This is a genomic window from Mycolicibacterium doricum, from assembly GCF_010728155.1.
Taxonomy (GTDB): domain Bacteria; phylum Actinomycetota; class Actinomycetes; order Mycobacteriales; family Mycobacteriaceae; genus Mycobacterium; species Mycobacterium doricum.
In genome coordinates this window covers 2052870-2167597 of the sequence record NZ_AP022605.1, presented here as the reverse complement: position 1 = coordinate 2167597, position 114728 = coordinate 2052870, and the positions used below count along the sequence as shown (strand labels likewise).

Below are 114728 nucleotides of genomic sequence, written 5' to 3'. Positions count from 1 at the left end.
GCGGGTGTTCTTCTGCAATTCCGGCACCGAGGCCAACGAGGTGGCCTTCAAGATCACCCGGTTGACGGGCCGCACCCGGATCGTGGCCGCGCAGAATGCCTTCCACGGCCGCACGATGGGATCGCTCGCGCTGACCGGCCAGCCGGCCAAGCAGGCGCCGTTCGAACCGCTGCCGGGCCACGTCACCCACGTACCGTTCGGCGACATCGACGAACTTGCGCGCGCTGTCGATTCGGAGACCGCGGCGGTGTTCCTCGAACCGATCATGGGCGAGGGCGGCGTCGTCGTCCCGCCGGCCGGCTACCTGGCCGCGGCGCGCGAGATCACCACCCGCCACGGTGCCCTGCTGGTCGTCGACGAAGTGCAGACCGGCGTCGGCCGCACCGGCGTGTTCTACGCCCACCAGCACGACGGCATCACCCCCGACGTCGTAACGCTGGCCAAGGGGCTCGGCGGCGGTCTGCCGATCGGCGCCTGCCTGGCCGTCGGGCCCGTCGGCGATCTGCTGACACCGGGCTTGCACGGCAGCACGTTCGGCGGCAACCCGGTGTGTACCGCCGCCGCGCTGGCCGTGCTCAAGACGCTGGCCGACGACGGTCTCATTACCCGCGCCGCGGTGCTGGGCAAGACCCTGCACCACGGGATCGAGGAGTGCAACCACCCCCTGGTGGACCACGTCCGGGGCCGGGGCCTGCTGATCGGGATCGCTTTGCGCGCCGCCGCCGCCAAGTCCGTGGAGACCGCCGCGCGCGGCGCGGGGTTCCTGGTCAACGCGGCCGCACCCGACGTCATCCGGCTGGCCCCGCCGTTGGTCGTCACCGAAGCCCAGGTCGACGCCTTCCTCGGTGCGCTTCCCGGCGTGCTCGACACCGCGGCCGGAGGCGGCGATTCAACCCCCGCGGCCGGAGGCGGCGATTCAACCCCCGCGGCCGGAGGCGGCGATTCAACCCCCGCGGCCGGAGGCGGCGATTCAACCCCCGCGGCCGGAGGCGGCGATTCAACCCCCGCGGCCGCCGAGGTGTCCGACAGATGAGACATTTCCTGCGTGACGACGACCTCACCCCCGACGAGCAGGCCGAGGTGCTCGCTCTGGCCGCGGACCTGAAGAAGGACCCGCTGCTGCACCGCCCGCTCGCCGGACCCCGCGGTGTCGCCGTCATCTTCGACAAGAACTCGACGCGCACGCGGTTCTCCTTCGAGATGGGCATCGCCCAACTCGGCGGGCACGCCGTCGTAGTCGACGGGCGCAGCACCCAACTCGGCCGCGAGGAGACCCTCGAGGACACCGGGAAAGTGTTGTCGCGCTACGTGGATGCGATCGTATGGCGCACCTTCGCCCAGGACCGGCTCACCGCAATGGCCGCCGGCGCGACGGTGCCGGTGATCAACGCGCTGTCCGACGACTTCCACCCGTGTCAGGTCCTCGCCGACCTGCAGACGCTGATCGAGCGCCGGGGCGCCGTGGCCGGCCTGCGGATGGCCTACTTCGGTGACGGCGCCAACAACATGGCTCACTCGCTGATGCTCGGCGGCGCCACCGCCGGCATGCACGTGACGATCGCGGCGCCGCTCGGCTTCGAACCGCACCCGATGTTCGTGGCCGCGGCGCACGAGCGCGCACAGCAGACCGGCGGATCGGTCACCGTCACCGCCGACCCGCACCAGGCCGCCGACGGGGTCGACGTCCTCGTCACGGACACGTGGACGTCGATGGGTCAGGAGAACGACGGCCTCGACCGGGAGGGGCCGTTCCGGCCGTTCCAGGTCAACACCGGTCTACTGAACCGTGCCGACACCGAAGCGGTGGTGTTGCATTGCCTTCCGGCGCACCGCGGACACGAAATCACCGATGAGGTCATCGACAGCCGGCACAGCGCGGTGTGGGACGAGGCCGAGAACCGGCTGCATGCGCAGAAAGCGCTGCTGGTATGGCTGATGGAGCGAGCGGGAGTCGGACCATGACCTCGGCGACCACGCGGGCCGGACGGCAGGCACGAATCGTGGCGATCCTGTCGTCGTACTCCGTGCGCAGCCAGGGTGAGCTGGCCGCCAAGCTCGCCGACGAAGGCATCGAGGTCACGCAGGCCACGCTCTCGCGCGACCTCGAGGAACTCGGTGCGGTCAAACTGCGCGGTGCCGACGGTGGCGTCGGTGTCTACGTCGTCCCCGAGGACGGCAGCCCCGTACGGGGTGTCTCCGGGGGAACCGAACGGCTCACCAGGCTGCTCGGTGACCTGCTGGTGTCCACGGACGCCAGCGGCAACCTCGCCGTACTGCGCACACCGCCCGGCGCGGCACACTATCTCGCCAGTGCGCTCGACAGGGCCGCGCTGCCGTACGTCGTCGGCACCATCGCCGGCGACGACACCATCATGGTGGTGGCCCGCGAGCCCATGACGGGTGTCGAGCTGGCCGCCTCCATCGAGAACCTGAAGTAAGAGGAGATTGGTCATGTCCGAACGCGTCATCCTGGCGTACTCCGGCGGTCTGGACACCTCGGTGGCGATCAGCTGGATCGGCAAGGAGACCGGGCGCGAGGTGGTGGCCGTCGCCATCGACCTCGGCCAGGGCGGCGAGGACATGGACGTCGTGCGTCAGCGCGCCGTCGACTGCGGCGCCGTCGAGGCCGTGGTCGTGGATGCCCGCGACGAGTTCGCCGAGCACTACTGTCTGCCCGCCATCCAGTCCAACGCGCTCTACATGGACCGGTATCCGCTGGTCTCCGCGCTGAGCCGGCCGCTCATCGTCAAGCACCTCGTCGATGCGGCGCGTGCGTACGGCGGCGGCATCGTCGCGCACGGCTGCACCGGTAAGGGCAATGACCAAGTCCGCTTCGAGGTCGGGTTCGCCTCTCTTGCCCCCGATCTCGAGGTGTTGGCGCCGGTGCGTGACTATGCGTGGACGCGCGAGAAGGCGATCGCGTTCGCCGAGGAGAACGCCATCCCGATCAACGTCACCAAGCGATCGCCGTTCTCGATCGACCAGAACGTGTGGGGCCGTGCGGTCGAGACCGGATTCCTCGAGCACCTGTGGAACGCGCCTACCAAGGACGTCTACGACTACACCGAGGATCCGACGCTGAACTGGAGCACCCCCGACGAGGTGATCGTGGGCTTCGACCGGGGCGTGCCGGTGTCGATCGACGGCCGCGACGTGACCGTCCTGCAGGCGATCGAGGAACTCAACCGCCGCGCCGGCGCCCAAGGGGTCGGCCGCCTCGACGTCGTCGAGGACCGGTTGGTCGGCATCAAGAGCCGCGAGATCTACGAGGCACCCGGTGCGATGGTGCTGATCACCGCGCACACCGAACTCGAGCACGTCACGCTGGAACGCGAACTCGGCCGGTTCAAGCGGAACACCGACCAGAAGTGGGGCGAACTGGTCTACGACGGGCTGTGGTTCTCGCCGCTCAAGACCGCGCTCGAGTCGTTCGTTGCCAAGACCCAGGAGCACGTCACCGGTGAGATTCGGCTGGTGTTGCACGGCGGCCACATCGCCGTCAACGGCAGGCGCAGCACGGAGTCGCTGTACGACTTCAACCTGGCGACCTACGACGAAGGTGACACCTTCGACCAGTCCGCGGCCAAGGGCTTCGTGCACGTGCACGGCCTGTCGTCAAGCATCTCCGCGCGCCGCGACCTGGGCATCAAGTGACGCCCAAACGAACACATGGGCGCGAAAGTGCGAGAAGAACCCGCCATTTCGTCGATCTCGGCGCGTCAGTGGTGTCGCCATGAGCACCAACGAGGGTTCGTTGTGGGGTGGCCGCTTCGCCGACGGGCCGGCCGAAGCGCTCGCCGCGCTCAGCAAGTCGACGCACTTCGACTGGGTGCTGGCGCCCTACGACATCGCAGCGTCGAAAGCCCATGCCCGCGTCCTGTTCTCGGCCGGACTGCTGACCGAAGAGCAGCGTGACGGCCTGCTCGCCGGTCTGGACCGCCTCGCGTCCGACGTCGCCGACGGCACCTTCGCGCCGCTGGTCACCGACGAGGACGTGCACGGCGCTCTCGAACGCGGCCTGATCGACCGGGTCGGAGCCGAGCTCGGGGGCCGGCTGCGGGCCGGACGGTCGCGTAACGACCAGGTCGCCACCCTGTTCCGGGCGTGGCTGCGCGACGCGATCCGCCGTGTCGCCGACGGGGTGCTGGACGTGGCGGGCGCCCTGGCGACCCAGGCCGCCGCCCACCCGACAGCGATCATGCCCGGCAAAACCCACCTGCAGTCGGCGCAGCCGGTGCTGCTCGCCCATCACCTGCTCGCCCATGCCCACCCGCTGCTGCGCGACGTCGAGCGGCTCGCCGATTTCGACAAGCGGGCGGCGGTGTCACCGTACGGCTCAGGGGCGCTGGCGGGTTCCTCACTGGGACTCGACCCCGATGCGATCGCGGCCGAGCTGGGTTTCGACTCGGCGGCCGACAACTCGATCGACGCGACGGCCGCGCGGGACTTCGCCGCCGAGGCGTCGTTCGTGCTGGCGATGATCGGGGTGGACCTGTCCCGACTTGCCGAGGACATCATCCTTTGGAGTACAACCGAATTCGGCTACGTCGAGCTGCATGACGCCTGGTCGACGGGCAGCTCTATCATGCCGCAGAAGAAGAACCCGGACATCGCCGAGCTGGCGCGCGGCAAATCCGGCCGGCTGATCGGCAACCTGACCGGGCTGCTCGCCACCCTGAAGGCCCAGCCGCTGGCCTACAACCGCGATCTGCAGGAGGACAAGGAGCCGGTCTTCGACTCGGTCGCGCAGCTAGAGCTGCTGTTGCCGGCCGTCGCCGGGCTGGTCTCCACGCTTCGCTTCGACGTCGACCGGATGGCCGAGTTGGCGCCACTGGGATTCACGCTCGCCACCGATGTCGCGGAATGGTTGGTGCGCCGCGGGGTTCCGTTCCGGGTGGCGCACGAGGCGGCCGGCGCAGCGGTGCGCGCGGCGGAAGCCCGCGGTGTCGGGCTGGAGGACCTCGAAGATGCGGAACTGACTGGCATCCATCCCGAATTGACCGGCGAGGTCCGCGAAGTCCTCACGATCGAGGGGTCGGTGGACTCCCGCGACGCGCGCGGCGGGACCGCACCGGTGCAGGTGGCCAAACAGCTCAACGTGGTCCGCGACACCGCCGACCGGCTACGGCTACGTTTGAGGTCGTGACGGAGACGGCCGAACGGCGTCGGTGGGTCGTTATGTGCCAGGCGGAACCCCCCGACACCCCGGCGTTCACGGCCGGAGCGCGCCCAGCCGACGCCGACCGGATCCTCGGTTCGGGCACCTTGCTCGGCGGGGCCACGTGGTGGGGCCGCGGCGCGGGGGCAGCCGAAGTGCCCCACGGACCGCACGACTGGCCGAGACTCGCCCTACGAGGGGAACTTCGCACGTACAAACGCGCGCACGTGGACTTCTACCGCGACGACGTCCCCCGGTTCTGTGCTGGCCGACCAGTTTGCGTTTCTCTCCCGCGCGTCCGCCTGACCTAGCTGTCGGCGGCCGCCAACCAGGCCTCCTCCAGCTGCTCTTTGCGCGATTGGAGTTCGGTCAGTTGGCGGTTGAGTTCCCCTGCCTTGACGTGGTCGGCCGCGGCCTCCGCCATCGCGCCGTGCAGCTTGGCGATCTGAGCGTCGAGTTTGGCGAGCTGGTTCTCGATGCGGTTCATCTCCTTGGCCGTGCGCCGCTCGCGCGCGGCATCAGATTCGCCTTTCGAGGCGACCCGGCTCGATCCTGTGTCGATAACACCGGACCCCCGGTTCTGGAGATACTGCTCGATTCCGCCAGGAAGGAGATCGCAGTGTCCGTTACCGGTCAGCGCGTAGGTGACATCGCTGACCCGCTCCAGGAAGTACCGGTCGTGGGTGACGACGACCAGGGTGCCCGGCCATCCGTCGAGATAGTCCTCGAGCACGTTGAGCGTGTCGATGTCCAGGTCGTTGGTCGGCTCGTCGAGGAGCAGCACGTTCGGCTCGTCGAGCAGCATCCGCAGGAACTGCAGCCGTCGTCGCTCACCACCGGACAGATCCACCAGCCGGGTGGTCATCTTGTCCCCGGTGAAGCCGAAGTCCTCGAGCAGCGTCGCGGCGCTGATCTCGCGGCCGCCGGCCAACTCGGTGATCCGGCGGCGGTCCTCGACGGCGTCGAGAACCCGCATGGTGCCGTCGTTTTCGGCCAGCCCCTGGCTGAGGTAGCCGATGCGCAGGGTCGCGCCCCGCTTGATGGTCCCGGCGACCGGCTCCAATTCCCCGGCCAGCAGCCGCAGTACCGAGGTCTTTCCGGTGCCGTTGACGCCGACCAGACCGATTCGGGCCCCCGGCCCGATCGACCAGTCGATCCGGTCCAGGATCACCCGCGGGGGATCACCCACCTCGAGCCGCAACCGGTGCAGATCGAAAACGTCCTTGCCCAGACGGGTCGTCGCAAAGCGTTGCAGAGTCAGCGAATCGCGCGGCGGCGGTTCGTTGGCGATCAGCTCGTTGGCGGCCTGGATGCGGAACTTCGGCTTCGACGTCCGCGCCGGCGGACCGCGCCGCAACCACGCCAGTTCTTTGCGCATCATGTTCTGCCTGCGCGCCTCGGTGCCCGCGGCCACCCGCGACCGCTCCGCACGCGCGAGCACATAAGCGGCGTACCCACCGTCGTAGGCGTCGACCACACCGCCGTGGACCTCCCAGGTGCGGGTGCATACTTCGTCGAGGAACCACCGGTCGTGGCTGACGACCACCAGCGCGCGCGGCCGTGTGGTGGACAGATGTGAGGCCAGCCAGCCGATCACCTCGACGTCGAGGTGGTTGGTCGGTTCGTCGAGCACCAGCACGTCGTGGCCGGCGATGAGCACCCCGGCCAGCGCGACCCGTCGTCGTTCTCCGCCGGAGAGGTCGCCGACCGCGGTGTCCAGGCCGACGCCGGCGAGCAGGTTCTCCACCACCGTCCGGGTGTCGGCCTCGGCCGCCCAGATGTGGTCCGGTCGGCCGCCCACGATGACTTGGCGCACAGTCGTGCCCTGGGCGAAGTCATCGCCTTGGCGCAGATACCCCACCGACAACCCCGACGTATGGGTGACCCGGCCGGAGTCTGGGGGCCGGGTGCCGGTCAGGATCTGCAGCAGTGTCGTCTTGCCGTCGCCGTTGCGCCCAACCACGCCGATCGCGTCGCCGTCGTCGACACCCATGCTGACGGCGTCGAGCAGCGTGCGGGTGCCGTACCCCGCGCTGACTTTTTCGACGTTGATCAGGTTTGCCATCAGCCGCCGATGATAGATGGCCGCTGTGCCATGATGACGGGGCATTACGGCAGGCAGCGGGGAAGCTGGCGCGACGTCGACGTGGAGGGAGAGTCGGTGGTTGACCTCTCGGCAATCACCAGGCCGGTCGGTCGGTTGGTGGCGACGGCCCAGAACGGTCTGGAAGTCTTGCGCTACGGCGGCCTGGAGACAGGCGCCGTGCCGTCACCGTTCCAGATTGTGGACAGCACGCCGATGTACCGGCTGCGGCGGTATTTTCCGCCGGACGTCCGCCCGGGGGCCAAACCGCCGGGTCCGCCGGTGTTGATGGTGCACCCGATGATGATGTCGGCCGACATGTGGGACCTGACCCGCGACGAAGGCGCCGTCGGCATCCTCTACCGCGCCGGTCTGGACCCATGGGTGATCGACTTCGGCTCCCCGGACAAGGTCGAGGGCGGCATGCAACGCAACCTCGCCGACCACGTCGTAGCGCTCTCCGAGGTGATCGACACCGTCAAGCAGGTTTCCGGCCGCGACGTCCACCTCGCCGGGTACTCCCAGGGCGGCATGTTCTGCTATCAGACCGCCGCGTACCGCCAGTCCCGCGACCTGGCCAGCATCATCGCCTTCGGCGCCCCGGTCGACACGCTTGCGGCTCTGCCGCTGAACCTGCCCGCCGGTCTGGCCGTGGGCGCCGCCGACTTCATGGCCGACCACGTGTTCAGCCGCATCGACATCCCTGGATGGTTGGCACGCATGGGGTTTCAGATGCTCGACCCGGTCAAGTCAGCGCAGGCTCGCCTGGAATTCCTGCTGCAGTTGCACGACCGCGAGGCGCTGTTGCCGCGGGAGCAGCAGCGGCGGTTCCTGGCGTCGGAGGGCTGGATCTCCTGGTCGGGCCCGGCGATCTCCGAACTGCTCAAACAGTTCGTCGCCCACAACCGCATGATGACCGGTGGATTCGCCATCCGGGGTCAGCTCGTCACGCTGTCGGACATCACCTGCCCGGTGCTCGCCGTCGTCGGTGAGGTAGACGACATCGGTCAGCCGCCATCGGTGCGAGGGATCAGGCGGGCGGCACCCCAGGCCGACGTTTACGAATACTTGATCCGGGCAGGCCATTTCGGCTTGGTCGTGGGTTCGAAGGCCTCACAGCAGACGTGGCCGACCGTCGCCGGCTGGGTCAAGTGGCTCGAAGGTGACGGTGACATGCCCGACCACGTCGAGCCGATGGCGCTGCAGCCCGCAGAGCACGTCGAGAGCGGCGTATCGCTGACGTCGCGGGCCGCGCACGGCGCCACCGCGGCCACCGAGATGGCGTTCGATGTTGCCCGCTCGGCAGCCGGAGCGCTGATCTCGGCGAACAAGTCGGCACGCACCCTGGCGGTGGAGACCGTGCGCACGCTGCCGCGGCTGGCCCGGCTCGGACAAATCAACGACCACACCCGGATCTCGCTCGGCCGGATCATCTCTGAGCAGGCTCGTGGCGCGCCGGACGGCGAATTCCTCCTCTACGACGGCCGGGTCCACACGTACGAGGCTGTCGACCGTCGCATCAACAACGTGGTGCGTGGGCTCATCGACGTCGGGGTGCGCCAAGGCACCCGCGTCGGGGTCCTGATGGAGACTCGTCCGAGCGCGCTGGTGGCGATCGCCGCGCTGTCACGGCTCGGCGCGGTGGCGGTGCTGATGCCGCCCGACGTCGACCTGGCCGCCGCTGCGCGGCTCGGCGCGGTGTCGGAGATCATCGCCGACCCGACCCACCTCCAAGCGGCGTGCAATCTGCCGATGCACGTGCTGGTGCTCGGCGGCGGGGTCCGCGACCTCCCCGTAGCCGACGACGCAGATGTCGTCGACATGGAACAGATCAACCCCGACCAGGTCGCACTGCCCGGTTGGTACCGCCCCAACCCCGGTCTGGCCCGCGACCTGGCGTTCATCGCGTTCAGCTCGGTGAACGGCGACCTCGTCGCCCGGCAGATCACGAACTTCCGGTGGGCGTTGTCGGCTTTCGGGACGGCGTCGGCGGCCAACCTCGGCCGCAGCGACACGGTCTACTGCCTGACGCCGCTGCATCACCAGTCGGGTCTGCTGGTCAGCGTGGGCGGCGCGGTCGTCGGCGGCGCCCGCATCGCCCTGTCGCGGGGTCTGCGCCCGGACCGGTTCCTGCAGGAGATCCGGCAGTACGGCGTCTCCGTCGTCTCCTACACCTGGGCGATGCTGCGCGAAGTCATCGACGACCCGTCCTTCCGGCTGTCCGGTGGCCACCCGGTGCGTCTGTTCATCGGTTCCGGTATGCCCACGGGGCTGTGGGAGCGGGTGGTCGACATCTTCGCGCCGGCCCACGTCGTCGAGTTCTTCGCGACGACCGACGGACAGGCAGTGCTGGCCAATGTCTCCGGCGCGAAGATAGGCAGCAAGGGCCGCGCGCTGCCCGGCGGTGGCCAGGTCGACCTGGCCGCGTACGACGCGGACGACGACCTGATCCTGGAGGACGACCGCGGCTTCGTACGCCGCGCGGCCGTGAACGAGGTGGGTGTGCTGCTGGCGCGTCCGCGCGGACCGGTCGATCCCACGGCGTCGGTCAAGCGGGGAGTGTTCGCGCCCGCGGACACCTGGGTGTCGTCGGAGTACCTCTTCCGCCGCGACGAGGACGGCGACTACTGGTTGGTGGACAACCGCAGGTCGGTGATCCACACGCCCCGCGGGCCGGTGTTCGCGATGCCGATCAGCGATGCGGTCGGTCACATCGGCGCGGTGGACCTCGCCGTCACCTATCCGGTCGAACGGCGCGGCACGCAGTTGGCGATCACCGCGCTGGCTTTGTGTCCTGGCGGCAGCATCACCACGGCTGAGCTGTCCGAGGCGCTGGCCGACCTGCCGGTCGGCAATCCGCCCGACCTGGTGCACGTCGTGCACGACATCGAACTCAGCGCGTCGTACCGCCCACTTACCGGCCCGCTGCGGGCGGCCGGCGTCCCTCGCCCCTCGCGTCGTAACTCTTGGTACTTCGATCCCGATACCAATAATTACAAGCGGCTGACCGTGGCCGTGCGTGCCGAAATCGCGGGAGGGCAGGCCCGTGAGTCACCGCGGGACGACCCACAGATGCAGACCCGCGCCCACCAGTGACCGCGCCCACCAGTGACTGCGCCCACCAGTAACCGCGCCCACCAGTGACCGCGCCCACCAGTGACAACGTGCCCCGCTGCAGCTGCACTGATAGGCTCCCGCTGGCGTCGCTTCGACTGGAGGATTGATGGATTCGCAGAGCCGGAAGAACCGCTCGGGCTGGCGTCGCGCCCTGACCGGCACGCTCGCCAGCGGTGCGCTTGCCGCAGCGATGCTGGTGACCGCGCCAGCCTCGCAGGCGGACGTCCTCGACCAGATCGGGGCCAAGTACATGCAGGGTGCCGGCGGCGGCCAGCTTTCCGTGTACGCCGAACAGTCCTTGAATCTGCGCGCGCAGGGCTTCCGCCCCTCGCAGGAGAATCTCGCCGCGCTGCAGGAGGGTTGGGATTTCCTGCCCAACCAGAGTCGGCTGCTGGACGCGCTGAAGTCGACCGTGGCCTATCAGCGCAAGGTGCAGATGCAGTCGCAGTTCTCCGGCGGTGGCGGTCCGGCGGTCGAGGCTCCGGCATGGGTGCCGCCAGATGACGCGAACCCCTGGGTGGCGCCGGAGTACGACATCAACCCCTACGACTAAGCAGGAAAACCGTGCTCGACGAGACGTTGCGGGCCATGCTGGTCTGCCCTGAGGATCGTGGCCCATTGCTGCTGGTCGGCGATGAGATGTTGTACAACCCGCGGTTACGGAAGGGATACCGCATCGACGACGGGATCCCGGTGCTGTTGATCGACGAGGCCGTCGCGGTCACCGACGACGCCGAACACCAGCGACTGCTCGACCGCGCGGAGTCCTGACTGAGCGTCGAGTTGCTGCGGGTCGATCCGCTCACGGCGGCCCGCCGCTTGCTCGGGGCGGTGCTGACCTGCCGCGGTGTCAGCGCGACGGTCGTCGAGGTCGAGGCCTACGGCGGCCCCCCCGACGGGCCGTGGCCCGACGCCGCCGCCCATTCCCACCGCGGCCCCGACCTGCGGAACCAGGTGATGTTCGGCCCGGCCGGCAGGCTCTACACCTACCGCAGTCACGGCATTCACGTGTGCGCCAACGTGGCCTGCGCCGACGACGGGGTCGCGGCTGCCGTCCTGCTGCGGTCGGCTGCCATCGAGACAGCGCATGACGTGGTCCAGCGGCGTCGCGGTGAGACGGTGCGGCAGTCGGCCTTTGCCAGAGGTCCGGGTAATCTGTGCTCGGCACTGGGAATCACCATGGCGGACGACGGACTCGACATCTTCGCCGAGGACAGTCCCGTGCAGCTTCGCCTGGGGGACGAACAGCCGTACGTTGCCGGGCCCCGGGTCGGGGTGAGCAAGGCGGCGGACCGGCCGTGGCGACTCTGGCTGGCCGGCCGGCCGGAGGTGTCGGCCTATCGGCGCAGCCCGCGGGCCCCGGCGCCGGGCGGCAGCGACTGACCGCGGAGGCGTACGGAAAGATCGAGGCATGAGCAGCATCCTCGATGAGTTGGACTGGCGTGGACTGATCGCGCAATCGACCGACCGGGACGCGTTGGCGGCCGACCTGGCCGCCGGTCCGATGACGCTTTACTCCGGATTCGACCCCACCGCTGCGAGCCTGCATGCCGGACACCTCGTGCCGCTGTTGACGCTACGCCGCTTCCAGCAGGCAGGACATCGTCCGATCGTGCTGGCCGGCGGGGCCACCGGGATGATCGGCGACCCTCGCGAGACTGGGGAGCGCACGTTGCAGAGTGCCGACACCGTCGCCGAGTGGGCCGGTCGCATCCGGGGTCAGCTCGAGCGTTTCGTGGTGTTCGACGATTCCCCCACCGGCGCGATCGTGGAGAACAACCTGTCCTGGACCGAAGCGTTGTCCACGATCGAATTCCTGCGTGACGTCGGCAAATACTTCTCGGTGAATGTGATGCTCGACCGCGACACCGTGCGGCGGCGCCTGGAGGGGGAAGGGATCTCCTACACCGAGTTCAGCTACATGTTGCTGCAGGCCAACGACTACGTGCAGTTGCGGCAACGCCACGGGTGCGCGCTGCAGATCGGCGGTTCCGATCAGTGGGGCAACATCGTCGCCGGGGTCCGGTTGGTGCGCCAGAAACTCGGCGACACCGTGCACGGGATGACGACACCGCTGGTCACCGACTCAGAGGGCAGGAAGTTCGGGAAGTCCACCGGAGGCGGGAACCTGTGGCTCGACCCGGAGATGACCACGCCGTACACCTGGTACCAGTACTTCATCAACACCGCCGACGCCGACGTCGTGAACTACCTGCGGTGGTTCACCTTCCTCGATGCCGGTGAGTTGACCGAACTCGAGGAGGCGACGCGGGATCGCCCGCACCAGCGCACCGCGCAACGGCGACTCGCGCGTGAACTCACCACCCTGGTCCACGGTGAGAACGCGACCCGATCGGTGGAACACGCCAGCCAGGCGCTGTTCGGGCGGGGGGAACTCGCCGCGCTCGACGAACCCACCCTCGCCGCCGCGTTACGGGAGGCCGCGGTGGCCGAACTCGCCCCGAACGGCCCCGACCTGATCACCGACCTGCTGGTCGCGACCGGCCTGTCGGCGAGCAAGGGCGCCGCGCGACGGACCATCGCCGAGGGCGGAGTCTCGGTCAACAACGTCAAGATCGACAGCGACGAGTGGGTGCCGCAGGTCTCCGACTTCCTGCACGGCCGGTGGTTGGTGCTGCGCCGCGGCAAGCGGAATATCGCGGGCGTACTGCGCGTTGGATGACTTGGCGTTGGAAGACTGGCACGGCCGTACGACTGTGCCACCCGGCGATTCGAGTCGAAAAACCAGGTTCACCAGGGGATTTGACTCCGAGTTTCCACTGACGTAACTTATTCAACGTCGCCGCGACACGGCCTCCGGGCCGGGGAGCGCGGCAGACTCCCAGAGGGACACTCACTTCGGTGGGGTCCTGACCGTCCGCACTACGATGACGCGGCTTCTCGCCGCGGGATCGCTGCGCGGGTGGGACGGGTGTGTTGTTTGAGAACTCAATAGTGTGTTTGGTGGTTTTTGTTTGTTGTTTTTGTTTTTGGCCATGCTTCTTTTTCCCGTTTAGGGGTGTGGTTGTTTTTGCCAGATTTTTGTCTGGTTGTGATCGGATTTTCCTGATTGCCTTTTTGAGGTTTTGTTTGGAGAGTTTGATTCTGGCTCAGGACGAACGCTGGCGGCGTGCTTAACACATGCAAGTCGAACGGAAAGGCCCTTCGGGGTGCTCGAGTGGCGAACGGGTGAGTAACACGTGGGTGATCTGCCCTGCACTTTGGGATAAGCCTGGGAAACTGGGTCTAATACCGAATACACCCTGCTGGTTGCATGACCTGGTGGGGGAAAGCTTTTGCGGTGTGGGATGGGCCCGCGGCCTATCAGCTTGTTGGTGAGGTTACGGCTCACCAAGGCGACGACGGGTAGCCGGCCTGAGAGGGTGATCGGCCACACTGGGACTGAGATACGGCCCAGACTCCTACGGGAGGCAGCAGTGGGGAATATTGCACAATGGGCGCAAGCCTGATGCAGCGACGCCGCGTGGGGGATGACGGCCTTCGGGTTGTAAACCTCTTTCAGTAGGGACGAAGCGTGAGTGACGGTACCTACAGAAGAAGGACCGGCCAACTACGTGCCAGCAGCCGCGGTAATACGTAGGGTCCGAGCGTTGTCCGGAATTACTGGGCGTAAAGAGCTCGTAGGTGGTTTGTCGCGTTGTTCGTGAAAACCGGGGGCTTAACCCTCGGCGTGCGGGCGATACGGGCAGACTTGAGTACTGCAGGGGAGACTGGAATTCCTGGTGTAGCGGTGGAATGCGCAGATATCAGGAGGAACACCGGTGGCGAAGGCGGGTCTCTGGGCAGTAACTGACGCTGAGGAGCGAAAGCGTGGGGAGCGAACAGGATTAGATACCCTGGTAGTCCACGCCGTAAACGGTGGGTACTAGGTGTGGGTTTCCTTCCTTGGGATCCGTGCCGTAGCTAACGCATTAAGTACCCCGCCTGGGGAGTACGGCCGCAAGGCTAAAACTCAAAGAAATTGACGGGGGCCCGCACAAGCGGCGGAGCATGTGGATTAATTCGATGCAACGCGAAGAACCTTACCTGGGTTTGACATGCGCAGGACGCCGGTAGAGATATCGGTTCCCTTGTGGCCTGTGTGCAGGTGGTGCATGGCTGTCGTCAGCTCGTGTCGTGAGATGTTGGGTTAAGTCCCGCAACGAGCGCAACCCTTGTCTCATGTTGCCAGCACGTGATGGTGGGGACTCGTGAGAGACTGCCGGGGTCAACTCGGAGGAAGGTGGGGATGACGTCAAGTCATCATGCCCCTTATGTCCAGGGCTTCACACATGCTACAATGGCCGGTACAAAGGGCTGCGATGCCGTGAGGTGGAGCGAATCCTTTCAAAGCCGGTCTCAGTTCGGATCGGGGTCTGCAACTCGACCCCGTGAAGTCGGAGTCGCTAGTAATCGCAGATCAGCAACGCTGCGGTGAATACGTTCCCGGCCTTGTACACACCGCCCGTCACGTCATGAAAGTCGGTAACACCCGAAGCCGGTGGCCTAACCCTGTGTGGGAGAGCCGTCGAAGGTGGGATCGGCGATTGGGACGAAGTCGTAACAAGGTAGCCGTACCGGAAGGTGCGGCTGGATCACCTCCTTTCTAAGGAGCACCACGAGACTTGGACGCCGCCCACATCGTGTGGGGGTTCGGTGGTTTCGAGCGGTTCGTGATGATGGGCTTTGCCTGTAGTGGGTGGAGTTCGGGTGCGCAACAAACGTGTTCGGTCCGGCGGGAATCGGGTCGGCGAGGAGATTGCCAGACACACTGTTGGGTCCTGAGGCAACAGGCCTGCGGGCTCACTCCGATTATGGGGTGGGTGCCGGCTCTCGGAGTTGTTCGGGGGTTCTGGTTGCTGCCCTGCTTTGGTGGTGGGGTGTGGTGTTTGATTTGTGGATAGTGGTTGCGAGCATCTGGATGACGGCTTGCGCGGATGGGTTCGCTCCTCGATTGTGGGGGGTGGGTGTGTTGGTGTGGGTTGTTGTTCGGTGTAATGCAAATTTTTCTGATACCCGCATTCCCTGTTATGGGTGTGTGGGTGACTCATTTTTTGGTTTTGTGTTGTAAGTGTTTAAGGGCGCATGGTGGATGCCTTGGCATTGGGAGCCGATGAAGGACGTGGGAGGCTGCGATATGCCTCGGGGAGCTGCCAACCGAGCGTGGATCCGAGGATGTCCGAATGGGGAAACCCGGCACGAGTGATGTCGTGTCACCCGGCACTGAATACATAGGTGTCGGGGAACGCGGGGAAGTGAAACATCTCAGTACCCGTAGGAAGAGAAAACAACAGTGATTCCGTGAGTAGTGGCGAGCGAAAGCGGAGGATGGCTAAACCGTGCACATGTGATACCCGGCAGGGGTTGTGTGTGTGGTGTTGTGGGGTGCGTCGATCTCAGATCTGCCGGTCTGGGCTGCAGTGAGAAAAGCTCGTGTTAGTCGAACTGGTTTGGGATGGCCGACCGTAGAGGGTGAGAGTCCCGTAGGTGAAAACATGTGCTCTGCAGTGATGTGTCCCCGAGTAGCAGCGGGCCCGTGGAATCTGCTGTGAATCTGCCGGGACCACCCGGTAAGCCTGAATACCCAGTGACCGATAGCGGATGAGTACCGTGAGGGAATGGTGAAAAGTACCCCGGGAGGGGAGTGAAAGAGTACCTGAAACCGTGTGCCTACAATCCGTCAGAGCCTTCGTGTTAAAGCGTGGGGTGATGGCGTGCCTTTTGAAGAATGAGCCTGCGAGTCAGGGACATGTCGCGAGGTTAACCCGGGTGGGGTAGCCGTAGAAAGCGAGTCTGAATAGGGCGTATCACGTCAGTAGTGGCGTGTGTAGTGGTGTGTTCTGGACCCGAAGCGGAGTGATCTACCCATGGCCAGGGTGAAGCGACGGTAAGACGTCGTGGAGGCCCGAACCCACTTAGGTTGAAGACTGAGGGGATGAGCTGTGGGTAGGGGTGAAAGGCCAATCAAACTCCGTGATAGCTGGTTCTCCCCGAAATGCATTTAGGTGCAGCGTTGCATGCTTCTTGTTGGAGGTAGAGCTACTGGATGGCCGATGGGCCTCACAAGGTTACTGACGTCAGCCAAACTCCGAATGCCGACAAGTGAGAGTGTGGCAGTGAGACGGCGGGGGATAAGCTCCGTGCGTCGAGAGGGAAACAGCCCAGATCGCCGGCTAAGGCCCCTAAGCGTGTGCTAAGTGGAAAAGGATGTGCAGTCGCGAAGACAACCAGGAGGTTGGCTTAGAAGCAGCCACCCTTGAAAGAGTGCGTAATAGCTCACTGGTCAAGTGATTGTGCGCCGATAATGTAGCGGGGCTCAAGCACACCGCCGAAGCCGCGGCAATCAGATAGTTGTCTGGTTGGGTGGGGAGCGTCCTGCATCCGGTGAAGCAGCCTAGTGATGGAGCTGTGGAGGTGTGGGAGTGAGAATGCAGGCATGAGTAGCGATAAGGCAAGTGAGAACCTTGCCCGCCGAAAGACCAAGGGTTCCTGGGCCAGGCCAGTCCGCCCAGGGTGAGTCGGGACCTAAGGCGAGGCCGACAGGCGTAGTCGATGGACAACGGGTTGATATTCCCGTACCCGTGTGTGAGCGTCCCTGATGAATCAGCGGTACTCACCGCCCAAAACCGCTGTCACCGGCACCTTCGGGTGCGCGGGTCTGCGGGGCTGCGCGGGACCTTCGTTGGTAGTAGTCAAGCGATGGGGTGACGCAGGAAGGTAGCCGTACCAGTCAGTGGTTGTACTGGGGTAAGCCTGTAGGGAGAGGCCCAGGTAAATCCGGGTTTCACATGTCCTGAGAGGTGATGCATAGCCGATTGAGGCGAATTCGGTGATCCTATGCTGCCAAGAAAAGCCTCTAGCGAGCGCACACGGCCCGTACCCCAAACCGACACAGGTGGTCAGGTAGAGAATACCAAGGCGTACGAGTGAACTATGGTTAAGGAACTCGGCAAAATGCCCCCGTAACTTCGGGAGAAGGGGGACCCACATGGCGTGACAGGCCTTCGCGGTCTGGAGCGTGAGTGGGTGGCACAAACCAGTGAGAAGCGACTGTTTACTAAAAACACAGGTCCGTGCGAAGTCGCAAGACGATGTATACGGACTGACGCCTGCCCGGTGCTGGAAGGTTAAGAGGACCGGTTAACCCTTCGGGGTGAAGCTGAGAATTTAAGCCCCAGTAAACGGCGGTGGTAACTATAACCATCCTAAGGTAGCGAAATTCCTTGTCGGGTAAGTTCCGACCTGCACGAATGGCGTAACGACTTCTCAACTGTCTCAACCATAGACTCGGCGAAATTGCATTACGAGTAAAGATGCTCGTTACGCGCGGCAGGACGAAAAGACCCCGGGACCTTCACTACAACTTGGTATTGGAGTTCGGTTCGGTTTGTGTAGGATAGGTGGGAGACTGTGAAGCAGCCACGCCAGTGGTTGTGGAGTCGTTGTTGAAATACCACTCTGATCGTATTGGGCTTCTAACTTCGAACCGTATATCCGGTTCAGGGACAGTGCCTGGTGGGTAGTTTAACTGGGGCGGTTGCCTCCTAAAATGTAACGGAGGCGCCCAAAGGTTCCCTCAACCTGGACGGCAATCAGGTGTTGAGTGTAAGTGCACAAGGGAGCTTGACTGCGAGACGTACATGTCGAGCAGGGACGAAAGTCGGGACTAGTGATCCGGCACCTCTGAGTGGAAGGGGTGTCGCTCAACGGATAAAAGGTACCCCGGGGATAACAGGCTGATCTTCCCCAAGAGTCCATATCGACGGGATGGTTTGGCACCTCGATGTCGGCTCGTCGCATCCTGGGGCTGGAGCAGGTCCCAAGGGTTGGGCTGTTCGCCCATTAAAGCGGCACGCGAGCTGGGTTTAGAACGTCGTGAGACAGTTCGGTCTCTATCCGCCGCGCGCGTCAGAAGCTTGAGGAAATCTGTCCCTAGTACGAGAGGACCGGGACGGACGAACCTCTGGTACACCAGTTGTCCCACCAGGGGCACCGCTGGATAGCCACGTTCGGACAGGATAACCGCTGAAAGCATCTAAGCGGGAAACCCCCTCCAAGACCAGGCTTCTCACCCATCAAGTGGGATAAGGCCCCCCGCAGACCACGGGATCGATAGACCAGACCTACAAGCACAGCAATGTGTGCAGGGAACTGGCACTAACCGGCCGAAAACTTACACACACAAAAAATGTGTTGGTATTTCACGCCTCGCAACCACACCACACCAAAAATCAACCACAACTGCACACCCCACCACCAAAAAACACTTCCCCCACCACACCGTGGGGGCACTTGAAAACAAGTGAAAATAGAGTTACGGCGGTCCATAGCGGCAGGGAAACGCCCGGTCCCATCCCGAACCCGGAAGCTAAGCCTGCCAGCGCCGATGATACTGCCCACCCGGGCGGAAAAGTAGGACACCGCCGAACACCCTTCACACCTCGGCCCTCCAACCACAAACGGAGGGCCGAGGTTTTTTCGTATCCACGGCGAATTGTCGGCAATTCACGCCGGCACGTAAACTCGCGGCGGCGGGGTGACAGCGAAGAGGTGCACGTGAGCGAGGACAGGCAGCCGGGTCGACGAGACGAACGTCGCCCGCGGCGGACGTCGAACTCTACTGACCCCCGTCGGCCCCGGGATCAGCGTGCCGCTCCACGGAGCTCGGGACCGAACCGGGCCCGCGCATCGCAGCCGCGGACAGGTTCGGAGACACCGCGATTCGACGTCCCTTCGATTCCGCCGGAGATCGAGGCCAAACAGTTGGCACCCGAGATCCGCGGCGAACTCACGACTTTGGACCGCCATACCGCCGACGCCGTCGCCCGGCACCTCGTCGCGGCCGGCGAACTGCTCGACGACGACCCCGAAGCTGCGCTGGCCCACGCCCGCGCCGCCCGCGCCCGCTCCGGGCGTATCGCCGCTGTGCGGGAGGCGGTGGGTATCGCCGCCTACCACTGCGGCGACTGGGCGCAGGCGCTTGCGGAATTGCGAGCCGCCCGCCGCATGGGCAGCAAGTCCCCGCTGCTCCCGCTGATCGCTGACTGCGAACGCGGTATCGGTCGCCCCGAACGGGCGCTCGAGCTGGCACGTGGCCCCGAAGCCGATCAGCTCACCGGTGACGACGCCGACGAGCTCAAGATCGTCGCGGCCGGCGCCAGGTCGGACCTTGGTCAACTCGAACAGGCGCTCGCCGTGCTGTCGACAGCGCAGCTGGATCCGTCGCGGCGCGGCCCGACTGCGGCCCGGCTGTTCTATGTCTACGCCGACACGCTGCTCGCGCTCGGCCGAACCCAGGACGCGCTCCAGTGGTTCCTCAACGCCGCGGCCGCCGACGTCGAAGGTGTGACCGACGCCGAGGACCGGGTCACCGAACTGAGCTCAACGTGACAAGCCTTGTGCAGGAACATGATTGTCTGCTCCTGGACCTCGACGGCACCGTGTTCCGCGGTCACGCGCCGACCACCGGCGCAGTAGACAGCCTCGCTCGATTGAGCGCGCGGGTCCTCTACGTCACCAACAACGCCTCGCGCAGCCCTGCCGATGTCGCACACCATCTCGTCGAGTTGGGATTTCGTGCGGAGCCCGGCGATGTAGTGACCAGTGCGCAGAGCGCGGCCCACCTGCTCGCCGGCCAAGTTTCCGCCGGGGCGCGGGTATTGGTCGTGGGCACCGAGGCGTTGGCGGCCGAGGTCCGGCTCGTCGGACTGCAATCGGTCCGGCAGTTCGCCGAGGATCCAGTCGCCGTCGTGCAGGGCCACAACCCGCAGACGGCGTGGGCGGACCTCGCCGAGGCGGCGCTGGCCATACGCGCCGGGGCTCTCTGGGTGGCGGCCAACGTCGACCTGACCCTGCCCTCCGAACGCGGTCTGCTCCCGGGCAACGGTTCCATGGTTGCGGCGCTGCTGGCAGCGACCGGGCGGGAACCGCAGGTCGCCGGCAAGCCGCAGCCGACTCTGATGAGAGACGCGCTGAGCCGGGGCGATTTCCGGGCGCCGCTGGTGATCGGTGACCGGTTGGACACCGATATCGCCGGCGCCAACGCGGCTTCGTTGCCCAGCCTGATGGTGCTCAGCGGTGTCAGCACTGCCGATGAGGTGCTGCGGGCGGTGCCGCAGGAACGTCCCGGCTACATCGCCGAGGATCTGCGCTCCCTTGAGGCGTCGGCAGACGACCTGCGGGTCGCTCCCCATCCCGGCTGGCGCATCGAGGTGGGCGACGAAAGCGTGACGGTCCACTCGGGCGGTTCCGATCGAGGAGACGACCTTTCGGTGTTGCGTGCGACGGCGGACGCGGTGTGGCGGTCGGACCTGACGGTCGGGTTCGCGGTGCGCGCGGGCGATGACACCGCGGCCGCTGCGCTGCGACGTTGGTCGCTGCTCACCGACGCGATCGGCTAGCGTGACTGTCGACATGATTAACGACCCCGATCGGCTCCGCACCCAGGTGGCGGCCCTGCTCGCCGACCTCCCCGGTCAGGAGGACGCCGGCGACCTCGCCGACTGCGATATCGACACCGTCGCCGCGCGCTTGGAGCAGGCGCACGATCTGCTCGTGCAGGCATTGGCGGCGGTCGAGAGGGGCTAGCGCTCGTGACGCGGCGCGCACGTGTCGATGCCGAGTTGGTGCGACGGGGGTTGGCCCGGTCACGTCAGCAGGCAGCTGAGCTCATCGGCGCAGGCCGGGTCACGGTCGACGGTATGCCGGCCGCCAAACCGGCGACAGCGGTCGCCGTCACGGCCCACATCGCCGTCGACACCACGGAGGAACGTTCATGGGTGTCCAGAGGTGCGCATAAACTCATCGGTGCCCTCGATGCCTTCGGCCTCGACGTCGCGGGTCGGCGCGGACTCGATGCCGGGGCCTCCACGGGTGGTTTCACCGAGGTCCTGCTCGACCGTGGCGCACATGAAGTCGTCGCCGTCGACGTGGGTTACGGCCAACTGGCCTGGTCACTGCGCTCGGACCCCCGCGTGGTGGTCGTCGAACGCACCAACGTGCGAAAACTCACCCCAGAGATGATCGGCGGTCGCGTCGACGTCATCGTGGCGGACCTGTCGTTCATCTCCCTGGCGACGGTTCTGCCCGCGCTGACCGCATGCGCGTCGCCCGACGCCGATATCGTTCCCATGGTGAAGCCGCAGTTCGAGGTCGGCAAGGACCGGGTGGGTGCCGGTGGCGTCGTCTCGGAGCCCGAGTTGCGTGCGGAGTCAGTGCTGTCTGTGGCGGCCGAGGCGGCAGGCCTCGGATGGGACACAGTCGGCGCGACGGCGAGCCCGCTGCCGGGCCCGTCGGGCAACGTCGAATACTTCTTGTGGTTGCGGGCCCGCACGGACAGCGGACTGCGCGGCGACGACCTCGAACAGGCGGTGCGCCGCGCCGTCACGGAAGGACCGCAATGACGTTTGAACGCACCATCCTCTTGGTGGTTCACACGGGACGCGAGGATGCCACCGAGGTCGCCCGGCGGGTGCAGAAGGTCTTGGGCCACAATAACATCCGTCTTCGGGTGCTTGCCGCCGAGGCGGTCGACCGGGGTCCTGTGCACCTGTCGCCCGACGACATGCGCGCGATCGGCGTCGACATCGATGTGGTCGACGCCGACGAACGGGCCGCCGAAGGGTGCGAGCTGGTGCTGGTCCTCGGCGGCGACGGCACCTTCCTGCGCGCCGCCGAACTCGCCCGCAATGTCGAGATCCCCGTCCTGGGGGTGAACCTGGGACGGATCGGTTTCCTCGCCGAGGCCGAGGCGGAGGCCATCGACACCGTGCTCCACCACGTCGTGCGTCGCGACTATCGGGTCGAAGAGCGGATGACCCTCGACGTGGCGGTGCGCGCCGGAGGCGAACTGCTCACACGGGGTTGGGCGCTCAACGAGGCCAGCCTGGAGAAGGGGCCGCGTCTGGGTGTGCTCGGCGTGGTCGTGGAGATCGACGGCCGGCCGGTTTCGGCGTTCGGCGGCGACGGTGTGCTGGTGTCCACTCCGACCGGCTCCACCGCCTACGCGTTCTCCGCGGGTGGGCCGGTGTTGTGGCCGGACCTCGAGGCCGTGCTGGTGGTGCCTAACAACGCCCATGCGCTTTTTGCAAGGCCGATGGTGACCAGCCCGGAAGCCACGATCGCGATCGAGATCGAAGCGAGTGGGCACGACGCCCTGGTGTTCTGCGACGGCCGCAGGGAGATGGTGGTGCCGGCCGGCGGGCGGCTCGAGGTGACGCGCTGCGCCACGCCGCTCAAATGGGTGCGGCTCGACAGCGCACCGTTCACCGACCGGCTGGTGCGCAAGTTCCGGCTCCCCGTCACCGGATGGCGGGGGCAGTAGCGCATCGTGCTGTCCGAAATACGCATCGAGTCCCTCGGCGCGATCAGCGCTGCCACAGCCGAGTTCGACCGTGGTCTCACGGTGCTCACCGGTGAGACCGGAGCAGGGAAGACCATGGTGGTCACCGGGCTGCATCTGCTCGGCGGGGCCCGCGCCGACCCCAACCGTGTCCGGTCGGGCGCCGAGCGTGCCGTGGTCGAGGGCCGGTTCCTCACCACCGACCTCGGCGATGGCGTCGCGCGCCGCGTCGACGACCTCATCGAGTCGTCGGGTGCCGAGCGCGACGACGACGGCAGCATCATCGCCGCTCGCTCGGTCACCAAGGACGGACCGTCACGGGCCTACCTCGGGGGCCGCAGCGTCCCGGCGAAGTCGCTGAGCACCTTCACCACCGAGCTCCTCACCTTGCACGGGCAGAACGACCAGTTGCGTCTCATGCGTCCGGACGAACAGCGCGCAGCACTCGACCGGTTCGCCGACGTAGGCAAACCGCTGCGCCGATACCACGTCGCGCGGGACGAATGGCTCGCCGCCCGTCGCGACCTGACCGAACGTCGCCGACGCGAGCGTGAACTCGCCCAGGAGGCTGACCGGCTGAAGTTCGGCCTCAGCGAGATCGACGCCGTCGACCCGTCGCCTGGGGAGGACGACGCCCTCGTCGACGACATCCGGCGACTCTCCGAGCTCGACGCGCTGCGTGAGGCCGCCCTCACAGCGCGCTACGCGCTGGCCGGCGCCGACGACGACGCTATCGGGGACGCGTCGTCCGCCGCCCATCTCGCCGCACAGGCGAAGTCGGCGCTGGAGGGGACCGACGACGCCACCCTGCGGTCGCTGGCCGCCCAACTCGCCGACGCGGTCGCCGTGATCGGCGACGTGTCCGGTGAGCTCGGCGACTACCTCGGTGCGCTGCCCACCGACGCGAGCGCACTGGAGACCAGGCTGGCTCGGCAGGCCGATCTGCGCACGTTGACACGCAAATACGCCGCCGACATCGACGGGGTGCTGGCCTGGGCCGAGGAGTCCCGCAAGCGCCTCGACCAACTCGACGTGTCCGAGGAGGCGCTGACCGTCCTGGAGCGGCGGGTCGGTGAGTTGCAATCACAGGTCGCCGCCGCGGCGGCCGATCTCACCAAAGCGCGGCTCAAGGCAGCGAAGGGACTGTCCAAGGCGGTGACCGCCGAACTGGCCGGGCTGGCGATGGCCGGGGCGGAGTTCACCGTCAGCGTCGCGCCGCTCGCCGTTCGCGCCGACGACTCGGCGCCGTTGACGCTGCCGGACGGCGTCGTCGTGCACGCCGGCCACGACGGTGTGGACGCCGTCGACTTCGGCTTCGCCGCACACCGGGGGACCGAAGTGCTTCCGCTGTCGAAGAGCGCATCCGGTGGCGAGCTGTCGCGGGTGATGCTGGCCATCGAGGTCGTGCTGGCGGCCTCGGCACACGGCACCACCATGGTGTTCGACGAAGTCGATGCCGGGGTCGGGGGCCGGGCCGCCGTCCAGATCGGCAGGCGGTTGGCTCGTCTGGCCCGCACCCACCAGGTCATCGTGGTCACCCACCTGCCCCAGGTCGCCGCCTACGCCGATGCCCATCTGGTGGTGGACAGCAGCGGGCGGGGCAAGGCCAGCGTCGTCCGCCGCATCGACGACGACGACCGAGTGGCCGAACTGGCCCGCATGTTGGCTGGTCTCGGCGAGTCCGACAGCGGCCGGGCACACGCACGGGAGTTGCTCGACGCCGCGCGTGCTGAGGCCACCGACGCCTGAGTATGTGGCTGATGGGACAAAACGCAACTTATGAGGCGCATGTTACGGCGCGCCTCCACCTTTACTTGAGGGTTCGCCGCCAGAATCGCCGACATGAAGATGTCAGCGCTGCTCACCCGTAACGCCAGTTCACGGCCCGGAATCACCGGCACCGCTCGCGTGGACCGCGACATCGATCGCCTGCTGAGGCGCATCGCCCCCGGTGACATCGTGGTCATCGACGCGCTCGACCTGGACCGGATCACCGCCGACGCTCTGGTCGAGGCGCGGGTGGCCGGCGTGGTCAACGCGTCCCCGTCCATCTCCGGGCGCTACCCCAACCTCGGACCGGAGGTGCTGGTGGCCAACGGGATCGCGCTGATCGACGAAACCGGCCCCGAGGTGTTCAAGAAGGTCAAGGACGGCCACCGGGTGCGGCTGCACAACGGCGGGGTGTACTCCGGTGACCGGCGTCTGATCGCCGGCAGCGAACGCACCGACCAGGAGATCCACGAGCTGATGCACGAGGCCAAGAGCGGTCTGGTCGCACACCTCGAGGCCTTCGCGGGCAACACCATCGAGTTCATCCGCAGTGAGAGCCCGCTGCTCATCGACGGCATCGGCATCCCGGACATCGACGTCGACCTCAACCGCCGCCACGTCGTGATCGTCGCCGAGGAACCGCACGCCGCCGACGATCTCAAGGCGCTCAAGCCGTTCATCAAGGAGTACCAGCCCGTGCTGGTCGGCGTGGGCACCGGGGCCGACATCCTGCGCAAGGCGGGATATCGCCCTGCGCTCATCGTCGGGGACCCGGACCGGATGAGCGCCGAGGTGCTGCGCAGCGGCGCCCAGGTGGTGCTGCCGGCCGACGCGGACGGACACGCGGCGGGTCTGGAACGCATCCAGGATCTCGGGGTGGGCGCGATGACATTTCCGGCCGCGGGTTCGGCCGCCGACCTCGCGCTGCTGCTGTGCGACCACCATGGTGCGTCGCTGATCGTCACGGTTGGCCACACCGCCAGCATCGAGGAGTTCTTTGATCGCACCCGTCAGCGCAGCAACCCGTCGACGTTCCTGACTCGCCTCAAGGTGGGGGAGAAGCTCGTCGACGCGAAAGCCGTCGCCACGCTGTACCGCAGCCGGGTGTCCGGTGGCGCCATCGCGCTGCTGGTCCTGGCGATGCTGGTGGCGGTGATAGTGGCGCTGTGGGTCTCGCGCGCGGACGCCGCGGTCATCGAGTGGATCCAGCAGTACTGGAACCAGCTGGTGCTCTGGGCACAGGGTCTGGTCAGTTAGGCCGATACGGTGATATCCCTGCGCACACATGCGATCTCGCTGGCGGCCGTGTTCCTGGCCTTGGCCATCGGTGTCGCGCTGGGGTCGGGGCTGCTGTCGAACACGGTGTTGTCCGGACTGCAGAACGACAAGCAGGACCTGCAGAACCAGATCAACGTCCTCACCGACGAGAACAATGCGCTGAATGAACGGCTGGGTGCTGCAGACGAATTCGACGCGCAGATCGCGCCGCGTGTGCTGCGTGACACGCTCGGCGGCAGGTCGGTGGTGTTGTTCCGTACGCCCGACGCCTCCGACGACGACCTCGAGGCGCTGACAAGGTCGATCGGGCACGCCGGTGGCACGGTCAGTGCCACGGTTGCGCTCACCCAGGAATTCGTCGACGCAAACTCCGCGGAAAAACTGCTGTCGGTCGTGAATTCGCCGATCGTGCCGGCGGGGACGCAACTGAGCACCGCCTCGGTGGATCAGGGCTCGCAAGCCGGCGATCTGCTCGGCATCGCCTTGTTGCTCAACAAGGATCCGGCAGCACCGGCCGTCAGCGATGCCGAACGCGACACCGTGCTGACCGCCCTGCGTGACACCGGCTTCCTCACCTTCGGCACCGATCCCGTCCGCGCCGCCGATACGGCACTCGTCGTCACCGGCGGCGCACTGGGCGATGACGCGGGCAATCGCGGCGCCACGGTGGCGCGGTTCGCGGCAGGACTCGCCGGCCACGGATACGGCACCGTGCTGGTGGGCCGGGACGGGTCTGCCTCGGGAACCGGCGCCGTCGCCGTGACGCGGTCGGACGCCGCGTTGGCGAGCGCGGTCAGCACCGTCGACGACGTGGACTCCGAGTCCGGACGGATCACCTCGGTGCTCGCGCTTGCCGACCTGATCGGTGGCGCCCGGCCGGGTCAGTACGGAGTCGGTCAGGGGGCGGGCGCGGTCACGATCGCCCCGTGAGGCCCGGCGCGTTACCGACCACCTGTCGGAGTCGGTGTTAAGGTGGGGTTCCGTGGGTCGGCAGGCCCCAAAGCTAGGACAAAGCCTAGAAAAGTAAGCCCTGCCCGTCGTCACGGAGGTTGTTCTTGCCCGCGCTACGCAAGCATCCGCAAACGGCCACAAAGCATCTCTTCGTCACGGGCGGCGTGGTCTCCTCCCTCGGCAAGGGTCTGACCGGCTCAAGTCTCGGGCAGTTGTTGACCGCCCGGGGCCTGCAGGTGACGATGCAGAAGCTCGACCCCTATCTGAACGTCGACCCCGGCACCATGAACCCCTTCCAGCACGGCGAGGTGTTCGTCACCGAGGACGGCGCCGAGACCGACCTCGACGTCGGCCACTACGAACGGTTCCTCGACCGGAACCTGTCGGGGTCCGCGAACGTCACCACCGGTCAGATCTATTCGTCGGTAATCGCCAAGGAACGCCGCGGTGAGTACCTCGGTGACACGGTACAGGTCATCCCGCACATCACCGACGAGATCAAGAGCCGCATCCTGGCGATGGCCGCACCCGACGAGCACGGCAACCGTCCGGACGTGGTGATCACCGAAGTCGGCGGCACGGTCGGCGACATCGAATCCCTGCCCTTCCTGGAGGCCGCGCGCCAGGTGCGCCACGAAGTCGGCCGCGACAACTGCTTCTTCCTGCATTGCTCTCTTGTTCCCTACATGGCGCCTTCCGGTGAGCTCAAGACCAAACCCACGCAGCACTCCGTCGCCGCGTTGCGCAGCATCGGTATCCAACCCGACGCGCTGATCCTGCGGTGCGACCGCGATGTGCCCGAAGCTCTGAAGAACAAGATCGCGCTGATGTGCGACGTCGACATCGACGGGGTCATCTCGACGCCCGACGCGCCGTCGATCTACGACATCCCCAAGGTGCTCCACCGTGAGGAGCTCGACGCCTACGTGGTGCGGCGGTTGCAGTTGCCGTTTCGCGACGTGGACTGGACGCAGTGGAACGATCTGCTCAAGAGGGTGCACGAACCGCACGAGACGGTCCGGATCGCCCTGGTGGGAAAGTACGTCGACCTCTCCGACGCGTACCTGTCGGTCACCGAGGCACTGCGCGCCGGCGGTTTCGCCCACCACGCCAAGGTGGAGATGCGCTGGGTCGCCTCCGACGACTGTGAACTCGACAGCGGTGCGGCCGCAGCGCTCGCCGACGTCGACGCGGTACTGATTCCCGGTGGCTTCGGCATCCGCGGGATCGAGGGCAAGATCGGCGCGATCACCTACGCCCGCAAGCGGGGCCTGCCGGTGCTCGGACTATGCCTCGGGCTGCAGTGCATCGTCATCGAGGCGGCCCGTTCGGTCGGTATCACCGGCGCGAACTCCGCCGAATTCGATCCGGAAACCTCCCACCCCGTCATCTCCACGATGGCCGACCAGCGTGACGCGGTCGCCGGGGAGGCCGACCTCGGCGGCACCATGCGGCTTGGCGCGTATCGCGCTGTATTGCAAGAGGATTCGATCGTCGCGCAGGCCTACGGTGCAACCGAGGTGTCCGAGCGGCACCGGCACCGCTACGAGGTCAACAACGCCTACCGCAAGCGGATCGCCGAAAGCGGACTTCGGTTCTCGGGAACCTCACCCGACGGCCATCTTGTTGAATTCGTCGAATACGACGCCGACCAGCACCCCTTCCTCGTCGGCACCCAGGCGCATCCCGAACTCAAGAGCAGGCCCACCCGTCCACACCCGCTGTTCGCGGCGTTCATCGGGGCCGCACTGGACTACAAGGCCGCTGAGCGGTTGCCCGTGGAGATCCCCGAGCAGCGGTCCAACGGGGTCGAGCAGCTGCTGCAAGAACCCGCATCCCGTGGGTGAGCACGACTTCGAGACCGTCGACAGCGAGACCGTCTACGTCGGCAACATCCTGGCATTGCGAGCCGACGAGGTGCGGATGCCGGGCGGGAGCACCGCGCGTCGGGAGGTCGTCGAGCACTTCGGTGCGGTGGCGATCACCGCGATCGACGACGGTCACATCACGTTGGTCCACCAGTACCGACATCCGGTGGGCCGGCGGCTGTGGGAATTGCCCGCCGGGCTGCTCGACATGGGCGGTGAGGCACCGCACGTGACCGCGGCGCGGGAGCTGCAGGAAGAGGCCGGGCTGGGCGCACGGGAGTGGCGGGTGCTCGTCGACATTGTGTCCTCTCCCGGCTTCAGCGACGAGAGTGTGCGGGTATTCCTCGCGACGGGGATCACCGAGATTGACCGGCCTCCGGCGCATGACGAAGAAGCAGACCTGATCGTCAAACGGATCCCGCTGTCGGAGGCGGTCCGTATGGTGCTGTCCGGAGAGATAGTCAATTCCATTGCGGTGGCGGGGATCCTTGCGGCACACACGTTCGGGGACGCGGACACGCTGCGTCCGGTCGACGCGGCATGGACCGACCGGCCCTCTGCCTTCGCCGAACGGAAAGGTCACTGATGACCACCTCGGCTGTTCGACGGTCGGCGCTCGACGATCAGTTGCAGGGTTACCTCGACCACCTGACGATCGAGCGTGGCGTGGCCGCCAATACGCTGAGTTCCTACCGCCGCGACCTGCGCCGCTATGCCGAGCACCTCACCGGACGCGGGCTCGAAGACCTCGCCCAGGTCGCCGAGGCCGACGTCAGCGACTTCCTCGTGGCGTTGCGGCGCGGTGATCCCGACACCGGTGCGAACGCGTTGTCGGCGGTGTCGGCGGCGCGGGCACTGATCGCGGTGCGCGGACTGCATCGCTTCGCGGTCGCCGAGGGGTTGACCGACGCCGACGTCGCCCGCGCGGTCAAGCCGCCCAGGCCCGGACGGCGGTTGCCCAAGAGCCTGTCGATCGATGAGGTGCTGGCGCTCCTCGACGGCGCCGGGCGCGACAGCGAGGCCGACGGCCCCCTCACTCTGCGCAACCGCGTGCTGCTGGAACTGCTGTACTCGACCGGTGCGCGGATCTCCGAAGCTGTCGGCCTCGACATCGATGACGTCGACACGCACGCACGGTCGGTACTGCTGCGGGGAAAGGGCGGCAAGCAGCGCTTGGTGCCGATCGGCCGTCCGGCGGTCAGCGCACTGGACGCGTACCTCGTGCGGGGGCGGCCGGATCTGGCCCGCCGTGGCCGCGGTACACCGGCGATCTTCCTCAACGCGCGGGGTGGGCGACTGTCGCGCCAGAGCGCCTGGCAGGTTTTGCAGGACGCGGCCGAACGGGCCGGAATCACCTCGCCGGTGTCGCCGCATACGCTGCGGCACTCGTTCGCGACGCATCTGCTCGACGGGGGTGCCGACGTGCGCGTCGTGCAGGAACTCCTCGGGCACGCATCGGTGACGACGACGCAGATCTACACCATGGTGACGGTGCATGCGCTTCGCGAGGTATGGGCAGGGGCGCATCCGCGGGCTCGCTGACCCGCGCGGGCGCCGCAGTTTCTCTGCGGTAATCACCTTCCCGGGTGGCGTTGGTGTCGAGTACTCGTGCATTACCAGGCTCAGCCCGCGAGGTACTCCGACTCCAACACAAGATCCGGCAGCATCGTCTGGTACTCGACGTGGGTCTTGTGCTCGACGGTGTCGAAGAGCTTGCCCTGCTGCTCGCGCATGTATGCGCGGTATTTCGGCGCGCCAGGGATGCGGACGTTGTCGGCGACGACGATCGACCCTCGGTGCAGCCAGTTGCGGTCGAGTATGGCGAACAGGTCAGGGAGATAGGCCCGCTTGTCGTGGTCGACGAACAGCAGGTCCAACGCGCCTGGGCCGAAGCCGTGCTCGTCGGTGAGCGCGTCGAGCGTACGACCGCCGTCCCCGATCGTCCCGACCACGCACGTCACCCGATCGGCGACACCCGCGTGCCGCCAGATCCGCCGCGCCACCGCGGCGTTGTCCGCGGAGAACTCGACCGAGCAGACCATCGCCTCCGGCGCGGCGCGGGCGATGCGCAGTGCACCGTATCCGCAGTAGGTGCCGAGTTCGAGGGCCAGACGGGGCGCTGCCCGGCGCACCGCCGCGTCGAGCAGCGCGCCCTTCTCGTCGCCGACGTTCATCAGTATCGACTTCTCGTAGGCGAAGCGGTCGATCGTGGCCAGGACATCGTCCACGTCGCCCGCCCGCGCATTCGCCTCGACGTATGCCGCCGTCGCGGCTTCTCGGCCGTCGCCGATCTGCCCGGTTCTTGAAAACCCGGGCATCGCCAAGGCGAACCGCAGAACCGACCAGCGGAGCAAAGGCACCCGTTGCTTGAGACCCATGACCCCAACCCTAAATGTCGCGACAAGTCGTCTGCGGGTCTGCCGGTGTCCGCAGTCCCCACGACGTTAAACTCAACCGGATGTTCGCCCTGCGTGTGGAGTGCCCGGCCGCCGGCGGTCCGGCATGACCGATGACGCCGCAGGTGCCGACGCGCCCGTGGCGAAGGGCCTGACCGGACGGCCACACCGCTCGACACCCGAACCCGCACCTCGCAGCACCCACGGACCGGCCAAGGTCATCGCGATGTGCAACCAGAAGGGTGGCGTCGGCAAGACAACCTCGACCATCAACCTCGGCGCCAGCCTCGCCGAATACGGCCGGCGGGTGCTGCTGGTGGACCTCGACCCGCAAGGTGCACTTTCCGCCGGGCTCGGCGTGCCGCACTACGAACTGGACCACACCGTGCACAACCTGCTGGTCGAACCTCGGGTGTCGATCGACGAGGTCCTCATCAAGACCCGTGTCGCGGGCCTCGACCTGGTTCCCAGCAACATCGACCTGTCGGCGGCGGAGATCCAGCTGGTCAACGAGGTGGGGCGCGAGCAGACGTTGGGCCGTGCGCTGTACCCGGTGCTCGATCGCTACGACTACGTGCTGATCGACTGCCAGCCGTCGCTGGGACTGCTCACCGTCAACGGGCTGGCCTGCAGTGACGGCGTGATCATCCCCACCGAGTGCGAGTACTTCTCGCTGCGGGGCCTGGCGTTGCTCACCGACACCGTCGACAAGGTCCGTGACCGGCTCAACCCCAAGCTGGACATCAGCGGTATCCTGGTGACCCGCTACGACCCGCGCACGGTCAACGCCCGGGAGGTGATGGCCCGGGTGGTCGAGCGGTTCGGTGACCTGGTGTTCGACACCGTCATCACCCGCACCGTGCGCTTCCCGGAGACCAGCGTCGCGGGGGAGCCCATCACGACGTGGGCACCGAAGTCGGCCGGCGCCGAGGCGTACCGGGCGCTGGCACGGGAAGTCATCGACCGGTTCGGCGCGTGAGCGGCGAGGACGCCGATCAGCCAGACAAGCGCGGGTTCCAGGTCCGGCTGAGCAATTTCGAGGGTCCGTTCGATCTACTGCTGCAGCTGATCTTCGCCCACCGGCTCGACGTCACCGAAGTCGCGCTGCACCAGGTCACCGACGACTTCATCGCCTACACCAAGGCCATCGGCCCGCAGCTCGAACTCGACGAGACAACGGCGTTCCTGGTGATCGCCGCCACGCTGTTGGATCTCAAGGCCGCCCGCCTGTTGCCCGCCGGCGAGGTCCAGGACGAAGAGGATCTCGCCCTGCTGGAGGTGCGTGACCTGTTGTTCGCCCGGTTGCTGCAATACCGGGCGTTCAAACACGTCGCGGTGATATTCGCCGAACTGGAGGCGGCCGCACTGCGCAGTTATCCGCGCGCGGTGTCGCTGGAGCCGCGCTACAGCGAGCTGCTGCCCGAGGTCATGCTGGGCGTCGACGCCGAGCGGTTCGCCGAAATCGCGGCGTCAGCGCTCACCCCACGGCCGGTGCCGAGCGTTCGCACCGACCACCTGCACGCCTCGTCGGTGTCGGTGCCGGAGCAGGCCAAGCGGTTGCTGGCATTGCTCGAGCAGCGGGGGGTCGGCCAGTGGGCGACGTTCACCGATCTGGTCGCCGACTGTGAGGGTGGCATCGAGATCGTCGGCCGTTTCCTGGCGCTGCTCGAGCTGTACCGGGCCCGGACGGTAGCATTCGAGCAGGCAGAACCGCTTGGTGTGCTCCAGGTTTCGTGGACCGGGGATCGGCCGACCAACGAACAACTGGCAACCGTCGACGCGGGAGAACAACGAGAGCAATGACCGACGAGATCTCCGATGGCAACCTCGGCATCGGCATCGGCATCGGCGTCGCGACCGCCCCCGAGCTCGACGACTCCGAACTGCGCAACGTGCTCGAAGCCCTGCTCCTGGTCGTGGACACCCCAGTGACCGTCGACCAGCTGGCCGTGGTCACCGAGCAGCCTGGTTACCGGATCGTCACCACCCTCACCGAGATGGCCGCCGATCTGGCCGCCCGGGACAGCGGTATCGACCTGCGCGAAGCCGGCGGGGGCTGGCGGATGTTCACCAGGTCGCGTTACGCCCCGTACGTCGAGCGGCTGCTGCTCGACGGCGCCCGCTCCAAGCTCACCCGGGCGGCGCTGGAGACGTTGGCCGTGGTGGCCTACCGCCAGCCCGTGACCCGCGCGCGGGTCAGCGCGGTCCGTGGGGTCAACGTCGACGCGGTCATGCGTACGCTGGTGGCCCGCGGATTGATCACCGAGGCCGGCACCGATCCGGACTCGGGCGCGGTCACGTTCGCGACGACCGAGCTGTTCCTCGAGCGGCTCGGGCTGTCCTCGCTGGCCGATCTGCCCGACATCGCGCCGCTGCTGCCCGAGGTCGACGTGATCGACGATCTGAGCGAATCGCTCGCGGACGAACCGAGGTTCATGAAACTGGGCGGCGTGCCCGCACCCACCGGACAGCCGATGTCCTACGACGTGGACAAGGATGACCGATGACCGAACCCGATGGTGTCCGACTGCAGAAGGTGTTGTCTCAGGCGGGAATCGCGTCCCGCCGCGTCGCAGAGAAGATGATCCTCGACGGTCGCGTCGAGGTTGACGGCCTCATCGTGACCGAACTCGGCACCCGGGTCGATCCCGGCACGGCCGACATCCGGGTCGACGGCACCCGGGTCCTGCTCGACGACACTCTGGTGCATCTGGCGATCAACAAGCCGCGCGGCATGCACTCCACGATGTCCGACGATCGCGGCCGGCCCTGCATCGGCGACCTCGTCGAACACCGGGTGCGCGGCAACAAGGGGTTGTTCCACGTCGGGCGCCTCGACGCGGACACCGAGGGGCTGATGCTGCTGACCAACGACGGCGAACTCGCGCACCGGTTGATGCATCCGTCCTATGAGGTGCCGAAGACCTATGTGGCGACCGTGCTGGGCACCGTCCCGCGCGGGCTGGGCAAGAAGTTGCGCGCCGGGGTGGAGCTGGACGACGGACCCGCCCGTGTCGACGACTTCGCGGTCGTCGACGCACTGCCCGGCCGGTCGATGGTCCGGGTGACCCTGCACGAGGGCCGCAAGCGTATCGTTCGTCGCTTGTTGGCGGCGGTCGGATTCCCGGTCCAGGAGCTGGTGCGCACCGACATCGGGGCGGTCTCGCTCGGTGAGCAGCGCCCCGGGAGTATTCGGGTGTTGACCCGTAAGGAGATCGGTGAACTGTACAAGGCGGTGGGGATGTGACCGACCGAACGGTGATCGCCGTCGACGGCCCCGCTGGAACCGGAAAGTCCTCCGTGTCAAGGGGTTTGGCACGTGCCCTCGGTGCGCGCTATCTCGACACCGGGGCGATGTACCGCATCGTGACCCTGGCGGTGTTGCGCTCGCGCATCGATCCGTCCGACGGTGACGCGGTGGCCGCGGCGGCCGACGAGGTGGAGCTCGCGGTCGGTTACGACCCCGACGAGGACCGCTGTCTGCTTGCAGGAGAAGATGTTTCAGCCGAAATACGTGGTGACGCCGTCACCCGGGCGGTGTCGGCGGTGTCCGCGGTCCCCGCGGTGCGAGCGCGGCTCGTGGACCTACAGCGCCGGCTGGCCGACGGATCCCGCAGCGTCGTCGTGGAGGGACGCGACATCGGTACCGTGGTGCTGCCCGACGCGGACGTGAAGATCTTCCTCACCGCCTCGGCCGAGGAGCGGGCGCGCCGGCGCAACGCGCAAAACATCGACAGCGGATTGACCGACGACTACGCCTCCGTGTTGGCCGACGTCCGACGACGCGACCACCTCGACTCCACCCGGGCGGTGTCACCGCTACGGGCCGCCGAAGACGCCGTGGTCGTCGACACCAGCGATATGACCGAGACCGAAGTGATCGCGCACCTGCAGGACCTGGTGCACCAGAGGGCGGGAGCGCGGCGATGACGTCACCGGAGGACGGCACCTGGGTCGACGAACGCGACTGGGAGCAGTGGGCCGGCGAGGAGGTCGCCGAGGCCATCGAGGAGGCGGCCGCCCCGCCACCGGTGGTGGCCGTCGTCGGCCGGCCCAACGTCGGCAAATCTACTCTGGTCAACCGCATTCTGGGCCGCCGTGAAGCGGTCGTGCAGGACATCCCCGGCGTCACCCGAGACCGCGTCTCCTATGACGCGACATGGGCGGGACGCCGCTTCGTCGTCCAGGACACCGGGGGATGGGAGCCCGACGCCAAGGGCCTACAACAACTGGTCGCCGACCAGGCGACCGTCGCGATGCGCACCGCCGACGCGATCATCCTGGTGGTCGACGCGGTCGTCGGTGCCACCGCCGCCGACGAAGCCGCCGCCCGGATGCTGCGCAAATCGGGCAAACCCGTGTTCCTGGCGGCCAACAAGGTCGACACCGAACGCGGGGAGGCCGATGCGGCGGCGCTGTGGTCGCTGGGCATCGGTCAGCCGCACTCGGTGAGCGCCATCCATGGCCGGGGTGTGGCCGATCTGCTGGACCGGGTGCTCGAGAAGCTGCCGGAGGTGTCGGAGGTCGGCGGCGGTGGCGGCGGCCCGCGCCGAGTCGCGCTCGTGGGCAAACCGAACGTGGGGAAGAGTTCGCTACTCAACCGGCTCGCCGGTGACGAACGCTCGGTGGTTCACGACGTCGCCGGGACGACCGTCGACCCGGTGGACTCGCTGATCGAACTCGGCGGCAAGACGTGGCGGTTCGTCGACACCGCCGGTCTGCGGCGCAAGGTCGGCCAAGCCAGCGGCCACGAGTTCTACGCCTCAGTGCGCACCCACGGCGCCATCGACGCGGCCGAAGTGGTGCTGGTGCTGATCGACGCCTCACAGCCGCTGACCGAACAGGACCAGCGGGTGCTGTCGATGGTGATCGAGGCCGGGCGCGCACTGGTGCTCGCCTTCAACAAGTGGGACCTCGTCGACGATGACCGCCGCTACCTGCTGGACCGTGAGATCGACCGCGAACTGGCGCAGGTGCAGTGGGCGCCGCGGGTCAACATCTCGGCGATGACCGGCCGGGCCGTGCAGAAACTGGTGCCGGCCCTGGAAACCTCGTTGCAGTCGTGGGACGCCCGGATCCCGACGGGCCGACTGAACACGTTCTTCAAGGAGATCGTGGCCGCCACGCCGCCCCCGGTGCGGGGCGGCAAGCAGTCCAGAATCCTGTTCGCCACCCAGGCCACCGCACGTCCACCGACGTTCGTGCTCTTCACCAGCGGATTCCTCGAGGCGGGCTATCGGCGGTTCCTCGAGCGGCGACTGCGCGAGAGGTTCGGCTTCGAGGGAAGCCCGATCCGGATCAACGTTCGGGTACGCGAGAAGCGTGGCTTCCGACCGCGCTAGTACAGTGAGCTGATCAGCAGGCGACGAGAGGGGACGACGGTGGCTGAACGGGCCTTCCGTGCCGCACCGTCGCATGTCTGCGCCCTTCAGCCCTTCTGGCCGTCGCGCCGGTTGATGGCTTTCGACGAGTGGTGTTGTCAGCGCCCCTGAATACGCGCCCACTGATCGTTCAGGCTGCCTTGCTCAGGCGCCGCGGAGTCGAAAGCCGGACCCATGCGTTCGCTACTGATCATTGCCTTCGTCGGGGTTGGCGCCCAGCTCGTCGACGGTGCACTCGGGATGGCGTTCGGTGTCACCGCCTCGACGCTGCTCGTGCTGTCCGGCGTGGCCGCCGCCCAGGCCAGTGCCGCGGTGCACCTGGCCGAGGTGGGCACCACGCTGGCTTCCGGCATCTCGCACTGGCGGTTCAAGAACATCGACTGGTCGATCGTCGCCAAGCTCGGTGTGCCCGGGGCGATCGGCGCCTTCGTCGGCGCCAACGTGCTCTCGGCGCTGTCGACGGAGGACGCCGCGCCGTTGATGGCGGCGATCCTGCTGTGCATCGGGGCCTACGTGCTGCTGCGCTTCTCGCTGCGCACCCCGCCGGTGATCGGCGGCGACGGTACGAAGCACGGAGCCAAGTTCCTCACCCCGCTGGGGCTGTTCGGCGGGTTCATCGACGCCTCAGGTGGCGGCGGATGGGGCCCGATCACCACCAGCACCCTGCTCTCCAGCGGTAAGACGGCGCCGCGCACGGTCATCGGCTCAGTCAGCGCCTCGGAATTCCTCGTGGCGCTGTCCGCCTCGCTGGGTTTCCTGGTCGGTCTGCGAGAGCAGTTCTTCCAGAACTTCGGTGTCGTCGTGGCGCTGGCCATCGGCGGGGTGATCGCCGCACCGCTGGCCGCCTTTCTGGTCAGCCGGGTCAGCCCCGCGCTGCTGGGCACCGCGGTCGGCGGCGTCATCGTCCTCACGAACTCCCAGAAACTGGTGCACTACTTCGGCATCGGGTGGCCGTGGTCGTCGTTCATCTACTCGATCATCGTGGTGGCCTGGGCCGTCTTCCTGGTGCTGGCGTGGCGAATCATGCGCGCCCCGGCATACGTTCCCCGCGAGCTGGAATCGCAGGCGACGGTCGCCGAGCAGCCCGCGGAGACCGCCGACGAGGTGCGCTGAGGGCGGTTCGAGGGGCTGGCACTAGGGTTCCCCGCGTGCCGGTCATCGACATGGTTCTCATCGCGCTGGCGGGTGTGGGGGCAGGCGCGATCAACGCGATCGTCGGGTCAGGCACGCTGATCACGTTCCCGACCCTGGTCGCGCTCGGCTACCCGCCGGTGACGTCGACCATGTCGAACGCGGTCGGGTTGGTGGCCGGGGGAATGTCGGGCACCTGGGGCTACCGCCGCGAACTGCGCGGGCAGTGGCACCGGCTGCGCTGGCAGATCCCCGCCTCACTGGTCGGCGCGCTGAGCGGGGCGTGGCTGCTGCTGCACCTTCCCGAGAAGGTCTTCACCCAGGTGGTGCCGGGGCTGCTGGTCGCCGCGCTGGCATTGGTCGTGGTCGGCCCGCGAATCCAGGCGTGGGCACGGCGGCGGGCCGAGCAGAGCGGACGGTCGGCCGACCACGTGAGCGCTGCGCGGATGGTGGCCCTGGTGGCAGGGACGTTCGCCGTCGGCGTGTACGGCGGATACTTCACCGCGGCGCAGGGCATTCTGCTGATTGCCGTGATGGGGGCGTTGCTGCCCGAAGACATGCAGCGGATGAACGCCGCCAAGAACGTGCTGTCGCTGATCGTCAACATCGTCGCGGCCGTCGCCTACACCTTGGTGGCGTTCGACCGGATCAGCTGGGCTGCCGCCGGGCTGATCGCGGCCGGTTCGCTGATCGGCGGATTCTTCGGTGCGCACTACGGCCGCCGGCTGTCGCAGAATGCGCTACGCGCGGTCATCGTCGTGGTGGGGCTGATCGGTCTGTGGCGGCTGATGGCGGTTTAGAACCTCGTGCGCGCCTTTGCCCGGCGCCCACCTCGGCGAGGCGATTCCTCGGGTCGTACGCGCAGTCGCTGCAGTGGCCGCTCACCTTAATGTAGGCGGCGGCATACCACTCGGTGGGTTTGCGTAGTCATATCCGCGTTGACGGGCGTGGCTGCCGAGGATCATCAGCGGCTGGTACGACGCCGACACGTCGAGGTCGCTGGTTCTTCGGTGGCCCGCTCACGCCGTGGATGGCGGTTAGCGTCTGAAACAGCACGACGGCGAATCGGTTGGGAATCGCGTCGGGAGGTGCGGTAGGCTCACGTGCTGCCGAAGGAGCAATCCCGCGGCAACGGGCTGTGGCGCAGCTTGGTAGCGCACTTGACTGGGGGTCAAGTGGTCGCAGGTTCAAATCCTGTCAGCCCGACAGAGCGGAAATATGCGTTGACCTGCGGTTATGGCGCGAGCGCTTCAGCATAGGCGCACGAGGTGATGGCCGCGATGGGGACCACAGGGGTGTTGGCGAAGCGTTCGGTGCTTGTGTTCGGGAGTTTCAGGCCGTTGGACCGCACGTCATGCACGCTATGCGCAGCTGTGCAGGTTATGCCGCTCGATCGGGCCGCTGTTCTCGCGCCGGAACTGACCGATCGTCAAGTGCTGCATCTGCGGCATCGAGTTCTATCGGCTCATCTTGCGCGGGTCGGGGAAGCCCATCTTGAGGTAGCCGGGTGTTCGTTTCTTCAGCGATGAGGCGATGACGGGGGTGAGCTCGTCGTGGTAGTCGTGCACGGTTGCGGCGGTCTTCGAGGGGTAGGGACGGGTCACGCGACCGATGTATTGCACGAGGCGGTTCTTGAAGGTGATTGGCGCTGCCAGGAACAGTGTGTCGAGAGCGGGGCAGTCGAAGCCTTCCCCGATGAACGAGCTGGTGCCGACGATCAGGAGTGAATCCGAATCCGGCGTGTGGTTGGTAAGTTGGTCGGCGATCTGTCGGCGTTCACGAGCCTTCATGCCGCCGCTGAGAACGGTGACGGTCTTTCCGGCGGTCCGTAGCTGGTCGGTGATGGCGTTGAGGTGTTCGACCCAGGTGGTGAGCACCAGGATGTTGGCTCCGTTTTCGGAGGCGGTCAGCACGTCGTCGACGATCTGCTCGAGTCGAGTGCGGTCAGCGACGAGGGCTCGATAGATTTCGGCCATTCCACCGGGTGCGGTGGGGTCGGCGTCGCCACAGTATTGGAATTCGGTCGGATGCAGGTGCAGAACCGGGTGGGGCGTCAGTAGATCGGAACCGTCGACCGGGAACTGTCCGGTACTGGGCGGCTCGATGGCCACATGGTTGGATCCGAGTTGGTGATAGATCAGGTCTTCGAGCCCGTCACGGCGCTCCGGCGTGGCGGTCAGGCCGAGCCAGTACCGCGCGGCTATGCGGCTCAGGACGCCGAAGAACGCGCTGGCGGCGACGTGGTGGCATTCGTCCACAATGACGAATCCGTAGTTTGCGGTGATGTCCTCGACGTTGTCGCGGCGGGCAAGCGTCGGCAGCAGCGCGATGTCGAGGATGCCCGTGGTTTTCGAACGCCCGCCACCGATCTGACCGCATGCGAACCTCAGGTGGCTGCTGATCCGGTCGCGCCATTGATCGGCCAGGGCCTTGCGATCGACCAGGACCAGGGTCGCGGTAGCTCGTGACTCGATTGCCGCACAGGCGATAACAGTCTTTCCCGTGCCCGGAGGGGCGATGAGGACACCGGTGTCGTGCTCCAGGAGTTGGTGCAGTGCGGTGGCCTGAACGGTGCGCAACGGCGTGCTGCAAGTGAACTTTTGGCGTTGACCGAGGATGCGTCTGTCGTCGACGTGTAGCGTGCTGTCGGCCGATTCGACGAGTTCGGTCAGCAGAGGATGGAGGCCGCGGGGCAGGACGAGATCACCGTCAGCGGTTTCGTCGTAGCTGTAGAGGAACCGTGGTGTGTCCCAGGTGCTGCGGCGGGCACGTTGGCGCGCATCGAATTCCGGGTTGCGTATCGATGCGGCATGTTTGACGGCCGAGATCATCGCTGGGCCAAGGTCATTGGTGGTCAAGGTGAGTCGTGATGCGAACTCTGCGCGCACGATGGCCGCCGGCCGTGGGATAACGCGCGACGATGTCGGTAGCTGCAGACGCCGGACATCGTGACCGATCTGTGGGTCGGGAAGTTGGCGCGCCAACGCGGTCACGTCTTTGGTGGACAATCGGGCGATGCTTGACAGGTAGGCCCACTGATCCTCGTATGGCTCGAGGGTGGCGGGATCGAGGAAGACGGTGGTGCCGTGTTGACGGCGCTTACCGTTCATTGGTGCGGCGATCAGATTGCCCACCCCTCGCCCGGTGTGGAAGTCCTGGGATGGGAACAAACGGTCATAGCTACTCAGTTGCATGCTGCCACGCAGGGTTGCATGCTGCCACGCAGGCGAAATGCCTCACTCAGCAGACTTGTAGCGATTCTGCGGGCGACTGATGCTGAGATCGCATGAGCGAAGAAGATCCAAACGTGAGCTCCGCGCCCGGATTGTGATACCTCCAGCGCAACCGGAATTTCATATGACCGAGCCGCTTTCATGTACGCGAGCGCGTCGAGCATCGCGGCTTACTTGTCGAAATCGGCCGCTACCCACCAGCAGGTGTCCTCATCGCTGAGCGGATAAAGGCCGATGTGTGCCGCGCCCCGCAGGTGGGCATCAACGACCTCCGGGGTCAGCGGAAGGTAAGGTGCATCGGCACGATCCATACCCTTGCGCCAATAGCCTTTGATCGCCGGCATCCAACCTGAACGCCCATCTCGACGATTCTCCCAGCGCAGCGCGTAAACATCGGTGCGACAACGGAACAACTCGAAGAAGAACCGCACCTTGTCGGCGGAGCTGGAGCCCATTGTCACTGGTGAGGTCGGCGCTCCCGTCAGTGTCGCCTGGTCACTGGCGGCTGCGCGTGCCTGTTCCTCACTCAACTGAAGAAGACGACACAAACGCACATTGTCGGCGCGCAGCGTGTCCAACTCACCAGGGAAACTCTCGCCACCGCTAACGGTCAACTCCTTTGTGCAGCACATTCTTCGGCGGGGGGTTTACTCCCGCCAGCGCTCCCCGAGCGCTTTCGCCGCTGTGGACACCTTCATGACCAGACGACGCTCGCGGTTCCTGACTGGAACGAAGTGGTAGTGCTCGTAGAAGGATTGTGCCTCGTCGTCTATCGCATCAACGACGATGAGCCGGCCGCCGCCGATTTCCGATGCGGCGACGGCTTTGCCTAGTGCGTCGAGGAGCAGCTGCTCGCCATATCCCTGACCCCGCAGCGACGTGTCGATCGCCAGGCGGGCAATCAAGTATCCGGGTACGCGGGAATAGCCGCCGGCCATGGATACCGAGACGCCGTCGTCATTGCGTACTACTTCGGTGGGGCAGATGGCGAAATAGGCGCTGACTTTCTGTTCGCCCAGCGGAGTCCACACGTAGACGTACGCGACTCCGCTGCTGTCCGCGCGACGGGCGTGGGCGATAAGCCAGGTATTCAGCGACTCCTTACCACAGTCGAATCCTTCCAGCATGTGTGGGTCAGTGAGTCGCGCGGACTCGAACATTGTTCAAGGCCTGGTGAAGACCGCTGGTTTGCGTGCGGCTGCCGCTAGCCGCGGCGCGTCGTCAGCGGCGTCGAGCGAGGACATCAGTTTGTCGAATTGTTCGGGCTCCATTGCCGTTACCAGCTCCTGACGCAGGATGTCTTCGGCCCGTTGCATCGCAGCTTTCCGTACGAACTCCGACGTCTGCTCATGGACAAGGTGGGCGGCGCGTTGGATGCGATCTAAGGTCGCTTGCTCCGCGCGAAGCTCGATGCGCTTCGTTTTCATCGCCACAGCGACACCTCCTTGTTTCCTCAGTCATCTCTGCTCGCAGCTGTCGATCACTTCATGGTACGGCGAATGTACGTACAGGGCTAGCGGGGTTGCGGCCAGCATGGGCACCACGCGGGCCACATGCTATGAGCGATGCTGAACGACCTGCGCATCTGTGGAACGTCACACACCGCGGGTCAGGCCGCGGCAGCCCCGGCGAGCTGGGAAAACGCACTACCGCTACTTTCTGTGGGCCAAGTGGTCGCATGTTCAAATCCTGTCAGCCCGACTCAAAAAACCCGACCAGTGTGGGCGGGTTCCTGCTTCATCGGATCGGCGCAAGTCTCGGCCAGTGGGCCAGCAGTGTCCCAAGCGGATTTCAGTGGGCCAAGCTTCAGCCGAATAGGGAAGCGCGGCGGCGCGCAGGTCTTCGCGCTGAGCGTCGGAGTAGATCGATAGGGAAAACTCTTCTTCATGCCGGTAGCACCTTCCGACGGCGGCAACGTCGCGTGTGGGCAGGCAGCACGAATGGCGCAGCCGGGTGATTCATGATCGCCTCTGCATCGGATCTGCCAACGCGCGCTGTTGGGCAGGGGCGCCCCCGGGCGGATCGGCATTGACCAGGATGGCGGCCGCGCCAAATCGTTGTGCCGGGACCGGTTTCGACGCGCAATCGGCCGGTATCAAGGCGTTGTTGGGCATGATCGGTTCAGGCTTTCAGCGTCGGTGTCAGCGCCGCCGCGAGGATCGTCGCGTCGCGGGTGGCGAGGGTGAGGTTGCGGCGCAGCGCCTGGGCAACGATCACCCGGTCGAACGGATCACGGTGTTCCCAGGGCAGTCGCCACGCGAGGATTGCGTCGCCGGAATCGATCGGCAGGTCATCGACGCGCATCGCCTCGAGCTGGCTGATCCAGGTTGCCAACAATGTTGCGCCGTCAAGCCGGCCGAGCCGAGTCTTGATGGCGATCTCCCATGCTGACGCTGCGCTCACCCAAACAGATGTTGCGGGATCTGCCAGGTGTACAAGGGCTTCGGGGTCCAGCGTGGTGGGCTCATGGAGCAGCCACAGCAGCGTATGAGTGTCCAGGAGGATGTTCACGACGACTTGTCGCCCTCCCAGCGTGCCAGCTCGGTATCTGGCAGCGGCTCGTCGAAGCCCTCCGGAATGGACAGTTTCGGCATCTGACCGAATTGCCGCGGTGTTGGGGTCGCGGGTGCCAGGCGGGCGACATCGCGGCCGTGGTTGGTGATGATCACCGTCTTCCCGGTGCGCTCGACGTCGGCGAGCAGCGCGTTGAGCCGGTTCTTGGCGTCAGTGCTCGAGATTTTTTCCACGGTCACAAGGTCGAGGATACACGGTTGCGCGCTTCACGCTAGCGTTAATAGCTCGAACACTTCGTGTGTCCACGCCGCGCGATGTCGGCGGCCGCAGAGACAATGGCTTCCGATGACCGACGATGGCACTGGGCTGCCCGTTCGACAGGCCCCGCGCAAGCGGGCCGGCAGAGCTGTCCGTGGCCCACGTCACGGTGTTGGTTCGCGTGGCCCAGCCCGCCTCAGTGCGGGTGTACACCGATGACCGACGGGAGGGGCACAGCGCTTCGCGACCGGTCCGGGGGCGTTGTTGGCCCCCGCCTGTGTCGCCGCTAAACGGGTACATCCGTTGGCCCTGACGGGGCGCTCAGCGGCGGACTCCGCCTCCAGCTCTCGACGTTCCTCGACCTTGCGTGCTACGGCCCGGCCGACGAAGAACAACCCGACCAGAGCGGCCGCACCGACGAACCACCGGATGTACTTGATCACCAGGCCGATGACGAAGAGCAGCACGAAGATAGCCACCAGCACCGAACCATCGCTCGGTTGAGACTGTCGCCGCGCTGCCATGGGAGGACGACACGAACCGCCACCGACAAGTTCGTCGGTCCGCGCCAGCCCCGCCGTGATGTCCGAGCTCCCGAGTAGCGTCCGCGTCATGACCGATGGACGCGCAAGGCCCACAGCGAAGCAGGCGCGGCGGACTGCCCGGCGGGCCGCCAAGCGAACTCGCGAAGCCGCCGGGAAATCACATCTCGTCGATCCGCCGCAGCCTCCGGCGGGCTTCGAGAATCCCCTGAGTCTCATGGTGTTCGCAAGCATGCAGGTGCAGGCGTTGACACCCGACCCGTTCGCGAAATATCGGTCACACCAGCACGAGCCGATAGATCTCGACTACCTGCTCGGGCGGTTCCTCAGCGAGCCCACGCCAGAGATCGCCATCTTCGTGGCCCTATTCGCCGAACTCCTCGACGATGCGCCACTGAAACTCCGTTATCAGCACGCCGTGGAAGAACGCCAGGAGCTGCTGCCGCGATGGACGGTGGAACTACCCAATGCCCGCGCCTACAAGGCTGTTCGCATCACCCACGTACTCGGCGATACCGATCAGGTCATGGTCGGGGTCCGGCTCGTGGGCGGCCAAGAGGCGACGTTCGTGGTTGTCATCGACCATCTCAGGGGCTCCGAGATCAAAGATGCCTTCTTGTCGGGTGATTCGATCGACACCGGACTGGCGGCGTTCTCGGTGGCGGCGGATCCCGACTGCACGGTCGTCGACATGACCCTCCCCGACGCCCGGGCCTGGATCGAGCAGGGTCTGAGGCGCGAGCTCGTCCTTCGCGACACCGCGACGTGGCCAGACTGCCGACCGCTGCTGAAGTGGCTGACCTTTCGCCTACCGGCGGGCGGTATCGGGTTTCGATCGCCGGTATGGACCTGGGAAGAAACCGCGGAGCTATGCGGCGAGTTCTTCGCCTCCGAGAAGGGCGCACCCTTTGACGTTCGCGACCATGGCGATCTCTTGCGGGAACTCATGGACTCCGGGACGGAGAACCCGCTGTGCTGGAGCGCGGCTCGCGTGGACCAGGTGCTCGAGTCGCCAGAATGGGACACCTACGCGCCGCTGGAGGTCCGCCTGGACGTGCCCGACCTGTTGCGGGCATTCATCTCGTTTGCGCACAACCGAAGTGGGATCCGTGAAGGGTTGACGGTCGACGCGCTAGCGGTGGTCGACGAGACGGCGATGCGCTATCGACGGGACGTGCTGCGGGATGCCGACTCCGTAGATTCGGAAGACAGATTCGCCTGAGGGCGGCCTACGGCACCACCAGGTCACTGTCCCGCAGATCGGTAACCAGCATGTGGCCCGGCGCGTGCCCGATGGCCAGCGGCGGGCGGGACTGCATGACCGCGGCCTGCGGGGTGACTCCGCATGCCCAGAACACCGGGATCTCTCCAGGGCGGATGGTCACCGCGTCCCCGTAGTCCGGCGCGGACAGATCGGCGATGCACAGCGCCGCGGGGTCCCCGACGTGCACCGGGGTGCCGTGCACCGACGGGTAGCGGGACGTGATGCGCACGGCGTCGGCCACCTGCTCGGGCGATAGGGGCCGCATCGACACCACCAGCGGACCGCCTATCCGCCCCGCCGAGCGGCACGGCCGGCCGGTCCGGTACATCGGCACATTGACGCCTTCTTCGATATGTCGCACCGACACCCCTGAATCCAGCAGTGCTGCTTCGAAAGTGAAGCTGCACCCGATTAGGAACGCGACCAGATCGTCGGTCCAGTACTCGGTGCCGTCCGTCGTCTCGGCGACGAGTTCGCCGTCGACGTAGATCCGGTAGGCCGGGATGTCGGTCCGCACGTCACCGCCGACCAGCAGCGGGCCCGCGAACTGGCCGGGCTCCAGAACATCGAGCACCGGGCACGGCTTCGGGTTGCGCTGCGCGAACAGCATCAGATCGAACGCGTAATCCCGCGGCACCGCGATCAGATTCGCCTGCGCATACCCAGCCGACCAACCGGCCGTCGGGGTCACCAGACCGTCGCGGAAACGCCGCCGCGCCTCCGCCGGCAAGATTGCGTTCACGTCGAGGTTCATTGCCGTCCCTCCTGTCTCATGCCCATGTCAACCGCACCTCGGCGCCCGGACGAAGCTGGGCGGCACGGTCGACGTCCTCGTTGACCAGGACCCCGGCCACCGGGTAGCCACCGGTCACCGGATGGTCGGCGAGAAAGATGACCGGTTCGCCGCCCGGCGGCACTTGGATGGCGCCGAGTCCGGCTCCTTCGCTGGGGAGTTGGCGTCCCGGGTCGCGCATCCGGACACCGGGTCCCCGCTGGGCGACGAGGCGTGCGCCGACCCGGCTGGCCCGGTCCGACACCTGCCATGTGGTCGCGACCAGGTCGTCGGCGTCTGCCAGCCAGTCGTCGCGCGGACCCCGATGCACCCGCAACGTGGCGCGGTCCGCGCCGGCCGGCGCTACGGGTGCGAGATCCGTTGCCGGAAGCGGGAGGACGCAGGTGCCGATGTCCAGCACATCGCCGGCGCGCAGTGGCGCAGGCCCGATGTTGGCAAGCGTGTCCCGACTCCGCGATCCGAGCACCTCGGCGCAGTCGATTCCGCCGCGCACCGCGACATAGCAGCGTAGCCCGGCGCGGGCGGGTCCGAGCTCGATGACGGTGCCGGCCGCGAGGTGGTGGCGAGCGTTGTGCCCCAGCGGTTTACGGTTAGGCCCCGCGAGCACGTCGACCTCGGCGCCAGTGACGGCGAAGGTGACGGCGCTGCCTGCCCGGAGCGTGAGGCCGCCGAGAAGCACCTCCAGCGTGGCGGCCTCGGCGGGGTTGCCGACGAGACGATTGGCCAGGGCGTGCGAGCGGCGATCTGCCGCACCGGCGCTTCCGATCCCGACCGCGGCATGCCCGGGGCGCCCCAGATCCTGGACGGTGGTCAGCGGACCGCCCTCCAGGATCTCCAATCGGCCGCCGACAGTCATCCGTCCACCGCGATGAACTGCACCACAGTGCCCGGGCGCAGCAGTGCCGGCGGGTCCCAGTCGAGGTCGAACAACCGGAGATCGGTGTGTCCGATGAGCTGCCAGCCGCCGGGCGAGGCCGTCGGATAGATGCCGCTGAACTCGTCGGCCAACCCTACCGACCCGGCCGGAATGCTGGTGCGGGGTTCGTCTCGCCGCGGTACGACCAGCGGAGTGTCGTGGCGGACGAGGTATCCGAACCCGGGAGCGAATCCGGTGAATGCCACCCGCCAGGGCTCTGCGGTGTGCGCGGCGACCACCTCATCGGGGGTCATTCCGCTGCGCTGCGCCACCTCGTCGAGGTCCGGACCGTCGTAGACGGTCGGCACCTCGACCACCTCACCCGAGGTTGCGGCGACCGATGCGGGCGACAGCCGGCTGATCGCATTCCGCACGGCGACAAGGTGTTCGGGACCTGTGGTGGACACGTACACGGTGCGTGCCCCTGGCACCACGTCGACCACGTCCAATCCGGCCGACTCGATCGCCGTCGACCACGCCAGTACCTCGTCGGCGTCGTCGACCTCAACCAGCAGTGCGCGGTCGCCGTAGGGGAGAAGTCTCATGTGAGGGCGGTCAGCTCCAGAGCCTGGACAAGCCGCTCAACGACATCCAGCCCAGATACAGCGTCAGCAACCACACTGCCAGGCCGACGGTCTTCAGCCACAACGGATAGCCGTACCCGCCCATCAGGTCGCGGCGCCTCCAGGCCACCCACACCACCACGGTGAACCCGATCGGCAGGATGAGTCCGTTGAAGGCGCCCGCGAAGACCAGCAGCGTCACCGGCGCCGCGCCGAGAAGGACGAACAGGACCGCGCTCAGCGCGATGAACCCCACCGTGAGGATGTTCTGCCTGCGGCGCAAGGTCTTCGACGTCGTGAGGAACGAGACCGAGGTATAGGCGGCGCCGATCACCGAGGTGATGGACGCGGCCCACAGGATGACGCCGAAGATAACCCCGCCGGCAGTGCCGAGGGCGTACTCGAACGCCGACGCGGTGGGGCTGTCGCTGGCGAGAGTGACACCGCTGGCGGTCACGCCGAGGACCGCCAGGAACAGCAGCGCACGCATGATGCCGGTGACGATGATGGCGTACGTCGACCCCTTGGTGATGCGGCCGACGTTCTGGGGTCCGGTGATCCCGGTGTCGAGAAGGCGATGGGCACCTGCATAGGTGATGTACCCGCCCACGGTGCCGCCGACAATCGTGGTGATCGCGAGGAAGCTGATCTGCTCGGGCAGCACGGCGTTGCGCAGAGCCTGGCCCAGCGGCGGGCGTGACACGATCGCGGTGTAGGTGGTCATCGCGATCATCGCGACGCCGAGGACGACGACGATCCGGTCGAGGGCGACGCCGGCCCGCTTGCTCAAGAAGATCGCGATGGCGATGAGCGCCGAGACCGCGCCACCGATGCGCGGGTCGAGTCCGAACATGGCGTCGGTGCCCAGTCCCGCGCCGCTCGTGTTACCGATGTTGAACACCAGGCCGCCCACCACGACCAGGACGGCCAGGGCGTAGCCGACCCCGGGCAGGACCTTGTTGCCGAGTTCGTGGGCGCGGATCCCGGCCACGCCGATCACCCGCCACACATTCATCTGGACAGCGAAGTCGATGACGATCGAGGCGAGAATCGCGAACGCGAACGCCGCCCCGAGCTCGACGGTGAATTCTGTGGTCTGGGTGATGAACCCCGGCCCGACCGCGCTGGTCGCCATCAGGAACATCGCCCCGAGCAGGGCGGTCTTGGCGGGTTCCGACGGCTTCGGAGCAGTGTCGACAGACGGGTTCAGTGGTGGTCCTTCGGGAGTGGCCATGCGCCGAATCCTCACCGTGGCTGGAACGGGTCTTTCCCGCTCGGACGTCCTTCCGATGGTCGACCGCCGGTATTGCGCCGCCGTTACGCCCGCTATACAGATCGTTCAACACTCCCGATATTCACACGTCCCCTAATCTGGGGCGATGGGCACTGTCCACGGTTTCGCCGAAGCGCTGCGCGCGCTGGAGAGCTCCAGGCCGCGGGTTGTGCTGTCGTCGTCATCCGACCGCGCCGCCGATGTGATCCGCGAGCACATCGCCGCCGGGCTATTCCGCCCCGGCGCCCGCTTACCCGAGGAGCCGATCGCCGAATCGCTCGGCATTTCCCGCAACACGCTGCGGGAAGCGCTGAGTCAGCTCATCGGTGAGCGGTTGCTCGACCGGATCCCGAATCGGGGCGTGTTCGTCCGCACCCCGTCGGTCGCCGACCTCCGCGACATCTATCGGGCCCGCCGCGTCATCGAACCCGGATGCCTGCTCCTGCCGGGGGACGCTGACATCTCCGACGTCGTCGCAGCCGTCGCCAGTGGGCGCGCGGCCCTCGGCGCCAACGACGGCGACGCGGTCGCGTCGGCCAATCAGCGCTTCCACCGGTCGGTGGTCGCGCTGGCCGGCAGCCCGCGTCTGGACATGGAGATGAGCCGGCTGCTCGCCGAGATGCGGCTGGTGTTCTTTTGCGCCGGCCCCGCCGAGGATTTCCACCGTCCCTACGTGGAACGCAACGAGGAGATCGCCGCCGCGCTTGCCGACGGCCGGGGACGAGCGGCCGCCAAGCTGCTGGACCGCTATCTCGTGACCGCTGAGAAGCATCTGTTATCCGCGTACCCGCAGACCGACTGACCCGGCGTCGACCAGAGAGATCGTGCATCCGACGATGGTGAGGTGTGGGCGGCCCAGGCCGTATAGGACCTCGTCGTTCGGACGAAGGCGGCCATCCGACCGTCGTTTGCCCGGATTCCCGACTGCCAATCGACCTCGCGCGTCCGCCGCTTGAGATGGGGCTGTCGCGGTGCGCCGCTACGGTAATGGTTGATGTTGTCGCTGGACAGGTTGACAATGCTCACGTGGACTAACGGCTCGGGTGGTAAGTCGTCGGTGTATCGCGCTCTGTGCTTACTTGGCAGATTGCGGCCGTGGCGATTTGATCGGCTCACTGGCGCGTGAGGGTGGTCTGCAGTCTGCCCACTGGGCGGGTCCGGTGGAGTTCAAGCGTCCAGTGGAGCTAAAACACCCATTCGTCGGCGAGATCGGAACGTCCTCGGAACCACTGCAACCGGTGATCGACCAACTGTCGTAACGCCCCCCCGGCACAGCCCGACCCGCGGAGCAGACGCCGTCGACCTCAATGTTGAGAACAACTATCACTGTCTCCTCACTATCCCCTATGACATCAGCGGTAACAATGAGGGGCATCCAGGACCGACCACCACGTCATGGCGCACCGCTTACACGCGTTCGACGGCTGAAGGGATCCTCGTGCACAAGGTCAAGGGAATAAGTGTGGCGCTGACGGCCGCCGCTCTGTCGGCGACGTCCATCGCGGTAGCCACGCCGACCGCCGTCGCCAGCACGGTCAATTGGGACGCCATCGCCCAGTGCGAATCCAGCGGCAACTGGGCGATCAACACCGGCAATGGGTTCTACGGTGGCCTGCAGTTCCTGCCGGCCACGTGGCGCGAGCACGGCGGCGTCGGCTCCCCGGAGCGCACGCCGCGCGAGTACCAGATAGCCATCGCCGAGCGCGTGCTACGGACCCAGGGGATTGGTGCCTGGCCCGTCTGCGGTGCGTACGCGCTGTCCCCGCGGTCCTCGGCTCCTCCCGGGGCGGGCAGCGCATGCCGGGTGATGTCCGGGATGGTGCTCGGTGTCGTCAACCTCAACAGGATGTGCGCCGCGCTGACCAGTCAGGCCCGCGCAGTCGCTGCCGCACTGGTTGGCTGACGCACTGGTTGGCTGACGCTAGGGCCGTCGGCTCGCACCGTCAGCATGACCTTGGCGGCGCGTCGTTCCTCCATGGCCTGGTAATCCTCGACTCGCCAGCGGCAACGTGGGGTCGAACACCGGCCAGTGATGACGCATCGGTGGGCGAATGGGCTCGATGTCCCAGCTGGGCCGGGACCAATGTGGCCTGCACCCGTCGCCACGCCCAGCGCCACAGTGTGACCACCTGGCCCACCGCTGATAACGGGGTAGGGGTCCGGCGGCGATAATCCCCTGAGGGCCGAACAGCGGGCGGTGCGGTGTGGAACGCGCATCACCCGCTGCAACGGCGACGAAAGACTGGGACAACGCTGTGGACGTGACCGGAGAAGAACTGTTCGCGGAGCGCTATGTTTTGCGCGGGCTGCTCGGCGCGGGGGGCATGGCAGAGGTGCGCGACGCCTGGGACACCCGACTCGACCGCCCGGTGGCGATCAAGCTTCTGCACCCCGCGATGAGAGCGCAGCCGAAGACCTTGCTTCGGTTCCGGGACGAAGCGCGCTCGGCGGCGATGCTGTCCCACCCGAACATCGTCGCGGTGCACGACTACGGCGAGCAGGAGGGCACACCGTTCATCGTCATGGAGCGACTGCCCGGCCACACCCTCCTCGACGTCATGGCGCACGGCCCGATGCCACCCGACCATGTCCGCTCCATGCTCGACGATGTACTGGCCGCCCTGGCCGTCGCGCATGGCGCAGGAATGCTGCACCGCGATATCAAGCCGGCGAACATCTTGTTGTCGGCCACCGGCGACAGCCTCAAGGTGGCCGACTTCGGCATCGCGAAGACCAGTGCGGTTGCCCACACCATGACCGGTCAGATCGTCGGCACGATGGCATACATGAGCCCCGAGCGGGTCGCCGGAGCACCGGCCTCGGTGGCCGACGACCTTTACGCGGTGGGGGTCGTCGGATACGAGGCCGCCGTCGGCCACCGCGCCTTCCCGCAGGACACTCCCGTCGCCCTGGCGCGGGCCATCATGGAAAATCCACCACCGCCGCTGAGCACTATCCGGCCGGATCTGGACCCTACCCTCGTCGGCACGATCGACCGCGCCATGGCCTGGGACCCCGCCCAGCGTTTCAGGGACGCCGCTCATATGCACGCTGCCGTCAACGGCGACCGGCAGGCACTGTTCGCCGGCACGGCACCCGCCGTGGCGGTTCCGCCACGGCCGGCGACCAAGGTCCTCGACCAGCCGGTGCCGCCGTCGGCTCACTACCCCATGACGCCACCACCGCCGCCGTCTCGGTGGCGCCGATTGCCGAGGCGCACCCGCACAGCGATCTCCGCGGCCGCGCTCCTGACCTGTCTCACCGTCTCAGGTGTCGCGTTGGCCGCCGAGCCGTTTTCCACCGCACCGTCCCCGAAACCGATCAACACCAGCACGCCGATGCCCACGCCGAGCAGCGTCCCTCTACCACCACCCCCTCCCGCAGTGGGACAACGGCGGGAAGAGTCCGGCGACACGAAGGAAGAGCGGGAGAAGGAGAAGGAAGAAGAGCAAAAAGAAAAGAGGGATCAGGAGAAAGAGCGGGAAGGTGGCGGAAACGGTACCGAAGGCGGCGGTAACGGCAACGAAGGCAATCTCGGCAAGCGCGAGTAGTCGCTTCAACGTCAGTCAGTCGCTTCAACGTCAGCAGCGCACCACTGCCTCGACCGCCCGGGCACTAAGCTAAGCCGCCGGGGTGACTCCTGAATCCAGGTATGGGTCTGAATTCAGATATGGATAACGGCCGGGATGCGTGGCTGCCGCGATCACGTCGTTCGCGCACACCGCGCAGTACCTCACGCCCAATGTGGGATACCCACACGCCCTGCAATCAGCCATACGTGGATCCTCAGCGAACCAGTTCGCGCCCATGACGTCATCACCCTTCGTCGACGGCGCACGGTTACCCGCCGCGGCTCAAGATCACGCAATCAAGTGTCCGCTGAGCTGATGTCAGGCCGGCGGTGCCGGGCGCATCGACTGGAGGTAGTACGTCTCGCGCCCGGTGGGGAAGCCGCCGCCGTTGGTGGCGATGTGGACGTGGTCGAAGTGATTGGCCGTCTCGTTGCCGTAGTCCGCCGTCCAACTCGGCGCACCGATGCCTGGGTAGAAGCCCTGCCGCCAGATGACGTGCAGTACCCCCCACCGGCGGGCGTTCGCCAACGCCAACCCGGCGATCTGGTTGCCGAGCTCGATGCCCTCATCGGTGCCGTGGTTGGGGATCATCACGTCGATCGCCAGGCCGTTAGGGTGCCATTTGAGCGGATCCTGCCGGTACCCACCAATGGTTTTGATCTCCGGGAACATCACGCTGATGGCACGAGCCGCCCAGATCGTCTTCACCTGCAGTCCCCCTTCCGGCGCAACACCCGCCGGCAGCTCGAACTTGAAATCCCGCGCAGCGACGGGCGCGCTCGCCGCCAGGAGTTCGGCCTCGGCGGGGCGGGCGACCGACGGCGCGGCGGGGGGCGCCGACGTCGGCGCGGCAACCCGCGCCGGCTTGGCCACCGCGGCCGAGTCGGTGTCCTGGGCGTAGATCATCGCCGCGGAGACGGTGAGCGAGGCGGCCAGCGCCGCCCAGCGGCCCATCCCATCAACTGAGATCGTCCTCCCCATGCGCAGCACTCTAGAGTCGCCAGCGGTGCGGCATGGGGATTCCGCGGCGATTCGGCGAATCGAAATGTTCGATCTTGATTCCAGGTGGTCCTAACGCATCCGGTCACCGCGCCCGACGGGGGATGCTGAAGTCATGCCGGAACTTGACACGCGTCCGACCCAGGACAAGGTACGTAGCCGCGACCGTGCCGTGGACGTCGCCCGCCTAACGGCCCTGGTGGTCGTGATGTTCGGCCACTGTGCACTGTTGCTCGCCACCATTGACTCCGGTGGGGTCCGGATCGGCAATCTGCTGGGCGAGCTTCCGCTGCTCGCCCCGGTCACCTGGGTCGTCCAGGTGATGCCGCTGTTCTTCCTGGCCGGCGGCGCGGCCGGTGCCTACGGCTGGCACGCCGGGACGCCGTGGGGCGCGTGGCTGTTCGCCCGGGCGCAGCGGTTGTGCCGACCCGTGTTCTGGTATCTGGCGGCGTGGGGCGCCGGCCTGCTCGTGGTGCGGGTGCTGCTCGGCCGCGAATCGGCGGACGCGCTCGGCCGAGAAAGCGTCGCACTGCTGTGGTTCCTCGGCGTGTACCTGCTCGCGCTCGCCTTCGTGCCGGCGTTGACCCGTCTACGAACGGGCGCTGCGGTGGCAGTCCTGGTCACCGCCCTGCTCGCCGTCGCGTGGGCCGTCGACGGCATCAGATCCGCCGTCGGCACACCCGAGTCCGGCGCCGTCAACTTTTTGGTTGTCTGGCTGATCCCCGTTGTCATCGGTGTCGCTTACGCGCGCCGGTTGATCAGCCCCGTCGCCGCGTTCATCGGCGCGGTGGCGGCGTTCACGGCGCAGTCTGTCCTCGCGGTCACCGGTGCCTATGAGATTGCCCTGGTGGTGACCGGCGTCGAACAGGTGTCGAACACCTCGCCGCCGACACTGCTGCTCGGCTTGCACTGCGCGTGGATGTCCTGCGGGTTCGTCGTCGTGGCGGAGCAACTGCGGCGGTGGGCAGCCCGGCCGCGGGTCTGGCACGTTGTCGCGGTGGGCAACGCGGGAGCCATGACGCTCTATCTGTGGCACATTCCCGCGATCGCGATCGCCGCATTCTCGCTACACGCCCTGGGTTTGGACGCCTACGACGTGGACGCGCCGAACTTCTGGGCGCTGCTTGCGCTGCGCGCGGTGGTCTTCGCCGGTGTCATGGCCCTGCTGTTCCGCTTGCTCGCACCGCTGGAGCACCGTCCACTTCCGTGGTGGGACGATCCCTCTGGTGCGACGGGTGTCCGGGCGACCGTTGCCGGTGCATTCATCTGCGTCGCGGGGGTGGCTTCGGTGCTGATGGCGAAGCAGGGTCTGGCCGATGTCGCCGGATGGACGGCGCTCGGCGGATTCCTCGCCGCGGCGGTTGCCGCCCGGACGTGCGCGGGGCGCCGGTGAGTTGCGGGTGGCGCTGAGCGACAGGGCCGACTGGGACCGCCGATATGCCGAACTCGGCCCGCGTGTCCTCGGTGCCCTTTGCGGCCGCTAACAGCGGGGGAGGCCTGCGCCCGCCGCCCCGGCGATGTTCTACCGCAGCTGAACGCCGACGCACGGAATGAGGCACGATGTCGGTGATGAGCGGGCTACATGTGCTGACAAGTTTGAGCGTCACCGTGGTGCTGCTGGCAGCGGCATGCGCAGACGCCCGTGACGCCGTCGCGGCGCCCAACGCCCACTCCGAACTTCGCATCACGGTGCTCGACGAGGTCCCGCACGACACGTCAGCGTTCACCCAGGGATTGGAGTTCGATGGTGCGGCGCTGTACGAGACCACCGGGCTGGCCGGACAGTCGCAGTTGCGGCAACTCGATCCCGCCACGGGGGCGGTGCGCCGCTCGACACCGCTTCCCGGCCGGTACTTCGGTGAGGGCTTGACCGCCGTCGGTGACCGCATCTGGCAGGTCACCTACCGTGATGGTGTCGCAATCGAATGGGACGCGAAAACTTTCACGCCGGCACGCGAGGTTCCCATCGAGGGCGAAGGGTGGGGCGTGTGCTACGACGGCGGCCAGATCGTCCGCAGCGACGGCACCGACCGGCTACGGTTCGTCGCACCCGCCGACTTCACCGAGGCTGGGAGCATCGCTGTGACCAGACCCGACGGGGAGGTGGTCACCGGCCTCAACGAACTCGAATGCGTTGACGGCCAGGTGTGGGCGAATGTGTGGCCCACCGACGAGATTGTCCGGATCGACCCGGGTACCGGGGCGGTTACCGCGTCGGCCGATTGCGGGGCGTTGCGTCGTGGAGAACCGGATGTCAACGTACTCAACGGGATTGCCCGCGCCGGGGACGGAACTTATCTGATCACGGGCAAGAATTGGTCGACGATGTACCGGGTGCGTTTCGACGCGGCCTAGCGATATGTGACCCAGTTCTTGGGCGCAAGCCTCGCCATTTATGGCGGGGTGAGCCCATCCCGTGTGTCGCCGGGTGCAGCCCGGCGCTCAGAGCGGGCGGTTTGTCTGTCGATGTACTGCTTGGTGATGGACAGTGGTGCGCCGCCGCAGGAGACTGCGAAGTAGGATGGGGATCATAGTGGCGCGCATGCGGGCGCGCACACACGCGCCGGTGAATTCCCGCCGGACGGCGTTAGCGGTGGGGCCTTTGAGGTGTTGCATCAGAGCGGAGATCGCCAGGGTGGGCGGGTAGGCGACCAGCACATGCACGTGGTCGGCCTCACCGTTGAACTCTACGTTCGTGGGCGGCCAAGGACGGCAACGGTGCGTTGCGACCCAAGACCGATGAGGTTGGGCGGCTGCTCGGTTTGCAGTGGGGATCCGGGTTCGTGGTGGTGATCGCCGTGCCCGCCGCGTCGGGCATCAAAGCCAGGCGTAAAGCCAAAACCGTGATGCGACAGAGCCGCTCGGCGCGAACCTCCACTACCGAACAGCCCACGGCGATAGCCGCATGAGCGGCTATCGAGACAGCCGGCCGGCACGAGGAATCCCCTCAGCTCACTGCGTGGAGGACGTCGACAGGTCACTAATTGGTCTCGATCTCCGACACGACGGCATGAGACCCCGGCTAACGGGCTGTGCGCACGCGAGACTTTTCCCATGCGGGTCGAGGAAACCATGTGGGATGTGCTGCTTCCGAAAGACGTTGACGATCGCTGCGGGTATTCGCCCCGTGCTGCGCTGGCCGAATTGGTGGCCAAGCAGCTGCCGTCGTACAAACGTCTTCTGCGTGTGGTGACATGGTCGCCGGACGCGGGTCATCTGTTCCGGCCGACGCCGAACTTCCGGCGCTACGCGGTCTGCTACGAGGTCGAACTCGCGACGTGAAGGCTCGGTCAGCCTGCCCACGAGGCGGGTTGGCGCCGGCGCGTGACCCGGTCGACTCGCGCCCGAGCCGAATCGACGCCTTCGGCGAACGGCAGTTCCCCCTGCGGATCGCAGATTCGCAGCAGTCGGCGCACCTCCCCGCTCGGCACGATCACCCAGTCGACGTCGATCCTGGTGCAACTCACACTGATGTAGTGCAACGCGCTGAAACCCTGTGATCCGAAGAAGCTCACCTCACTCAGGTCGACGATCAGCTGTGTCGCCGGGGCGGTGTGGCGCTCGACGTAGCGTCCGAGCTCACGTCCGTTGGTCGCATCGATTTCCCCGCTGGCGGTGATCACGGAGAGGGTCGGCGAAAGGGACCGGATCGAGAACACGGCGCGACCACACTGCTGTGACGCGTGCGCCGCGGAGGGGTCGGGACGGAAAACCCGGACGGTTCCGACGTCGATCATGGGTGGGACTCCCTGAACTGTGACGCCCCGACAGGTGGGCGGTCACCGCGGTATCGCGGCTCACTCGCCGCCGGGATGGCCGGCGAGCCTTACGTGGAGAGGTCGCCGCTGGCTGCTCTCTCAACCTGTGACGCAGATTACTACGGAACGAGCCGTATAACTACACGCTTCAGGAGGTTCTCAGATGCGCCCCTGCCTCTGGATTTCGCCCCTGCCTCTGGATTGCGCCCCTGCCTCTGGATTTACTGCAGCGTCATGAGACGGCGTGATGATGTGCGTCCCCGGACGGCGCTACCACGACGGATTACGTAATTCTTCGAACCGCCTTGCTGCCCGCAGGGACGAAGCCGCCCATAGAGAGTAGAGTGGCTGACGTCCCACTTTGGGAGGCGTCACCGTTTAGTGCAAAGCGGCCCGCTGTAGGCGGCAGTCCGATCAAGCCAACGGTCCCATGTCCGCCGATATATACCGCCGGGTGTTCCCGCACGCTTGTGACGGCAGCACCGCGTCCCGGACAAGCAGGGCATACGTCCAAAAACCGGCGTTGTCTTCGCGTCCGCACCGAGTCCGGAAGGACCCGCGATGACGATCATTGACGACACACCACAGATGACGGCCCGCAGGTCGTCCACCCGTACGCAGGACGACTACGCAGACGTGCCTGACATGTTTCGGCTGCTTGCGGCGTTGACAGCCGGCACCGCCGAGCACGACCGGCAGCGCGAACGCATCGTGACGCGATGCCTCCCGCTGGCCGACCACATCGCATACCGCTACCACCGCAAGGGCGAGAACCTTGACGACCTCGTACAGATCGCCCGTGTAGGCCTGATGCACGCGGTTAACCGCTTCGACCCGGAGAACGGCGCCAACTTCCTGTCGTTCGCGGTACCGACGATGCTCGGTGAGATCCGGCGTCACTTCCGCGACAACGGTTGGGCTATGCATGTGCCGCGCAGGCTCAAGGATCTGCACGTTCAGATCACCAGGGCGACCCCGCGGTTGACGCAGTCACTCGGCCGCGCGCCCAGTGCCACCGATCTGGCCGCCGAGCTCGGGGCCGCCCGGCAAGAGGTGGTTGAGTGCCTGGTTGCCGGCGATGCTTACAGCCTGCGCTCGATCGATAGCCCGATTTCGTCGGCTGACGACGCCACACGTTCGCTCGCCGACACCCTTGGCGAGGTGGACACCGATATGGAACACATCACCGACCGCGAATCACTACGCCCGCTGCTGGCGGCCCTGAGCGAACGCGAGCGCACCGTGATCACCCTGAGGTTCTTCGCCTCGATGACACAGACGCAGATCGCCGAGCGCATCGGCGTATCCCAGATGCAGGTTTCTCGGATCCTGGCGAAGACTCTCGAGCAGTTGCGGGACGCGATGAGCTGACGACCGGTCAGCCTTCGGAGCGCTGCCGTACGGTGATCGCTGTCGTACACCGGCGCCGACAACCCGCGCTGCCGTGCGCAGGATTCTGGGTGCCGTGCCGGATTCCACGTGCGTAAGGAATGCGACCCACTGACGGGACCGGGTCAGGTTTGGGACATGATCACTTCTGGGAACAGAGGTCCCGGACGCTCCGAGATGGGGCGGTGAGCAGGAGGGACCATCCGATATGGCCGACGACAACAGCGGCAACAGCGGACCGGAAGAAGCGATCAAGGGCGCGGTCGAAGGGGTGAAGGGCAAGGCCAAGGAGGTCACCGGCGCGGTGCTCGGCCGCGACGATCTTTACCGCGAGGGTCAGGCGCAGCAGGACAAGGCCGACGCCCAGCGCGATGCCGCGAAGAAGGAAGCTGAAGCCGAGGCCGCACGCGGTTCGGCCAAGGTCGCCGAAGAGCGGCAGAAGTCAGAACAAACCGGTAACTGACATATCGGCGAACGGACGGCCCGCATCTGCTCAAGGTGCGGGCCGCTCCGCGTCGCTGATCACCTCAGGGTGTGGTGCCCGTCCACATCTGGGTGTTCGGCCGCCACATACAGCCTGCCGTCGACGTCGATCCGGTCGTCCGGTGCCTGCAGCAGCATGACTACCGCGGCACTCCCAGTGCAAGCACCGCCGCATCGTCTTCGACACCGGCGCCGAGGTCGGTCAGCAGGTTCCGCAGTGTCTCGACGATGCCGGTCGCGGTGGTGGGCGAGTGGGCGTGGGCCAGCTCCATCAGCGCGTCGTGGTCGTCGAATCGTTCTGTGCCGCTGCCGACCCGAGCCTCGGTGACCCCGTCGGTGTACATCACCAAGGTGTCGCCGGCGCCTAGGTGCAGGCGAGCCGAGGCGAATCTGGCGTTCGTGAAAATACCGACGGCCTGACCGCCCTCGGTGTTGATTTTCTGCACGTTGCCATCGGCGCGCAACAGCAGCGCCGGTGGGTGGCCACCGCTGGCCAGGTGCACGTCGAACCCGCCGTCGCGGTGGACGAGCACCCCGAAGATCACGGTGCAGAAATGCGATCGGTCCGCGCCGAACTCGTGGAGCAGCACGGTGTCGAGGTTATGCAGCACCGCCACCGGATCGTCGTCGAACACCGCGGCCGCCCGAAGCGTGTAACGGGTCAGCGACGCGACGGTCGCCGCGGTGACGCCCTTTCCGCAGACATCGCCGAGGAAGAACGCCGACCGGCCATGGGCCAGCGCGAACAAGTCGTAAAAGTCGCCGCCGACCTCGTCATGCGATGCCGCGTGCAGGTGGGCGCAGGCTTCCAGACCCGGTGGTGCGGAGAGGGCGGGCGGAAGCAGCGATCGCTTCAGCGTGCGAGCGAGCGCGGTCGCCCTGGCCCGTTCCTGTTCGGCGCGCCGCCGTTCGGCCAGGAGTTCGCGCTCATAGGCCCGCCGGTCGCTGGCGTCCTGTAGCACGAATCGGATCGTCGCCGGCTTCCCCGCCGCGTCGGGTTTGATGTTGGCGGCGACCAGGGCGGGCAGCCGGGTTTCTCCGGCGGCGATGAGATCGACCGCTACACCCTGCAATTCACCTGTCAGGTGCAAGAGGGGAGCGAAGTGGGTCTCGAAGTGAATCCGGCTGCCGACGGTGAGGAGTTCGGTGAACGGTGTGCCGACCAACTCGCCACGGGATCGGCCGAGCCAGCGGAGCAACGTCTGGTTCACCGACAGGATGCGCCGGTCGGGCCCCGTCGCGAGCTGACCGCATGGTGCCTGCTCGTACAGGTCCTCGACGGAGTGCTCCGGTTGGTGTGCCGCGCCTTCGCGCGTGGTCATGTCGACCGGGCGAACGCCGCGATGGCCTCGGCAGTCTCCTCCGGCGCGCTCAGATGGGGGCAGTGACCGGTGGTGTCGAGGGTGACCAGCGTGCTGCCCCGGATACGCCCGTGGACGAACGCGCCCACGCCACGAGGGGCGATCGCGTCGTATGCGCACTCGATGACCAAGGTGGGGACACATACTCCGTCGAGATCGGCACGATTGTCGGACAGGAACGTCGCGCGCGCGAAAACCCGCGCCCGCGCCGGATCGGTACGGCAGAAACTCTCGGCCAGCTCTTCTGATAGTTCCGGCTGCCCCGGTGCGCCGATCATCGTCGGGGCCATCGCACGCGACCAACCCAGGTAGTTGCTCTCCATGGATTCGAGTAGTTCGTCGATGTCGGCCCGTGAAAACCCACCCCGGTAGTCGCCGTCGTCGACGTAGCGCGGTGACGGTGTGAGAAGCACGAGTTTCGCGAAGCGCGCCGGGTCGGCGCTGACGGCGAGAACTCCCATCATCGCGGCGACGGAATGCCCGACGAAGACCACATCGCGTAGGTCGAGTTCGTGGACGAGTTCGAGGATGTCCTCGGTGTAGCCGTGCAGTGAGGAGTAGCGGTCGGCGTCCCATGCGGCGGGGTCCGACGCTCCGGACCCCACGTGGTCGAACAGGACAACCTGGAATTCGGGGGTCAACCGGGCGGTCACCGACCGCCACAGGTTCTGGTCGCAGCCGAACCCGTGCGCGAGCAAGATCGTGGGCCCGTGCTCGGCCCCGACAATCCGGAGGTTGTTCCGCGAGCGCACATCCATCGAGACGATCCTTTCATCCCCCAGGCGTCGTATTCCGCCGGAGGAGCGGCGACCGCCCGCGCACCCCGGCGTCGGCCTCGGCGCAGATGGACCAGGACCCCGCCGGACCAGGACCCCGCCGGACCAGGACAATGTTGTCTCCGAACGGCCTCCGCCACCGTCGCGAACACGGTGAAAATGCTGAAGCCCGCACCGACGTCGGTCATGAGGTTGACCATAACGACAAACGAGGATTTATGTGGTCGGACCGTCAGGCGGGGTGCAGACCGCTGCCGGTCAGCACGGTCGGCTGCCACCCCCGCGCGCCGACGCACAGCAGCGGACGCCCGTCGGGGGCCTGCGCAGTCGACTGCGGACCGGGGCATGGCGCGCCGATGTCCTGGACGCCGTGCAGCGCATAGGTGGAGGTCCAGAAGCCGGTGTACACCGGTGGCCACTGATTGGGGATCCACTTGCACTGCAGCGGTTCGCCGCCGGGGCCGCGGCCGAACACGTTGCGTTCCCAGCTGTAGCAGGGCGCGGCGAGCTTGGCCTCGTAACTCATCCCCGGCACGTCGGTGGGGTACCGGCCGGGGTCGTCGTGGTAGTCGTTGGACGGGTCCGCGACGGCCCCCGGCGCGAGCCCGACAGCGGCTCCCGCGATGGTCGCGGCGACGAAGAGTTCACGAAACATGTCCCACCCTTCACGGCTGACTCGATGGCCTCGCGGCAAAGCGTAACCGCTCGCCGACGGGCGCGACCGCTTTCTGCCCTACTCCGCGGCGTCGCCGGGGGTGTTCGCGTCCAGCACGCTGACCGCGATGCCGTACGGCAAGAACCGCACCTTGCGGGTCGGGTCGGTGTTGTTCTTGTTGGCCCGCAGCGCGTCGAGTTCGGTGGGGAACACCTGCTCGATGTGGGCGCCGCCGTTGGCGTCGACGGTGTAGACGGCCCACACGCCGTCGCCGGTGTCACCGGTGGTCTCCGGTTCGGTCCTGGGTCGGCTGACCCGTACCAACTCGTCGAGCAGCGCGCTCCATCCGGCGCGCTCACCCGAGGTGGTGAAAAACCGGCCGACACCTTCCAGTGCCTCGCGGGCGACCCGGTCGAAGTCGTCGGGATCGAAGCCGAATGGTCGGTTGTTGGTCATTGCCGTCCTCCTCACCGCAACACTCACGGTACTCAACAGTTGGTTTCCAGGTGCGCGAAATAGGTGACCGGGTGACCTCTCACCCAGGCCGACGTGCTGTCCGCGGTCGAACGCTCACCGCGCGACATCACCTTCCACGTCCGCAACCTTCCACGTCCGCAACCTTCCACGTCCGCAACGTTCCACGTCCGCACCGACGTGGTGGTGGACCACACCGTCGTCCGACGCCGATCTCACGGCGCGGATGGCGGCGGCCGTCACGGTGCATGTCCCGCGTCCTCCGGTGCACCTGGCGGCGGTGGGCGGTGACCTCGAAGATAACGCCTGCGCGTCCTCGAGGGACCGGGGTTAATCGGGCTGGGGCGCGGGTAGACCTCCCCCGTGAGCAGACCCAGCGACGAGGCCGACAAGAGTGAGTCCGACGTCGGCGACGACCCGAAGGTCGCCTCCTCCCGTGCGGGGAAGGCAGGCGACGACGAGGACGGCACCTACGTCGGCCGCACCGGCAGCGACGATGCCATCGACGATGAGCAGTCCGGCGCGGAGGCCAGAGCGCAACAGCGAGGGAACTGAACACGGCCGGACGGCCCGGTTAGCACTCCGCAGCACCCGGACGTGAGACGGTATGACGACCATGTCTGACCGCCACCACATGACCTACGAGGACTTCGGGCGCAAATTCTTCGAAGTCGCTGTCACCGAGCAGCGGGTCGGCGCGGCGATCGGCGAGATCGCCGGTGACGCGTTCGAGATGGGTCCGATGGGTCAGGGGCCTGGCGGTATCGCCAGGGTCAGCGCCCGGGTCAAGATCCAGCAGCCGCGGGTGACGCGCCATGTCGGCGAGATGATCACGTTCGCGATCCGGATCCCGCTCGAGATCGACATGGTCGTCGATCTGCGCATCGACAAGCCGAAATTCCGCGTCTACGGGGAGATCTCGCTACGGGCGTCGGCCCTGGCGGCACATCCTCTGCTGCTCATCCTCGACGTCAAGAAGCCACGGCCGTCCGATATCTCGATCCACGTGACGGCGAAATCGTTGCGCGCCGAGGTGGTCCGCATCATCGGCGGCATCGACGGTGAGATCAAACGCTTCATCGCCGCCCACGTCGCGGGCGAGATCGACAGCCCGGAGAGCAAACAGGCTCAGGTGATCAACGTCGCCGAGATGATCGAGGAATCCTGGGCCGGTATCTGACCCGTCGTACTTCTGGAGCGCGAACTGGTCCAGACGGGTGTCGCCGCCGAACAGTCCAGCTCTCTGCGTCATCTGGCGGCACCCGTGGGCGTATGCCGAGCGGCGTGGGCAACAAGCGGCGTGCGTGCCGAGACCGTCAGAGCAGCCTTCGCGCTGGCCACGGCTCGGCACGCGCTCAACTTCGGCTCAGATGCGCTCCCTGTCCCAGGTCGCCACCGCCCAAATCACTACGATGTCGACGGCAATCACCACGATCGACCACACCGGGTAGTAGGGCAACCACAGGAACATCGCGATGATCGATATGGACGCCATCACGATGGCGGCGATCCTGGCCCACATCGCGCCGAGGAACAGCCCGACCGCGACGAGCCCCATCAGGGCCGCGATGACGATGTGGATCCATCCCCATGTCGAAGTGGTGAACTCGTAGACGTAGCTGGGTCCGATGACGAGCAGCAAATCGTCGTTGGCGACCGCCGAGATGCCTTGGAAGAGCGTCAGCAGTGCCGTTGTCAGCAGCAAGGCGCCCGCGGCGACGGTCCCGCCGGCTGCAGCCAGCTGGCTGGGACGGCGCTCTGTCGTCGGGTTTGTCGTCGGGTTTGTCATCGACCGCATTCCTTACTCTCGCCTGTTGGATGACGGTCCTAGTGTTGCACGCAGCACGACGTTCAAAACGAGTGCAGCCGGCCGCGCACCACTCGATCTCCTAGCGTGAGTGGATTCCTGAAGCGGGATAACCAGCCGATCGCCGGGTGGACTCACTGCGGCGGGTGAGCGGACGGCGTCGACCTCACCGGCGGGCACACTGCACCGGCGGGCACACTGCACCGGCGGGCACACTGCGCAGTGCGGCGCGGATCACCGGGATCGCTACGGAGGTGTTCGATCCCGGTTACGCGGGTACGCCGGGAGTGCCTCGGAGAAAGGACCGCACATGTCGAACGAACTACAGGGCCGCAAGATCGCCATCCTCGCCGCGGACGGCGTGGAGAAGGTCGAACTCGAACAGCCACGCGCCGCCGTGGAGACCGCCGGTGGACAGGTCGAACTGCTCTCGGTCAACCCCGGAGAGATCGAGGCACGTAACCACGATCTGGAACCCGCCGGGTCGTTCGCCGTCGACCGCCCGGTCGGCGAGGCGACGGTCGACGAGTTCGACGCGCTCGTCCTGCCCGGTGGCACGGTCAACCCCGACAAGTTGCGCCTCGACGAGTCGGCCGTGGCGTTTGTGCGGGACTTCGTGCGGTCGGGCAAACCGGTCGCGGCGATTTGTCACGGCCCGTGGACCCTCGTGGAGGCCGACGTCGTGCGCGACCGCACGCTCACGTCGTATCCGAGTATCCGCACCGATCTGCGCAACGCCGGCGCCACCGTGGTCGATCAGGAGGTCTGCATCGACGGGAACCTGATCACCAGCCGGTCACCGAAAGACCTGCCCGCCTTCTGTCAGGCGATCACCGATCAGTTCTCCAACACTCCCGCGCACACCTGATCGATGACCTCCGTCGTCATCGTCGGCAGCGGGTTCACCGGTTTCGAGTGTGCCCGGCACCTGGCCTGCAAGCTGGGCACGAGCGAAGCACCCGGCTCGGAGCCGGTCGAGATCACGATCATCTCGCCCGTCGACTACATGCTCTACACGCCGCTACTGCCCGATGTCGCCGGCGGTCTGGTGGATGCCCGGTTCGTCACGATCCCGCTCGCGAACAGCCTGCGCGGCGTACGCATCGTGCGCGGGCGAGTGGACGGAGTGGACTTCGACGAGCACACCCTCACGTTCACCGACCCCGAGGAGCGGGTCCGCAGCATGCCGTGGGACCGCCTGGTCCTGACACCGGGGTCGGTGACGCGGCTGTTCGACGTGCCGGGCTTGGCCGAACACGCCCGCGGGCTCAAATCGACCGCGGAGGCGTTGTATCTGCGTGACCACGTCCTCGAACAGCTGGAGCTGGCGAACATCGACGACGACCCTGAAGTGGCCGCAGCGCGACGCACGATCGTCGTGGTGGGGGCGTCGTACTCCGGGACCGAACTGGCCGTGCAACTGCGGGCACTGGCCGACGCGGCGGCCCAGCAGACGGGCTTCGACGCCGACAGTGTGCGGTTCGTGCTGCTGGACCTCGCCGAGCAGGTGATGCCCGAGGTCGGAGAGAAGCTCGGCGCCGCGGCCCAGCGGGTGCTGCGCGGGCGGGGCATCGACGTGCGGCTGGGGGTGACGCTCAAAGAGGTGCACGACGACCACGTCCTGCTCACCGACGACACCCGGATCGACACCCGCACCGTCGCATGGGTCACCGGCGTCACCGGCGCACCCCTGATCGAGAAGCTGGGACTGCCGACCGAGAAGGGACGGTTGAAGGTCGACGCGGATCTGCAGGTTCCCGGCCACCCCGATGTGTTCGCGGCCGGGGACGCCGCCGCCGTACCCGACCTCACCCAGTCGGGCGCGATCACACCGCCCACGGCGCAGCACGCCACGCGCCAGGGAAAGGTGTTGGCGCGCAATGTTGCCGCGAGTCTGGGCCACGGTAGGAAGAAACTGTACAAGCATCGCAACATGGGACTCGTGGTCGATCTGGGACCGCGGTACGCGGTCGCGAATCCGCTCGGTGTGCAGCTGTCCGGGTTCCCGGCGAAAGCCGTCACGCGGGCCTACCACCTGTACGCCATCCCGCGTTTCGTCAACCGCTGGGCAGTGTCGCTGGCCTACCTGACCGATGTGTTTTTCGCCCGGTCGGTGGTGTCGATCGGGCTCTCGTCCGCCGAGGACGCCCGCTTCTCTGCCAGCGAGGGCATACCCGTGCCGAAAGGCGACTGATTCAAACTTCTCGGAGCGGGCACAGTAGGGCCATGGCTACCTATCGTGTGTTGGACCCGAAGGGTGAGGTCGTCTCCACCACGGACACCGAGAGCGCGGACGAGGCGCACGCCTGGTTCGTCGAGCAGGTTCCCGGCAATGAACTTGGCTATCGGATGGAAGTCAAGGTCGAGGAGGACCGCTGGGACTTCGTCGACGACAGCGAAGGTGACCGCTCCTACTGATCGACCCCTGGCGTAGCGCGGTGCCGAAACTCAGCGCCGGTCTGCTGCTGTACCGGGTTGTCGACGGCGTGCTGGAGGTCCTGCTCGGCCATCCGGGTGGGCCGTTCTGGGCACGCCGCGACGACGGGGCGTGGTCGATTCCCAAGGGCGAGTACAGCCATGAGGAAGATCCGTGGGCGGCCGCGCGACGGGAGTTCACCCAGGAACTCGGGTCACCGGTCCCGCCGGGCGACCTGCTGCGGCTGGGGCCGGTGAAGCAGGCCGGGGGAAAAGTCGTCACGGTGTTCGCCGTCCGTGGCGACCTGGACCCGGAGACGGCGGTGAGCAACACCTTCACCCTCGAGTGGCCGAAGAACTCCGGAAGGCTCCGGGAGTTTCCCGAAATCGACCGGGTCGCATGGTTTCCGGTGCAGGACGCCCGGAAGAAGCTGATCGCGGGTCAGCGTCCGGTGCTCGATCAGTTGACAGCTGCTCTCGGCGCAGAACACGGGTAGCGGCGAGGTCGCCCAAGGTGCCGTTCCGGCTGTCCTACGAGGCGCCCGGCGGGGTGCTCGGCCTGATCGCCGACCGGGCCGCGCCCCTCAGGTGGCCATGTCGGAGACCCTCAACGACTCAAGACCATGACTCAAGACCATGACTCAAGACCATGACTCAAGACCATGACTCAAGACCATGGTGGAGGGCTGACCCGTTTCGCGCCGTCCGCGGCGGGTAGCCCCGCCCCATGGCTGAAGCAACAAAGCTGGCGTTGGTTACCGGCGCGTCCACGGGTATCGGGTTGGAGCTGGCCAAACTGTTCGCCCAGGACGGGTACGAGGTAGTGGTCGCGGCCGACGAAGCTCAGATCCACGTTGCAGGGCAGGAACTTTCCAGCATCGGTGGGCAGGTGACTCCGGTTGAAGTGGACCTGCGCAGCGAGGAGGGCGTCGCCTCGCTGTACGAGAAGGCCACGGCGAACGGACGGCGACTGGACGCGGCGGCGATCAACGCCGGTATCGGCCGGGCCGGCCGGTTCGTCGACGGCAACCTCGACGAAGACCTCGCGATCGTCGACCTCAACGTGCGCTCCACGGTGCACCTGGCGAGGCTCGTGTTGGGCGATATGGTCGAGCGCGGCAGTGGCCGGGTGCTCTTCACCTCGTCGACGGTCGCCGCGATGCCCGGGTCCTACCAGAGCGTCTACAACGCGTCGAAGTCGTTCGTGCAGAACTTCGCCGAGGCGCTGCACGACGAACTGCGCGACAGTGGGGTGACGGTCACCGCGCTGATGCCCGGGCCGGTCGACACCGGGTTCTTCACCCGCGCCAAGATGCGCAACACCCCGGTTGGCGGACCGCTGCCCAAGGACGATCCTTCCGACGTGGCCAAACAGGGCTACGACGCGATGATGCGCGGCGACCGCAAGGTGGTCGCGGCATCGCTGATGTCGAAGGCGCTTGGCGCGGCCAACATGGTGCTGCCCGACGGCGTCAAGGCCCGGATGAACCGGCTGATCGCCAAGCCGATGGGTCGCTGAGCCTCAGCCGAGCGGCGGCGGAGTGCCTGCGCCCGGCGCGCCCTGGATCGGCACTATCGGGGTGGGCGTCACGGTCGTGATGCCGTTGGCCCCGACCCGGGGCCCACCTGCGGGCTGCGACGCCTTGAGGCGGTCGGCGGCGGCTTGGCTGCAGTCGAGCATCAGCAGCATCTTGCCGGCGGACGTGACCTTCTGGGTGTCGACCAGGCAACTCGCCTGCGGCAGCACGCTGCCGAACGAGCCGCCGAACGTTGCTTTAACGCCCTGGGCGCGCAGGATCTGCAGCGCCTTGTTGTAGGGCTCTCCGACGACGTTGTAGCTGGCGCCCGGCTGCGATGCGGCGACACCCGTGCCGATCACGGCCGCGGCTCCGGCAGCCAGCATTCCGGCGCCGATCGTCACGAGCTTCTTCAACATGGCCTCCGTCGGTTGTGGTGCGGTGCGAACATATCGCAGCAGTGACGAATGTGAAACCGGAGAAAACGGCTCCGGCGTTACTTCGGCGGGTGCACCAACGACCTCATCACGGCGCCGAGCGCCGCCGCGCGCGGGTCGGTGAACACGTCCTCGACCAGGCGTTGCCGCCCGTCCGCACCACGCAGCGGCACCCGCCAGTTGGGGTACTCGTCGCTGGTTCCGGGCTGGTTCTGGGTCTTCAGATCACCGACGGCATCGGCGAGGGACAGCGAGAGCAGCCGCGACGGCGTGCGGCCCAGATACCGGTGCAGGGCGAGGATCACGGCGTCGGCATCCGGTTCGTCGCCGGTGTCCTGGGCCGGTAACAGGTCGACCCGGCGCAACTCGGCTAGCCACGCGTTCTGCGCCGCCCGGTCGTCGGCGAGCTCTTCGGCCGCGGGGCGGGTGAGCAGCCCGAGTTCATCCCGCAAGCGGACGTGTTCACCGGCGAGGTAACCCGCGGTGGGCGGCAGATCGTGCGTCGTCACCGCCGAGAGGCAGTACTCCCGCCACCGCTCCGCAGGCAACGGCCCGCCGTCCCCGTCGCGGTCCTGTTCGAACCACAGGATCGAGGTGCCGAACAGACCGCGGTCGTGCAGATAGTCGCGCACCCAGGGTTCGACGGTGCCGAGGTCTTCACCGACCACCACCGCCCCCGCCCGGTGCGCCTCGAGTGCCACGATGCCGATCATCGCCTCGTGGTCGTAGCGGACGTAGGTGCCCTCGGTCGGCGCGGCGCCGCGGGGAATCCACCACAGCCGGAACAACCCGATGATGTGGTCGATCCGGACGCCGCCTGCGTGCCGCAGCACCCCGCTGACCAACGCACGGAACGGTTCGTAGGCGTGTTCGACGAGCTGGTCGGGACGCCACGGCGGTTGCGACCAGTCCTGGCCGAGCTGGTTGAACTCGTCGGGTGGAGCGCCCGCCGTCACACCGAGCGCCAGCACTTCCTGCAGGGCCCACGCGTCGGCGCCGTTGGGATCGACGCCGACGGCGAGGTCGTGCATGACGCCGACGTCCATGCCGGCGGCGATCGCGGTGGCGTGTGCCTTGGTCAATTGCTCGTCGAGTTGCCACTGCAGCCAGCGGTGGAAGTCAACCTCGTCGGCGTTCTCGGCGGCGAACGAGGCCACCGCCTGGTTACGCGGATGCTGCAGCTCGGCCGGCCAGGCATGCCAGTCGTTGCCGTACTTCTCGGCCAGTGCGCACCAGGCGGCGAAGTCGTCGAGGGCGCCGCCTTGACGTGCCCGGAACCCCGCGTACGCGAGTTCCCGCCCGGCCGACCGCTCGACGCGGTAGATGGTCGCGAGCGCCGCCCGTTTGGCCCGCCAGGCCGAATCGCGATCGACGAGTTCCTTGCGTCGAGCACGGGCCTGGACTTCGGTCCGCGAGCGCCGCAACCGACCGCGGTGGCGCAGTTCGGCGTATTCCGGGACCGCCTCCGGCCGCAGGTACAGCGGGTTGACGAAGCGGCGCGAGGTCGGCAGGTACGGCGACGGTTCCATCGGCGCGACCGGCGCGGCCGCATGCAGCGGGTTGACCAGGATGAACCCGGCGCTGTGACACGTCACCGACCACACCGCGAGGTCGGTGAGATCGGTCAGGTCGCCGACTCCCCACGAGTTGTGGGAGCGGACGCTGTAGAGCTGGGTCGCCAGGCCCCAGCTGCGCCGGGCCCCGAGCCGCGGCGGCACCGGGAGGGTGGCAGGGGAGACGATCAGCGGCGCGTGGGCCTCGGACGAACCACTGCGCATGTGCGCCCGGTGGTAACCCAGCGGCAGATCGGCGGGCAGCTCGAAGCTGGCCTCCCCGACCAGCCGGCCGTCAAGGTCGAACGGCGTTGTGTCATTGGGTAACTGGTGCAGCCCCGTGCGGGTCGACCCGTCCTCGAGCGCGATCCAGACTTCGACGGGGTCCCCATGCGTGACGTGCACCCAGAACGACGACGTGCTTCCAGTGCGCGCCAGGATCGTGGGCGGCAGGGACCGCTGCCAATACCTGCGGTCGTGTTCTGCCAGCGCGCCAGCGCGTTGCTCGTCGTCGGCCGCGGCGACGCCCAACGCGGCGAGCACCGCGATCAGCGTCGACTCGGGCGCTGCGACCTGAGTGCCGGCCCAGTCCTCGTAGTGGGTGGCGACGCCGTAGCGGGCGGCGAGTTCGACCAGTGACGGGCGCAGTTCGGTCATACCTCAGCATCCTGGCGGTAGCGGCGCGCATGCGCGGGACGGGAGAAGGACGGAAGCGTCACACCTGGCACGCGCGCAGCATTCCCGTTCGGTGTGAAAGTAACCGGTGTGGGTATCGTCGCTGCCCATGGCCTCCGGAGTGCTCGGCGAACCGGCGGTGCATGTCCGTCGCGCCAGGGTCGCGGCGGCCGCGCAGTTCCTCACCAACGGAGCGTTGTTCGCGAATCTGCTGCTGCGCTATCCGGAGATCAAAGTCGACCTGGCGCTGTCCAACACCGTGTACGGCATCACGATCGCCGCTTTCTCCGCGGGCGCGTTCGTCGCCGGTCTCACCGCGGCCACACTCATCCGCCGGTTCACCTCGGCTCGAGTCGCGGTCGCCGGCACCGTCGCCATCGCGGTGTTCGTGTTCGTCGCCGGGCTGGCGCCGTCGGCCGTCCTCGTCGGCTGTGCGCTGGTCTTCGCGGGCGCATCCGACGCGGTCACCGACGTGGCGCAGAACGCCCATGCCCTTCGGGTCCAGCGCAGCTACGGCCGGTCCATCATCAACTCCGTGCACGCCGTGTGGGCCGCCGGCGCGGTCGTCGGCGGTCTCATGGGCGCGGGGGCAATCGCCCTGGACATCCCACGTGCGGTGCACCTCGGGGTCGCCGGCGTGGTCTTCAGCGCCGTGGTGCTGGTCGCCTACCGTTTCATGCTTCGGGGTTCCGATGAAGACGACCATCCGGCATCGCTACGGGCCGAGGGCGTGCGCGCGGGAAGCACGGTGTATCTCGTGCTGGCCGCTCTGGCCGTCATCGCCATCGCCGGGGCGATGGTCGAGGACGCCGGAAGCTCATGGGCAGCCTTGTATCTGCGCGACAGCGTCGGCGCACCGGGTGCGATCGCGGCGTTCGGGTACATCGCCCTGGCCGCCTTCATGTTCGTCGGCCGGCTCGTCGGCGACCGGCTGGTGGACCGGTTCGGCGAGAGCGCGGTGGCCCGCGCCGGCGGAGCGTTGGCGGCGGCAGGTATGGGCGCGGCGCTGGCTTTCCCGAGCGTTCCCACGACGATCGCCGGATTCGCCGCCGCGGGACTCGGCGTGGCCACCGCGATCCCGGCGGCCATGCACGGTGCCGATCAGCTCCCCGGACTTCGACCGGGTACCGGGCTGACCATTCTCACATGGCTGCTGAGGATCGGCTTCTTGGTCTCACCGCCTCTCGTCGGGCTGATCGCCGACTCCACCAGCTTGCGGGTCGGAATGCTGACGGTCCCGCTCGCCGGGCTGGTGATCCTGGCGCTGGCGGGTGCGCTCAATGTGAGAGGCCGGCCAGCTCGATCGTGAGCACGCCCGCCACGATGAGCGCGATACCCGCCCCCATCGTGGGGGTGAGACGTTCGCCGAACAGGAAGCGGGCGAGCACGGCGACGATCGCGACACCGCAGGCTGTCCACACGCCGTAGGCGATACCGACGGGCAAGCCGAGCGACAAGGTCAGCCACAGCAGGTAGAACGACGCCAGGTAGCCGATCACCACCGGCACCATCCACGCCTTCTTGCGGAAGCCCTCCGAGGCTCGCAGACACAGCGTCGCGAGCACCTCGAGCGCGATGGCGGTGGTGAGTGCGAGATACATCACAGGCCGCCAACCGTTTCGGGCCTCTGCAGCGAGCCCAATTCCACCAGCAGGACCCCGCCGATGATCAGCGCGATGCCGACGGCTATGGGCCAGGTGAACGGATCGCCGAAGATGCCGGCGGCCAGCACCGCGGTCGCCGCGGTGCCTGAGGCACCCCAGATGCCGTATGCCACACCGACGGCCATCCCGGCCCGCAGGACGGCGGCGAGGAGCGCGAATGCGCTCAGATAACCGGCAACCACGACGACCAGCCACCACGAGTGGTCCTGGGATGCCCGCAGCGCGAGGGTGGCGGTGACCTCGGTGGCGATGGCTGCTGTCAACAGCACTGGCTTTCGCACTGCACGAACCTATCCGATTCGATGCGTAGCCTGGTCTGGTCGACGCTTACCGCAGGGGGTGCTGCTGCGTGACGACCGAATCAACCGGGGCATCGGGCCGGACCGCGATCGCCGAGCCCGTGGTCGATACCGAGGACGGGCCGTTCCGCGGCACCGACGACGGAGTGGTGAAGGTCTGGAAGGGGATTCCCTACGCCGCGGCCCCGGTCGGCGAACTCCGCTGGCGCGCCCCCGAACCGCCGCAACCCTGGCGCGACGTCGCCGACGCGCGCCGTGTCGGTCCGGTCTGTCCCCAGCCGACCGACCCGCGGATCCCCCTCGATCTCGGTGGGGTGCAGGGCGAGGACAGTCTGCGCCTCAACGTATGGACCCCGTCGGGCGCCGGCGACCGGAAGCCGGTGATGGTGTGGGTGCACGGGGGCGCCTATGTCATCGGCTCGGCGAATCAGCCGCTGTACCATGGCAAGGCGCTGGCCTCCGGTGGCGATGTCGTCGTCGTGACGGTCAACTACCGCCTCGGCGCGTTCGGTTTTCTCGACCTCTCGGCGTTCACCACGCCACGCATCAGGTTCGACACCAACCCGGGCCTGCGTGACGTGCTGGCCGCACTGCAGTGGGTGCACAACAACATCGCGGCGTTCGGCGGTGACCCGGCGCGGGTGACGCTGTTCGGGGAATCCGCGGGTGGCGGCATCGTCACCACGCTGATGACGAGTCCTCTTGCACAGGGGTTGTTCTCCGCGGCCATCGCGCAGAGTTCGCCGGCGACGTCGGTGTACAGCGCTGAGCGTGGGAGACGCACCGCCGAACAGTTCCTCGACAGGGTGGGCGTATCGCCCGCCGACGCCCACCGTCTCGTCGCGGCGCCGCTGCCCGCGGTGATCGCCGCCTCCAAACGCCTCTTCGACGAGGTTCCGGTGCGCACGCCGGGCACGCTGGCCTTCGCGCCGATTGTCGACGGTGACCTGGTCCCCGACTTGCCGATCAAGGTGGCACGAGCGGGTGGTTCTCTGCCGGTGCCGCTGATCATCGGCACGAATAAGCACGAGGCCGCGCTGTTCCGGTGGATGAAGTCGCCGCTGATGCCGATCACACCGCAGGCCATCAGCTCGATGTTCGCCGAGATCGCCGCCGAGCAACCGGGGCTGCAGATCCCCTCGGAGGCCGACCTGGTCGACGCCTACTCGGGACTGCGCGGGAAGGCGAGGGGGATGGGCGTGGCCCGCGACATCGGCTTCCGGATGCCGTCGGTGTGGTTCGCCGAGGGGCACAGTGCCGTCGCGCCGGTCTACCTGTACCGTTTCGACTTCGCCACCCCGATGCTTCGGCTGCTTCGCCTCGGCGCCGCACATGCGACCGAGTTGCCTTACGTCTGGGGCAATCTGGTGGCCGGTTCCAAAGATCCGACATTCAAGCTCGGTGGGCTGAAGGCGGGTACCGCCGTCTCCCAGCGGATGCGTGGCCGGTGGACGCGGTTCGCCGCGTCCGGCGAACCGGGCGGGGCGCCCCCGTGGCATCCCTACCGGGCGGACGATCGAGCCACGCTGGTGATCGACGGCGAGGACACGGTGGTCGACGACCTCGACGGCGAACTGCGTAGAGCGTGGGGTGACGAGATCCTCAGTTTCCGATAGAACCGGCCCGCCGGGCGGAAACCGGTCGGGGATCGACGTGTCGAGGACACGGCCGCGGGTTAGCGCCTGATTTCGGCGCCGGCGCAGCAAGATGGACCCCATGGACGTCAAAGAGGTTCTGCTGCCCGGTGTCGGGCTGCGGTTCGAGTTCGACAACCGCGACGGAGACCGCATCGGCGTCGTGGCCCGACGCACAGGGGATTTCGAGGTGGTGGTCTACCCGAAGGAGGACCCCGACCAGGCACAGCAGGTGTTCCGGCTGACCGGTGAGGAAGCCGAGGCGTTGGCGCAGATCCTCGGTGCACCGCGGATCGCAGAGCGGTTCGCCGACCTCACGCGCGAAGTCCCCGGACTCAACGCCGGCCAGGTCTCGGTGCGGGCGAGTAGCCCCTTCGTCGACCGGCCCCTCGGAGACACCCGGGCCCGCACCCGCACCGGCGCGTCCATCGTCGCGATCGTCCGCGACGAGGAGGTCCTGGCGTCACCGGGTCCCGCCACCGTCCTGCGCGCCGGTGACGTGCTGGTGGTGATCGGTACCGACGAGGGCCTTGCCGGTGTGGAACTCATCGTTAGCCAGGGGCACGGAGGCGAAACACACCAGCCCGGTCCACCCGGACAAGGCTGATCGGTGGAGGTCTCCGCGACGCTGTTGCTGGAGCTCGGCGCCATCCTGGCTGCGCTGACGGTACTCGGCACCATCGCCCGCCGTTTCGCCCTTTCCCCGATTCCGCTTTACCTGGCCGCGGGGCTGGCACTGGGGGAGGGCGGGCTGGTGCCGCTGCCGGCCGCAGGCGGGTTCGTCGAGACCAGTGCGTCTATCGGCGTCGTCCTGTTACTGCTGACCCTCGGGCTGGAGTTCTCGATAGGGGAGTTTGCCAGCAGCCTGCGCAGGCACCTGCCCTCGGCGTGGCTGGACCTCGTGCTGAACGCGGCCCCCGGTGCCGTCGCCGGCTGGTTGATCGGCCTGGACGGTGTCGGCATCCTCGCGCTCGCGGGTGTGACGTGGATTTCGTCGTCGGGCGTCATCGCCCGGCTGCTGTCCGACCTGCGCCGGCTCGGTAACCGCGAGACGCCCTCGGTTTTGTCGATCCTGGTGCTCGAGGATTTCGCGATGGCGGCGTATCTGCCGCTGCTGGCCGTGCTCGCCGCCGGCGGCACGTTCCTGCAGGCGGTGTTCGGGATGGCGATCGCTATCGGCGCGTTGGCGATGGCGTTCGTGGTGTCCTACCGCTGGGGCCACCACGTCGGGCGACTGGTCGCCCACCCGGACAACGAGCAACTGCTGTTGCGCGTCCTGGGTCTCACGCTCATCGTTGCAGCGCTTGCCGAGTTCATCCACGCCTCGGCCGCGGTCGGGGCGTTTCTCGTCGGGCTGACCCTTACCGGCGAGGCGGCCGAGCGCGCCCGCACCGTCCTCACCCCGCTGCGTGACCTGTTCGCGGCCATCTTCTTTCTCGCCATCGGGGTGTCGGTGGATCCCGCCGCACTGCTGCCCATGCTGCCCGTTGCGTTCGCGCTGGCGGCGGTCACTGCGGTCACGAAGGTGATCACCGGGCAGTTCGCCGCCCGCCGCGACGGGGTTGCGCGGCCCGGTCAGCTACGTGCGGGGACGGCATTGATTGCGCGCGGGGAGTTCTCGCTGGTGATAATCGGGCTCGTCGGCGCAAGCGTGGAGGGACTCGAGGCGGTCGCCACACCGTACGTGTTCATCCTCGCCATGGTCGGGCCCGTACTGGCCCGATTCGCCGGTGGGCGGGCGCCCGCGCGGCAGCGGCCCTGATATTCGCCGGGCAGCTCGAGGTCCTCGAGCGCCTCGGCATGAAGAATCTCGACAGGATGCCGACGTCTGCCTCGAACGGCGCGTGGTGCCGACGCTCGACCGGCCGGCCCACTTCGGCCGGTCGGCGCGACGTGTTCCTGCGGACCCTCGATGCGCTCGGCCTCGGGTTCGATTCGTGACCTGCCCTGCGGTGACCGTGATGCTTCCGTAACGTGAACGCACGAGCCTCCGATAGAGCACACAAGCGGCCGCTCAATCGAGGTCGCACTCGCTGTAACCGTCGGAAGGGAGCAGATGTGCGCCGACACCTGCTGAGTGTGCTGGCCGCGGTCGCGGCACCGTTTGCTGCCTTGTTGGCGCCGCTGGCCCCGGTCGACGCCGACCCGGGCGCAGTCGTCTTTCCCGGTATGGAGGTCCGTCAGGACACCAACGTGTGCACGTTGGGATTCGTCGATCCGCAGCAGCGGGTGGCCTACACCGCTGGTCACTGTCGCGGAAGCGGAGCGGTCAGCGATTCCGGCGGCAATGTCATCGGGGTCCAGACGGGTTTCCAGGACAACACGCCCGACGGCACGACCATCGACGTCAACCACCAGATCTCTGACTGGCAGACCATCGCGCTGGCGCCCGAGGTGCAGGCGAACAACCTCCTCCCGAGTGGTCGGGCACTGGTGGCGGACGCCTCGGTGGTGCCCACCAGGGGGATGCCGGTGTGTCACTTCGGAGTTATGACCGGGGAGAGCTGCGGTGTCGTCGAGGCGGTCAACAACGGATGGTTCACCATGGCCAACGGAGTGGTGAGCAAGAAGGGCGACTCGGGTGGCCCGGTTTACACCAACACCCCGGACGCTCGCGCGGTGATCATCGGGATGTTCAACAGCACCTGGGGTCAATTCCCGGCGGCGGTGTCCTGGCAGGCGGCCACCCAGCAGGCCGGACAGGGCGTCGTGATCACCGCCGGCGCTGCCTGACGGTCAGCCGAGGAGTTCGACATCGGGATCGACGGCGCACGTCGGTTTCCGCAGTGTCGCAGCCGGATCACCCTGCCGCCCAGGACAAGCACCCAACAGGCCATGGTGGCCTGCTTACGCGCCGCCGCGGTTTCCACCCGCGTCCATCCTTCGGCCGCCGACACCAGCGCCGGGTAATCCGCCCCCGACACCAACCACCCACCCAGACCTCCACCCACGCCAGCCTGTGGATCAAACAGGCACTGGGGGCAACCCGACTACGAGCGTGCGCCGACCTCGCCGACCTCGCCCACTTGCCACTGACCGTCTCCGAGCAAGTGCAGTACTCGGCTGTGGTGCTGTTCGACGGTGCTTCGGTGGCTGACACTGACCAGAATCGTGTCGGGCAACTCGCTACGGACCAGCTGGTAGAGCATCAACTCCAGGCCTTCGTCGAGCGCGGAAGTGGACTCGTCGAGAAACACCGCCTTCGGTTTGGTCAACAGGATGCGGGCGAACGCCACGCGCTGCTGCTCACCCGGAGACAGCACCTTTGCCCAGTCCTGAACCTCGTCGAGCCGGTCGGCCAGATGCGGCAGCGCGACCTTGTTCAGTGCCTCCCGCAACCTCGTGTCGTCGATCGAGCCGGCCCCCGACGGATAGCTCACCACGCCGCGCAGGTCACCGAGCGGGACATAGGGCAGTTGGGACAGGAACATCGTCGCGTTCTGGCCCTCCGGCCGAGCGAGCGAACCCGACGCGTACGGCCACAACTGTCCGAGGCTGCGCAGCAGCGTCGTCTTACCGGTCCCGGACCGTCCGGTGACGACCAAGGCCTCGCCGGGCTCCAGGGTCAGGTCAAGCGGCTCGATGAGCTGCTTGCCATCCGGGGTCCGAATCTCGACGTCGTCGAGGCGGACCACCCCGCCGGTCGATGCGGCCACGTCCAGGGTAGGCAACGCGCGACCCTCCTCGTTGGCGATCACCAGGCCGTGCAGACGGATGATCGCCGCCCGGTAGCCGGCGAACTGGTCGTAGGCATTTCGGAAGAACGACAGGCCGGTGGTGATCTGGCGGAACGCGTCCGCGGTCTGGGTGAGCTGCCCCAGCGTAATCTCACCGCTGTAGAACCGGGGGAACTGCACGAGGTAGGGAATGAGCTCCTGGGCCTGGGTGATCGAGAGGTTCCAGCCGACGAACTTCGCCATCCGGTTGACATAGCGTTTGTAGTTCTCGACGATCGGCGCGAATCGGCGCCGCAACCCAGTGCGCTCGGCGAGCTCACCGCGGTAGAACGCCACCGCCTCCGCTGCATCCCGCAGGCGGACCAGCGCGTAGCGGAACACGGCGTTGAACTTCTCGTTGTTGAACGCCAATCCGATGATCGGCCGGCCGATCCAGAACGCGACGACGGTGGCGAATAGGACCCAGACGATGCCGATCCAGAAGATCGCTCGCGGCAGCTCCACCCCGATCAGCGGAAGCGTGAGAGAGCCCGACAGCTCCCACAAGATCGCGGTGAACGAGATCATCGACAGGATCGACGCGATCGCGCCGAACAGCAAGGTGTTGCCCGAGCTGTTGGAGGGAGTGTTCGGCAACGAACCCACACCGGCGGTGAAGATGTCAATGTCGGTCTGGATGCGCTGATCCGGGTTGTCGATCGTGTCGTCGATGAATCGAGCGCGGTAGTACGCCTTACCGTCGAGCCAGTCGCCGGTGAGTTGGTCGGTCAGCCACGTGCGCCACCGCAGCATGAACCGTTGCGTGACCAGGATGTCGAGCATGATCAGCGAGATGTTGAGGACGGCCAGCACCGTGAAGACGCCCATCGACAGCCAGAAGCCGTCTGCGCCCGATTCCCGCACGGCCGGGTTGTCGGAGCCCAGCCCGGCGGCGATGACCTGGAAGCTGGTCATCATGTCGTTGCCCTGGAAGCTGAACAGCACCGACAGCCGCACGCCAGCCACGACCATCAGCAGGATGCCTGCCAGCCATGCCCACACAACCACGCTTTCCGGACCCGTGAAGTAGCCGCGGGTCACGCGCCAGAACTGCCGGCCCCAGGTGGTCAACCGGACGATCGCTGCCAGCGCCGACAGTGTGGCCACCGCCGAATAGACCCACCACCGGGCCACCCACAACAGCGAAGTCCACAGCTCACTGCCCCAATCGAGCGACGGGCTGAACATTTCCATTCGGGCAAGGTACCGCTATACACCGCCCGGAGCTGTTCCAGAGGTTCGACCTGTGTGGGCGAGTCGGCGGACGACAACGACCGACGTCCCTGCCGTGGAATAGCCGCCAGGGTCGACAGGTTTCATGATCTTCCGCTCGCCGCCATGCTGGGCGTATGCCCCTGCGCCTCCATTCGGACGTCGACGACTTCGCATCGGTCGCGGCGGCCTGGTATGCGCGCCGGCCGATGGTGCACACCATTGAGCTGGCGCTGCTGCGCGAACGGGTGCCGGCCGACCACACGCCGGTGTTGCTGACCGTCTGGGACGGCGACGGCGCCGAACTGCTCGGGGCCGCGATCCGCACGCCGCCGCTGCCGCTGCTGTGCGGTGGACTATTCGCGGCGCCGCCCGCGGAGGTGGTCGCCGACATGGTGGCTGCCGGGATGACTCTGCCCGGTGTGCGCGGTCCATGCGAGGTCGCCGAACCGTTCGCCCACCAGTGGTGCGCGGTCACCGGCGCTGAACAGAGCGCCTTCACCACCGAGCGGCTGTACCGGCTGGGGACACTGACGGCCCCTTCCGGCGTTCCGGGAGTGCACCGCATCACGCGCAAAGCCGACGACCGGCTCCTCGTCAAGTACCAATGCGAGTTCGCCGCCGAGGCGTTCGGGCACACCCCAGATCCTTCCCGGGCGCAGGCGACGCTCGAGACCGCACGCGAGGTCGGCAACGTCTACCTGTTGTGGACCGCGGACGGCGCGCCGGTGAGTATGGCCGCGGTGCGCCCGCCGGCGGCCGGCGTGTCCCGGATCGGACCGGTGTACACCGCGCCGGAGGTGCGCGGTCGCGGGTTCGGCGCAGCGGTGACCGCCGAGGCCTGCCGGTGGGCGCTCGGTGCGGGCGCCGAGCAGGTGGTGCTGTTCGCCGACGTCGACAACGCGACGAGTAACCGCGTCTATCGGCGGCTGGGTTTCATGCCGGTGGGTGATTCGGTCGTCGTCGAGTTCCGCGTACCGTAAACGTGTGCCCAAGACGACGACACGCACCCCCGGCCGCCTGAGCGGCAAGTTCTGGAAGCTGCTCGGCGCCGCCACCGAGAAGAACCAGAGCCGGTCGCTGGCACAGGTGAAGGCGTCGGCCGACTACGCGACCAAAGCCGCCGACCTCGACGACGAACAGTTGCGCAAAGCCGCCGAACTGCTGCGACTCGAGGCTCTCTCCGAGTCGGCCGACATCCCGCAGTTCCTTGCCATCGCGCGCGAAGCCGCCGAGCGCTCCACCTCACTGCGTCCGTTCGACGTCCAGCTGCTCGGTGCGCTGCGCATGCTGGCCGGCGACGTCGTCGAGATGGCCACCGGCGAGGGCAAGACGCTGTCCGGGGCGATCGCGGCGGCCGGTTACGCCCTCGGCGGCCGCAGCGTGCACGTCATCACGATCAACGACTACCTAGCCCGCCGCGACGCCGAATGGATGGGCCCCCTCATCGAGGCCATGGGCCTGACTGTCGGATGGATCACCGCCGAGTCGACGGCCGAGGAGCGTCGCGACGCCTACACCTGCGACGTCACCTACGCCTCGGTCAACGAGATAGGTTTCGACGTCCTGCGCGACCAGCTCGTCACCGACGTCGCCGACCTGGTGTCGCCGAACCCCGATGTCGCGCTCATCGACGAAGCCGACTCCGTCCTCGTGGACGAGGCGCTCGTACCGCTGGTGCTGGCGGGCACGAGCCACCGCGAGACCCCGCGCGTCGAGCTGATCCGCATGGTCGGCGAGCTGACCCCGGGTCGTGACTACGACACCGACGCCGACAGCCGCAACGTGCACCTCACCGACCAGGGTGCCCGAAAACTCGAGGCGAAACTCGGCGGCATCGATCTCTACTCCGAAGAGCATGTCGGCACGACGCTGACGGAGGTGAACGTCGCCCTGCACGCGCACGTCCTACTCCAGCGCGACGTGCACTACATCGTGCGGGACGACGCCGTGCATCTGATCAACTCCTCCCGCGGTCGGATCGCCCAGCTGCAGCGCTGGCCCGACGGTCTGCAGGCGGCCGTAGAGGCCAAGGAGGGGATCGCGACCACCGAGACCGGCGAGGTGCTCGACACCATCACCGTGCAGGCGTTGATCAACAAGTACCCGACCGTGTGCGGTATGACCGGCACCGCGTTGGCCGCCGGTGAACAGCTCCGGCAGTTCTACAAACTGGGCGTGTCGCCGATCGAGCCGAACATGCCCAACGTCCGCGAAGACGAATCCGACCGGGTGTACGTCACCGCGGCAGCCAAGATCGACGCGATCATCGAGCACATCCAGGAGGTTCACAAGACCGGCCAACCGGTGCTCGTCGGCACCCACGACGTCGCGGAATCCGAAGAGCTGCACGAGAAGCTGGTCAAGCGCGGGGTGCCTGCCGTGGTGCTCAACGCCAAGAACGACGCCGAGGAGGCCCGCGTCATCGCCGAGGCCGGCAAGCTCGGTGCCGTCACTGTCAGCACCCAGATGGCCGGACGGGGCACCGACATCCGGCTCGGCGGATCCGATGCAGAAGACCACGCCGCCGAACAGCAGCGCGTCGCCGAACTCGGCGGTCTGCACGTCGTCGGCACCGGCCGCCACAACACCCAGCGGCTCGACAACCAGCTGCGCGGCCGCGCCGGCCGCCAGGGTGACCCCGGTTCCTCGGTGTTCTTCTCCAGCTGGGAGGACCAACTGGTGCTGGCCCACCTCGAACCGAACAAGCGTCCCATGCAGGCCGACGAGAACGGTCGGGTACTCGCCGACAAGGCGGCCGCGCTGCTCGACCACGCCCAGCGGGTGGCCGAGGGTCGGCTGCTCGACGTGCACGCCAACACCTGGCGGTACAACGAGCTCACCGCCCAGCAGCGCGCGATCATCGTCGAACGTCGAGACACCTTGCTGCGCACGCCGGCTGCCCGCGACGAGCTCGCCCAGCTGTCGCCGAAGCGGTACGCCGAACTGGCCGAGGCGCTCTCGGAGGAACGGCTGGAACGGATCTGCCGGCTGATCATGCTGTACCACCTCGACCGCGGCTGGTGTGAGCACCTCGCATACCTCGCCGACATCCGGGAGAGCATCCACTTGCGGGGACTCGGACGGCAGAACCCGCTCGACGAATTCCACCGGATGGCCGTCGACGCGTTCGCCTCGCTGGCCGCCGACGCGATCGAGGCGGCCCAGCAGACGTTCGAGACGGCACCGTCCTTCGACGACGAACGCGGCGTCGACCTGTCCAAACTCGCGCGGCCCACCTCCACGTGGACATACATGGTCCACGACAACCCGTTGGCCGACGACACGATGGCAGCGCTGAGCCTGCCTGGGGTGTTCCGCTAGGTTTACCCGCATGGACGCCTCTGCGTCGGGGGAGCGCGACCGCATACTGACGGTGCCCAACGCATTGTCGGCGCTGCGCCTGGTGCTGGTCCCGGTGTTCCTCTGGCTGCTGTTCGGTGCGCACGCCACCGCCTGGGCGGTCGGCGTGTTGATGTTCAGCGGGTTCTCAGATTGGGCCGACGGCAAGATCGCGCGGCTGGTCGACAATCAGTCGTCACGGCTGGGGGAGCTGCTCGACCCGTTCGTCGACCGGGTGTACATGGTGACCGTGCCGCTGGCGCTCGCGGTCGACGGCAGCGTCCCGTGGTGGTTCGTGATCACGCTGCTATCCCGCGACGTGCTGCTCGCAGCGACGCTGCCGCTGCTGCGCGGCCGGGGACTGACCGCCTTACCGGTCACCTACCTCGGTAAAGCCGCGACGTTCGCGTTGATGTCCGGTTTCCCGTTGGTGCTCCTGGGCCAGTTTGACGCCCTGTGGAGCCGGGTGGTGCTGGCGTGCGCCTGGGGGTTCCTGATCTGGGGGATGGCGCTGTACCTCTGGTCCGGGGTGCTGTACCTGGTGCAGGTGGTGATGGTCGTCCAGCGATTGCCGAAGGTCCGGGCCGGTGGCTGACGGGAAGGACGCGCGACCGCCGACGCCCGACGAGCGGCGGGCACTGGGCGGATTCGACCCCGAGGCGGGTCTCAGCCACCATGACGGCGCAGCGCCCCAGAAGATCCCGGTGCCGTCGCTGCTGCGATCGCTACTGTCCGAACATCTCGACCCAGGGTATGCGGCTGCGGCAGCCGCGCGGCGCGACGGTGCCAGGCGGTCCCGCGCCGTCGAGTGGGGTTGGCAGCTGGCCGCGGCGCTGGCCGTCGCGGCGGTGTTCGGTCTCGCCGCCGCGCAGGCGCAGACCGCCGCCCCCGCCACGCGCGAGGCGCAGCATGTCCTCGCCGGGAGCGTGCGGGCGGCCGAGGCGACCGACGACCAGCTCACCGCGCAGCGCAACACGCTGGCCGCCCAGGTCACGATCGAACGCCGGAGCCGACTCGAGGGCGACGAACGCGGCCGACGGCTGCTGGCCGAGCTCGACGTCGCCGAAGTCTCCGCCGCAGCGACCCCGGTGATCGGTCCGGGGCTGAGTGTCACCGTCACCGAACCCGGTCTGTCGAACGACCTGTCCGACGTCTCGAAGCAACGGGTCGCCGGCAGCCGACAGGTCATCCTCGACCGCGATCTGCAGTTGGTGGTCAACTCGCTGTGGGTCAGCGGCGGGGAAGCGGTGGCTGTCGGCGGTGTGCGCATCGGGCCCAACGTCACGATCCGGCAGGCCGGCGGCGGCATCCTCGTCGACAACCAACCCATCAGCAGCCCGTACCTCCTGCAGGCGGTCGGCCCGCCCAAGTCGATGGCCGACACCTTTAACCGCAGCGCCGGGTTGCAGCGGCTGCGGCTCCTCGAAATGTCCTACGGCGTCGGGGTTTCGGTCAGCACCGCAGATGCGCTCACCCTCCCTGCCGGTTCGGTGCGGGACGTCAACTTCGCCAAGCAGATCGGAACCAGATGATCGGAATCGCCGCGCTGCTCGTAGGCATCGTGCTCGGGCTGGTCTTCCGCCCGAGCGTGCCGGATTTCGTCGAGCCCTATCTGCCCATCGCGGTCGTCGCGGCGCTCGACGCCGTGTTCGGTGGCCTGCGCGCCTATCTCGAACGGATCTTCGACTCCAAGGTATTCGTGGTGTCGTTCGTATTCAACGTGCTCGTCGCCGCGCTGATCGTCTACGTCGGTGACCAGCTGGGCGTGGGCACCCAGTTGTCCACCGCGATCATCGTCGTGCTCGGGATCCGTATCTTCGGCAACGCTGCCGCCCTGCGGCGCAGACTCTTCGGCGCCTGACCATGACCGAGTCATCGGGCAAGGGACCCGAACACCCTGCCGATCACCATGGCCGCCACGAACTGCCGTCGCCGACCCCGCGTCGACCGATCGGCGGCCTGCTGCGCCCAGGTGGCTCACAGTTGCTGTTCGGCGCGCTCGCAGTCCTGCTGTGCATCGTGCTGGGCGTCGCGATCGTCACCCAGGTCCGCGAGAACGAATCGGGTGACTCCCTCGAGACCGCCCGGCCGGCCGACCTCCTGGTGCTCCTCGACTCACTTCAGCAGCGCGAGGCCGCACTCAACACCGAAGTCGCTGATCTGCGCCGGACGCTCGAGCAGTTGGCGGCTTCCGGAAGCAACGACCAGGCGGCCATCGAAAGCGCGCAGGCCCGCCTCGCGGCGCTGTCCATCCTCATCGGAGCGGTCGGCGCGACGGGTCCAGGCGTGATCCTCACCGTCACCGACGCCACCCCGGGTGTCCCGCCCGAGACGATCCTCGACGTGGTGAACGAACTGCGCGCCGCCGGTGCCGAGGCGATCCAGATTCAGGGCACCGCTGGCCGGCAACCGGTGATGGTGCGGGTCGGCGTCGACACCTGGATCGTCGGCAGGCCTGGCGCGCTCAACGTCGACGGGGCATCGCTGAGCCCGCCGTACACCATTGCCGCCATCGGCGACCCGCCGACCCTGGCGGCGGCGATGAACATCCCCGGCGGTGCGATGGACAGCATCGAACGCGTGGGCGGGACCATGGCGATCGAGCAGGCCGACCGGGTGGAGGTGACCGCCTTGCGGCAACCGAAAGACCGCCAATACGCTCAGCCAGTGAAATAGCGTGCCGGCCGCCCGGCCTACCCACGCTCGTACGCCGAGGAGACCTGTGACCGACATCCCAGCCGAGCTGTACTACACCGAGGAACACGAGTGGGTGCTCCGTACGGGTGACGACACTCTGCGCGTCGGCATCACCGACTATGCGCAGGCGGCGCTCGGTGACGTCGTGTTCGTGCAACTGCCCGACGTCGGTGCGGATCTCACCTCGGGCGAGTCGTTCGGTGAGGTGGAATCGACCAAGTCGGTATCCGATCTGTACGCGCCTGTCACTGCCAAAGTGCTTGCCGTCAACGAGAATCTGGAGAGCAGCCCCGATCTGGTGAACTCCGACCCGTACGGCGAGGGCTGGCTGGTCGACCTCCAGCTCGACGCCGACGAGATGGAAGCAGCGCTGGACGGCCTGCTCGACGCTGACGGCTACCGTGGCGTGGTGACCGAGTGAGTTGTTGTTAGGGTGCTGGGCGACGGTTCGACCATCTTCGACCGAGTGAAATCGACGAGGGGCGGATCCGGCGGTGGTGGACACAGTGACGTCCACTGCGCGGTACGGTCGACGTGACATGACGGCTGTAACCGGCCGGATATCGCCACAGCAGCCAGTGAGGAGCAGCGGGTGACGGACAAGGACATCAACTCTGGGGGCGACCAGACGTCTGAAGAAGTCACCGTCGAGACCACCTCGGTATTCCGGGCCGACTTCCTCAACGAGCTGGACGCACCGCCTGCGGCAGGGTCCGACAGTGCGGTCTCCGGTGTCGAGGGTCTGCCGGTGGGCTCGGCGCTTCTGGTCGTCAAGCGGGGTCCGAACGCGGGTTCGCGGTTCCTGCTCGACCAGCCGACCACCTCCGCCGGTCGCCATCCCGACAGCGACATCTTCCTCGACGACGTCACCGTCAGCCGACGGCATGCCGAGTTCCGGCTCGAGAGCGGTGAGTTCCAGGTGGTCGACGTCGGCAGCCTCAACGGCACCTACGTCAACCGCGAGCCGGTGGACTCCGCCGTTCTCTCCAACGGTGACGAAGTGCAGATCGGCAAGTTCCGCCTGGTGTTCCTCACGGGTCCCAGCACCGACGAGAACGGCCCGAGCAGCTAGGTGGCCGATGAGCGCTCGCGCGACGAGTAAATGAGCCAGCCCGACAGCGCCGCACTCGCCGGGATGTCCATCGGGGCGGTCCTGGACCTGCTGCGACCGGACTTCCCGGACGTGACGATCTCCAAGATCCGGTTCCTGGAGGCAGAAGGTCTCGTCGCACCGGAGCGCACCGCCTCGGGCTACCGGCGGTTCACCGCCTACGACTGTGCGCGGCTCCGGTTCATCCTCACCGCTCAACGCGATCAGTACTTGCCGCTCAAGGTCATCAAGGCACAGCTCGACGCACAGCCCGATGGTGCGCTGCCGCCCCATTCGGCGCCCTACCTGGCGCCGCGGTTGGTGCCGGTGGGTGCCGGCAGCGACGACGCGGCTGCAGTGGCGAGCGTGGCCCCAACCCAGGCGCGGCTCAGCCGCGAGGACCTGCTCGAGCGGTCCGGAATCGACGACGACCTGCTGGCCGCGCTGATCAAGGCCGGGGTGATCACCCCGTCTTCGAAGGCAGGCGGCGGGATCTTCTTCGACGAGCACTCCGTCGTGATCGCCCAGTGTGCCCGCGCGCTGGCCGACTACGGCGTGGAACCACGGCACCTGCGCGCGTTCCGCTCGGCCGCCGACCGGCAGTCCGACCTCATCGCCCAGATCGCCGGTCCGGTGGGTAAGGCCGGCACCACCGGCGCCCGTGACCGGGCCGACGACCTCGCCCGGGAAGTCGCGGCACTGGCCATCACCCTGCACACCTCGTTGATCAAATCAGCGGTACGCGACGTACTGGATCGCTGAGGATTAGACTCGCAACGACGGATTCGTCCGTCACGTCAGGTCACCGCATCTGACACGCAGCACCGAAGAACGACAAGCACACTGGTGCGAAAGGGCAGACACAGATGGCTGAGGTTCGTGTGGTCGGCATTCGCGTGGAGCAGCCCCAGAACCAGCCGGTGCTGCTGCTGCGCGAGTCCAACGGCGACCGTTATCTGCCGATCTGGATCGGCCAGTCGGAGGCCGCCGCGATCGCCTTGGAACAGCAGGGTGTCGAGCCGGCCAGACCGCTGACCCACGATCTGATCCGCGACGTCATCGCCGCGCTCGGGCATTCGCTCAAGGAGGTGCGGATCGTCGACCTGCAGGAGGGCACCTTCTACGCCGACCTGATCTTCGACCGGGACATCAAGGTGTCGGCCCGGCCGTCGGATTCGGTGGCCATCGCACTGCGCGTCGGAGTGCCCATCTACGTCGAGGAGGCAGTGCTGGCCGAGGCCGGGCTGTTGATCCCCGACGAGAACGACGAAGAGGCCGCCGGCACGGTCCGTGAGGACGAGGTGGAGAAGTTCAAGGAATTCCTCGACAGCGTGTCTCCTGACGACTTCAAAGCGACCTGAAACCGGGGCATTGTCACGGATGCGTCTCAACTCGGCGCTTGAGTGCCGACACGCGGTGCCAGTGGCCGACAACGCCTCGTCAGAGGCCATACTTTGGGGGGCGACGAGCAGTCAGGGCTCGAGTGAACGCGTATGCTCGACCACAATCGAGCTGGTGTACGACGACACTGAACTGCACGACGACACTGAACTGCACGTCGCTGCAGGGTGCCAGCGGGCGAGTTCGATCGGCGAGAGGATTCGATAGTGGGCGACACGCCACGTCAGGGAGAGCTGGATCTGTCGACCGAGAGCACCCCTGAGTCGGCGACCCGGGTGACGAACGAACCGGTGCAGGCCGGGCTGTTCCCCGACGACTCCGTCCCCGACGAACTCGTCGGCTACCGTGGGCCGAGCGCCTGCCAGATCGCCGGCATCACCTACCGCCAGCTGGACTACTGGGCTCGCACCTCACTGGTGGTGCCCTCGATCCGTGGTGCGGCCGGTTCGGGCAGCCAGCGGCTCTACTCGTTCAAGGACATTCTGGTTCTCAAGATCGTCAAGCGGCTGCTCGACACCGGGATCTCTCTGCACAACATCCGCGTCGCCGTCGACCATCTGCGTCAGCGCGGCGTCGGCGACCTGGCGAACATCACGCTGTTCTCCGACGGCACCACGGTGTACGAATGCACTTCCGCCGAGGAGGTCGTCGACCTCCTCCAGGGCGGGCAGGGTGTCTTCGGCATCGCGGTCTCGGGTGCGATGCGCGAGCTGACCGGTGCCATCGCCGACTTTCCGGGTGAGCGGGCCGACGGTGGCGAATCGATCGCGGCCCCCGAGGACGAGCTGGCCTCGCGGCGCAAGCACCGCGGCGACCGCAAGATCGGCTGATCGCCCGCTAAACTGGACACGCATCGCCCGTGTGCGGGAGAGCTCCGTGATCGCCAGTCACGGGCGCCGAAGGAGCAACACCTCTCCGTCAACCTCTCAGGCACCCCGGACCGCGCACGGCCTCGATGCCTCTGGAAAGCGGTGGACACCAGCGGTCCGCCCGCCCATGGGGAAAGGCGCGGTGCTCGAACAGCTCGAGCCGCGGCCGAATCTCTCAGGCGCCCGCCCGGGTCGACGACAGAGGGAGAGGGATCGTCCAGCGGTTCTGCCCCCGGTAGGAGATCTCACCTCGTGCTCGATGCCCACCAGCCCGGTTTTGCCGACCGGCACATCGGTCCCGATTCCGATGCCGTCACGGTCATGCTCGACACCATCGGCGTGGCGAACCTCGACGACCTCGCCGCCAAGGCGCTGCCAGCGAACATCCTCGACGCCCGGTCGGTCGACGGGGACGCACCCGGTCTCGACGTGCTGCCCGCCCCCGCGTCCGAGAGCGAGGCGCTCGCCGAACTACGTTCGCTCGCCGAGTCGAACACCGTCGCGGTGTCGATGATCGGGCAGGGCTACTTCGACACCCTGACCCCCCCGGTACTGCGCCGCAACATCCTGGAGAATCCCGCCTGGTACACCGCGTACACGCCGTACCAGCCCGAGATCAGCCAGGGCCGACTCGAGGCACTGCTCAACTTCCAGACCATGGTGTCGGATCTGACCGGTCTGGAAGTGGCCAACGCGTCGATGCTCGACGAGGCGACCGCGGCGGCCGAAGCCATGACGTTGATGCAGCGGGCGGGCCGCACCACTAAGGGCGCGACGGCCCGCCTTGTCGTGGATGCCGACGTGTACCGCCAGACCGCCGCGGTGCTCGCGACGCGGGCGCGACCGCTGGGAATCGAGATCGTCACCGCCGACCTGCGTGACGGGCTGCCCGAGGGCGACTTCTTCGGTGTGATCGTCCAACTGCCGGGCGCCAGCGGTGCGCTCGTCGACTGGGCGCCGTTGGTGGCGGACGCCCACCACCGCGGCGCACTGGTCGCGGTCGGCGCCGATCTGCTGGCCCTGACACTGGTCACCCCGCCCGGCGACTTCGGCGCCGACGTGTCCTTCGGCAGCACGCAGCGCTTCGGTGTGCCGATGGGGTTCGGCGGCCCGCACGCCGGCTACCTGGCGGTCCACACCAAGCACGCCAGGCAGCTGCCCGGTCGCCTCGTCGGGGTGTCCGTGGATGCGGACGGGTCGCCGGCCTACCGGCTGGCGCTGCAAACCCGGGAACAACACATTCGGCGCGACAAGGCGACCAGCAACATCTGCACCGCCCAGGTGCTGCTGGCGGTCATCGCCGCGATGTACGCGAGCTATCACGGCGCCGAGGGTCTGACCTCGATCGCCCGACGCGTCCACGGGCACGCCCGCGCGATCGCGACCGGTCTCGCGGAGGCCGGGGCCGACGTGGTGCACGGCGCATTCTTCGACACCGTGCTGGTTCACGTGTCGGGCCGGGCGGCCGAGATCCGCGACGCCGCGAAATCCCACGGGATCAACATCTGGCTCGTCGACGCCGATCACGTCTCGGTGGCCTGTGACGAGGCGACCACCGCCGACCACGTCGCCGCGGTGCTCGCGGCGTTCGGCGCCACCCGTGGCCGGCAGCCCTTCAGCGGTCCTGAGATCGCCACCCGCACATCGGTATTCCTGACCCATCCGGCGTTCACCCGGTATCGCACCGAAACCGAGATGATGCGCTACCTGCGGTCGTTGGCCGACAAGGACATCGCGCTGGACCGCAGCATGATCCCGCTCGGTTCCTGCACCATGAAACTCAACGCCGCCGCCGAGATGGAGCCGATCACCTGGCCGGAGTTCGCCAGGCAGCATCCGTTCGCCCCGGAGGGCGACACCCCGGGCCTGCGCAAGCTGATCGCCGACCTACAGACCTGGCTGACCGGCATCACCGGCTACGACGAGATCTCGTTGCAGCCCAACGCCGGATCCCAGGGCGAGTACGCCGGCCTGCTGGCGATCAAGGCCTACCACGACGCCAACGGCGCACCCCAACGCGATGTGTGCCTGATCCCGTCGAGCGCCCATGGCACCAACGCGGCGTCAGCGGCGCTGGCCGGGATGCGGGTGGTCGTGGTGGGCTGCCGGCCCAACGGCGACGTCGACCTCGATGACCTGCGCGCCAAGGTGACCGAGAACGCGGAGCGCCTGGCGGCGCTGATGATCACCTATCCGTCCACCCACGGTGTGTACGAACACGACGTCGCCGAGATCTGTGCGGCCGTGCACGATGCCGGCGGTCAGGTCTACGTCGACGGCGCGAACCTCAACGCGCTGGTCGGCCTGGCCAGGCCGGGGAGGTTCGGCGGTGATGTCAGTCATCTCAACCTGCACAAGACGTTCTGCATCCCGCACGGCGGAGGCGGTCCCGGTGTCGGGCCGGTCGCGGTGCGCGCCCACCTGGCGCCGTATCTGCCGGGCCATCCGCTCGCCGACGAACTCGGTGACGACTACACCGTGTCGGCCGCTCCGTACGGCTCGGCGTCGATCCTGCCGATCACCTGGATGTACATCCGCATGATGGGGGCACCCGGTCTACGCGCGGCGTCGCTCACCGCGATCGCGTCGGCCAACTACGTCGCCCGCCGTCTCGACGAGTACTATCCGGTGCTGTACGCGGGGGAGAACGGCATGGTGGCCCACGAGTGCATCCTGGATCTGCGGCCCGTCACCAAGCAGACCGGTGTCACCGTGGAAGACGTGGCGAAACGGTTGGCCGACTTCGGTTTTCATGCGCCGACGATGAGCTTCCCGGTGGCAGGCACGTTGATGGTCGAGCCGACCGAAAGTGAATCGCTCACCGAGGTCGATGCGTTCTGCGAGGCGATGATCGCGATCCGCGCCGAGATCGACAATGTGGGGGCCGGACTCTGGTCCCGTGATGACAACCCCTTGCACGCGGCTCCGCACACCGCCGAGTCGCTGCTGGTGGCGGAGTGGAATCACCCGTACACGCGCGAGCAGGCGGCTTACCCGCTGGGTAAGGGCTTCCGGCCCAAGGTGTGGCCGCCGGTGCGACGGATCGACGGGGCCTACGGCGATCGGAACCTGATGTGCTCGTGCCCGCCGGTCGAGGCGTTCACCTAAGCCGTCACCGCGCAGGCGCGTCGGAGCACGGTGTCAGGGACATGCCGACCGCGGCGAGGGCCTCGTCGACCTTGACCTCGACCTCGACCGGGAACGACGTCAAGCGCCCCGGATGGCGCGGCTGATCATCTGAGCAAAGTCGTGATCGCCGCAGCCAACTCGGGTGTGTCGGACGTCGCGAGGTTCTGGTACTGACCCCCGGTGGTCCGCGCGACGTTCTCCCAGGTCGCCCGGTCGGAGTCGTCGCCGAAGTCGATGACGTTGACCGCCACCGGCCGGGCGGGATCGAACGCGCCCCGGATGAACGCCTCGAGCCCCGCACTGCCGAGGGTCTGGTCGGTGTGCGGTCCCTGAGTGATTACCAGCACCGAATTGGGTTGGCCGGTGCGGAAGTTGGCCAGTGCGTCGTTGTAGACAAGCCGCAGCGTGGTGAACGAGACCGCGCCACCGGAGGTGGACGACAGCGTGTCGAGCGTCGCGGTCAAGGCAGCCGACCGCGGCTGACCACCGACCGGTTCGGACAACGGTCCGGTGTTGACCTGCGAGTTGCCGGCGGTGGCATCGAACGTCCACAGGCCCAGCGCGGTGGTCGGCGGCAGCGCCTCCACCCGCGGGATCAGCGCGTTGACGACGTTGCCCAGCCTCGTGTTACCGCCCTCCTGGGCCGGCATGGACAGGTCGAGCATGATCGTGGTGGTCGCGGCCTGCGCCGGTGAGGGCAGGGCCTCGGCCAGCTTCGCCCGGGCCGCACCGTCACCGACGGACAACGGGGCGGCCAGGTTCGGGAAATCGGTGACCTCGCTGGGTGGCGGGGTGCCGCCCTGGGTGCGGAAGCCGGCCTTGGTGAGCTGGCTCATCTGATCGGGCTCTCGCATGAACCGGGCGAACTGGCTGGCGGCGCTGACCTGTTCACGTTCCAGCCAGTCACCGGCCAGCAGCACCGTCGGGTAGTCGGCGGTCGCCACCGGACCCGGCGGTAGCCACGAGGCGAGGGTGGACTTCGCGTCGGGGACCGACGCCGCACGCGCCACCACTTGCTGTTCGGTCATCGCCACGGCGTGCACCGGCGCCTCCGCCGGGTCATCGGAGCCCAGCAGCGCCGCCATGGCGGTGTCCGCGGTGTCGTCGGGAAGTTCCGGCGCTGCGGCGGCCAGCGTAGTGACCGCGCTGATCCCCTCGGTCACGGGTGCGCCGTCGGGAGTCGCGGCCGCGGCGACGGCCTCGGCCGCCAGATACGATGCATCGGCGTTCCCGCTGCGCGGCAGTGCGAGCTTCAGTGAACCCCACCCGGGCAGACCGAGCCCGTCGAGCGCTGTCGGGTTGGTCTGCAGAGCAGGCAAGGTGCCCCAGTTCTGTTGCCCCAGTGCCGCCTCGAGTTCGGGCCGTACCGCGAGGACGACCGGTGTGCTGACGAGTGTGCGGGAATCGCTGACGGTCTTCTGACCGGTCGCCGCTTCGAGCCGGGCCGCCGAGACGCCGCTCGCCGGGATCCACAGCGCCGGACGCTCCCCGAGGTCGGCGGGCCAGGTATCGCCGAAGCCCGCGATCACCTGCTCCGAACCTGCCGGTCTGACGCCGACCTCCACGCAGCGGTCGCCGACCGGCGCGGCGTTTTCGTTGTACTGGTCGGCCAGTCCGCGGATGGTGTCGGCGATCGACGGGTCGGCCAGCACGGCGACGTCGAGGTTGCCGTCGACACACCGGGCCGACGCGGCATCGCTGCGCTCGGAGAGGGCGTCGCCGAAGAAACGCCACACGATCACCGCGCCGACCACGACGACCACCGTGACGAGCGCGGCGATGACCCCGAGACTGATGCCACGCCGGCCCGGCGTCACCGCGCGGTGACTGCCGGTCCACTCGCCGCCGTCCCAGTCGCCGCTGTGCGCGGCCCCGGTCGGACCTGTGGAGGGCGGGGGATCGGCGGCCACCGGACGGTCGCCACCGTACGCGTCGGCGTCGTAGTCCCCGTCGTCGTAGTCCCCGTCGCCGTAGTCCCCGTCGTAGTGACCCCCGTCGTAGTCCCCGTCGGCAGTGCCGTGGGTGCCCTCGTGGGGCTCGCCCGCAGCCCAGGGCTGTGCCGGGAACTCACCACTGTGCCGGCCCGACGGTCCGGGATCGGGGCCGTTTCCCCCGTCGTCGATCCCGTCGTCGGGGACACCGGCTTCGTCGTCGGAGTCCTCGGGATCGGGAATGCTGTGCCTACCCATGCCTACCCATTCCGGTCCCCGTATTTGCCTCGTCGCTTGATCATCGCGGCTTCCGTCAGCGCTTCGGGCAGTCTAGTCAGCCTGCCCCAGCCGTCTCAGGCGTCGGCAACGCTGGCTTTGTACTCGCGTCGGCGCCGGTGCAGGATCGGCTCGGTGTAACCGTTCGGCTGTGACCCGCCCGCGAGGATCAGCTCCTGCGCGGCCTGGAAGGCGATGCTCGAATCCGGATCCGTGGCCATCGGCTTGAAATCGGGATCCTTGGCGTTTTGTTCGTCGACCACGGCCGCCATCCGGCGCAGGCTGGTCTTGACGTCGTCTTCGGTGATCACGCCGTGGCGCAGCCAATTGGCCAGCAGCTGGCTGGAGATCCGCAGGGTGGCGCGGTCCTCCATCAGCGCGGTGTCGTGGATGTCGGGAACCTTGGAGCAGCCGACGCCGGCGTCGATCCAGCGCACCACGTAGCCCAGGATCGACTGGCAATTGTTGTCGACCTCCTCGCGGACCTCCCCCGGCGCCCAGGCGAGTTCCTTGGCCAGCGGGATGGTGAGCAGGTCGTCGATCGTCGCGCGGTGCCTGCCCTCCAGTTCCTGGTGAACCGCGTACACGTCGACCTGGTGGTAGTGCATGGCATGCAGTGTGGCGGCTGTCGGGGAGGGCACCCACGCGGTGGTGGCACCGGCCTTGGGCTGTTCGATCTTCTGCTCGACCATGTCGGCCATCAGGTCCGTCATCGCCCACATACCCTTGCCGATCTGGGCGCGGCCCGAGAAGCCCGTGGCCAGGCCCACGTCGACGTTCTGGTCCTCGTAGGCCTTGATCCACGGTTGGCTCTTCATCGCGCCCTTGCGGACCATCGGACCCGCCTCCATCGACGTGTGGATCTCGTCGCCAGTGCGGTCGAGAAACCCGGTGTTGATGAACACGACGCGGTCGGCGGCGGCCTTGATGCACGCCTTCAGGTTGACGGTGGTGCGCCGCTCCTCGTCCATGATGCCGACCTTGAGGGTCTTCTGCGGCAACCCCAGCACGTCCTCGACGCGGCTGAACAGGTCGACCGTGTAGGCCACCTCGGCGGGACCGTGCATCTTCGGTTTGACGATGTAGACCGAACCGGTGCGGCTGTTGCGCAGCGGGCCGTTGGCTCCGTCGTTCTGCGTTCCGTCCTGCAATCCGTGCATCGCGATCAGGCCGGTGAACAGGGCATCCTGGATGCCCTCGAACACCTCGTTGCCCTCCGCGTCCACGATCGCGTCGTTCGTCATGAGGTGACCGACGTTGCGCACGAACAGCAGGCTGCGCCCGGGCAGGGTGAGCTCACCGGAACCGTCCGGGGTGGTGTACGCGCGGTCCGGGTTGAGCACGCGGGTGAAGGTCTTGCCGCCCTTGGCGACCTCTTCGCTCAGGTCCCCGCGGTTGAGTCCCAACCAGTTGCGGTAGCCCAACACCTTGTCCTCGGCGTCGACGGCGGCCACAGAATCCTCGAAGTCCATGATCGTGGTGACGGCGGATTCCAGCACGACGTCTTTGACGCCGGCCTTGTCGGTCGAGCCCACCGGCGACTCGGGATCGATGAGGATCTCGATGTGCAGCCCGTTGTTGCGCAGCAGGATCGACCACTGCGGCGAACCGAGTTCGCCGGTGTATCCCACGAACTGTTCCGGGTCGGCCAGGCCGACCCACGAGCGCTCGCCCGGGGAGTGGTCGTCATCCGACAACCCGCCAGCGAGCTCGACGAGCACCTGCCCGGCCTCGATCTTGAACTCGACCGCGTCGCTCCACCCACCCGACGCCAGCGGTGCTGCGCCGTCGAGAAATTCACGAGCATAGGCGATCACCTTGTCGCCACGGACGCGGTTGTAGCGGGTGCCCTTCTCCGCACCGTCGGCCTCGCTGATGACGTCGGTACCGTAGAGCGCGTCGTAGAGCGAACCCCACCGCGCGTTCGCGGCGTTGAGCGCGAAGCGGGCATTGAGCACCGGCACCACCAGTTGGGGGCCGGCGGTCTTGGTGATCTCGTCGTCGACGTCGGCCGTCGTGATCGTGAAGTCGCCCGGATCGGGTTCCAGGTAGCCGATCTCGATGAGGAACTGCTTGTACTCGTCGGCATCGTGTGGACCGATGGCCCGCTGGCGGTGCCACTTGTCGATCTGGGCTTGCAGTTCGTCGCGGCGCGCGAGCAGTTCCTGGTTGCGCGGGGTCAGGTCGGCGACGACCTTGTCGACGCCCGACCAGAAACTGTCCGGGTCGAGGTTGGTACCGGCCAGCGCCTCATCGGTGATGAAGTCGTACAGCGTGCGGGCCACGCGCAGGTTTCCCACCGTCACGCGATCTGTCATCGTCTTCCTCCTCGGCCGTACTGACGCGCGCCACCCGGCACGCCGCCGTCGATCCAGCTTACCCATGGCTAACGCCGGCGAATCCAGCCCGCACCGACGCCGCACCGTCCTCAGCTGCCGTCCTCAGCCAGTGCGGTGCGCAGCTCGTCACACCGCGCCGTGAGTGTGGGGCGTGTAGCGGCGCTGCCCGCTCGGCGATGTCCTGTTGCGCCCGGACGTATTCCGCGCGGCCGGCCGGGGTTTCGATCGCAATGGCGTCGAACCGGTAGCCGCGTAGGTCATATGGGCTCGCGCGCATGTCGAGCACCGGGCGTCGACCGCCAACTCCAGACAGTCCATGACCAGATCCGATGCCACCAGCGGTGCGCGCTTGTGCGCCCACTTGTAGAGGTCCATCGCGGCATGCAGACAGCCCGGCTGTCCGGTGTCGACCTGACGCTCACGGCCCAACGGTTCGAGATTGCGACCGGCCGCCTCCAGGGTGAAGAACCGATAGGCGTCGAAATGGCTGCAAGGCAACGACACCGACACCACCACCGCGTCTGTTCCAGCCCCGCCCGAGGCGTAACGACACGGCGTCGTGGCGGGTCTCGGGGGGCGGTACACCCATGGCCCACTCGTGTAATCCGAAGCAGTTCAGCGGAGCCGGTCGGGCGGCGGTGGCCCGCACAGCGCCACCCCGAAGCCGGGGGTGCCAGCACCGCAGCTGGCTCGGCCGAAGGCTGTAGTAAGTGAACAGGCTGTAGTAAGTGAACTGCCTGTAGTAAGTGAACAGCCTGTAGTAAGAGAACAGCCTGTAGTAAGTGAAGGGGAAGTCCCACACCGGGTGCCTCCGGCCGGTACGGCGCCGCTCTGCGACGGGCGCGCAGAACGCGTCCAGCCGATCACCGTGGATGCGTACCCGCTGCCCCCAGACCGACTCCTCGACGGCGTCGGCCATCACCGCCGGTGCGTTCCGTCGCGCACAGTGCCGACGAGATCCTCGACGAGGTCCTCCAACGCCACCATTGCCGTGATCGTCCCGTCGGAAGTGACCAGCGCGAGGTGGCTGTTAGAGCGGCGCAGCCGCGACAGCGCGTCGGGCAGCGGCAGTGACTCGGGAAGCTGGGGCAGCGGGCGCACCATCGACCGGTCCAGCACCGCGTCTGGGTCGTGCACCAGCGGGAGCACATCCTTGATGTGCAGGTAGCCAAGGTATTGCCCGGACGGTGCGGTCACCGGGAAGCGGGAGTAACCCGTCTCGGCCAGCGCCCGCTCGACCGCAGCGACAGTCGGGCCTTGACTGGGGTCCGACGCCGGTATGGCGTGGATCGTGTCCAGCGGCATCGCCACGTCCCTTACGGCGCGGTTGCGGATCTGCAGGGCGCGGGTCAGCCGGGTGTGTTCCTCCGGGTCGAGCAGACCCTCGGACACCGACTCGGCGATCATCTCCGACAGTTCGACCGTCGACACGTTGACGTCGAGTTCGTCCTTGGGCTCCACCCCGACGGCGCGCAGGGTGGCGTTGGCGCACCAGTTGTAAAACGCGATGAGTGGTCTCGCTGCCCGGATGTAGACGAGGTAGACGGGGACCAGCAGCATCGCCGCCGACTCCGGTCCGGCGATCGCGATGTTCTTCGGGACCATCTCGCCGAGCAGCACGTGCAACGTGACCACCACGCTCAACGCCACCACGAACGAGACGCTGTGCAGCACCGCGTCCGGAATGCCCAGCAGCCCGAACGGTTGCTCCAGCAGATGCGCCACAGCGGGTTCGCCGACGCGGCCCAGCAGGATCGAGCAGATCGTGATGCCCAGCTGCGAACCGGCCAGCATCAACGAAAGGTTCTCACCGGCCCGGATGACCGTCACCGCGCTGTTCTTTCCCTGTTCGGCCAGGGCCTCGAGCCGGTCGCGGCGCGCCGAGATGAGCGCGAACTCGGAGGACACGAAGAACGCATTCGCCGCCAGCAGCAGCACGGTCAGCAGGACGCCGAACAGATCGCCACCCATCAGCGGTCCTCCTGCGACTCGGTGCCGTCGTCGTGCACGGTGGCACCGCGGCGCCCGAGTTCCACCAGTTCCAGCAGATCGATCCGGCGACCGTCCATCTGCACGACCTTGGCCTGCCATCGGATCGGATCCTCCAGTGGCCCGTCCGGATCGAAGGCGGTCAGTTCCACCGAATCGCCCACCTCCGGCATGTGCCCGAGTTCCTGCAGCACCAGGCCGCCGATGGTCTCGTACTCCCCTTCGGGGGCGCGGAAGCCGGTTCCGGCGGCCACTTCGTCGATCCGCAGCAGACCCGACACCTGCCAGCCCTCTCCGGCGGGCACCACGTCCGGCGTGGCGTCGTCGTGTTCGTCCCGGACGTCGCCGACGATCTCCTCGATCAGGTCCTCGACGGTCACCATTCCGGCGGTGCCCCCGTACTCGTCGACCACCAGTGCGGTCTGCAGTCCATTGGCGCGGATCTGGGTCATCACCGCGTCCCCGTCCAGCGTCGAGGGCACGGTCGCCACCGGGATCGCAATCGCGGCCAGGCGAGTGCGGTCGCGGTCGTCGCTCGGCACCGAGAACACTTGTTTGACGTGCACCACGCCGACGGTCGCGTCGAGGTCGCCCTCGACGATGGGGAAGCGCGAATACCCCGTCTCGATCGCGGCGGCGATGAGGTCGGCGACCGTGTCGTCGGTTTGCAGAGCCTCGATCTCGGTGCGCGGCGTCATCAACTCCTCGGCGGTGCGCTCCCCGAACTGCAGCGACCTGTCCACCAGTACCGCGGTCACTGGATCCAGGGAGCCGCTGCGCGCCGAGTTGCGCACCAGCGAGATCAGCTCCTGCACCGAACGTGCCGAACGCAACTCCTCGGCGGGTTCGATGCCCAGCCGGCGCAGGATCATGTTCGCGGTGCCGTTGGTCAACCGGATCAGCGGCGTGAACATCGCGGAGAACAGCAGCTGCGGCGGCGCCGAGGCGCGCGCGGTGGGAGCCGGTTTGGCGACGGCCAGGTTCTTGGGAACAAGCTCACCGAAGACCATCGACAGCGAGGTGGCGATCAGGATCGCCAGAAACAGGGCCACCCCGCTCGCCACCCGCTCCGGCAGCCCGATCGCGTCCAGACCCGGTTGCAGCAGCCGGGCGACCACGGGCTCGGCGAGGTAGCCGGTCGCCAGTGTGGTAATCGAGATGCCCACCTGGGCGCCCGAGAGCTGGAAGGACAGGGTCCGGTGGGCGCGGCGCACGAGCTGATCGCGGCGGTTCCCGCTACGCGCGTTGGCCTCGACAGTGCTGCGCTCCAACGCCGTCAACGAGAACTCGGCGGCGACGAACACCGCGGTACCCGCGGTCAACACCACGATGGCCAACAGCGACAGCAGGGTGTACGCGACGCTCATCGCAGCATCACCGGCGCGCCCCGCCGTGCCCCGGCCGACGAGAAGACGGCTCGGCGTCGGGTGGCTCGGTGGACGGGTGCTCGGCCCGGCAGGCCTCCGGTGCACGCCGGGCCTCGGCGGGTGCCTGCGGCACGTGATCCCTTCCTCGGTCGGACATCGGAGGTCAACGAATGACGGCGCGAATGCCCAATCGTAACTGGACCCTCACCAACCGGTGGGCAGCGGGCGCCCCTCGGCGAAGCCGGCGGCCGACTGCACCCCGAGCACCACTTTGTCGTGGAGTTCGGGCAGTGTCGTAGCGCCGACGTAGGTGCAGGTGCTGCGGATTCCGGAGGTGATGTGGTCGAGCAGGTCCTCGACGCCGCCGCGGATCGGGTCAAGGTTCATCCGCGACCTGGAGATGCCCTCCTCGAAGAGCGCCTTGCGGGCCCGGTCGAACGGGCTGTCGCCGGCTGTCCGCGCCGCGACTGCACGCTTGGAGGCCATCCCGTAGCTCTCCTTGTACGGCTGGTTGTCGCGGTCGCGCATCAGGTCGCCGGGAGATTCGTAGGTGCCGGCGAACCACGAGCCGATCATCACGTTGGCCGCTCCCGCCGCCAGCGCGAGCGCCACGTCCCGCGGATGACGCACCCCGCCGTCGGCCCAGACGTGCGCTCCCAGTTCTTTTGCCGCAGCTGCGCATTCGACCACCGCGGAGAACTGCGGCCGGCCCACCCCGGTCATCATCCGGGTGGTGCACATCGCGCCGGGGCCCACGCCGACCTTGACGATCGACGCCCCCGCGGCGACGAGGTCGTGGGTGCCCCCGGCCGACACGACGTTGCCCGCCACGATCGGCGGGCCCAGGTCGAGGGAGGCCACCGCGCGGATCGCGTCGAGCATCTTGGTCTGGTGGCCGTGCGCGGTGTCGATCACCAGCAGGTCGGCGCCCACTTCGGACAGCGCCCGCGCCTTGGCCCCCACGTCGCCGTTGATGCCGACGGCCGCCGCGATCCGCAGCCGGCCGTGCCGGTCGACCGCGGGGGAGTAGATGCCCGCACGGACGGCCGCGGTACGGGTGAGCACACCGGCCAGTGTGCCCTCTGGCTCGGTTAGCACCGCGACGTCGACGGGCGCGTGTTCGAGGAGATCGAAGACCTTGCGCGGATCGGTGCCCACCGGCGCGGTGACGAAGTCGGTGATCGCGACGTCGCGGACCCGGGTGAACCGGTCGACGTCCACGCAGGTCGACTCGGTCACCAGCCCGATCGGGCGGCCCTCGAACACCACCACCGCAACGCCGTGCGCGCGTTTGTGGATCAGCGCGATCGCATCGGACACCGAATCGTCGGGCTCCAACGTGACCGGAGTATCGATGACCAGGTCGCGACTCTTGACGAAGTCGACGGTCTCCTGCACCGCCGAGATCGGCAGGTCCTGTGGCAGCACCACCAGACCGCCGCGGCGCGCCACGGTCTCGGCCATCCGCCGGCCGGCGACGGCCGTCATGTTGGCGACCACGACCGGGATCGTGGTGCCCGAGCCATCGACGGTGGACAGGTCGACGTCGAAACGCGACGCCACGTCGGACCGCTGCGGAACGACGAACACGTCGTCGTAGGTCAGGTCGTAGGGCGGGTGGTGGCCGTCGAGGAATCTCATCGCTGTCCGAGTCTAGGGTCGCCGGCGAACGGTCAAGCCTCGACCTCGCTGCGGTCACCGCTCCACAGCGTGTGAAAGCGCTTATCCCGATCGCTGTCGATGCGGCCGTAGGTGTGGGCGCCGAAGAAGTCGCGCAATCCCTGCGTCAACGCGGCGGGCAGGCGTTCGGTGCGCAACCCGTCGTAGTAGGACAGCGCCGACGAGAAGCCCGGGATTGGGATGCCCAGTTCGGTGGCCTTGACCGCCACGCGACGCCAGCCGTCGATGGCGCTCTCGATCGCATCGCGGAAGTAGGGATCGACGATCAGCGTGGGCAGATCGGGATCGTTGTCGAACGCGTCCTTGATCCGGTTGAGGAACTTCGCTCTGATGATGCAGCCGCCGCGCCAGATGGTGGCCATGTCGCCGGGGGTGATGTCCCAGTCGTACTCGGCACTGCCGGCCTGGATCTGGTTGAAGCCCTGCGCGTAGGCGATGATTTTCGACGCGTAGAGGGCCTGCCGGACGTCCTCGGTGAATTGTGCTGCGTCACTCGGTGCTTCGCCCAGGTCGCCGGTGGCCAACCCGGTGGTGGCCTGGCGTTGGGTGACCGATCCGGACAGCGCGCGGGCGAACACCGCCTCGGCGATACCGGTGACGGGCACACCAAGGTCGAGTGCGGACTTCACCGTCCACCGGCCGGTGCCCTTCTGCTCGGCCTCGTCGAGGATGAGGTCGACGAGCGGTTTGCCGGTCTTCGCGTCGGTCTGGCGCAGCACCTGCGCGGTGATCTCCACCAGGAAGCTGTCGAGGTCGCCCCGGTTCCACTCGTCGAAGACGTCGGCGATCTCGGGTGCGGACTTGGCCAGCCCGTCGCGCAGCAGCTGGTACGCCTCGCCGATGAGCTGCATGTCGGAGTACTCGATGCCGTTGTGCACCATCTTCACGAAGTGCCCGGCGCCGTCGGGGCCGACGTGTGTGCAGCAGGCGACGCCGTCGACGTGCGCGGAGATCTCCTCCAGCAGCGGGCCGAGGCTCGCGTAGGACTCTTCCGGTCCGCCGGGCATGATCGACGGCCCGTTCAGCGCACCCTCTTCACCACCGGAGATGCCGGCGCCGACGAAATGCAGACCTCGTTCGCGGATCGCCTTCTCGCGCCGGATCGTGTCGGTGTAGAGGGCGTTGCCGCCGTCGATGATGATATCGCCGGGTTCCATCGCGTCGGCGAGCTGCTCGATCACGGCGTCGGTGGCGTCCCCGGCCTTGACCATGATCAGCACCCGGCGCGGTTTCTCCAGCGCGGCGAGGAACTCGGGGATGGTCTCGGTGCGTACGAACGACCCCTCCGAACCGTGTTCGGCCAGCAGTGCGTCGGTCTTGGCCACAGAGCGGTTGTGCAGGGCGACGGTGTAGCCGTGCCTGGCGAAGTTGCGCGCGATGTTCGAGCCCATCACGGCCAGGCCGGTGACTCCGATTTGCGCGGTGCCGGCGGCGGACTTCTCGGACGAGCTCATAGGCACAGCCTTTCGTTTTCTGTTGTCGCGCGGTGGAGCCGGTGGGTTCAGCGGATAAAGAGGCGGTGCAGCTCGGTCAGCCAGGGCACGGCGACAGCCACCGTGGGAACGACCAGCACCAGCGCGGCAGCCAGGTACGCGGAGGCGGCCAGGACGGGGCTGTTCGGTCGGCCCCCGAGACGACGTACCCGGATTACGGTGGTCGGACCGCCCGCGGCGAGCGCACCGGACGGGGCGCGGCCCGCAGCGCAGGCGACGAGGGCACGCGCGAGCGGGGTCGGCCCGGCGGTGCGCGCGGCCGCGTCGTCGGCGAGCAGCTCGACCAGCAGGCGTACCGCGTCCAGGGCGCTGGCGCTGCGGACGAATCGTGGGAAGGCGGCGTGCACCGCGGTGAACATCTCCAACACAAGGTCGTGCCGGGCCCGCAGGTGCGCGCGTTCGTGGGTCAGTATCGCGGCTAGCTCGTCGCGGTGCATCGTCTTGAGCGCCCCGTCGCTGAGCACCACGCGACTGCGCACCCCCGGCAGGCAGTAGGCCAGCGGTTGCTTCACCTCGAGCACACGCAAGCCGGTTGCCTGTCTGCGCACCTCGGTGGGCAACGCATCGCGGGAGATCCCGAGTAGGTCAACCATCGTTCGGTGGTGGGCACGCCGGCGCCGGGTGGCGACGGCGACCTGCAGCACCGAGACGATCAGGCGGGCTCCGATGACCAGGGTGAGGGCCAAAGCCACCACGTGAAGCAGCCACAACGGCCAGCCCAGCGCCTGGATCTCACTGGTGGCGGTGGCGGTCGGTTTGCCGTCGGCGCCGGGAACGAACAGCCGGCTGGCGATCGCGATCCCGGCGGAGAACGCCGAGAGGACGCCGGCCAGTGCGACGGACTGCCACAGCACCACGGCGGCGCGCGGAGCGCGCATCGGCCAGCTCGCGCGAGCCAACAAGGCCGGCACCGGCCCCACGAGGAGCAGCGCGACAAGGGTGAAGGCCAGCGCGGACACCTCTAGATTGTCGCTCAGGAAGTGCCCGTACCGCCAGCGGGCTTGGTGAGACCTTGCTTGCCCTCTAGTTCGGCCAACGCGCGGCGCAGCGCGGCGGCCTCATCGGCGCCGACCCGCTCGACGAAGTGCACCAGAGCGGCCTCCCGGCTGCCGGAGTCGGCAGCCTGATCGAGGGCGTCCACCATCAGCCCGGCCACCAGTTCATCGCGACCATGCGTGGGCGCGTAGCGGTGGGCACGGTCGTCGCGGTGCTGCACCACGAGACTCTTCTTCGCCAGTCGCTGCAGCACCGTCATGATCGTGGTGTAGGCCAGATCGCGTCGAGCGGCGAGCGCCTCGTGCACCTGGCGCACAGTCTGCGGCTCGTGGGCCGACCACAGGTGGTCCATCACCTCACGCTCGAGCTCACCAAGACGCGTCAACTTGGCCATCTTTCCGTCACTCTCTCCGACAGTACAACCAGGGTACTACCGCGTGTCGTATCCGGCGCAGAGCAGCAACAAGTCTCTTCATCCTCGGCATCCCGCATTCGCCCCGCCTCCTTGTGAAACCGATCACTAGCGCCGGCCCGGAAAGTGCGCCCCGATATAGTGAGCCTATCCTTACTACCACGCCGGGAGGTGCAGTGACCGTACTGATCGAGGACCCGCTGATCGCGGGCATGGCCATCAAGCGAACACTGCCGCTGCACGAGTCGAGCCGCCGACTGCGTGAGCTCTACCCCGAATGCCCGCGGGTATACGGCGTCGCCGTCATGGGCGACGTGTCCCGGCGCCGGTGGTGGCCACTGACAGACGCGCTCACCGGGGGTCGTCTGCAGGCGATGTTCGACCGCGCCTCCGCCGAGACCGACAACCGCGCCGCCGTTGCCCAGCAGTTGGCCGCCACCCTTGCCCATGTCGTCCTCGGTCGCGTCGTCCCGCTGCTGGTCCTCGAGGGCCGGGCGTGGGATACCGGGCTGGAAAACCTGTGGGTCCACGTCGACTCTGAGGGCGCCATCGACTGGGTCGGCGTCGTCGACCCCACCCTGCGCGCGCTTGCCGACGATCCCCATTTCGACGACCGGCCCCGGATGCGCCTCGGTGCGCCTCAGGGCATCGTCGGGCTGCCCAGCGAGGCCGCGCTGACCACATGGGTCGCCCACCGCAGCCATCGCGCGCTCGCACCTCTGTTCGCCGAGTTGGCCGCCATCGGTGACGGCGCGATGTCCCTCCCGTCGATGTGGCACCTCGTCGGCGGGGCTGTCGTCGGTGCGGCCACCCAGGTGCCGCTGCTGGCCGGTTCCAGCGAGTGGACCAGCATGCGCCGAGGACAGGCCGTGCTCGACGCGCTCGTCCGTTTCGGCCTGCCGGTGCGCGGCGCCGTCAGAGGCGCCGGAGGGGTGGGCTTGCACAATTAGGCCAGCCTTGCCTATTGTGGTCACGTTCCACCGGACCGTGCCGGCGTCCTGAGGGCTGCAGAGACCCCCGGTCCACTCCAGGGGCGGGCCCCGCACATCACGTGCGGGGCCCGCCCGCTTTTCGTCCAACCCCTGTCAGATCCACAACGCCCCGCGGTGTAGACACATCTGCTGTGACGACTCAGGTACCCGACAGCCTCGGCGAGGGCTACGACTCAGAACTTGGACTCACCTATCTCGACATCACCCCCGACGGCAGCCGGGCGCAGCTGACGATCCACGACAAACTGTTGCAGCCGTGGGGCATCGTGCACGGTGGCGTCTACTGCGCAATCGTCGAGAGCCTCGCGAGCGTCTCCGGCCACGCCTGGCTGACGGCGAGCGGCGGCGGCACGGTCGTCGGGGTCAACAACAACACCGACTTCCTGCGCGCCATCTCGTCGGGCACCGTCACCGCGGTATCCACCCCGATCCACCGCGGTCGTCGTCAACAGCTGTGGCTGGTCACCATCACCGACGAGAACGACAAGATGGTCGCGCGCGGTCAAGTGCGGTTGCAGAACATCGCCGACGCCTAACGTTGCCACGCGCTGAGCGCTGCCGCACGCGCCGCGCCATGGCAGGATCGCCCACTATGCGTCTGACCCCGCATGAGCAGGACCGCCTGCTGATTTCCTACGCCGCCGAGCTCGCGCGGCGCAGACGTACCCGTGGACTGCGCCTCAACCATCCCGAAGCCGTCGCCGTCATCACCGACCACTTGCTCGAAGGAGCTCGCGACGGCCGCACCGTGGCGGAGCTGATGGTCAGCGGGCGTGATGTGCTCAGCCGCGACGACGTGATGGAGGGAGTGCCCGAAATGCTGCACGACGTCCAGGTGGAAGCTACGTTCCCGGACGGGACGAAACTCGTCACCGTCCACCATCCGATCCCGTGAGCTCCGCCATGGTGCCCGGGGAGATCTTCTTCGGCGACGGAGACATCGAGATCAATGCCGGTGCCAAGCGCGTGGAAACGGAAATCGTCAACACCGGTGACCGACCGGTGCAGGTCGGTAGCCACGTCCACCTGCCACAGGCCAATGCCGCCCTCGACTTCGACAGGACGATCGCGCACGGTCACCGCCTCGACGTGCCGGCGGGCACCGCGGTGCGATTCGAACCCGGTGTGGCCCAGCGTGTCCGACTCGTACCGCTGCGCGGAAGCCGCGAAGTGTATGGCCTGTCACTGAACCCGCCCGGGCGGTTGGACACGACGTCATGAGCAGCCTGTCACGCGACCGCTACACAGCGCTGTACGGGCCCACGACCGGCGACCGCATCCGGTTGGCCGACACCGACCTGGTCATCGAGATCACCGAAGACCGCAGCGGCGGTCCCGGGCTCGCCGGCGACGAGGCCGTGTTCGGTGGCGGCAAGGTGCTGCGCGAGTCGATGGGACAGTCGCGGGCCACCCGTGCCGACGGCGCCCCCGACACCGTCATCACCGGCGCCGTCGTGCTCGACCACTGGGGGATCATCAAGGCCGACATAGGCATCCGCGACGGGCGCATCGTCGCGATCGGCAAGGCCGGCAACCCCGACATCATGGACGGCGTCCATCCCGATCTGGTCGTCGGACCCTCGACCGAGGTCGTCGCAGGCAACGGGCGCATTCTCACGGCGGGCGCCATCGACTGCCACGTCCACCTGATCTGCCCGCAGATCATGGAGGAAGCCGTCGGTGGCGGCATCACGACGATCGTCGCCGGCGGCACCGGGCCGGCGGAGGGCAGCAAGGCGACCACCGTGACACCGGGGTCCTGGCACCTGGCCCGCATGCTCGAGGCGCTGGACACCTGGCCGCTCAACGTCGCGCTTCTCGGCAAGGGGAACACCGTCAGCCCCGGTGCTTTGTGGGAACAATTGCGCGGTGGCGCAGCTGGGTTCAAGCTGCACGAGGATTGGGGCACCACACCCGCGGCGATCGACGCGTGTCTCACCGTCGCCGACGCGGCGGGCGTGCAGGTCAACATCCACACCGACACGCTCAACGAGATGGCCTTCGTCGAGGACACCCTGGCGGCCATCAAGGGCCGGTCGATCCACGCCTACCACACCGAAGGCGCCGGCGGCGGCCACGCACCCGACATCATCACCGTCGCCTCCCATCCCAACGTGCTGCCCAGCTCCACCAACCCCACCCGACCGCACACCGTCAACACCCTCGACGAACACCTCGACATGCTGATGGTGTGCCATCATCTCAACCCCAGCGTCCCCGAGGATCTCGCGTTCGCCGAGAGTCGCATCCGGCCGTCGACCATCGCCGCCGAGGACCTGCTGCATGACATCGGGGCGATCTCGATGATCGGCAGCGACGCCCAGGCGATGGGCCGGATCGGCGAGGTTGTGCTGCGCACCTGGCAGACCGCCCACGTCATGAAGCGCCGCCGCGGGACACTCGAGGGCGATGGACGTGCCGACAACCTGCGCGCCCGCCGCTACGTCGCCAAGTACACGATCTGCCCGGCCGTCGCGCACGGCCTCGACGGCGAGATCGGCTCAGTCGAGGTGGGCAAGCTCGCCGACCTCGTGCTGTGGGAGCCGGCCTTCTTCGGCGTCCGCCCGCACGCCGTCATCAAGGGCGGCATGATCGCCTGGGCCGCCATGGGTGATGCCAACGCGTCGATCCCGACACCGCAGCCGGTGCTGCCGCGCCCGATGTTCGGTGCGTCGCATGCCGCCGCCGCGGCGACGTCCGTGCATTTCGTCTCGCCACAGGCAGTCGAGGACGGCCTCGCCGACCGCCTCGACGTCCGACGAAAGCTCGTCGCCGTCAAGGAGTGCCGGCAAGTCGGGAAAGCTCAGATGCCACTCAACGACGCGCTGCCCCGCATCGAGGTCGATCCGGACACCTTCACCGTGCGCATCGACGGTGACGTGTGGCAGGAGCAGCCGGCCGCCGAACTGCCGATGGCGCAACGTTATTTTCTCTTCTGATGACGGAGTTGACGACCTTGCTGGCCCTCGCGGACTCCCGCCTTCCCACCGGCGGCCACGTCCACTCCGGAGGTGTCGAAGAGGCCGTCACCAGCGGGTTCGTCACCGATCTGGAGACCTTACATGCGTATCTGGTCCGACGGGTGCGCACCCAGGGGTTGGTCGCTGCGTCGCTCGCTGCCGCTGTGCACGCCGGCAGCCTGACGGTGGCGGTGGCCGACCGCGAAACCGATGCGCGCACACCGGCGCCGGCCGCGCGCGCGGCCTCCCGCGCGCAGGGCAGGGGTCTGGCCCGGCTCGCCCGACGCGTGTGGCCGGACCACGACTGGACCACCCTCGGCCGGATGCCACATCTGGCCGTCGCATCGGGTGCGGTCGGTGCTGCGGCGGGGCTCACGCCGGGGCAGACGGCACTCTGGGTCGTCTACACCACGATGACGGGGTCGGCCACCGCCGGGCAGCGGTTGCTCGCGCTGGACCCCGGTGACGTCGCCGCGCTGACCTTCGCACTGGGCCCGCTGTGCGACGACGTCGCGGCCGCCGCCGCCGAAGAGCCCGCCGACCTGTCCGACCCGCTGCTCGACGTGCTGGCTCAGCGGCACAGCTACCGCGAGCGCCCCCTGTTCGCCTCCTGAACGCACCACCGACAAGGACCCACCATGCCCCCGCATTTCCTCTCCGCTGATTCCACTGGCCGACCGCACCACCACGCTGCCCGACCCAGACGGGTGCGGACGCCGGGGGATCCCCTGCGCATCGGCGTCGGCGGGCCCGTCGGCTCGGGTAAGACGGCGCTGGTGGCCGCGCTGTGCCGGCAACTGCGCGACGAACTGTCACTGGCGGTGCTGACCAACGACATCTACACCACCGAGGACGCCGACTTCCTGCGCCGCCACGCGGTGTTGCCCGATGACCGGATCGCCGCCGTGCAGACCGGTGGCTGCCCGCACACCGCCATCCGTGACGACATCACCGCGAATCTGGACGCCATCGACGACCTCATCGCGGCGCATTCCGGCCCAGGGCAGCATCTCGACCTGATCCTCGTCGAATCCGGCGGCGACAACCTCACCGCGACCTTCTCCTCCGGGCTCATCGACGTACAGATCTTCGTGATCGACGTGGCCGGCGGCGACAAGGTGCCCCGCAAAGGTGGTCCCGGCGTAACGTTCTCGGACCTGCTGGTGATCAACAAGACCGACCTCGCGCCCATGGTCGGCGCCGATCTGGAGGTGATGCGGCGCGATTCGACCGCCGTGCGCGGCGATCGTCCCTTCGTGCTGACCTCGCTGACCGCCGATCCGACGGCCGGGCCGGTGCTGGGGTGGGTGCGCGAGCAACTGCGGGTGCCGGTGCAGGGTTAGTGCGCTCCGACGTCGTCATCGTCGCGTGTGCCGGACGCGGTCCCCGAATCGAGCACACCGGTGCAATCGCCGTGCGCCGCACCGGCGCCGACACGGTGCACCTGGTTTCGGCCGCGGCCACCCCGCTGGGAGGCGATGTCCTCAGCGTGCGCGTCGTGGTCGAACCGGGTGCCCGGTTGGCGGTCCGCAGCGCGGCGGCGACCGTGACGCTGCCCAGCGCCGTGACGCCGGAGTCGTGGGCGTGTTGGAACGTCGAATCGGCAGGGGAACTCGACATCGACCCGCAACCGACCGTCGTCGCCGGCGCCTCCCGTCACCTCACCGCGACGCGAATACGGCTCACCGGCGCGGGCAGCATCCGCGTGCGGGAACGGGTGCAGATCGGCAGATCCGGCGAGCACGAGGGGTTTTGGTCAGGCGCCCTGCACGCCGACATAGACGGTGCACCGCTGCTGCGCCACCGCGTCGAGCTCGGCACCGGATCGGTCACCGACGACGCGCTCGGCCGTCCACTGGCTTGCGTGAGCGAACTGCGTTACCCGGAAGTGTCGTTCGAATCGGACGGCACGGTGCTCCCGCTGGCGGCGGGCGGATGCCTGTCGACCTGGCAGGGCGAGCGGCTGACTAGCTAGCGGCCTGCTCCCTCTCCCGTTCGGTCTCGCTCTCCCGTTCGGTCTCGGTGACCGCGGCAGCGATCTCCTCGAGTTCCTCGATGCGCGTTCGGGCGTACGCCTGCTGTTCGGTGATCGTGAGCTGCCCACGCTTGGTCGACAGGAACGTCACCGTCCACGAGATCAGTGTGACGATCTTCGTCTTAAAGCCCACCAGGTATACCAGGTGCAGCGCCAGCCACGCCAGCCAGGCGATGAAGCCGCCGAACTCCAGCGGACCCACTTTGGCGACCGCGGAGAACCGCGACACCGTCGCCATCGAGCCCTTGTCGAAGTACTCGAACGGCTGGCGGAACGCCGGGTTGGCGCCCTTGACCTCGTTCTTGATCAGCTTCGCGGCGTAACGGGCGCCCTGGATCGCCCCCTGCGCCTGGCCAGGCACCCCCTCGACGGCGGCCATGTCGCCGACGACGAACACGTTGGGGTGGCCCGGGATCGAAAGGTCGGGCAACACCTTGACGCGGCCGGCCCGGTCGACCTCCACGTCGCACTGGTTGGCCAGATCCCGTCCAAGCGGACTCGCCGCCACACCGGCCGACCACACCTTGCACGCCGATTCGATCCGCCGCAGCTTGCCGTCGGGGTCCTTGACCGTGATGCCGTTGCGGTCCACGTCGGTGACCATCGCGTTGAGCTGGATCTCGACGCCCATCTTCTCCAGCCGGGCGGCCGCCTTCTTCCCGAGCTTCTCGCCCATCGGCGGCAGCACCGCGGGCGCGGCGTCGAGCAGGATGACCCGCGCGCTGGTCGGGTCGATGTGGCGAAACGTGCCCTTGAGTGTGTAGTCGGCGAGTTCGGCGATCTGCCCCGCCATCTCTACACCGGTCGGGCCTGCGCCGACGACGACGAAGGTCAGCAGCTTCTCGCGCCGCTTCGGATCGCTGGAACGCTCCGCCTGCTCGAATGCCCCCAGGATGCGGCCACGCAACTCCAGTGCGTCGTCGATGGACTTCATACCGGGTGCCCACTCGGCGAAGTGGTCGTTGCCGAAGTAGGACTGACCCGCCCCCGCCGCGATGACCAGGCTGTCGTAGGGCGTGGCGTAGTGGTGGCCCAGCAGCTCGGAGTGCACGAGCCGGTTCTCCATGTCGATGTGCGTCACGTCGCCGAGCAGAACCTGGACGTTCTTCTGCTTGCGCAGCACGACGCGGGTGGGCGGGGCGATCTCTCCCTCGGAGAGGATGCCTGTCGCCACCTGGTACAGCAGCGGCTGGAAGAGGTGATGGGTGGTGCGGGCGATCAGCTTGATGTCGACATCGGCGCGCTTGAGGGTCTTGGCGGCGTTGAGGCCGCCGAACCCCGACCCGATGATGACGACTTTGTGCCGATCCGTTGGAATGGCTCCGGGATGGCTCATCAGTGCTCCTCGACCGGCGGACATGCGGACATTCCCGTCCTCCACCGTAGTCGGCGTGCCCGGCGTTGGGCACTCGGTCGGTTGTGGCTTATGCCACTTGAAGTGCCGGATGAAACCCAGCACAGGGTTCGACAATGCGGAGACGTCGGTGATGCCGCCCGCTCATGGCCGATCAGCCGAAGTTCGCCAGTGTTCCCCGGCTGACATGCATAGTCTGGCCGGTGATGTGGCGGGCTGCCGGCGTCGACAGGAACAGGGCCAGCCGGGCGATCTCGGCGGCCACCGCAGGGGGCGTGCTCGACAGACCGTCATAGGACGGTTCAGCACTCTTCCCGGTCGCGATGGCGTTGACGGTGATCCCGCGAGTACCGAAGTAGCTGGCCTGCCCGGCCGTCCAGGCTGACAACGCGGCCTTGATCGCCGCGTCGATGCTGCCCTCGCGGGCCTGCGCGACGACGACGTGCTCCGGGATGACGTTGACGACCGAACCGCCCGAACGCAGATGGTCACCGACGATCTCCACGGTCAGAACCGCCGACACCACGGTGGTGTCGAGCGCACGTCGCCAGGCGAGCGCGTGATCGGCGAGGCTGAATGTGCGCGGATCCTCCGCGGCGAAGTGAGGCGCGGGCACGTTCACGAGGGTGTCGAGGTGGTGCGGGAACAGTGTGCGGGCCCCTTCGACGCTGGCCGGAGCGGTGTTGTCGAAAACGATGGAGTCGACGTCGAGCTCCTTGGCGGTGATCTCGAGGTCATCTCGCCGCGCTCCGGCGATCACCACCCGGTGTCCGTCGTCGCGGAATCTCTCCGCGATCGTCCGGCCCAGATCCGTATCGCAGCCGGTGACCAGCACCTCCATCGCCATGACCTCCTCGTTGTGGCTTGACCGCCGTCCGCGTGGGCCGCAATCGCCGTCGATGTTACTGGACGGTAGCTATGTCGGGTAATCCGACGCGCGGACGATGCGGTATCCGCACCGACCCGTGACCTAATGTGCATCGCGTGACCGTCACCGAAGGGTCCGCCCTGCCCCGGTGGATCTATGCGCCGGCAGTGGCCGGTGTGCTGTTCGTGGCCCTGCCGCTGGTCTCGGTCGCTGCGAAGGTCGACTGGCCGCGATTCACCACACTGGTCAGCAGCGAATCATCGTTGGCGGCGCTGGCGCTCAGCCTGCAGACGGCGGCCGCGAGCACGGTGCTCTGTGTGCTGCTCGGTGTCCCGATGGCGATGGTGTTGGCCCGAAGCCCGTCGCGTGCCGTTCTGGTGGTGCGCCCGGTCTTGCTGTTGCCGCTGGTCCTGCCCCCGGTGGTGGGTGGTATCGCGCTGCTTTATGCCTTCGGCCGCCTGGGACTGCTCGGCCGATATCTCGAGGCGGCGGGCATCCAGATCGCCTTCACCACCGCGGCCGTCGTGCTGGCGCAGACCTTCGTGTCGCTGCCGTTCCTCGTCATCGCGCTGGAAGGTGCGGCGCGAACCGCGGGCACCGACTACGAGGTGGTGGCGGCCACGCTTGGTGCCCGGCCGTCGAGCGTCTGGTGGCGGGTCTCGTTGCCGCTGCTCGCACCGGGATTGGTCTCGGGCTCGGTGTTGGCCTTCGCAAGAGCGCTCGGCGAGTTCGGAGCGACGCTGACGTTCGCCGGCTCCCGCGAGGGGGTCACGCGCACCCTTCCCCTCGAGATCTACTTGCAGCGGGAGAGCGACCCGGACGCAGCCGTGGCGTTGTCCGTGCTGCTGGTCGCGGTCGCGGCGGTGGTCGTCGTCGGCCTGGGCAGCCGCCGCCTGCGCGCGCAGGGCTGGACATGACGGGGTTGGCGGTGCGGGCGCGGGTCGAGCACCGGGAGGTCGACGTCGAATTCGCCGTCGGTGCGGGGGAGGTGCTGGCGGTGCTCGGACCCAACGGCGCCGGTAAGACCACGGCGCTGCACGTGATCGCCGGAGTGGTTCGGCCCGACGACGGCGTGGTGCGGGTCGGTGACCGAGTCATCACGGATACGGCAGCCGGCGTGCACGTGCCGACGCACCGGCGGAGGGTCGGCCTGCTCCTACAGGACCCGTTGCTGTTCCCGCACCTCCGCGTGGCGGCCAACGTCGCGTTCGGTGCCCGCAGCGGCCGATCACGCGCGCAAGCCCTTGCATGCGGGAATCGTTGGCTCGGTGAAGTGGGCGCCGTGGACCTGGCCGGGCGGATGCCCCGGCAGCTGTCCGGCGGCCAGGCGCAGCGGGTCGCGCTGGCGCGCGCACTCGCCGCCGAACCGGACGTACTCCTGCTCGACGAACCACTTGCCGGCCTGGACGTCACCGTCGCGGGAGCGATGCGGCGGGTGCTGCGCCAGGTGCTCACCCGCGACGGCCGCTCGGCGGTTCTGGTCACCCACGACCTCGTCGACGTCGCAACACTGGCCGACCGGGTCGCCGTCATCGACGGCGGCCGGGTCACCGAAGCGGGCCCGGCGGCATCGGTGCTCACAGCTCCGCGCAGCCCGTTCGGGGCCCAGTTCGCCGGGGTGAACCTCGTGGCGGGGGTGGCCGGTCGCGGTGGTGTCGTCCGCGCGGGCGGGGTGGATTGGCACGGCGTCGCGACGGCCGACGTGGTGATCGGTGAGCCGGCGGTGGCGATCTTCCGGCCGGCGGCGGTCGCGGTGTACCGGGAACGTCCGCAGGGCAGCCCACGCAACACGGTCGAAGTCGTGGTGGCCGAAGTGGACAGCAGCGGGCCTGCAGTACGGGTCCGGGCGGGGGAGCAAGCGGGTGGCGCGCCCGGCCTCACGGCCGACATCACCGCGGAATCGGCCGCAGCGCTGCGGCTGACGCCGGGGGACCGCATCCACCTGGCGGTGAAAGCGCAGGAAGTCGCGTTGTATCCAGGGCCGTAACGGTATCCAGGGCCGTAACGGCCGTCGGCCAACACCCGATCCAATAGGCAGAACTTTTGCCGACGGCCCCGGGCGTGGCGGCCGCGAACGACCCTGCCCAGCAATCGCAGGAACACCGTCTGATCTGCGGCTAACCCTGTACAGTAATCGGTGTTTCGCTCACTTTCACAGCAATTCACACTTGCGTCACGGCCGTAACACGGTAGTTTCTTTCACCATGGATGAGCCGGACGTGATTTCCACACGACGCAGGGGCCTGTCGAAGACGCTGGCGATCGCGGCGGTGACCGGCGCCA

The 114728-nt window shown here is 67.5% G+C and carries 108 protein-coding genes, 1 tRNA gene, 3 rRNA genes, 3 pseudogenes and 1 riboswitch (2 of these 116 cut by a window edge); of the genes and pseudogenes, 78 read left to right on the top strand and 37 right to left on the bottom strand.

All coding sequences use genetic code 11. The annotated features are described in order from the left end of the window. The 5 genes from G6N07_RS10675 to argH form a co-directional block, all read left to right on the top strand. Nucleotides 1-1033: the 3' portion of an acetylornithine transaminase gene (locus G6N07_RS10675; protein ID WP_244949062.1), read on the top strand. It extends 284 nt beyond the left edge of the window; the window shows 1033 of its 1317 coding nt (coding positions 285-1317); the start codon falls outside the window, past its left edge; the stop codon is at nt 1031-1033. Beyond that, a complete protein-coding gene (argF, locus tag G6N07_RS10670) occupies nt 1030-1962 on the top strand; it encodes an ornithine carbamoyltransferase (RefSeq protein WP_085191838.1) in 933 nt (310 codons plus the stop codon). The genes G6N07_RS10675 and argF overlap by 4 nt, the downstream gene beginning before the upstream one ends. After that, nucleotides 1959-2438, top strand: coding sequence for an arginine repressor (locus G6N07_RS10665; RefSeq protein ID WP_085191840.1), 480 nt, complete (start codon nt 1959-1961; stop codon nt 2436-2438). The genes argF and G6N07_RS10665 overlap by 4 nt, the downstream gene beginning before the upstream one ends. 13 nt (nt 2439-2451) lie before the next feature. Next, nucleotides 2452-3654 (top strand): argininosuccinate synthase, encoded by a 1203-nt coding sequence (locus tag G6N07_RS10660; RefSeq protein WP_085191842.1) that lies wholly within the window; start codon nt 2452-2454, stop codon nt 3652-3654. A gap of 79 nt (nt 3655-3733) precedes the next feature. Continuing rightward, a complete protein-coding gene (argH, locus tag G6N07_RS10655) occupies nt 3734-5146 on the top strand; it encodes an argininosuccinate lyase (RefSeq protein WP_085191844.1) in 1413 nt (470 codons plus the stop codon). Between the two features lie 319 nt (nt 5147-5465). On the opposite strand, the gene G6N07_RS10650 is transcribed toward argH, so the two are convergent. Further along, nucleotides 5466-7223, bottom strand: a complete 1758-nt coding sequence (locus tag G6N07_RS10650; RefSeq protein WP_085191846.1) for an ABC-F family ATP-binding cassette domain-containing protein — start codon at nt 7221-7223, stop codon at nt 5466-5468. Between the two features lie 96 nt (nt 7224-7319). On the opposite strand from G6N07_RS10650, the gene G6N07_RS10645 reads away from it, so the two are divergent. The 19 genes from G6N07_RS10645 (at nt 7320) to xerD (ending at nt 30107) form a co-directional block, all read left to right on the top strand. Continuing rightward, nucleotides 7320-10337: an acyl-CoA synthetase gene (locus G6N07_RS10645; RefSeq protein ID WP_085191860.1), complete on the top strand. Its 3018-nt coding sequence runs from the start codon at nt 7320-7322 to the stop codon at nt 10335-10337. 127 nt (nt 10338-10464) lie between these two features. Then, nucleotides 10465-10911: a hypothetical protein gene (locus G6N07_RS10640; RefSeq protein ID WP_085191848.1), complete on the top strand. Its 447-nt coding sequence runs from the start codon at nt 10465-10467 to the stop codon at nt 10909-10911. Nucleotides 10912-10922: 11 nt separating this feature from the next. Then, the gene (locus tag G6N07_RS10635; protein ID WP_085191850.1) at nt 10923-11129 is read left to right on the top strand and encodes a Trm112 family protein; all 207 of its coding nucleotides are present in this window, start codon (nt 10923-10925) and stop codon (nt 11127-11129) included. Then, a complete protein-coding gene (locus G6N07_RS10630; protein WP_085191852.1) occupies nt 11130-11741 on the top strand; it encodes a DNA-3-methyladenine glycosylase in 612 nt (203 codons plus the stop codon). Between the two features lie 28 nt (nt 11742-11769). Beyond that, entirely contained in the window at nt 11770-13041 is a 1272-nt protein-coding gene (tyrS, locus tag G6N07_RS10625; RefSeq protein WP_085191854.1) for a tyrosine--tRNA ligase, read from the top strand. A 404-nt stretch (nt 13042-13445) separates the two neighbouring features. Then, nucleotides 13446-14964 (top strand): 16S ribosomal RNA (locus G6N07_RS10620). A gap of 459 nt (nt 14965-15423) precedes the next feature. Beyond that, nucleotides 15424-18539 (top strand): 23S ribosomal RNA (locus G6N07_RS10615). A 134-nt stretch (nt 18540-18673) separates the two neighbouring features. After that, nucleotides 18674-18787: ribosomal RNA gene (gene rrf / locus G6N07_RS10610) — 5S ribosomal RNA — on the top strand. Together the 16S, 23S and 5S rRNA genes form the textbook arrangement of a ribosomal RNA operon. A 121-nt stretch (nt 18788-18908) precedes the next feature. Beyond that, nucleotides 18909-19748: a tetratricopeptide repeat protein gene (locus G6N07_RS10605; protein WP_085192789.1), complete on the top strand. Its 840-nt coding sequence runs from the start codon at nt 18909-18911 to the stop codon at nt 19746-19748. Continuing rightward, complete coding sequence (locus G6N07_RS10600) at nt 19745-20758, top strand: HAD-IIA family hydrolase (protein ID WP_179959977.1); 1014 nt, start codon at nt 19745-19747, stop codon at nt 20756-20758. The genes G6N07_RS10605 and G6N07_RS10600 overlap by 4 nt, the downstream gene beginning before the upstream one ends. Nucleotide 20759: 1 nt before the next feature. Further along, on the top strand, nt 20760-20945 hold the full coding sequence (locus tag G6N07_RS10595) for a hypothetical protein (RefSeq protein ID WP_085192791.1): 186 nt from the start codon (nt 20760-20762) through the stop codon (nt 20943-20945). 5 nt (nt 20946-20950) lie between these two features. After that, complete coding sequence (locus tag G6N07_RS10590) at nt 20951-21760, top strand: TlyA family RNA methyltransferase (RefSeq protein WP_085192792.1); 810 nt, start codon at nt 20951-20953, stop codon at nt 21758-21760. Further along, on the top strand, nt 21757-22680 hold the full coding sequence (locus tag G6N07_RS10585; RefSeq protein ID WP_085192793.1) for an NAD kinase: 924 nt from the start codon (nt 21757-21759) through the stop codon (nt 22678-22680). Before G6N07_RS10590 ends, G6N07_RS10585 begins: the two co-directional genes overlap by 4 nt. Nucleotides 22681-22686: 6 nt before the next feature. Then, nucleotides 22687-24447, top strand: a complete 1761-nt coding sequence (gene recN, locus G6N07_RS10580) for a DNA repair protein RecN (protein WP_085192794.1) — start codon at nt 22687-22689, stop codon at nt 24445-24447. 93 nt (nt 24448-24540) lie between these two features. After that, the gene (gene steA / locus G6N07_RS10575) at nt 24541-25725 is read left to right on the top strand and encodes a putative cytokinetic ring protein SteA (RefSeq protein WP_085192795.1); all 1185 of its coding nucleotides are present in this window, start codon (nt 24541-24543) and stop codon (nt 25723-25725) included. 9 nt (nt 25726-25734) lie between these two features. Continuing rightward, the gene (locus tag G6N07_RS10570; protein WP_085192796.1) at nt 25735-26676 is read left to right on the top strand and encodes a copper transporter; all 942 of its coding nucleotides are present in this window, start codon (nt 25735-25737) and stop codon (nt 26674-26676) included. A 125-nt stretch (nt 26677-26801) separates the two neighbouring features. Continuing rightward, complete coding sequence (locus G6N07_RS10565) at nt 26802-28544, top strand: CTP synthase (RefSeq protein WP_085192897.1); 1743 nt, start codon at nt 26802-26804, stop codon at nt 28542-28544. Next, nucleotides 28537-29151 (top strand): NUDIX domain-containing protein, encoded by a 615-nt coding sequence (locus G6N07_RS10560; protein WP_085192797.1) that lies wholly within the window; start codon nt 28537-28539, stop codon nt 29149-29151. The genes G6N07_RS10565 and G6N07_RS10560 overlap by 8 nt, the downstream gene beginning before the upstream one ends. Then, on the top strand, nt 29151-30107 hold the full coding sequence (xerD, locus tag G6N07_RS10555; protein ID WP_085192798.1) for a site-specific tyrosine recombinase XerD: 957 nt from the start codon (nt 29151-29153) through the stop codon (nt 30105-30107). Before G6N07_RS10560 ends, xerD begins: the two co-directional genes overlap by 1 nt. 80 nt (nt 30108-30187) lie before the next feature. Here the strand turns inward: xerD and G6N07_RS10550 are convergent, their stop codons facing one another. Then, nucleotides 30188-30943, bottom strand: a complete 756-nt coding sequence (locus tag G6N07_RS10550) for an O-methyltransferase (protein WP_085192799.1) — start codon at nt 30941-30943, stop codon at nt 30188-30190. Between the two features lie 124 nt (nt 30944-31067). On the opposite strand from G6N07_RS10550, the gene G6N07_RS10545 reads away from it, so the two are divergent. From G6N07_RS10545 to G6N07_RS10505, 9 genes are all read left to right on the top strand, one after another. Continuing rightward, nucleotides 31068-31940: a ParA family protein gene (locus tag G6N07_RS10545; RefSeq protein ID WP_085192898.1), complete on the top strand. Its 873-nt coding sequence runs from the start codon at nt 31068-31070 to the stop codon at nt 31938-31940. Next, nucleotides 31937-32764 carry a segregation/condensation protein A gene (locus G6N07_RS10540; protein ID WP_085192800.1) on the top strand — a complete coding sequence of 276 codons (828 nt, stop codon included), beginning with the start codon at nt 31937-31939 and terminating at the stop codon, nt 32762-32764. Before G6N07_RS10545 ends, G6N07_RS10540 begins: the two co-directional genes overlap by 4 nt. Further along, complete coding sequence (scpB, locus tag G6N07_RS10535; protein WP_085192801.1) at nt 32761-33468, top strand: SMC-Scp complex subunit ScpB; 708 nt, start codon at nt 32761-32763, stop codon at nt 33466-33468. The genes G6N07_RS10540 and scpB overlap by 4 nt, the downstream gene beginning before the upstream one ends. Continuing rightward, nucleotides 33465-34208, top strand: coding sequence for a pseudouridine synthase (locus tag G6N07_RS10530; protein ID WP_085192802.1), 744 nt, complete (start codon nt 33465-33467; stop codon nt 34206-34208). The genes scpB and G6N07_RS10530 overlap by 4 nt, the downstream gene beginning before the upstream one ends. Then, nucleotides 34205-34891, top strand: coding sequence for a (d)CMP kinase (gene cmk, locus G6N07_RS10525; protein ID WP_085192803.1), 687 nt, complete (start codon nt 34205-34207; stop codon nt 34889-34891). Before G6N07_RS10530 ends, cmk begins: the two co-directional genes overlap by 4 nt. Beyond that, a complete protein-coding gene (gene der, locus G6N07_RS10520) occupies nt 34888-36303 on the top strand; it encodes a ribosome biogenesis GTPase Der (protein WP_085192804.1) in 1416 nt (471 codons plus the stop codon). Before cmk ends, der begins: the two co-directional genes overlap by 4 nt. A gap of 213 nt (nt 36304-36516) precedes the next feature. Beyond that, nucleotides 36517-37455, top strand: coding sequence for a sulfite exporter TauE/SafE family protein (locus G6N07_RS10515; protein ID WP_085192805.1), 939 nt, complete (start codon nt 36517-36519; stop codon nt 37453-37455). A 50-nt stretch (nt 37456-37505) separates the two neighbouring features. After that, nucleotides 37506-38273 carry a sulfite exporter TauE/SafE family protein gene (locus G6N07_RS10510; RefSeq protein WP_179960034.1) on the top strand — a complete coding sequence of 256 codons (768 nt, stop codon included), beginning with the start codon at nt 37506-37508 and terminating at the stop codon, nt 38271-38273. A 332-nt stretch (nt 38274-38605) separates the two neighbouring features. Continuing rightward, nucleotides 38606-38679: transfer RNA gene (locus tag G6N07_RS10505), tRNA-Pro, on the top strand. A gap of 251 nt (nt 38680-38930) precedes the next feature. On the opposite strand, the gene G6N07_RS10500 is transcribed toward G6N07_RS10505, so the two are convergent. The 7 genes and pseudogenes from G6N07_RS10500 to G6N07_RS10475 form a co-directional block, all read right to left on the bottom strand. Beyond that, nucleotides 38931-40667, bottom strand: a complete 1737-nt coding sequence (locus G6N07_RS10500; RefSeq protein WP_244949061.1) for a DEAD/DEAH box helicase — start codon at nt 40665-40667, stop codon at nt 38931-38933. After that, nucleotides 40658-41161: pseudogene (locus G6N07_RS20980) on the bottom strand (TOTE conflict system archaeo-eukaryotic primase domain-containing protein). Before G6N07_RS20980 ends, G6N07_RS10500 begins: the two are co-directional and overlap by 10 nt. Before the next feature lie 192 nt (nt 41162-41353). After that, a complete protein-coding gene (locus G6N07_RS10495) occupies nt 41354-41833 on the bottom strand; it encodes a GNAT family N-acetyltransferase (RefSeq protein WP_235849950.1) in 480 nt (159 codons plus the stop codon). A gap of 36 nt (nt 41834-41869) precedes the next feature. Continuing rightward, nucleotides 41870-42133, bottom strand: a complete 264-nt coding sequence (locus G6N07_RS10490) for a type II toxin-antitoxin system TacA family antitoxin (protein ID WP_235849952.1) — start codon at nt 42131-42133, stop codon at nt 41870-41872. 694 nt (nt 42134-42827) lie between these two features. Continuing rightward, nucleotides 42828-43217 carry a type II toxin-antitoxin system VapC family toxin gene (locus tag G6N07_RS10485; RefSeq protein WP_085192809.1) on the bottom strand — a complete coding sequence of 130 codons (390 nt, stop codon included), beginning with the start codon at nt 43215-43217 and terminating at the stop codon, nt 42828-42830. Beyond that, nucleotides 43214-43459: a type II toxin-antitoxin system Phd/YefM family antitoxin gene (locus G6N07_RS10480; protein ID WP_372507558.1), complete on the bottom strand. Its 246-nt coding sequence runs from the start codon at nt 43457-43459 to the stop codon at nt 43214-43216. Before G6N07_RS10480 ends, G6N07_RS10485 begins: the two co-directional genes overlap by 4 nt. 183 nt (nt 43460-43642) lie before the next feature. Then, the gene (locus G6N07_RS10475) at nt 43643-43963 is read right to left on the bottom strand and encodes a hypothetical protein (RefSeq protein WP_133055583.1); all 321 of its coding nucleotides are present in this window, start codon (nt 43961-43963) and stop codon (nt 43643-43645) included. A gap of 127 nt (nt 43964-44090) precedes the next feature. Between G6N07_RS10475 and G6N07_RS10470 the strand changes: the two genes are divergently transcribed. Continuing rightward, nucleotides 44091-45242 carry a hypothetical protein gene (locus G6N07_RS10470; protein WP_179959976.1) on the top strand — a complete coding sequence of 384 codons (1152 nt, stop codon included), beginning with the start codon at nt 44091-44093 and terminating at the stop codon, nt 45240-45242. A gap of 7 nt (nt 45243-45249) precedes the next feature. Here the strand turns inward: G6N07_RS10470 and G6N07_RS10465 are convergent, their stop codons facing one another. The 4 genes from G6N07_RS10465 to G6N07_RS10450 are packed head-to-tail and all read right to left on the bottom strand — an operon-like array spanning nt 45250 to nt 48790. Next, complete coding sequence (locus tag G6N07_RS10465) at nt 45250-46038, bottom strand: putative hydro-lyase (RefSeq protein WP_085192811.1); 789 nt, start codon at nt 46036-46038, stop codon at nt 45250-45252. 16 nt (nt 46039-46054) lie between these two features. Next, nucleotides 46055-46933 carry a 5-oxoprolinase subunit C family protein gene (locus tag G6N07_RS10460; protein WP_085192812.1) on the bottom strand — a complete coding sequence of 293 codons (879 nt, stop codon included), beginning with the start codon at nt 46931-46933 and terminating at the stop codon, nt 46055-46057. Beyond that, a complete protein-coding gene (gene pxpB / locus G6N07_RS10455; protein WP_085192813.1) occupies nt 46930-47538 on the bottom strand; it encodes a 5-oxoprolinase subunit PxpB in 609 nt (202 codons plus the stop codon). Before pxpB ends, G6N07_RS10460 begins: the two co-directional genes overlap by 4 nt. Nucleotides 47539-47548: 10 nt before the next feature. Continuing rightward, nucleotides 47549-48790 (bottom strand): NRAMP family divalent metal transporter, encoded by a 1242-nt coding sequence (locus G6N07_RS10450; protein WP_085192814.1) that lies wholly within the window; start codon nt 48788-48790, stop codon nt 47549-47551. A gap of 145 nt (nt 48791-48935) precedes the next feature. On the opposite strand from G6N07_RS10450, the gene G6N07_RS10445 reads away from it, so the two are divergent. The 4 genes and pseudogenes from G6N07_RS10445 (at nt 48936) to G6N07_RS10430 (ending at nt 52380) form a co-directional block, all read left to right on the top strand. Continuing rightward, nucleotides 48936-49631, top strand: a complete 696-nt coding sequence (locus tag G6N07_RS10445) for a GntR family transcriptional regulator (RefSeq protein ID WP_085192815.1) — start codon at nt 48936-48938, stop codon at nt 49629-49631. 192 nt (nt 49632-49823) lie between these two features. Next, nucleotides 49824-50004: pseudogene (locus G6N07_RS20330) on the top strand (AAA family ATPase); the annotation flags it as partial. A gap of 263 nt (nt 50005-50267) precedes the next feature. After that, on the top strand, nt 50268-50732 hold the full coding sequence (locus G6N07_RS10435) for a transglycosylase family protein (RefSeq protein WP_085192817.1): 465 nt from the start codon (nt 50268-50270) through the stop codon (nt 50730-50732). A gap of 358 nt (nt 50733-51090) precedes the next feature. Continuing rightward, nucleotides 51091-52380 (top strand): serine/threonine-protein kinase, encoded by a 1290-nt coding sequence (locus G6N07_RS10430; protein WP_085192900.1) that lies wholly within the window; start codon nt 51091-51093, stop codon nt 52378-52380. A gap of 339 nt (nt 52381-52719) precedes the next feature. On the opposite strand, the gene G6N07_RS10425 is transcribed toward G6N07_RS10430, so the two are convergent. Then, entirely contained in the window at nt 52720-53382 is a 663-nt protein-coding gene (locus G6N07_RS10425; protein ID WP_179959975.1) for a VldE C-terminal domain-containing protein, read from the bottom strand. A 133-nt stretch (nt 53383-53515) separates the two neighbouring features. Between G6N07_RS10425 and G6N07_RS10420 the strand changes: the two genes are divergently transcribed. Both G6N07_RS10420 and G6N07_RS10415 read left to right on the top strand, forming a co-directional pair. Beyond that, on the top strand, nt 53516-54793 hold the full coding sequence (locus tag G6N07_RS10420) for an acyltransferase family protein (RefSeq protein ID WP_085192819.1): 1278 nt from the start codon (nt 53516-53518) through the stop codon (nt 54791-54793). Between the two features lie 167 nt (nt 54794-54960). After that, on the top strand, nt 54961-55755 hold the full coding sequence (locus tag G6N07_RS10415; RefSeq protein ID WP_085192820.1) for a glutaminyl-peptide cyclotransferase: 795 nt from the start codon (nt 54961-54963) through the stop codon (nt 55753-55755). Between the two features lie 87 nt (nt 55756-55842). Here the strand turns inward: G6N07_RS10415 and G6N07_RS10410 are convergent, their stop codons facing one another. After that, nucleotides 55843-56058: a hypothetical protein gene (locus tag G6N07_RS10410; RefSeq protein WP_235849953.1), complete on the bottom strand. Its 216-nt coding sequence runs from the start codon at nt 56056-56058 to the stop codon at nt 55843-55845. 396 nt (nt 56059-56454) lie between these two features. Here G6N07_RS10410 and G6N07_RS10405 point away from each other — a divergent pair, with 396 nt between their 5' ends. Continuing rightward, complete coding sequence (locus tag G6N07_RS10405; protein ID WP_225892142.1) at nt 56455-56682, top strand: hypothetical protein; 228 nt, start codon at nt 56455-56457, stop codon at nt 56680-56682. Between the two features lie 8 nt (nt 56683-56690). On the opposite strand, the gene G6N07_RS10400 is transcribed toward G6N07_RS10405, so the two are convergent. Further along, nucleotides 56691-57137 carry an STAS domain-containing protein gene (locus G6N07_RS10400; protein WP_085192823.1) on the bottom strand — a complete coding sequence of 149 codons (447 nt, stop codon included), beginning with the start codon at nt 57135-57137 and terminating at the stop codon, nt 56691-56693. Between the two features lie 582 nt (nt 57138-57719). Here G6N07_RS10400 and G6N07_RS10395 point away from each other — a divergent pair. Both G6N07_RS10395 and mbp1 read left to right on the top strand, forming a co-directional pair. Continuing rightward, nucleotides 57720-58529 carry an RNA polymerase sigma factor SigF gene (locus G6N07_RS10395; RefSeq protein WP_085192824.1) on the top strand — a complete coding sequence of 270 codons (810 nt, stop codon included), beginning with the start codon at nt 57720-57722 and terminating at the stop codon, nt 58527-58529. Nucleotides 58530-58755: 226 nt separating this feature from the next. Continuing rightward, entirely contained in the window at nt 58756-59010 is a 255-nt protein-coding gene (mbp1, locus tag G6N07_RS10390; protein WP_085192825.1) for a microaggregate-binding protein 1, read from the top strand. Between the two features lie 160 nt (nt 59011-59170). Here the strand turns inward: mbp1 and G6N07_RS10385 are convergent, their stop codons facing one another. From G6N07_RS10385 to G6N07_RS10370, 4 genes are all read right to left on the bottom strand, one after another. Then, a complete protein-coding gene (locus tag G6N07_RS10385; protein WP_085192826.1) occupies nt 59171-60352 on the bottom strand; it encodes a PP2C family protein-serine/threonine phosphatase in 1182 nt (393 codons plus the stop codon). Next, a complete protein-coding gene (locus tag G6N07_RS10380; protein ID WP_085192827.1) occupies nt 60349-61149 on the bottom strand; it encodes an alpha/beta fold hydrolase in 801 nt (266 codons plus the stop codon). Before G6N07_RS10380 ends, G6N07_RS10385 begins: the two co-directional genes overlap by 4 nt. 250 nt (nt 61150-61399) lie before the next feature. Next, nucleotides 61400-61822: a hypothetical protein gene (locus G6N07_RS10375; protein ID WP_085192828.1), complete on the bottom strand. Its 423-nt coding sequence runs from the start codon at nt 61820-61822 to the stop codon at nt 61400-61402. A 78-nt stretch (nt 61823-61900) separates the two neighbouring features. After that, the gene (locus tag G6N07_RS10370) at nt 61901-62278 is read right to left on the bottom strand and encodes an Rv0313 family protein (RefSeq protein ID WP_085192829.1); all 378 of its coding nucleotides are present in this window, start codon (nt 62276-62278) and stop codon (nt 61901-61903) included. A 381-nt stretch (nt 62279-62659) separates the two neighbouring features. On the opposite strand from G6N07_RS10370, the gene G6N07_RS10365 reads away from it, so the two are divergent. Both G6N07_RS10365 and G6N07_RS10360 read left to right on the top strand, forming a co-directional pair. Continuing rightward, a complete protein-coding gene (locus G6N07_RS10365) occupies nt 62660-62851 on the top strand; it encodes a hypothetical protein (protein WP_085192830.1) in 192 nt (63 codons plus the stop codon). Between the two features lie 52 nt (nt 62852-62903). After that, nucleotides 62904-63476, top strand: coding sequence for a hypothetical protein (locus G6N07_RS10360; protein WP_085192831.1), 573 nt, complete (start codon nt 62904-62906; stop codon nt 63474-63476). Between the two features lie 186 nt (nt 63477-63662). Here the strand turns inward: G6N07_RS10360 and G6N07_RS10355 are convergent, their stop codons facing one another. Beyond that, complete coding sequence (locus G6N07_RS10355; RefSeq protein WP_085192901.1) at nt 63663-64085, bottom strand: DUF7144 family membrane protein; 423 nt, start codon at nt 64083-64085, stop codon at nt 63663-63665. 328 nt (nt 64086-64413) lie between these two features. Here G6N07_RS10355 and G6N07_RS10350 point away from each other — a divergent pair, with 328 nt between their 5' ends. From G6N07_RS10350 to G6N07_RS10330, 5 genes are all read left to right on the top strand, one after another. Continuing rightward, complete coding sequence (locus tag G6N07_RS10350) at nt 64414-64971, top strand: type 1 glutamine amidotransferase domain-containing protein (protein ID WP_085192832.1); 558 nt, start codon at nt 64414-64416, stop codon at nt 64969-64971. 3 nt (nt 64972-64974) lie between these two features. After that, nucleotides 64975-66297, top strand: coding sequence for an NAD(P)/FAD-dependent oxidoreductase (locus tag G6N07_RS10345; RefSeq protein ID WP_085192833.1), 1323 nt, complete (start codon nt 64975-64977; stop codon nt 66295-66297). Between the two features lie 32 nt (nt 66298-66329). Continuing rightward, complete coding sequence (locus G6N07_RS10340; protein WP_085192834.1) at nt 66330-66521, top strand: hypothetical protein; 192 nt, start codon at nt 66330-66332, stop codon at nt 66519-66521. A gap of 20 nt (nt 66522-66541) precedes the next feature. Then, nucleotides 66542-67015, top strand: a complete 474-nt coding sequence (locus G6N07_RS10335) for an NUDIX hydrolase (protein ID WP_085192835.1) — start codon at nt 66542-66544, stop codon at nt 67013-67015. Between the two features lie 230 nt (nt 67016-67245). Beyond that, nucleotides 67246-68037, top strand: a complete 792-nt coding sequence (locus G6N07_RS10330; RefSeq protein WP_085192836.1) for an SDR family NAD(P)-dependent oxidoreductase — start codon at nt 67246-67248, stop codon at nt 68035-68037. Nucleotides 68038-68040: 3 nt separating this feature from the next. Here G6N07_RS10330 and G6N07_RS10325 read toward each other — a convergent pair whose 3' ends face one another. Together G6N07_RS10325 and malQ are read right to left on the bottom strand one after the other, a co-directional pair. Next, a complete protein-coding gene (locus G6N07_RS10325) occupies nt 68041-68451 on the bottom strand; it encodes a hypothetical protein (protein WP_165756787.1) in 411 nt (136 codons plus the stop codon). A gap of 80 nt (nt 68452-68531) precedes the next feature. Beyond that, entirely contained in the window at nt 68532-70682 is a 2151-nt protein-coding gene (gene malQ / locus G6N07_RS10320; RefSeq protein ID WP_085192838.1) for a 4-alpha-glucanotransferase, read from the bottom strand. A gap of 127 nt (nt 70683-70809) precedes the next feature. Between malQ and G6N07_RS10315 the strand changes: the two genes are divergently transcribed. Further along, nucleotides 70810-72009 (top strand): MFS transporter, encoded by a 1200-nt coding sequence (locus G6N07_RS10315; RefSeq protein ID WP_085192839.1) that lies wholly within the window; start codon nt 70810-70812, stop codon nt 72007-72009. Here the strand turns inward: G6N07_RS10315 and G6N07_RS10310 are convergent. After that, on the bottom strand, nt 71978-72301 hold the full coding sequence (locus G6N07_RS10310) for a DMT family transporter (RefSeq protein WP_085192840.1): 324 nt from the start codon (nt 72299-72301) through the stop codon (nt 71978-71980). The two genes, G6N07_RS10315 and G6N07_RS10310, sit on opposite strands and share 32 nt — an antisense overlap. Then, entirely contained in the window at nt 72301-72645 is a 345-nt protein-coding gene (locus G6N07_RS10305) for a DMT family transporter (protein WP_085192841.1), read from the bottom strand. The genes G6N07_RS10310 and G6N07_RS10305 overlap by 1 nt, the downstream gene beginning before the upstream one ends. A 68-nt stretch (nt 72646-72713) precedes the next feature. Between G6N07_RS10305 and G6N07_RS10300 the strand changes: the two genes are divergently transcribed. The 4 genes from G6N07_RS10300 to G6N07_RS10285 all read left to right on the top strand — a co-directional run bounded on the left by G6N07_RS10300 (nt 72714) and on the right by G6N07_RS10285 (nt 77030). Then, entirely contained in the window at nt 72714-74279 is a 1566-nt protein-coding gene (locus G6N07_RS10300; protein WP_085192842.1) for a carboxylesterase/lipase family protein, read from the top strand. 100 nt (nt 74280-74379) lie between these two features. Continuing rightward, on the top strand, nt 74380-74904 hold the full coding sequence (locus G6N07_RS10295; protein ID WP_085192843.1) for a cation:proton antiporter regulatory subunit: 525 nt from the start codon (nt 74380-74382) through the stop codon (nt 74902-74904). Nucleotides 74905-74907: 3 nt separating this feature from the next. Then, nucleotides 74908-76059 carry a cation:proton antiporter gene (locus tag G6N07_RS10290; RefSeq protein WP_085192844.1) on the top strand — a complete coding sequence of 384 codons (1152 nt, stop codon included), beginning with the start codon at nt 74908-74910 and terminating at the stop codon, nt 76057-76059. Nucleotides 76060-76355: 296 nt separating this feature from the next. Next, on the top strand, nt 76356-77030 hold the full coding sequence (locus tag G6N07_RS10285) for an Rv1815 family serine proteinase (protein ID WP_085192845.1): 675 nt from the start codon (nt 76356-76358) through the stop codon (nt 77028-77030). A 257-nt stretch (nt 77031-77287) separates the two neighbouring features. On the opposite strand, the gene G6N07_RS10280 is transcribed toward G6N07_RS10285, so the two are convergent. Next, complete coding sequence (locus tag G6N07_RS10280; RefSeq protein ID WP_085192846.1) at nt 77288-79207, bottom strand: ABC transporter ATP-binding protein/permease; 1920 nt, start codon at nt 79205-79207, stop codon at nt 77288-77290. A 155-nt stretch (nt 79208-79362) separates the two neighbouring features. Here G6N07_RS10280 and G6N07_RS10275 point away from each other — a divergent pair, with 155 nt between their 5' ends. The 12 genes from G6N07_RS10275 (at nt 79363) to gcvP (ending at nt 91732) form a co-directional block, all read left to right on the top strand. Next, the gene (locus G6N07_RS10275; protein WP_085192847.1) at nt 79363-80208 is read left to right on the top strand and encodes a GNAT family N-acetyltransferase; all 846 of its coding nucleotides are present in this window, start codon (nt 79363-79365) and stop codon (nt 80206-80208) included. A gap of 4 nt (nt 80209-80212) precedes the next feature. Then, nucleotides 80213-82549, top strand: a complete 2337-nt coding sequence (secA2, locus tag G6N07_RS10270) for an accessory Sec system translocase SecA2 (RefSeq protein ID WP_085192848.1) — start codon at nt 80213-80215, stop codon at nt 82547-82549. 10 nt (nt 82550-82559) lie between these two features. Beyond that, the gene (locus G6N07_RS10265; RefSeq protein ID WP_085192849.1) at nt 82560-83162 is read left to right on the top strand and encodes a CDP-alcohol phosphatidyltransferase family protein; all 603 of its coding nucleotides are present in this window, start codon (nt 82560-82562) and stop codon (nt 83160-83162) included. Further along, nucleotides 83155-84099, top strand: coding sequence for a DUF881 domain-containing protein (locus tag G6N07_RS10260; RefSeq protein WP_085192850.1), 945 nt, complete (start codon nt 83155-83157; stop codon nt 84097-84099). Before G6N07_RS10265 ends, G6N07_RS10260 begins: the two co-directional genes overlap by 8 nt. Then, nucleotides 84096-84428, top strand: a complete 333-nt coding sequence (locus tag G6N07_RS10255; protein WP_085192851.1) for a small basic family protein — start codon at nt 84096-84098, stop codon at nt 84426-84428. The genes G6N07_RS10260 and G6N07_RS10255 overlap by 4 nt, the downstream gene beginning before the upstream one ends. Nucleotides 84429-84430: 2 nt before the next feature. Further along, a complete protein-coding gene (locus tag G6N07_RS10250; RefSeq protein WP_085192852.1) occupies nt 84431-85243 on the top strand; it encodes a DUF881 domain-containing protein in 813 nt (270 codons plus the stop codon). A 46-nt stretch (nt 85244-85289) separates the two neighbouring features. Next, nucleotides 85290-85685, top strand: coding sequence for a glycine cleavage system protein GcvH (gene gcvH / locus G6N07_RS10245; protein ID WP_085192853.1), 396 nt, complete (start codon nt 85290-85292; stop codon nt 85683-85685). A 171-nt stretch (nt 85686-85856) separates the two neighbouring features. Next, nucleotides 85857-86336, top strand: a complete 480-nt coding sequence (gene garA / locus G6N07_RS10240; protein ID WP_085192854.1) for a glycogen accumulation regulator GarA — start codon at nt 85857-85859, stop codon at nt 86334-86336. 30 nt (nt 86337-86366) lie between these two features. After that, the gene (ftsR, locus tag G6N07_RS10235) at nt 86367-87116 is read left to right on the top strand and encodes a transcriptional regulator FtsR (protein WP_085192855.1); all 750 of its coding nucleotides are present in this window, start codon (nt 86367-86369) and stop codon (nt 87114-87116) included. Nucleotides 87117-87220: 104 nt separating this feature from the next. Then, the gene (locus tag G6N07_RS10230) at nt 87221-87715 is read left to right on the top strand and encodes a bifunctional nuclease family protein (RefSeq protein ID WP_003882030.1); all 495 of its coding nucleotides are present in this window, start codon (nt 87221-87223) and stop codon (nt 87713-87715) included. Nucleotides 87716-87961: 246 nt separating this feature from the next. Beyond that, a complete protein-coding gene (locus tag G6N07_RS10225; protein WP_085192857.1) occupies nt 87962-88585 on the top strand; it encodes a MerR family transcriptional regulator in 624 nt (207 codons plus the stop codon). 24 nt (nt 88586-88609) lie between these two features. Then, nucleotides 88610-88708: riboswitch (glycine riboswitch) on the top strand. Nucleotides 88709-88876: 168 nt separating this feature from the next. Beyond that, a complete protein-coding gene (gcvP, locus tag G6N07_RS10220) occupies nt 88877-91732 on the top strand; it encodes an aminomethyl-transferring glycine dehydrogenase (RefSeq protein WP_085192858.1) in 2856 nt (951 codons plus the stop codon). 125 nt (nt 91733-91857) lie between these two features. On the opposite strand, the gene G6N07_RS10215 is transcribed toward gcvP, so the two are convergent. From G6N07_RS10215 to G6N07_RS10175, 9 genes and pseudogenes are all read right to left on the bottom strand, one after another. Further along, complete coding sequence (locus G6N07_RS10215) at nt 91858-93942, bottom strand: vWA domain-containing protein (RefSeq protein WP_085192859.1); 2085 nt, start codon at nt 93940-93942, stop codon at nt 91858-91860. Between the two features lie 95 nt (nt 93943-94037). Continuing rightward, nucleotides 94038-96278, bottom strand: coding sequence for a malate synthase G (locus G6N07_RS10210; protein ID WP_085192860.1), 2241 nt, complete (start codon nt 96276-96278; stop codon nt 94038-94040). A 58-nt stretch (nt 96279-96336) separates the two neighbouring features. Next, nucleotides 96337-97218 (bottom strand): annotated as a pseudogene (locus tag G6N07_RS19900) (3-methyladenine DNA glycosylase). Next, nucleotides 97218-98270 (bottom strand): hemolysin family protein, encoded by a 1053-nt coding sequence (locus tag G6N07_RS10200; RefSeq protein WP_085192861.1) that lies wholly within the window; start codon nt 98268-98270, stop codon nt 97218-97220. Before G6N07_RS10200 ends, G6N07_RS19900 begins: the two are co-directional and overlap by 1 nt. After that, nucleotides 98270-99655 (bottom strand): hemolysin family protein, encoded by a 1386-nt coding sequence (locus G6N07_RS10195; RefSeq protein WP_085192862.1) that lies wholly within the window; start codon nt 99653-99655, stop codon nt 98270-98272. The genes G6N07_RS10200 and G6N07_RS10195 overlap by 1 nt, the downstream gene beginning before the upstream one ends. Before the next feature lie 204 nt (nt 99656-99859). After that, nucleotides 99860-101296: a GuaB1 family IMP dehydrogenase-related protein gene (locus tag G6N07_RS10190; protein WP_085192863.1), complete on the bottom strand. Its 1437-nt coding sequence runs from the start codon at nt 101294-101296 to the stop codon at nt 99860-99862. A 32-nt stretch (nt 101297-101328) separates the two neighbouring features. Next, nucleotides 101329-102789: an NADP-dependent phosphogluconate dehydrogenase gene (gene gndA / locus G6N07_RS10185; protein ID WP_085192864.1), complete on the bottom strand. Its 1461-nt coding sequence runs from the start codon at nt 102787-102789 to the stop codon at nt 101329-101331. Between the two features lie 47 nt (nt 102790-102836). Then, nucleotides 102837-103787, bottom strand: a complete 951-nt coding sequence (locus G6N07_RS10180; protein WP_085192865.1) for a M56 family metallopeptidase — start codon at nt 103785-103787, stop codon at nt 102837-102839. Between the two features lie 14 nt (nt 103788-103801). Further along, complete coding sequence (locus G6N07_RS10175) at nt 103802-104218, bottom strand: BlaI/MecI/CopY family transcriptional regulator (protein ID WP_085192866.1); 417 nt, start codon at nt 104216-104218, stop codon at nt 103802-103804. A gap of 194 nt (nt 104219-104412) precedes the next feature. On the opposite strand from G6N07_RS10175, the gene G6N07_RS10170 reads away from it, so the two are divergent. The 8 genes from G6N07_RS10170 (at nt 104413) to G6N07_RS10135 (ending at nt 110163) form a co-directional block, all read left to right on the top strand. Next, nucleotides 104413-105186, top strand: coding sequence for an iron reductase (locus G6N07_RS10170; RefSeq protein ID WP_085192867.1), 774 nt, complete (start codon nt 104413-104415; stop codon nt 105184-105186). A gap of 173 nt (nt 105187-105359) precedes the next feature. Next, nucleotides 105360-105764 (top strand): PaaI family thioesterase, encoded by a 405-nt coding sequence (locus tag G6N07_RS10165; protein ID WP_085192868.1) that lies wholly within the window; start codon nt 105360-105362, stop codon nt 105762-105764. A 56-nt stretch (nt 105765-105820) separates the two neighbouring features. Continuing rightward, on the top strand, nt 105821-106123 hold the full coding sequence (locus G6N07_RS10160; protein ID WP_085192869.1) for an urease subunit gamma: 303 nt from the start codon (nt 105821-105823) through the stop codon (nt 106121-106123). Nucleotides 106124-106131: 8 nt separating this feature from the next. Next, nucleotides 106132-106449 (top strand): urease subunit beta, encoded by a 318-nt coding sequence (locus G6N07_RS10155; RefSeq protein ID WP_085192870.1) that lies wholly within the window; start codon nt 106132-106134, stop codon nt 106447-106449. Next, nucleotides 106446-108167 (top strand): urease subunit alpha, encoded by a 1722-nt coding sequence (locus tag G6N07_RS10150; protein ID WP_085192871.1) that lies wholly within the window; start codon nt 106446-106448, stop codon nt 108165-108167. Before G6N07_RS10155 ends, G6N07_RS10150 begins: the two co-directional genes overlap by 4 nt. Then, entirely contained in the window at nt 108167-108802 is a 636-nt protein-coding gene (locus tag G6N07_RS10145; protein WP_085192872.1) for an urease accessory protein UreF, read from the top strand. Before G6N07_RS10150 ends, G6N07_RS10145 begins: the two co-directional genes overlap by 1 nt. Before the next feature lie 24 nt (nt 108803-108826). Further along, nucleotides 108827-109531 (top strand): urease accessory protein UreG, encoded by a 705-nt coding sequence (gene ureG, locus G6N07_RS10140; RefSeq protein ID WP_085192873.1) that lies wholly within the window; start codon nt 108827-108829, stop codon nt 109529-109531. Then, complete coding sequence (locus tag G6N07_RS10135) at nt 109531-110163, top strand: urease accessory protein UreD (protein WP_085192874.1); 633 nt, start codon at nt 109531-109533, stop codon at nt 110161-110163. The genes ureG and G6N07_RS10135 overlap by 1 nt, the downstream gene beginning before the upstream one ends. Here the strand turns inward: G6N07_RS10135 and G6N07_RS10130 are convergent. Both G6N07_RS10130 and G6N07_RS10125 read right to left on the bottom strand, forming a co-directional pair. Further along, nucleotides 110156-111559: a type II NADH:quinone oxidoreductase Ndh gene (locus tag G6N07_RS10130; protein WP_085192902.1), complete on the bottom strand. Its 1404-nt coding sequence runs from the start codon at nt 111557-111559 to the stop codon at nt 110156-110158. The genes G6N07_RS10135 and G6N07_RS10130 overlap by 8 nt on opposite strands. Nucleotides 111560-111731: 172 nt before the next feature. Beyond that, nucleotides 111732-112418 carry an SDR family oxidoreductase gene (locus G6N07_RS10125; RefSeq protein ID WP_085192903.1) on the bottom strand — a complete coding sequence of 229 codons (687 nt, stop codon included), beginning with the start codon at nt 112416-112418 and terminating at the stop codon, nt 111732-111734. A 134-nt stretch (nt 112419-112552) separates the two neighbouring features. Here G6N07_RS10125 and G6N07_RS10120 point away from each other — a divergent pair, with 134 nt between their 5' ends. The 3 genes from G6N07_RS10120 to G6N07_RS10110 form a co-directional block, all read left to right on the top strand. Then, complete coding sequence (locus G6N07_RS10120) at nt 112553-113362, top strand: ABC transporter permease (protein ID WP_085192875.1); 810 nt, start codon at nt 112553-112555, stop codon at nt 113360-113362. Beyond that, a complete protein-coding gene (locus G6N07_RS10115; protein WP_085192876.1) occupies nt 113359-114432 on the top strand; it encodes a sulfate/molybdate ABC transporter ATP-binding protein in 1074 nt (357 codons plus the stop codon). Before G6N07_RS10120 ends, G6N07_RS10115 begins: the two co-directional genes overlap by 4 nt. 217 nt (nt 114433-114649) lie before the next feature. After that, nucleotides 114650-114728, top strand: the 5' end (the start) of a protein-coding gene (locus tag G6N07_RS10110) for an APA family fibronectin-binding glycoprotein (protein ID WP_085192877.1). The gene runs 938 nt beyond the window's last position; the window shows 79 of its 1017 coding nt (coding positions 1-79); it begins with the start codon at nt 114650-114652; its stop codon lies beyond the right edge, outside the window.

Coding starts and splice junctions, on each gene's coding strand:
- G6N07_RS10255 (WP_085192851.1), top strand. CDS start 84,096: ATGATCGGAATCGCCGCGCTGCTCGTAGGCATCGTGCTCGGGCTGGTC.
- G6N07_RS10425 (WP_179959975.1), bottom strand. CDS start 53,382: ATGGGGAGGACGATCTCAGTTGATGGGATGGGCCGCTGGGCGGCGCTG.
- G6N07_RS10385 (WP_085192826.1), bottom strand. CDS start 60,352: ATGACCACGCGCGAAGGCGCGGCACACCAACCGGAGCACTCCGTCGAG.
- G6N07_RS10450 (WP_085192814.1), bottom strand. CDS start 48,790: ATGGCCACTCCCGAAGGACCACCACTGAACCCGTCTGTCGACACTGCT.
- G6N07_RS10650 (WP_085191846.1), bottom strand. CDS start 7,223: ATGGCAAACCTGATCAACGTCGAAAAAGTCAGCGCGGGGTACGGCACC.
- G6N07_RS10275 (WP_085192847.1), top strand. CDS start 79,363: ATGCCCCTGCGCCTCCATTCGGACGTCGACGACTTCGCATCGGTCGCG.
- G6N07_RS10470 (WP_179959976.1), top strand. CDS start 44,091: ATGACCGATGGACGCGCAAGGCCCACAGCGAAGCAGGCGCGGCGGACT.
- G6N07_RS10175 (WP_085192866.1), bottom strand. CDS start 104,218: ATGGCCAAGTTGACGCGTCTTGGTGAGCTCGAGCGTGAGGTGATGGAC.
- scpB (WP_085192801.1), top strand. CDS start 32,761: ATGACCGACGAGATCTCCGATGGCAACCTCGGCATCGGCATCGGCATC.
- tyrS (WP_085191854.1), top strand. CDS start 11,770: ATGAGCAGCATCCTCGATGAGTTGGACTGGCGTGGACTGATCGCGCAA.
- argF (WP_085191838.1), top strand. CDS start 1,030: ATGAGACATTTCCTGCGTGACGACGACCTCACCCCCGACGAGCAGGCC.
- G6N07_RS10420 (WP_085192819.1), top strand. CDS start 53,516: ATGCCGGAACTTGACACGCGTCCGACCCAGGACAAGGTACGTAGCCGC.
- G6N07_RS10355 (WP_085192901.1), bottom strand. CDS start 64,085: ATGACAAACCCGACGACAAACCCGACGACAGAGCGCCGTCCCAGCCAG.
- G6N07_RS10515 (WP_085192805.1), top strand. CDS start 36,517: ATGCGTTCGCTACTGATCATTGCCTTCGTCGGGGTTGGCGCCCAGCTC.
- G6N07_RS10495 (WP_235849950.1), bottom strand. CDS start 41,833: ATGCTGGAAGGATTCGACTGTGGTAAGGAGTCGCTGAATACCTGGCTT.
- G6N07_RS10190 (WP_085192863.1), bottom strand. CDS start 101,296: ATGAGATTCCTCGACGGCCACCACCCGCCCTACGACCTGACCTACGAC.
- ureG (WP_085192873.1), top strand. CDS start 108,827: ATGCCCCCGCATTTCCTCTCCGCTGATTCCACTGGCCGACCGCACCAC.
- G6N07_RS10490 (WP_235849952.1), bottom strand. CDS start 42,133: ATGAAAACGAAGCGCATCGAGCTTCGCGCGGAGCAAGCGACCTTAGAT.
- G6N07_RS10510 (WP_179960034.1), top strand. CDS start 37,506: ATGGTTCTCATCGCGCTGGCGGGTGTGGGGGCAGGCGCGATCAACGCG.
- G6N07_RS10375 (WP_085192828.1), bottom strand. CDS start 61,822: ATGTTTCGTGAACTCTTCGTCGCCGCGACCATCGCGGGAGCCGCTGTC.
- G6N07_RS10400 (WP_085192823.1), bottom strand. CDS start 57,137: ATGATCGACGTCGGAACCGTCCGGGTTTTCCGTCCCGACCCCTCCGCG.
- G6N07_RS10445 (WP_085192815.1), top strand. CDS start 48,936: ATGGGCACTGTCCACGGTTTCGCCGAAGCGCTGCGCGCGCTGGAGAGC.
- G6N07_RS10330 (WP_085192836.1), top strand. CDS start 67,246: ATGGCTGAAGCAACAAAGCTGGCGTTGGTTACCGGCGCGTCCACGGGT.
- G6N07_RS10405 (WP_225892142.1), top strand. CDS start 56,455: ATGCGGGTCGAGGAAACCATGTGGGATGTGCTGCTTCCGAAAGACGTT.
- G6N07_RS10200 (WP_085192861.1), bottom strand. CDS start 98,270: ATGGGTGGCGATCTGTTCGGCGTCCTGCTGACCGTGCTGCTGCTGGCG.
- G6N07_RS10350 (WP_085192832.1), top strand. CDS start 64,414: ATGTCGAACGAACTACAGGGCCGCAAGATCGCCATCCTCGCCGCGGAC.
- xerD (WP_085192798.1), top strand. CDS start 29,151: ATGACCACCTCGGCTGTTCGACGGTCGGCGCTCGACGATCAGTTGCAG.
- G6N07_RS10530 (WP_085192802.1), top strand. CDS start 33,465: ATGACCGAACCCGATGGTGTCCGACTGCAGAAGGTGTTGTCTCAGGCG.
- G6N07_RS10195 (WP_085192862.1), bottom strand. CDS start 99,655: ATGAGCGTCGCGTACACCCTGCTGTCGCTGTTGGCCATCGTGGTGTTG.
- G6N07_RS10665 (WP_085191840.1), top strand. CDS start 1,959: ATGACCTCGGCGACCACGCGGGCCGGACGGCAGGCACGAATCGTGGCG.
- G6N07_RS10315 (WP_085192839.1), top strand. CDS start 70,810: ATGGCCTCCGGAGTGCTCGGCGAACCGGCGGTGCATGTCCGTCGCGCC.
- G6N07_RS10465 (WP_085192811.1), bottom strand. CDS start 46,038: ATGAACCTCGACGTGAACGCAATCTTGCCGGCGGAGGCGCGGCGGCGT.
- malQ (WP_085192838.1), bottom strand. CDS start 70,682: ATGACCGAACTGCGCCCGTCACTGGTCGAACTCGCCGCCCGCTACGGC.
- G6N07_RS10310 (WP_085192840.1), bottom strand. CDS start 72,301: ATGTATCTCGCACTCACCACCGCCATCGCGCTCGAGGTGCTCGCGACG.
- steA (WP_085192795.1), top strand. CDS start 24,541: ATGAAGATGTCAGCGCTGCTCACCCGTAACGCCAGTTCACGGCCCGGA.
- G6N07_RS10415 (WP_085192820.1), top strand. CDS start 54,961: ATGTCGGTGATGAGCGGGCTACATGTGCTGACAAGTTTGAGCGTCACC.
- G6N07_RS10160 (WP_085192869.1), top strand. CDS start 105,821: ATGCGTCTGACCCCGCATGAGCAGGACCGCCTGCTGATTTCCTACGCC.
- argH (WP_085191844.1), top strand. CDS start 3,734: ATGAGCACCAACGAGGGTTCGTTGTGGGGTGGCCGCTTCGCCGACGGG.
- G6N07_RS10360 (WP_085192831.1), top strand. CDS start 62,904: ATGACGACCATGTCTGACCGCCACCACATGACCTACGAGGACTTCGGG.
- G6N07_RS10500 (WP_244949061.1), bottom strand. CDS start 40,667: ATGCAACTGAGTAGCTATGACCGTTTGTTCCCATCCCAGGACTTCCAC.
- G6N07_RS10545 (WP_085192898.1), top strand. CDS start 31,068: ATGACCGATGACGCCGCAGGTGCCGACGCGCCCGTGGCGAAGGGCCTG.
- G6N07_RS10640 (WP_085191848.1), top strand. CDS start 10,465: ATGGATTCGCAGAGCCGGAAGAACCGCTCGGGCTGGCGTCGCGCCCTG.
- G6N07_RS10585 (WP_085192793.1), top strand. CDS start 21,757: ATGACGTTTGAACGCACCATCCTCTTGGTGGTTCACACGGGACGCGAG.
- G6N07_RS10340 (WP_085192834.1), top strand. CDS start 66,330: ATGGCTACCTATCGTGTGTTGGACCCGAAGGGTGAGGTCGTCTCCACC.
- G6N07_RS10550 (WP_085192799.1), bottom strand. CDS start 30,943: ATGGGTCTCAAGCAACGGGTGCCTTTGCTCCGCTGGTCGGTTCTGCGG.
- G6N07_RS10230 (WP_003882030.1), top strand. CDS start 87,221: ATGGCTGAGGTTCGTGTGGTCGGCATTCGCGTGGAGCAGCCCCAGAAC.
- gndA (WP_085192864.1), bottom strand. CDS start 102,789: ATGAGCTCGTCCGAGAAGTCCGCCGCCGGCACCGCGCAAATCGGAGTC.
- G6N07_RS10145 (WP_085192872.1), top strand. CDS start 108,167: ATGACGGAGTTGACGACCTTGCTGGCCCTCGCGGACTCCCGCCTTCCC.
- G6N07_RS10115 (WP_085192876.1), top strand. CDS start 113,359: ATGACGGGGTTGGCGGTGCGGGCGCGGGTCGAGCACCGGGAGGTCGAC.
- G6N07_RS10370 (WP_085192829.1), bottom strand. CDS start 62,278: ATGACCAACAACCGACCATTCGGCTTCGATCCCGACGACTTCGACCGG.
- G6N07_RS10265 (WP_085192849.1), top strand. CDS start 82,560: ATGGACGCCTCTGCGTCGGGGGAGCGCGACCGCATACTGACGGTGCCC.
- der (WP_085192804.1), top strand. CDS start 34,888: ATGACGTCACCGGAGGACGGCACCTGGGTCGACGAACGCGACTGGGAG.
- G6N07_RS10460 (WP_085192812.1), bottom strand. CDS start 46,933: ATGACTGTCGGCGGCCGATTGGAGATCCTGGAGGGCGGTCCGCTGACC.
- G6N07_RS10660 (WP_085191842.1), top strand. CDS start 2,452: ATGTCCGAACGCGTCATCCTGGCGTACTCCGGCGGTCTGGACACCTCG.
- mbp1 (WP_085192825.1), top strand. CDS start 58,756: ATGGCCGACGACAACAGCGGCAACAGCGGACCGGAAGAAGCGATCAAG.
- G6N07_RS10280 (WP_085192846.1), bottom strand. CDS start 79,207: ATGGAAATGTTCAGCCCGTCGCTCGATTGGGGCAGTGAGCTGTGGACT.
- G6N07_RS10250 (WP_085192852.1), top strand. CDS start 84,431: ATGACCGAGTCATCGGGCAAGGGACCCGAACACCCTGCCGATCACCAT.
- G6N07_RS10380 (WP_085192827.1), bottom strand. CDS start 61,149: ATGGATGTGCGCTCGCGGAACAACCTCCGGATTGTCGGGGCCGAGCAC.
- G6N07_RS10295 (WP_085192843.1), top strand. CDS start 74,380: ATGGACGTCAAAGAGGTTCTGCTGCCCGGTGTCGGGCTGCGGTTCGAG.
- G6N07_RS10155 (WP_085192870.1), top strand. CDS start 106,132: ATGGTGCCCGGGGAGATCTTCTTCGGCGACGGAGACATCGAGATCAAT.
- G6N07_RS10215 (WP_085192859.1), bottom strand. CDS start 93,942: ATGGGTAGGCACAGCATTCCCGATCCCGAGGACTCCGACGACGAAGCC.
- G6N07_RS10125 (WP_085192903.1), bottom strand. CDS start 112,418: ATGGAGGTGCTGGTCACCGGCTGCGATACGGATCTGGGCCGGACGATC.
- pxpB (WP_085192813.1), bottom strand. CDS start 47,538: ATGAGACTTCTCCCCTACGGCGACCGCGCACTGCTGGTTGAGGTCGAC.
- G6N07_RS10150 (WP_085192871.1), top strand. CDS start 106,446: ATGAGCAGCCTGTCACGCGACCGCTACACAGCGCTGTACGGGCCCACG.
- ftsR (WP_085192855.1), top strand. CDS start 86,367: ATGAGCCAGCCCGACAGCGCCGCACTCGCCGGGATGTCCATCGGGGCG.
- G6N07_RS10395 (WP_085192824.1), top strand. CDS start 57,720: ATGACGATCATTGACGACACACCACAGATGACGGCCCGCAGGTCGTCC.
- G6N07_RS10210 (WP_085192860.1), bottom strand. CDS start 96,278: ATGACAGATCGCGTGACGGTGGGAAACCTGCGCGTGGCCCGCACGCTG.
- G6N07_RS10130 (WP_085192902.1), bottom strand. CDS start 111,559: ATGAGCCATCCCGGAGCCATTCCAACGGATCGGCACAAAGTCGTCATC.
- G6N07_RS10345 (WP_085192833.1), top strand. CDS start 64,975: ATGACCTCCGTCGTCATCGTCGGCAGCGGGTTCACCGGTTTCGAGTGT.